Origin of the sequence: Massilia eburnea, assembly GCF_009720745.1 — a bacterium.
GTDB lineage: Bacteria > Pseudomonadota > Gammaproteobacteria > Burkholderiales > Burkholderiaceae_D > Rugamonas > Rugamonas eburnea.
Map to the genome: position 1 here is coordinate 1 of NZ_WNKX01000007.1, position 113362 is coordinate 113362.

Annotated in this window: 112 protein-coding genes and 5 tRNA genes (1 of these 117 cut by a window edge); 31 read left to right on the top strand and 86 right to left on the bottom strand. The window is 61.4% G+C overall.

Translation table 11 applies throughout. From position 1 onward, the window contains the following. Nucleotides 1-87 precede the first annotated feature (87 nt). The 19 genes from GM658_RS10785 to GM658_RS10875 all read right to left on the bottom strand — a co-directional run bounded on the left by GM658_RS10785 (nt 88) and on the right by GM658_RS10875 (nt 23517). Nucleotides 88-462 carry a hypothetical protein gene (locus tag GM658_RS10785; RefSeq protein ID WP_155454058.1) on the bottom strand — a complete coding sequence of 125 codons (375 nt, stop codon included), beginning with the start codon at nt 460-462 and terminating at the stop codon, nt 88-90. A 45-nt stretch (nt 463-507) separates the two neighbouring features. Continuing rightward, nucleotides 508-789 (bottom strand): hypothetical protein, encoded by a 282-nt coding sequence (locus GM658_RS10790; RefSeq protein ID WP_155454059.1) that lies wholly within the window; start codon nt 787-789, stop codon nt 508-510. 103 nt (nt 790-892) lie between these two features. After that, nucleotides 893-1297 (bottom strand): hypothetical protein, encoded by a 405-nt coding sequence (locus tag GM658_RS10795; RefSeq protein WP_155454060.1) that lies wholly within the window; start codon nt 1295-1297, stop codon nt 893-895. Nucleotides 1298-1333: 36 nt separating this feature from the next. Beyond that, nucleotides 1334-1759, bottom strand: coding sequence for a hypothetical protein (locus GM658_RS10800; RefSeq protein ID WP_155454061.1), 426 nt, complete (start codon nt 1757-1759; stop codon nt 1334-1336). Further along, entirely contained in the window at nt 1756-1956 is a 201-nt protein-coding gene (locus GM658_RS10805; protein WP_155454062.1) for a hypothetical protein, read from the bottom strand. Before GM658_RS10805 ends, GM658_RS10800 begins: the two co-directional genes overlap by 4 nt. Before the next feature lie 113 nt (nt 1957-2069). Then, entirely contained in the window at nt 2070-2420 is a 351-nt protein-coding gene (locus tag GM658_RS10810) for a hypothetical protein (protein ID WP_155454063.1), read from the bottom strand. A gap of 753 nt (nt 2421-3173) precedes the next feature. Then, complete coding sequence (locus GM658_RS10815; RefSeq protein ID WP_155454064.1) at nt 3174-3578, bottom strand: hypothetical protein; 405 nt, start codon at nt 3576-3578, stop codon at nt 3174-3176. 328 nt (nt 3579-3906) lie between these two features. Next, nucleotides 3907-5616, bottom strand: coding sequence for a M1 family metallopeptidase (locus GM658_RS10820; RefSeq protein ID WP_155454065.1), 1710 nt, complete (start codon nt 5614-5616; stop codon nt 3907-3909). Nucleotides 5617-5842: 226 nt separating this feature from the next. After that, a complete protein-coding gene (locus GM658_RS10825; protein ID WP_155454066.1) occupies nt 5843-7276 on the bottom strand; it encodes a glycoside hydrolase family 88/105 protein in 1434 nt (477 codons plus the stop codon). Nucleotides 7277-7353: 77 nt separating this feature from the next. Then, nucleotides 7354-9783, bottom strand: a complete 2430-nt coding sequence (locus GM658_RS10830; protein WP_155454067.1) for a TonB-dependent receptor — start codon at nt 9781-9783, stop codon at nt 7354-7356. 170 nt (nt 9784-9953) lie between these two features. After that, nucleotides 9954-11009, bottom strand: a complete 1056-nt coding sequence (locus GM658_RS10835; protein WP_155454068.1) for a LacI family DNA-binding transcriptional regulator — start codon at nt 11007-11009, stop codon at nt 9954-9956. 65 nt (nt 11010-11074) lie between these two features. Beyond that, nucleotides 11075-11752 carry a PEP-CTERM sorting domain-containing protein gene (locus GM658_RS10840; RefSeq protein ID WP_155454069.1) on the bottom strand — a complete coding sequence of 226 codons (678 nt, stop codon included), beginning with the start codon at nt 11750-11752 and terminating at the stop codon, nt 11075-11077. Beyond that, complete coding sequence (locus GM658_RS10845) at nt 11749-14157, bottom strand: polysaccharide lyase 8 family protein (RefSeq protein ID WP_155454070.1); 2409 nt, start codon at nt 14155-14157, stop codon at nt 11749-11751. Before GM658_RS10845 ends, GM658_RS10840 begins: the two co-directional genes overlap by 4 nt. Nucleotides 14158-14230: 73 nt before the next feature. Next, the gene (locus GM658_RS10850) at nt 14231-16645 is read right to left on the bottom strand and encodes a glycoside hydrolase family 31 protein (RefSeq protein WP_155454071.1); all 2415 of its coding nucleotides are present in this window, start codon (nt 16643-16645) and stop codon (nt 14231-14233) included. Next, nucleotides 16632-17897 carry a sugar MFS transporter gene (locus tag GM658_RS10855; protein WP_155454072.1) on the bottom strand — a complete coding sequence of 422 codons (1266 nt, stop codon included), beginning with the start codon at nt 17895-17897 and terminating at the stop codon, nt 16632-16634. The genes GM658_RS10850 and GM658_RS10855 overlap by 14 nt, the downstream gene beginning before the upstream one ends. 34 nt (nt 17898-17931) lie before the next feature. Beyond that, complete coding sequence (locus GM658_RS10860; RefSeq protein WP_155454073.1) at nt 17932-20370, bottom strand: GH92 family glycosyl hydrolase; 2439 nt, start codon at nt 20368-20370, stop codon at nt 17932-17934. Beyond that, entirely contained in the window at nt 20367-21293 is a 927-nt protein-coding gene (locus GM658_RS10865) for a carbohydrate kinase family protein (protein ID WP_155454074.1), read from the bottom strand. Before GM658_RS10865 ends, GM658_RS10860 begins: the two co-directional genes overlap by 4 nt. Beyond that, nucleotides 21286-22500, bottom strand: a complete 1215-nt coding sequence (locus GM658_RS10870) for an AGE family epimerase/isomerase (RefSeq protein WP_155454075.1) — start codon at nt 22498-22500, stop codon at nt 21286-21288. Before GM658_RS10870 ends, GM658_RS10865 begins: the two co-directional genes overlap by 8 nt. Nucleotides 22501-22527: 27 nt before the next feature. Continuing rightward, nucleotides 22528-23517 carry a LacI family DNA-binding transcriptional regulator gene (locus GM658_RS10875; RefSeq protein WP_155454076.1) on the bottom strand — a complete coding sequence of 330 codons (990 nt, stop codon included), beginning with the start codon at nt 23515-23517 and terminating at the stop codon, nt 22528-22530. Between the two features lie 214 nt (nt 23518-23731). Here GM658_RS10875 and GM658_RS10880 point away from each other — a divergent pair, with 214 nt between their 5' ends. The 9 genes from GM658_RS10880 to GM658_RS10920 all read left to right on the top strand — a co-directional run bounded on the left by GM658_RS10880 (nt 23732) and on the right by GM658_RS10920 (nt 33260). Continuing rightward, nucleotides 23732-24376: a cytochrome b/b6 domain-containing protein gene (locus GM658_RS10880; protein ID WP_155454077.1), complete on the top strand. Its 645-nt coding sequence runs from the start codon at nt 23732-23734 to the stop codon at nt 24374-24376. A gap of 18 nt (nt 24377-24394) precedes the next feature. Next, nucleotides 24395-25234 carry a universal stress protein gene (locus tag GM658_RS10885; protein WP_170298771.1) on the top strand — a complete coding sequence of 280 codons (840 nt, stop codon included), beginning with the start codon at nt 24395-24397 and terminating at the stop codon, nt 25232-25234. After that, nucleotides 25231-25593, top strand: a complete 363-nt coding sequence (locus GM658_RS10890; protein ID WP_155454079.1) for a hypothetical protein — start codon at nt 25231-25233, stop codon at nt 25591-25593. Before GM658_RS10885 ends, GM658_RS10890 begins: the two co-directional genes overlap by 4 nt. A 48-nt stretch (nt 25594-25641) precedes the next feature. After that, the gene (locus GM658_RS10895) at nt 25642-26475 is read left to right on the top strand and encodes a universal stress protein (protein WP_155454080.1); all 834 of its coding nucleotides are present in this window, start codon (nt 25642-25644) and stop codon (nt 26473-26475) included. Between the two features lie 182 nt (nt 26476-26657). Continuing rightward, complete coding sequence (locus tag GM658_RS10900) at nt 26658-27188, top strand: arsenate reductase ArsC (RefSeq protein WP_443093810.1); 531 nt, start codon at nt 26658-26660, stop codon at nt 27186-27188. A gap of 113 nt (nt 27189-27301) precedes the next feature. Beyond that, the gene (locus GM658_RS10905; RefSeq protein ID WP_155454081.1) at nt 27302-29719 is read left to right on the top strand and encodes a family 20 glycosylhydrolase; all 2418 of its coding nucleotides are present in this window, start codon (nt 27302-27304) and stop codon (nt 29717-29719) included. 58 nt (nt 29720-29777) lie between these two features. Continuing rightward, on the top strand, nt 29778-31019 hold the full coding sequence (locus GM658_RS10910; RefSeq protein ID WP_170298772.1) for a paraquat-inducible protein A: 1242 nt from the start codon (nt 29778-29780) through the stop codon (nt 31017-31019). Continuing rightward, nucleotides 31012-32649, top strand: a complete 1638-nt coding sequence (locus GM658_RS10915) for a PqiB family protein (RefSeq protein ID WP_229416862.1) — start codon at nt 31012-31014, stop codon at nt 32647-32649. Before GM658_RS10910 ends, GM658_RS10915 begins: the two co-directional genes overlap by 8 nt. Then, nucleotides 32646-33260 (top strand): PqiC family protein, encoded by a 615-nt coding sequence (locus tag GM658_RS10920; protein ID WP_155454083.1) that lies wholly within the window; start codon nt 32646-32648, stop codon nt 33258-33260. Before GM658_RS10915 ends, GM658_RS10920 begins: the two co-directional genes overlap by 4 nt. 53 nt (nt 33261-33313) lie before the next feature. Here the strand turns inward: GM658_RS10920 and GM658_RS10925 are convergent, their stop codons facing one another. After that, nucleotides 33314-34036, bottom strand: a complete 723-nt coding sequence (locus GM658_RS10925; RefSeq protein WP_155454084.1) for an MBL fold metallo-hydrolase — start codon at nt 34034-34036, stop codon at nt 33314-33316. A 93-nt stretch (nt 34037-34129) separates the two neighbouring features. Between GM658_RS10925 and GM658_RS10930 the strand changes: the two genes are divergently transcribed. Next, a complete protein-coding gene (locus GM658_RS10930; RefSeq protein ID WP_155454085.1) occupies nt 34130-35095 on the top strand; it encodes a GlxA family transcriptional regulator in 966 nt (321 codons plus the stop codon). On the opposite strand, the gene GM658_RS10935 is transcribed toward GM658_RS10930, so the two are convergent. From GM658_RS10935 to GM658_RS10955, 5 genes are all read right to left on the bottom strand, one after another. After that, nucleotides 35096-35701 (bottom strand): DNA-3-methyladenine glycosylase I, encoded by a 606-nt coding sequence (locus GM658_RS10935; RefSeq protein WP_170298773.1) that lies wholly within the window; start codon nt 35699-35701, stop codon nt 35096-35098. It lies immediately after the preceding gene. After that, nucleotides 35698-35994 (bottom strand): YciI family protein, encoded by a 297-nt coding sequence (locus tag GM658_RS10940; RefSeq protein ID WP_155454086.1) that lies wholly within the window; start codon nt 35992-35994, stop codon nt 35698-35700. The genes GM658_RS10935 and GM658_RS10940 overlap by 4 nt, the downstream gene beginning before the upstream one ends. Further along, on the bottom strand, nt 35982-36557 hold the full coding sequence (locus GM658_RS10945) for a TetR/AcrR family transcriptional regulator (RefSeq protein ID WP_155454087.1): 576 nt from the start codon (nt 36555-36557) through the stop codon (nt 35982-35984). Before GM658_RS10945 ends, GM658_RS10940 begins: the two co-directional genes overlap by 13 nt. 48 nt (nt 36558-36605) lie before the next feature. Next, nucleotides 36606-37604, bottom strand: coding sequence for an alpha/beta fold hydrolase (locus tag GM658_RS10950; protein ID WP_155454088.1), 999 nt, complete (start codon nt 37602-37604; stop codon nt 36606-36608). A 106-nt stretch (nt 37605-37710) separates the two neighbouring features. Next, nucleotides 37711-38646, bottom strand: a complete 936-nt coding sequence (locus GM658_RS10955) for an acyl-CoA desaturase (RefSeq protein WP_155454089.1) — start codon at nt 38644-38646, stop codon at nt 37711-37713. A gap of 90 nt (nt 38647-38736) precedes the next feature. On the opposite strand from GM658_RS10955, the gene GM658_RS10960 reads away from it, so the two are divergent. Beyond that, entirely contained in the window at nt 38737-40656 is a 1920-nt protein-coding gene (locus tag GM658_RS10960; protein ID WP_155454090.1) for a glycoside hydrolase family 27 protein, read from the top strand. A gap of 105 nt (nt 40657-40761) precedes the next feature. Next, complete coding sequence (locus GM658_RS10965) at nt 40762-41655, top strand: LysR family transcriptional regulator (protein ID WP_155454091.1); 894 nt, start codon at nt 40762-40764, stop codon at nt 41653-41655. Here the strand turns inward: GM658_RS10965 and GM658_RS10970 are convergent. Both GM658_RS10970 and GM658_RS10975 read right to left on the bottom strand, forming a co-directional pair. After that, complete coding sequence (locus GM658_RS10970; RefSeq protein ID WP_155454092.1) at nt 41645-42844, bottom strand: MFS transporter; 1200 nt, start codon at nt 42842-42844, stop codon at nt 41645-41647. The genes GM658_RS10965 and GM658_RS10970 overlap by 11 nt on opposite strands. Further along, nucleotides 42841-43890 (bottom strand): NAD(P)-dependent alcohol dehydrogenase, encoded by a 1050-nt coding sequence (locus GM658_RS10975; protein WP_155454093.1) that lies wholly within the window; start codon nt 43888-43890, stop codon nt 42841-42843. Before GM658_RS10975 ends, GM658_RS10970 begins: the two co-directional genes overlap by 4 nt. 161 nt (nt 43891-44051) lie before the next feature. Here GM658_RS10975 and GM658_RS10980 point away from each other — a divergent pair, with 161 nt between their 5' ends. From GM658_RS10980 to GM658_RS10995, 4 genes are all read left to right on the top strand, one after another. After that, nucleotides 44052-44936 (top strand): AraC family transcriptional regulator, encoded by an 885-nt coding sequence (locus GM658_RS10980; RefSeq protein ID WP_155454094.1) that lies wholly within the window; start codon nt 44052-44054, stop codon nt 44934-44936. Nucleotides 44937-45043: 107 nt separating this feature from the next. Next, a complete protein-coding gene (locus GM658_RS10985) occupies nt 45044-45502 on the top strand; it encodes a (2Fe-2S)-binding protein (RefSeq protein WP_155454095.1) in 459 nt (152 codons plus the stop codon). 2 nt (nt 45503-45504) lie between these two features. After that, nucleotides 45505-47688, top strand: coding sequence for a xanthine dehydrogenase family protein molybdopterin-binding subunit (locus tag GM658_RS10990; RefSeq protein WP_155454307.1), 2184 nt, complete (start codon nt 45505-45507; stop codon nt 47686-47688). Next, nucleotides 47688-48659 (top strand): XdhC family protein, encoded by a 972-nt coding sequence (locus tag GM658_RS10995; protein ID WP_155454096.1) that lies wholly within the window; start codon nt 47688-47690, stop codon nt 48657-48659. Before GM658_RS10990 ends, GM658_RS10995 begins: the two co-directional genes overlap by 1 nt. On the opposite strand, the gene GM658_RS11000 is transcribed toward GM658_RS10995, so the two are convergent. From GM658_RS11000 to GM658_RS28850, 14 genes are all read right to left on the bottom strand, one after another. Next, nucleotides 48651-49079 carry a (R)-mandelonitrile lyase gene (locus GM658_RS11000; protein ID WP_155454097.1) on the bottom strand — a complete coding sequence of 143 codons (429 nt, stop codon included), beginning with the start codon at nt 49077-49079 and terminating at the stop codon, nt 48651-48653. The genes GM658_RS10995 and GM658_RS11000 overlap by 9 nt on opposite strands. A 103-nt stretch (nt 49080-49182) precedes the next feature. Next, nucleotides 49183-50070 (bottom strand): LysR family transcriptional regulator, encoded by an 888-nt coding sequence (locus tag GM658_RS11005; RefSeq protein ID WP_155454098.1) that lies wholly within the window; start codon nt 50068-50070, stop codon nt 49183-49185. 91 nt (nt 50071-50161) lie between these two features. Then, the gene (locus tag GM658_RS11010) at nt 50162-50383 is read right to left on the bottom strand and encodes a tautomerase family protein (protein WP_155454099.1); all 222 of its coding nucleotides are present in this window, start codon (nt 50381-50383) and stop codon (nt 50162-50164) included. Between the two features lie 138 nt (nt 50384-50521). Beyond that, on the bottom strand, nt 50522-51025 hold the full coding sequence (locus GM658_RS11015; RefSeq protein ID WP_155454100.1) for a cupredoxin domain-containing protein: 504 nt from the start codon (nt 51023-51025) through the stop codon (nt 50522-50524). A gap of 64 nt (nt 51026-51089) precedes the next feature. Next, nucleotides 51090-51425 carry a hypothetical protein gene (locus tag GM658_RS11020; RefSeq protein WP_229416863.1) on the bottom strand — a complete coding sequence of 112 codons (336 nt, stop codon included), beginning with the start codon at nt 51423-51425 and terminating at the stop codon, nt 51090-51092. Nucleotides 51426-51456: 31 nt separating this feature from the next. Next, nucleotides 51457-52617 carry a zinc-dependent alcohol dehydrogenase gene (locus tag GM658_RS11025; RefSeq protein ID WP_155454102.1) on the bottom strand — a complete coding sequence of 387 codons (1161 nt, stop codon included), beginning with the start codon at nt 52615-52617 and terminating at the stop codon, nt 51457-51459. Between the two features lie 14 nt (nt 52618-52631). Then, the gene (locus GM658_RS11030) at nt 52632-53486 is read right to left on the bottom strand and encodes an SMP-30/gluconolactonase/LRE family protein (RefSeq protein ID WP_170298774.1); all 855 of its coding nucleotides are present in this window, start codon (nt 53484-53486) and stop codon (nt 52632-52634) included. Beyond that, a complete protein-coding gene (locus GM658_RS11035; RefSeq protein WP_155454103.1) occupies nt 53470-54507 on the bottom strand; it encodes an aldose epimerase family protein in 1038 nt (345 codons plus the stop codon). The genes GM658_RS11030 and GM658_RS11035 overlap by 17 nt, the downstream gene beginning before the upstream one ends. After that, nucleotides 54504-55124, bottom strand: coding sequence for a 2-dehydro-3-deoxy-6-phosphogalactonate aldolase (locus tag GM658_RS11040; RefSeq protein ID WP_155454104.1), 621 nt, complete (start codon nt 55122-55124; stop codon nt 54504-54506). The genes GM658_RS11035 and GM658_RS11040 overlap by 4 nt, the downstream gene beginning before the upstream one ends. Next, entirely contained in the window at nt 55121-56011 is an 891-nt protein-coding gene (locus tag GM658_RS11045; RefSeq protein ID WP_155454105.1) for a 2-dehydro-3-deoxygalactonokinase, read from the bottom strand. The genes GM658_RS11040 and GM658_RS11045 overlap by 4 nt, the downstream gene beginning before the upstream one ends. Next, the gene (gene dgoD / locus GM658_RS11050) at nt 56005-57153 is read right to left on the bottom strand and encodes a galactonate dehydratase (protein WP_155454106.1); all 1149 of its coding nucleotides are present in this window, start codon (nt 57151-57153) and stop codon (nt 56005-56007) included. The genes GM658_RS11045 and dgoD overlap by 7 nt, the downstream gene beginning before the upstream one ends. Nucleotides 57154-57189: 36 nt before the next feature. After that, a complete protein-coding gene (locus tag GM658_RS11055) occupies nt 57190-60969 on the bottom strand; it encodes an FAD-dependent oxidoreductase (protein WP_371865077.1) in 3780 nt (1259 codons plus the stop codon). Nucleotides 60970-60976: 7 nt separating this feature from the next. Then, entirely contained in the window at nt 60977-62731 is a 1755-nt protein-coding gene (locus GM658_RS11060) for a glycoside hydrolase family 2 protein (RefSeq protein ID WP_155454108.1), read from the bottom strand. Nucleotides 62732-62853: 122 nt separating this feature from the next. Continuing rightward, nucleotides 62854-63069: a hypothetical protein gene (locus GM658_RS28850; RefSeq protein ID WP_170298775.1), complete on the bottom strand. Its 216-nt coding sequence runs from the start codon at nt 63067-63069 to the stop codon at nt 62854-62856. A gap of 121 nt (nt 63070-63190) precedes the next feature. On the opposite strand from GM658_RS28850, the gene GM658_RS28855 reads away from it, so the two are divergent. The 3 genes from GM658_RS28855 (at nt 63191) to GM658_RS11075 (ending at nt 64355) form a co-directional block, all read left to right on the top strand. Continuing rightward, nucleotides 63191-63493 carry a YciI family protein gene (locus GM658_RS28855; RefSeq protein ID WP_170298776.1) on the top strand — a complete coding sequence of 101 codons (303 nt, stop codon included), beginning with the start codon at nt 63191-63193 and terminating at the stop codon, nt 63491-63493. Nucleotides 63494-63501: 8 nt separating this feature from the next. After that, complete coding sequence (locus GM658_RS11070) at nt 63502-63867, top strand: hypothetical protein (protein WP_155454110.1); 366 nt, start codon at nt 63502-63504, stop codon at nt 63865-63867. 140 nt (nt 63868-64007) lie between these two features. After that, a complete protein-coding gene (locus tag GM658_RS11075; RefSeq protein WP_155454111.1) occupies nt 64008-64355 on the top strand; it encodes an energy transducer TonB in 348 nt (115 codons plus the stop codon). Nucleotides 64356-64428: 73 nt separating this feature from the next. Here the strand turns inward: GM658_RS11075 and GM658_RS11080 are convergent, their stop codons facing one another. After that, nucleotides 64429-65034: a TetR/AcrR family transcriptional regulator gene (locus GM658_RS11080; RefSeq protein WP_155454112.1), complete on the bottom strand. Its 606-nt coding sequence runs from the start codon at nt 65032-65034 to the stop codon at nt 64429-64431. A gap of 95 nt (nt 65035-65129) precedes the next feature. Between GM658_RS11080 and GM658_RS11085 the strand changes: the two genes are divergently transcribed. The 8 genes from GM658_RS11085 to GM658_RS11120 are packed head-to-tail and all read left to right on the top strand — an operon-like array spanning nt 65130 to nt 71855. Continuing rightward, on the top strand, nt 65130-66410 hold the full coding sequence (locus GM658_RS11085) for an NAD(P)/FAD-dependent oxidoreductase (RefSeq protein ID WP_155454113.1): 1281 nt from the start codon (nt 65130-65132) through the stop codon (nt 66408-66410). Continuing rightward, nucleotides 66407-67159, top strand: a complete 753-nt coding sequence (locus tag GM658_RS11090) for a DUF1365 domain-containing protein (protein ID WP_155454114.1) — start codon at nt 66407-66409, stop codon at nt 67157-67159. The genes GM658_RS11085 and GM658_RS11090 overlap by 4 nt, the downstream gene beginning before the upstream one ends. Next, nucleotides 67159-68373: an SAM-dependent methyltransferase gene (locus GM658_RS11095; protein WP_155454115.1), complete on the top strand. Its 1215-nt coding sequence runs from the start codon at nt 67159-67161 to the stop codon at nt 68371-68373. The genes GM658_RS11090 and GM658_RS11095 overlap by 1 nt, the downstream gene beginning before the upstream one ends. After that, nucleotides 68333-68890: a chalcone isomerase family protein gene (locus tag GM658_RS11100; protein WP_229416864.1), complete on the top strand. Its 558-nt coding sequence runs from the start codon at nt 68333-68335 to the stop codon at nt 68888-68890. The genes GM658_RS11095 and GM658_RS11100 overlap by 41 nt, the downstream gene beginning before the upstream one ends. Beyond that, on the top strand, nt 68887-70134 hold the full coding sequence (locus GM658_RS11105; RefSeq protein WP_155454116.1) for an MFS transporter: 1248 nt from the start codon (nt 68887-68889) through the stop codon (nt 70132-70134). The genes GM658_RS11100 and GM658_RS11105 overlap by 4 nt, the downstream gene beginning before the upstream one ends. After that, nucleotides 70115-70648, top strand: a complete 534-nt coding sequence (locus tag GM658_RS11110; RefSeq protein ID WP_155454117.1) for a DUF3833 domain-containing protein — start codon at nt 70115-70117, stop codon at nt 70646-70648. Before GM658_RS11105 ends, GM658_RS11110 begins: the two co-directional genes overlap by 20 nt. Beyond that, complete coding sequence (locus tag GM658_RS11115) at nt 70636-71412, top strand: SDR family NAD(P)-dependent oxidoreductase (protein ID WP_155454118.1); 777 nt, start codon at nt 70636-70638, stop codon at nt 71410-71412. The genes GM658_RS11110 and GM658_RS11115 overlap by 13 nt, the downstream gene beginning before the upstream one ends. Beyond that, on the top strand, nt 71409-71855 hold the full coding sequence (locus GM658_RS11120) for a nuclear transport factor 2 family protein (protein ID WP_155454119.1): 447 nt from the start codon (nt 71409-71411) through the stop codon (nt 71853-71855). Before GM658_RS11115 ends, GM658_RS11120 begins: the two co-directional genes overlap by 4 nt. On the opposite strand, the gene GM658_RS11125 is transcribed toward GM658_RS11120, so the two are convergent. The 31 genes from GM658_RS11125 to GM658_RS11275 form a co-directional block, all read right to left on the bottom strand. Further along, nucleotides 71839-72333 (bottom strand): TspO/MBR family protein, encoded by a 495-nt coding sequence (locus GM658_RS11125; protein ID WP_155454120.1) that lies wholly within the window; start codon nt 72331-72333, stop codon nt 71839-71841. The two genes, GM658_RS11120 and GM658_RS11125, sit on opposite strands and share 17 nt — an antisense overlap. Before the next feature lie 171 nt (nt 72334-72504). Then, nucleotides 72505-72936, bottom strand: a complete 432-nt coding sequence (locus tag GM658_RS11130; RefSeq protein ID WP_155454121.1) for a hypothetical protein — start codon at nt 72934-72936, stop codon at nt 72505-72507. A 306-nt stretch (nt 72937-73242) separates the two neighbouring features. Next, a tRNA-Cys gene (locus GM658_RS11135) sits at nt 73243-73316 on the bottom strand. Between the two features lie 45 nt (nt 73317-73361). Beyond that, nucleotides 73362-73437, bottom strand: a tRNA-Gly gene (locus GM658_RS11140). Nucleotides 73438-73454: 17 nt separating this feature from the next. Then, nucleotides 73455-73530: transfer RNA gene (locus tag GM658_RS11145), tRNA-Gly, on the bottom strand. 45 nt (nt 73531-73575) lie between these two features. After that, nucleotides 73576-73651: transfer RNA gene (locus GM658_RS11150), tRNA-Gly, on the bottom strand. A gap of 77 nt (nt 73652-73728) precedes the next feature. Next, a tRNA-Gly gene (locus GM658_RS11155) sits at nt 73729-73804 on the bottom strand. Nucleotides 73805-73884: 80 nt separating this feature from the next. After that, on the bottom strand, nt 73885-74475 hold the full coding sequence (pgsA, locus tag GM658_RS11160) for a CDP-diacylglycerol--glycerol-3-phosphate 3-phosphatidyltransferase (RefSeq protein WP_155454122.1): 591 nt from the start codon (nt 74473-74475) through the stop codon (nt 73885-73887). A 139-nt stretch (nt 74476-74614) separates the two neighbouring features. Then, nucleotides 74615-76468: an excinuclease ABC subunit UvrC gene (gene uvrC, locus GM658_RS11165; RefSeq protein ID WP_155454123.1), complete on the bottom strand. Its 1854-nt coding sequence runs from the start codon at nt 76466-76468 to the stop codon at nt 74615-74617. After that, nucleotides 76461-76859 (bottom strand): holo-ACP synthase, encoded by a 399-nt coding sequence (gene acpS, locus GM658_RS11170; protein WP_155454124.1) that lies wholly within the window; start codon nt 76857-76859, stop codon nt 76461-76463. The genes uvrC and acpS overlap by 8 nt, the downstream gene beginning before the upstream one ends. After that, nucleotides 76856-77614 (bottom strand): pyridoxine 5'-phosphate synthase, encoded by a 759-nt coding sequence (gene pdxJ, locus GM658_RS11175; protein ID WP_155454125.1) that lies wholly within the window; start codon nt 77612-77614, stop codon nt 76856-76858. The genes acpS and pdxJ overlap by 4 nt, the downstream gene beginning before the upstream one ends. A gap of 9 nt (nt 77615-77623) precedes the next feature. Next, entirely contained in the window at nt 77624-78424 is an 801-nt protein-coding gene (gene recO / locus GM658_RS11180; RefSeq protein ID WP_229416865.1) for a DNA repair protein RecO, read from the bottom strand. A gap of 32 nt (nt 78425-78456) precedes the next feature. Continuing rightward, nucleotides 78457-79359 (bottom strand): GTPase Era, encoded by a 903-nt coding sequence (gene era, locus GM658_RS11185; protein WP_155454127.1) that lies wholly within the window; start codon nt 79357-79359, stop codon nt 78457-78459. Between the two features lie 17 nt (nt 79360-79376). After that, a complete protein-coding gene (rnc, locus tag GM658_RS11190) occupies nt 79377-80165 on the bottom strand; it encodes a ribonuclease III (RefSeq protein WP_155454128.1) in 789 nt (262 codons plus the stop codon). 3 nt (nt 80166-80168) lie between these two features. Continuing rightward, the gene (locus tag GM658_RS11195; RefSeq protein WP_155454129.1) at nt 80169-80549 is read right to left on the bottom strand and encodes a DUF4845 domain-containing protein; all 381 of its coding nucleotides are present in this window, start codon (nt 80547-80549) and stop codon (nt 80169-80171) included. 21 nt (nt 80550-80570) lie between these two features. Next, nucleotides 80571-81491, bottom strand: a complete 921-nt coding sequence (gene lepB, locus GM658_RS11200) for a signal peptidase I (protein WP_155454130.1) — start codon at nt 81489-81491, stop codon at nt 80571-80573. Further along, the gene (gene lepA, locus GM658_RS11205) at nt 81488-83281 is read right to left on the bottom strand and encodes a translation elongation factor 4 (RefSeq protein ID WP_155454131.1); all 1794 of its coding nucleotides are present in this window, start codon (nt 83279-83281) and stop codon (nt 81488-81490) included. The genes lepB and lepA overlap by 4 nt, the downstream gene beginning before the upstream one ends. 148 nt (nt 83282-83429) lie before the next feature. Beyond that, nucleotides 83430-83672 carry a glutaredoxin family protein gene (locus GM658_RS11210; protein ID WP_155454132.1) on the bottom strand — a complete coding sequence of 81 codons (243 nt, stop codon included), beginning with the start codon at nt 83670-83672 and terminating at the stop codon, nt 83430-83432. Continuing rightward, entirely contained in the window at nt 83673-83897 is a 225-nt protein-coding gene (locus GM658_RS11215) for a hypothetical protein (protein ID WP_155454133.1), read from the bottom strand. Nucleotides 83898-83999: 102 nt separating this feature from the next. Further along, a complete protein-coding gene (locus tag GM658_RS11220; RefSeq protein ID WP_155454134.1) occupies nt 84000-85481 on the bottom strand; it encodes a DegQ family serine endoprotease in 1482 nt (493 codons plus the stop codon). Between the two features lie 106 nt (nt 85482-85587). Then, nucleotides 85588-85863, bottom strand: coding sequence for a hypothetical protein (locus tag GM658_RS11225; RefSeq protein WP_155454135.1), 276 nt, complete (start codon nt 85861-85863; stop codon nt 85588-85590). Between the two features lie 9 nt (nt 85864-85872). Continuing rightward, the gene (locus GM658_RS11230) at nt 85873-86451 is read right to left on the bottom strand and encodes a sigma-70 family RNA polymerase sigma factor (protein WP_155454136.1); all 579 of its coding nucleotides are present in this window, start codon (nt 86449-86451) and stop codon (nt 85873-85875) included. A 24-nt stretch (nt 86452-86475) separates the two neighbouring features. Further along, on the bottom strand, nt 86476-86859 hold the full coding sequence (locus GM658_RS11235) for a protein YgfX (RefSeq protein WP_308612967.1): 384 nt from the start codon (nt 86857-86859) through the stop codon (nt 86476-86478). Between the two features lie 77 nt (nt 86860-86936). Then, nucleotides 86937-88181 (bottom strand): beta-ketoacyl-ACP synthase II, encoded by a 1245-nt coding sequence (gene fabF, locus GM658_RS11240; protein ID WP_155454138.1) that lies wholly within the window; start codon nt 88179-88181, stop codon nt 86937-86939. 39 nt (nt 88182-88220) lie between these two features. Next, complete coding sequence (acpP, locus tag GM658_RS11245) at nt 88221-88460, bottom strand: acyl carrier protein (RefSeq protein WP_055936274.1); 240 nt, start codon at nt 88458-88460, stop codon at nt 88221-88223. Nucleotides 88461-88603: 143 nt separating this feature from the next. After that, nucleotides 88604-89356, bottom strand: a complete 753-nt coding sequence (fabG, locus tag GM658_RS11250; protein WP_211841848.1) for a 3-oxoacyl-ACP reductase FabG — start codon at nt 89354-89356, stop codon at nt 88604-88606. Nucleotides 89357-89363: 7 nt separating this feature from the next. Next, nucleotides 89364-90305, bottom strand: a complete 942-nt coding sequence (fabD, locus tag GM658_RS11255) for an ACP S-malonyltransferase (RefSeq protein WP_155454140.1) — start codon at nt 90303-90305, stop codon at nt 89364-89366. Between the two features lie 44 nt (nt 90306-90349). Continuing rightward, a complete protein-coding gene (locus GM658_RS11260) occupies nt 90350-91336 on the bottom strand; it encodes a beta-ketoacyl-ACP synthase III (RefSeq protein ID WP_155454141.1) in 987 nt (328 codons plus the stop codon). Then, nucleotides 91290-92390, bottom strand: a complete 1101-nt coding sequence (gene plsX, locus GM658_RS11265; protein ID WP_155454142.1) for a phosphate acyltransferase PlsX — start codon at nt 92388-92390, stop codon at nt 91290-91292. The genes GM658_RS11260 and plsX overlap by 47 nt, the downstream gene beginning before the upstream one ends. Nucleotides 92391-92474: 84 nt before the next feature. Next, entirely contained in the window at nt 92475-92657 is a 183-nt protein-coding gene (gene rpmF, locus GM658_RS11270) for a 50S ribosomal protein L32 (protein ID WP_028104096.1), read from the bottom strand. 144 nt (nt 92658-92801) lie between these two features. Then, entirely contained in the window at nt 92802-93299 is a 498-nt protein-coding gene (locus GM658_RS11275; RefSeq protein WP_155454143.1) for a YceD family protein, read from the bottom strand. Between the two features lie 117 nt (nt 93300-93416). Between GM658_RS11275 and GM658_RS11280 the strand changes: the two genes are divergently transcribed. Together GM658_RS11280 and GM658_RS11285 are read left to right on the top strand one after the other, a co-directional pair. Beyond that, nucleotides 93417-94013: a Maf-like protein gene (locus GM658_RS11280; RefSeq protein WP_155454144.1), complete on the top strand. Its 597-nt coding sequence runs from the start codon at nt 93417-93419 to the stop codon at nt 94011-94013. Between the two features lie 86 nt (nt 94014-94099). Beyond that, nucleotides 94100-94825, top strand: a complete 726-nt coding sequence (locus tag GM658_RS11285) for an SAM-dependent methyltransferase (RefSeq protein ID WP_155454145.1) — start codon at nt 94100-94102, stop codon at nt 94823-94825. A 1-nt stretch (nt 94826) separates the two neighbouring features. Here GM658_RS11285 and GM658_RS11290 read toward each other — a convergent pair whose 3' ends face one another. From GM658_RS11290 to rraA, 4 genes are all read right to left on the bottom strand, one after another. Then, a complete protein-coding gene (locus GM658_RS11290; RefSeq protein ID WP_155454146.1) occupies nt 94827-96095 on the bottom strand; it encodes an EAL and HDOD domain-containing protein in 1269 nt (422 codons plus the stop codon). Nucleotides 96096-96162: 67 nt separating this feature from the next. Continuing rightward, complete coding sequence (locus GM658_RS11295) at nt 96163-97083, bottom strand: 23S rRNA (adenine(2030)-N(6))-methyltransferase RlmJ (RefSeq protein ID WP_155454147.1); 921 nt, start codon at nt 97081-97083, stop codon at nt 96163-96165. 147 nt (nt 97084-97230) lie between these two features. Further along, nucleotides 97231-98529, bottom strand: a complete 1299-nt coding sequence (gene aceA / locus GM658_RS11300; RefSeq protein WP_155454148.1) for an isocitrate lyase — start codon at nt 98527-98529, stop codon at nt 97231-97233. Nucleotides 98530-98747: 218 nt separating this feature from the next. Continuing rightward, nucleotides 98748-99248, bottom strand: coding sequence for a ribonuclease E activity regulator RraA (gene rraA / locus GM658_RS11305; protein WP_155454149.1), 501 nt, complete (start codon nt 99246-99248; stop codon nt 98748-98750). 95 nt (nt 99249-99343) lie between these two features. Between rraA and GM658_RS11310 the strand changes: the two genes are divergently transcribed. Beyond that, nucleotides 99344-99772 carry a DsrE family protein gene (locus tag GM658_RS11310; protein WP_155454150.1) on the top strand — a complete coding sequence of 143 codons (429 nt, stop codon included), beginning with the start codon at nt 99344-99346 and terminating at the stop codon, nt 99770-99772. Here the strand turns inward: GM658_RS11310 and GM658_RS11315 are convergent. Continuing rightward, complete coding sequence (locus tag GM658_RS11315) at nt 99762-100973, bottom strand: MFS transporter (protein WP_155454151.1); 1212 nt, start codon at nt 100971-100973, stop codon at nt 99762-99764. The two genes, GM658_RS11310 and GM658_RS11315, sit on opposite strands and share 11 nt — an antisense overlap. 74 nt (nt 100974-101047) lie before the next feature. Between GM658_RS11315 and GM658_RS11320 the strand changes: the two genes are divergently transcribed. Next, on the top strand, nt 101048-101842 hold the full coding sequence (locus tag GM658_RS11320) for a helix-turn-helix domain-containing protein (RefSeq protein WP_155454152.1): 795 nt from the start codon (nt 101048-101050) through the stop codon (nt 101840-101842). Here GM658_RS11320 and GM658_RS11325 read toward each other — a convergent pair. From GM658_RS11325 to GM658_RS11360, 8 genes are all read right to left on the bottom strand, one after another. Beyond that, on the bottom strand, nt 101826-102416 hold the full coding sequence (locus GM658_RS11325; protein WP_229416866.1) for an HD domain-containing protein: 591 nt from the start codon (nt 102414-102416) through the stop codon (nt 101826-101828). The genes GM658_RS11320 and GM658_RS11325 overlap by 17 nt on opposite strands. Continuing rightward, nucleotides 102397-104979 carry an ATP-dependent chaperone ClpB gene (clpB, locus tag GM658_RS11330; RefSeq protein WP_155454153.1) on the bottom strand — a complete coding sequence of 861 codons (2583 nt, stop codon included), beginning with the start codon at nt 104977-104979 and terminating at the stop codon, nt 102397-102399. The genes GM658_RS11325 and clpB overlap by 20 nt, the downstream gene beginning before the upstream one ends. Nucleotides 104980-105033: 54 nt before the next feature. Then, a complete protein-coding gene (moaE, locus tag GM658_RS11335; protein WP_155454154.1) occupies nt 105034-105486 on the bottom strand; it encodes a molybdopterin synthase catalytic subunit MoaE in 453 nt (150 codons plus the stop codon). Continuing rightward, nucleotides 105483-108116, bottom strand: coding sequence for a DUF349 domain-containing protein (locus GM658_RS11340; protein WP_155454155.1), 2634 nt, complete (start codon nt 108114-108116; stop codon nt 105483-105485). The genes moaE and GM658_RS11340 overlap by 4 nt, the downstream gene beginning before the upstream one ends. An 80-nt stretch (nt 108117-108196) precedes the next feature. Then, nucleotides 108197-108865, bottom strand: a complete 669-nt coding sequence (locus GM658_RS11345; RefSeq protein ID WP_155454156.1) for a hemerythrin domain-containing protein — start codon at nt 108863-108865, stop codon at nt 108197-108199. Between the two features lie 105 nt (nt 108866-108970). Next, entirely contained in the window at nt 108971-111334 is a 2364-nt protein-coding gene (locus GM658_RS11350) for a bifunctional acetate--CoA ligase family protein/GNAT family N-acetyltransferase (RefSeq protein ID WP_155454157.1), read from the bottom strand. A 12-nt stretch (nt 111335-111346) separates the two neighbouring features. After that, a complete protein-coding gene (locus GM658_RS11355) occupies nt 111347-112339 on the bottom strand; it encodes a DUF2804 domain-containing protein (RefSeq protein ID WP_155454158.1) in 993 nt (330 codons plus the stop codon). Beyond that, on the bottom strand, nt 112336-113362 hold the 3' portion of the coding sequence (locus GM658_RS11360) for a winged helix-turn-helix domain-containing protein (protein WP_155454159.1). Its footprint extends 206 nt past the window's final position; only the last 1027 of its 1233 coding nucleotides appear in the window; its start codon lies off the right edge, out of view — the gene reads right to left on this strand; its stop codon occupies nt 112336-112338. Before GM658_RS11360 ends, GM658_RS11355 begins: the two co-directional genes overlap by 4 nt.

Genomic DNA, 113362 nt, shown 5'->3' on the forward strand with positions numbered 1-113362 from the left:
AGCGCGCGAATAGCCCATTATGGTCCGTGCCTCAAGAGAGGCAACGCAGTTAGAGACCGGATATACGTGAGCAGTCGCACCTGGTGTTCAAGAACGGAATGTTTGCAAACGAGGAGGAGTCCATATATGTGTCATACAGTCGGAATCTGCCGACAACGCGTCGCGAAGACGTTCGCAGAAGATGGCAAGCGGGTGTCCAATTGTACCTTTGAGAAGAACGTCAGTGACAATGGGGCGTGGTTGGAGTCTAAAACGGTCAAACAACGTTGGCTTCCTGATCGGCGTCAGACTTACCAAATCCCAAACGGAGCCACTGGCATCAGCCACAATGAAGCCGATGCCGGAGTATTTTCGAATGGCGATAGAGTTCCACGAGTTTGCATCGTTTCCGTTCTCGATGAGTTCAGCCCAGCCATCGGGAGCCACGATCACGATAGGAAATGGAAGATCAGTTACCATCATAGGAGCCTCGCGCGGTTCAACGTCCGCAGAACGGATTGGCTGGGTTTAGTCACTTAAGTCCCCGAGGGATAAATCTTCTCCGAGCAAATCCAGGCTATCCAGGACACCATCAATCCTTGCGCCGTCGCGAAGCCTGTATGCCGATAACAGGGCTCCAATGAAGCCAAGCGCTCCTGCGGAATAACACCATACGGCTTCTTGACCGCGCGGTGTTCGCAGCATGTAGTCTAACAGTGCACCAGCCAGTACCAGTCCGAAACAAGTAAAGACTATTTTCCATCGAAATTCAAAGCGCTCGAGTGCTTCTAGACTTTCAAACTTTTCCAAGATGTCTTCCTTTCGCCAGCCATAGCACCTGCTCAGCGGGGCGCGAAGGCGGGCAATGTTCGGCTTAGCGGATCACTGGAGCAAGAGTGTAGAGCCAATTGCGTCAGTACCACTCACCCTCGTCTCCTTGAACTCGTGCCGCAAGCTTTTTGGCGACTGCTTTCATTTTCGCGATTGCGTTCTTACTAGGATTCTTGACCGTGATTTCGCCTCCAAAATAGTAGAAGTAGTGCTTTTCCTTCGACGAAGGGTCGATCCACGAAGCCATCAAAGTGTTAGAAGCCTGAATGACTTCTCGTGTTCGAGGACTTTCAGCGGTCGCGGTCGAATCCATTTCAAGCTGGCCGTCCGAAGCGACAGCGGCTTTCCATTCAAGCTCCGAAATCGGTTGTTTCGAACTCAGTGCCCATTCAGTAGCCCTGGTGATATGTAAGTCATAACCTGCCAAGGCGATGCCGGGCAGTCCAAACAGCGACAACAAGAAAAGTCGAGCAAGGATGTTGGTCATATTTGGAGCATTGTGCCGGCCGGAATGTCCGGCCGGTCAATGGATTGGCACATAGATTACAGTTCCGCGCGGCTCTTGAGAAAGCAGGCTAAAAACCCCTTGCCACCAAGCGGCTCCAACCGGAAGCAATCCTAACAGTCCCAAAACCGCAAAGAGCACAAAGTGAGCGATGCTCAATAGCGCGGCGACCTTAATTGCCCTTGGTGCCGGTTCAAGCACCTTTGCCGCTGGCACAGCGACTTGCAGAAGCCGGCCCAGAATCACTGCGAAGCTAGTGAAAATAAGCGCACAGGCAGTACCGACTACGATAGCAACAACCGCGACACCAGCTAGAGTACGACAGCTCCAGTCCTGTGCCCCGCAACTGGCATCAGCACTGAGGACAAAAAAACATAACAGGCTTGCGAGGACTGAGCTGGCGCTTAGGAAGATCCCGGTGATTCTTGAAAAAATCATGCTCATGCCTCGAAAATCCCGCTATCGAATGTGCCATTCAGACGACGGACTATCTTAAACTGGGTTTCCTCCGACTCGTGATCAATGCCATCAAGTCCGCGAATTTCGTGGCGGGCCGGCAGACGTGCAACTGGAATGAAGTCATCAAATCCGTTGTCGCGTATGACGTTGCGCGTGAGAGCAGCGAATGCTGTGATTTCCATGTAATCCTTGGGTCAAAAAAATATCTGGCTGACGAAACGTACGGCGTGAAGACAGATTTGTGGTCCAACGTGGCCGACAACCGACAACTGGCCAGTAATGTGAACGAAATTAACTAGCTGCGCCGCCAACGACGAGCGAGCGCTCCGCTTTTTACACGAAGTTTATGAGCACACCATAAGAAGATCGCAGGCGCAAGCGGGGTTATACCAAAAATGGCAAGCCCAATAACCAGACTTCCACTCGGGGAAGCTGTAGAGGAAAGAACTGCGAAAAAGCCAAGCAAGATGCCACCGATAACAAGTAAAGCAATGGTCAACGGAAGCCAATTCCTTGCGCCGGCAACAGCAAGGCCAGTAACAAAAGTGAGCAAGATCATGCCAGCACCAGCACCCAGTCGCCAAAACATGGCACTGAGGGGAAGCACAAGAATGAAAAGCAGGAGCTGTTTGATTGCGTGTCGCATCTTAGACTCACCGTTTGCGATAACCGGCGACCAAGGCGCGCAGCGCGCAAGCCGTTCGGTTGGTCAAGTTGTTTTCCCTTGTTACCACCAGCGCTCCTCAAGAGGCAAATCCAGATCAGCAGGCCCCGCAAGCCGCCAACGAATCGCCTCATCGACAGACAGTGAGCGGAGCCCACAGTGACGCACGTTGCACGAATGCGTCCCCCCATCTACGAGGGAGATTCCTTCCACTTGAATCCCGGATGAATCGACACTCGAAACGAGGCAAGGATGGAAGGAGCAGCTCTCAAAATAGTCCCCGACACTAAGAGAACCAGGCTGGTTGATACGGATTGGCATAAGCTGGGAATACTCCACCACAGAACTTCCATCTTCAAGAAAGAGCGGTACGGTTTGCATATTTAGGCCCAAAACCGACGAGAACCGACGACTGTAGCGCGCAGCGCGTAAGCCGTCCGGCTGATTAAAAGATTGGGCATGAAATAGTTAGTCAAAGTGGTGATCCACCACTTTCTCGGATCGACGCCAGAAGAATACTCCAATTGCAATTGACATCGGAAGGCCCACAAAAAGCAGCCGAGGATCACCCAGAATACCAAGTAACCACCCAACGGCGCACGCAAAAAGCGGGCCCCAAAAAGTGCTTGCCAATAAAGTCAAGCAACAACGTACGAACCAGCGCCTGTGGCGCAGCCCGATGAAGGGTAACACGATCACAGCAACCAACAGAGCCCAGTCATTCCACTGCATTGTTCAGCCCAACCGGCTTGGATTAACCGGCGCGCTTTGCGCGTCCGAGCTGGATGAAATGTTCGGCTTTTCTGCCGCTACGACCTTGATGGAGGATCGTCGCTCAGCTTCGTCTCCATAGCGCTCAATTACTATCGCTTCATCCGGTGAAATTTGCACGCTAAAGAGTTTGTTTGTGCCGATGCCGTAAGAAATTTCGTGCGCCCCAAACAGCATATAGTGCCCGCCACTCATAGACCACAATGTCAGTTCAACCTGAAAGATAAACCGCGAATGAACGGTTGAATGGTGTTCGAAGCCGGTTCCAGGGCGCCAAGAAATCGCTTGGGAGATCTGAACGGACTTTCCATTCAAAGACTCGACGAAATCCCCAAGTGCAATAGCGCTTTCTGTGTGAGTTGAGGCCATAAATGATTTAGGACGACGAACGTGTGCGACAACTGGCGGCTGGAGCGCGCAGCGCGGATGAACTCCCCTCAGCCATCGCTAGTGCTCGATCTTCAAGTTCACTCAAAGCAGCTACGGTCATAAAGCGCCAAACGTGATATCGACGTCAAATTGACGTTTTTGAAAATTTTAGCACGACGCGTAAACTCATTCGAAGGCATCAACAGCACGGGCGCCTCGTTGTACCTTGCCGTAAAAACGCCGATTAAATTGCAGAAGCGTGAAGCGGTTCGACGAACGTCTCAACGTTCATCGGGTTACGATCCGCCCGGTTCGTTCAGGGCAAGAATTACTGCCCCTTCCCCGCCTTCTTCTTGCGCTCTTTTTCGTCGGCCTGCCATTCATCAATATGGGCTTCCTGGCGCAGCACGCGGGAACGGGGATCGATGGTGTACAACTCACCGGCCGGTACCTTCAGTTCACCTTTGCCATCAGCCATGTCCAGGCGCTCGATGCGGTCACCCACCCTCACTTCGATCGGCATCGGGAAGGCGCCACCATCCTTCAGTTTCCAGTGCAATTTGAGCTTGTCGTCTTCGCGTTCTTCCACCAGCTCCGGTACTGCAGCGTGATACAGATAAGCGTCGAAGAACCAGCCCAGGTCTCGGCCACTTACGTCCTTGACGATGCCAACGAATTCCTTGGTACTGCTGTAGCGCGGCTGGAAGTTGCCCGGCTTTGGGTTATCGGTGCCATACACAAGGCGGCGCGTGGCGCGGAAGAAGGCTTCATCGCCGATCAGGCCACGCAGCGTGTGCAGGATCAGGGATCCCTTGGCATAAATATCGTTGCCTGGCCCGCCTCGCTCCTCTTCATATACATCTTCGATGCGCTTCGACTTTCCGCTCACGACCGGCACTTTGTTCAACAGATGCTGGCGTTGCTTGAACAACTCGGCGTAGTAGGCCTGGTCGCCGCGCAGGTATTCCAGGTAAAGCGGCTGCATATAGCTGCCGAAGCCTTCGTGCAGCCACATGTCGTCCCAGTCCGCGTTGGTCATCTGGTTACCGAACCATTCATGCGATAGTTCATGATGAAGCAGCCAGTCGTATCCCGTCGGGGCTTTCTTGTAACCGTTGCCGTAAGCATTGATGGTCTGGTGCTCCATGCCGAGGTGCGGCGTTTCGACCACGCCCATCTTCTCGTCGCCGAATGGGTATGGGCCGATGCGGCTCTCGAAGAACTTGAGCATTGGCTTGAATTCGGTGAACAGGCCTTTGGCTTGCTTGTCGTGGCCCTTCAGGTACCAGAAGCGCAGAGGGATCTTGTTGCCGTACTGGCTGTCGTATTCACCGGACAGCATTTCATACGGCCCGATATTTAGCGCGATCCCGTAAGTGCTGGGGTTCTTTGCGCGCCAGTGCCAGGTACGCCAGCCATCCTTTTCGTCCATGCCCATGGACATGCCATTACCCGCGGCCACCAGCGGGGCCGGAACGGTGATGTGCATGTCCATCATTTTCGGTTTGCCTTGCGGATGGTCGATACATGGCCAGAACAGGTCACAGCCCTCGCCTTCCACCGTGGTCGAAACCCACGGCTGCCCGTCTTCCGTCTTACTCCAGACAAAAGCGCCGTCCCACGGCGCGCGTTTCGCCACATGCGGCTTGCCGTGGTAGCGGATACGCACGACCGTGCGGGCACCCGCCGGCAGCGCCGTTGGCAGGGTCAGGAAAAGACGTCCTTCCGGATTGCTGATGGCCGATGGTGCCAGGGTCACGCCATCCACGCTGACCCCGTCCACCGGCAAATTGCGATCCAGTTCGACGGCGATGCGCGTCAGCGGTGCAGTCAACGCAAAGGTCAGCGCAGCATCCCCGGCGATACTTTGCGAAGTCGGGTCGACGCGCAGAGAAAGGTCAACATTTTCCAGGCTCACCGCTAGCTGTTCGCTGGCGCGCGGCGAACCGGAATTGGCGGTGAAATCAGTCATCGGGGTGGCACATCCGGCCAGCAACGCTGCACCGGCGGCAGCGACGGTGAGACTCCATCGGGTCATGAATTGTCCAGAAACAAAGTAATGGTGCAATATAGCATCGCTTGAAGGAGTGCGGAGCCGATGGGATCGTAAATACCCGCTACCGAGATTTCATTACATCGCATTCCAGACCGCCAAAATGGAAACAAGTGCGCCGAAAGGAGTTTTCGGCTTGGCCTTTCGACGTACCTTCCACATCAAATCCGGCATCACGATGCCTGTTGCGGGCTTTTCGTTGAAGCGGCCCTCAGCGGGACAGGCTGACCTTCAGCGGTAATGAAGCACGTGCCAGACCCGCACCTTTGCCGCCGGCAGGCAGGCGGCTGCGCGGAATCAGCAGATAGCGGCGCGTCTCGCCCGCCGCGATATCTGTGCGGAACTCCAGGTCTTTGCCGGCCAGCACGGTAGGCAGCAAGCGCGTGGTCAGTGCGTCCATCACGGCCATATCGCCGACATCGGCCACATCGACCGGCGTATCCAGGCGCGCAGCTGCGCCGTCGTTCTGCACCGTCAGAACACGAACCGCGCCCGCCTCTTCCAGACCCATGCGGTACATCTCGGCGCCGGCCAGCAGGAAGGCGCCAACTGCGAACACGTCGCTCGATTGCGGGTCGAAATGCTTTGGGTCGGCACCGATCGGTTGTACGTTAATCAGCTTGCTATTGGCCTGCACGCTGGCGTTCAGCGCCTGCCATGCGCGCTTGACTGCAGGCGCATATTTATCGCGCGGCAGGATGCCCTGGTTCACGCCCCAGGCCAGGGCGTAGGCGTACAGGCCGGTGCCGCTGGTCTCGGCGCTTTTATAGCTGTCCGGGTCCAGCAGGCTGGCGCGCCACAAGCCATCGGCCTGCTGCAAACCGGCCAGGCGTTCGGACATTTCGCGATACTGCTGCAGGAAGCGTTCGCGCTCAGGGCGATTGTCCGGGATGTACTGCAGCATGCGCGCCAAGCCGGCGAGCACCCAGCCATTGCCGCGGCCCCAGAAGACCTTCTTGCCGTTTTCTTCCTTTTTATCGAAATAGCGGCTATCGCGGAAGTACAGGTGTTCTTCCTTGTCATACAAGTAGTCGGAGGTCTGCCACCAGGTCTTGAGGGCGTAATCAAGGTAGCGCTGATCACCGGTGGCTGCTGTCAGGCGCGCCCACGCGCCGGGGCCCATGAACAAGGAATCGCACCACCCCCACCGGTGCAGCACATCCGGCACCAACCAGTTCAGCGAACCGGGGCGCGGCTCGGCCAGCATTTCGTCGAACTGCGCGCGCAGCTTGGCAATCATGCGCGGGTCGCGCAGCTGCAGGTATAGCTCGGAATACATCTGGCCAACTACATGGTCGTCCGCATGGAATTTGCTCGGGCCAAGGCGCCACTGCAGTTTCTCACCGGCTGCCCGCATCGCCTCGCGATATTTCGGATTGGCGGAAATGCCGGACAAGGCCATGAAGCCTGCATCGCCAACGCCTTCGGTCCAGTCGTCAAGCGGGTAGCCGGTCGGATTTTCCAACTGCCAGTCCGCTACCTTTTCCATCGTTTCGAGGACAACGCTAGGCGCCAGCACTTGCGCGCTGGAGACCGCAGGCGTTGCGGCATTGGCGGGCAGGGCCGCCACAATGGCGCTGCCGCTGAAACACAGGCTGGCGCACAGCAGCGCCAGCGGAACGCGTTTGATTCTTTGAATAGGCATTTTTATTATTTCCCGGTTTAGCAAAAAAGGCGCACAAGGATGGGGCCTTGTACGCCAAGAGAGAGACTACGCGTTAATCAGAATGCGAAGTCCGCACGCATCGAGTAATAGCGCTGATAGTCCCGCGCGGGAGTCCATTGCTGGATGTGTACCGGTGCCGCTGCAGTGCTGCCATACATCGTATTGAAGTAACCGACGTTACCCAAGCTGGCCGCGTAGGACTTGTTGAACAGGTTATTGATCATGAAGCTCAGCTTCCAGCCGCCCTTCTTGTCCTTGATACCACCGCCCAGGTTGAAGATGCCGTAGGACTTCTGGATGGAGGTTGGGTCCTGATCAATGCGGTAGTTCACCTTGCTCTGCCAGCGATAGGCTGCATTGACAAAACCGTCGAATGGCATATCGGTGCGGATCTCGTACTGGCCGCCCATATTCAACTTGTATTTCGGCGCGTTCGGCATAGGCATGCCAGCCAGGTCCGCGGTATTGGAATTGCCGAACAGCGGATTCTTGACGATGCAATTGCCGCCTGGCGTGGTGCCGGTGCCGGCCGCGTTGATCACGCTGTAGCAAGGGCCGTTCGGGAATTCGGTGACAATCGCCTTCGTGTAGGCAAACGAACCGTTCAACAGCAGGTCACGGGTAACGCGCCAGTTCATGTCAGCCTCCAGGCCGCTTGTGCGCACGTTGCCGATGCTGTGCAACTGGGTACGATAGATGCCGTCCGCGTCAGTCTGTCCCGCCGATTGCTGGAATCCCTTGAAGTCCGTCTTGAACGCTGCCAGGTCCAGGGACATGCGGTTGTCGAGCAAGGTCAACTTCAAGCCTGCTTCTACGCTGTGCGCGTCTTCGCCGGGTACAAAGCCGTTCTTGTAGTTGTTGTCGTTGAAGGTACTGGTCAGGTCAATGCCTTTGCCCTTGTGGCCAGTCGAATAGGTGACGTAACCCATGGCATCCGGGTTGAAGCGGTGTTCCAGGCCCAGCTTGCCGGTCTTTTTGTTCTCGGCGTCCGTGCCTTCATAATGGTGCTGGGTGCGCGAGGCGACGGTTGGCGCCACCAGCGGGCTGTCAAACGTGTACGCCACGTCTTCGCGGTTGAAGCGCAGGCCGGCGATAATGCTGGTTTGCGAAGTCAGGTCGAAGGTGCCATTACCGAAGATGGCATAGTTGGTATTTTCAGCGGAAGCGGTATAGTCGGTGATATAGGTGCCGGCCGGGAAGCGGCCCAGATGACGACCGAGTTCGTTTTTGCCGTAGAACAGGCCGGCAACGTAACGCAGGCGTCCCTTGTCCGGCGAAGTCAGACGCAATTCTTCGGTTTTCGACTTGACGTCAAAGTGGCCTTGCTGGAACAGTCCGCCGTGCAAATTGGTAGGTTTGCCGCCGATCAGGGTCTTGTTCAGGACGTCGCTGTCAGTGAAGTCGCCGTCCTGGTAGTCGTCCATCATGTAGTGCGACCAGGACGTAATCGACGTCAGCGTATGGTTGGCGAGGAAACCGCTGTCGCCGAAAGCGTAACCCACCTTCAGGCCAGCTCCCATATCTTTAGCGTTGCCACCAGCAGGGTAATCGTTGCGCACAGATACATTGTCCGGTCCCGGGACAATGCCGCCCAGTATTTTGCTGACCGGGATACGATCGTTGTTGGAAGCGTAGGTGAAGCCGTTATTGATGTTGTACAGGCCTCCGGTGTTGGTCATCATGCGGAACGGGCTGACGCAGCAATTCTTATTGAACTTGCTGTAGCGTGGCGCAAACATCACCGACCACTGGTCGTCCGGGTTCCATTCGAGCTTGCCGGCGAAGTTGGTGTCGTCCGAGCCGTTCAGGTTCTTACCGTCGGTCAGGTTTTTCACCACACCCGGGTTGGCGCTCTTGCCCGCGGCCAGGCGCATGCGCACAGTATCGCTCAGCGCGCCGGACGTGCTGCCACTGATGCGCCACTCATGGTCATTGGTCAGGTATGTCGAGACTTTGCTCTTCCACAGGCTGTCGATTGGCTTGGTGCTGATATTCACGGCCCCGGCAATCGAGCTTTTGCCCATCAGGGTGCTTTGCGGGCCTTTCAGCACTTCGATGCGGTTCACGTCGGCCAGATCCTTGAAGGCATTGGCCTGCATTGCGAATGGAATATCGTCGATAATCACCGACACGTCGGCTTCCACGCCCACTCCCAACGAGAAGGTGCCAATGCCGCGCATATTGATGCTGTAATTGCCTGGCTGCGTGCTGTAGGTGACGGACAATGCCGGCGAAAGCGCTGGCAGGTTATCAAAGTCCTTGACGTTATTTCGCTGCAGGACTTCATCGTTCAGAACGGTGATTGCGACCGGCACGTCCTGCAGGTTCTGCGCGCGCTTGTTGGCGGTAACAACAACCTTCTCAAGTTGCACCGACTCGTCCTTCTTTGCTTCCTGCGCATGCGCGAAGCTTGCTACCGCCAGGGCTACGGCAGCCACGACCGGCCGTACTACAAAACTGCCCTGAGATTGATTGGTGATATCCACAGCTACTCCTCCTCGTTTGAATTTGGCACGCCCTGCTCTGCTGGGAGCCGGTGAGTTAACGTTATCATTCCTGTGTCAGAAAAACGCAGCATTGGAAGCTGCGCACTGTGATAACGATACCACTCATTTCTGGCTGAACTCAAGGAGTTTCTTTCGATTTTGCGCAAAAACTACACGCGGCGCAGGCGGCTGCGCTTGGAGGAACTGCCGGCAGGCGCAGGACCGGTCGATTCGCGCACCACGAACTCGCTCGGGAATTCAATGCGATGGCGGCGGCCAGGCTCGCCCTTGATGCGGCGCACCAGCTCCTGCACGGTAGCGTGGGCCATGGCATCGAACGGGTGGCGCAAGGTAGTCAATGGCGGCCGGGTCATTGCGGCCGATGGAATATCATCGAAGCCGATGACGGAAATATCTTCCGGAATGCGCAGGCCTTTTTCCCGGATCGCCGTCATCGCGCCCTGCGCCATGGCGTCGCTGGCGGCAAAAATGGCGGTTGGCGGTTCGGCCAGCGACAGCAGGTGATGGCCGCCGTCCATGCCGGATTGTTCGCTGAAATTGCCTTGGTAGACCAGCGCCGGATCGAGCTCGATGCCGGCATCGGACAAGGCCTTCACATATCCTTGTTCGCGCAGGTCGCTCTGGCCGGTATAGGCATTGCCTCGAATGAAACCAATGCGCCTGTGTCCCAGTTCAACCAGGTGCGACACCGCGTCGTGGGCGCCGTTGACGTTATCGCCGCGTACCACGGGCAAACTGGTCTCGTGGCGGAAGTAGTTGATCAGGACGATCGGGCTGGAGCTCTTCTCCAGCGTCTCCAGGTAGTCGTCGGTCATGCGCGGCAAAACATAGACCAGGCCATCCCACAAGCCGTGCAGCATCTGGCTCACGCGCTTGCCCTTGCCGTCGCCCAGGTCGCCCAGCGAGTTATAGATGAACAGGTCCATGTCGACCTTGCGCACCTCTTCGCTCAACGCCGTCACGAAGCAGTTGATCACCGAGGAAGTCAAGTCATTGACCACCACGCCGATGACGTTGGTTTTACCGCCCTTCATCATGCGCGCCAGCGCATTGGGCGTATAGCCCAGCTGCTTGGCCGCAGCCTGCACCTTCGTTCGGGTTTCTTCCGAAGCATAGCCTTCGCCGCTCAGCGCGCGCGAGGCGGTCATCACCGATACGCCGGCCAGTTTGGCCACGTCGACAAGTGTTACGCCAGCTTTCTTCATGTTATTCCCTGCTACGATTTCCGTTAACGATATTTATATTGTAACGGGAAAGGCGGGATGGGGTGTCACTTTGTTGTGCCACTCCTGCGGCGGCAGCAGGCCACCGCCAGCAGGCCGAGGCCTGTCAGCATAATGGTGCCGGGCTCGGGAATTTCCTGGGGTGGCTGGGCGCCGAATACCAGTTCGCCCACGTTGATGTTGCTGCCAGAATTGGCCGTTTCGAATTTGATTCGCACATAGCGGCCGACTGCATCGTTCAGGTCAAACAGCTGGGCAGCCGTGCCCCTGGAATAGGAAAGGAAAGTATTGTTATACCCATATTGGGCCACAAAGCTGCCCAGCGACACTGCGTTGGCAAAGGCGGGGTTATCGGCGAGCGACAGGCTGAAATTTTTCACGCCCTGGGCATCGTTATCGTTCCACAGCGCCAAGCTGCGCAGGAGCAGCGTCTGGCCGAGGTCAATATCGACCGTGGCGCCAGCCGCCGCATAGTAGCCGGTGCCGTTCGTCGTGGACGAGCCAAGGTGGGTCACTCCGGAAGCCGCGTATTGCGTGAAATCGGTTGTGCCGCTGACATAGCTTTTCGAGAGGCCGGATTGATCGAACAGGCGTGGCGCCAACAGGCCAAAACTGCCGGCCGGTGCGCTCAGCACGGTGCCGCCATAGGCCATCACACCCGCAGTCGCGGGCGCGCCAAGCAACAGGGCGGCCGCTGCCAACAATCCAACGCAAGTCATTTTCATCGCAAAATCTCTGAGTTAAGTGAAAATTCGGCTTTAAAGCTGGCGCCGGCGGCGCCTGTGGTGTCGATGCGAAGGCGCAGTTGCGGCGATTTCTCGATAACGGTCATTCCCGAAGCCAGGCTGACGACATCTTTCACCGCATGGTTGAAGCGCAGTTCCAGCGAGGCGGCGCGCTGGGTCGGCTCGGCAATCGATATCTGCAGCTTGCCGCCGCAAGTTTGCGTCACCAGGGCCACGGGAGCTGAACTCCAGACGTAGGCCTTGCCTGCGCGCGGCGCGCTGCCAGCCTGCCACAGGTTGGCGGCGTACACGTCCTGCTTCGGCAGCGAAACGGCTGACGCCTGCTCGTTGTTGGCTTCGATGCTCACGCCGGAATCTCGAGCCGCCGCGCGCGTTTCATCGGCGCTGGCGTTCGGCAGCAGGAGGTAGGCGTACTGCGGGCTGCTTTGCGGGATGGCGAGCACCTGGTAGCTGTCGCGCACCTCGCCCGGCGCGCCTGTCAGTCCGTTGACCTCGCGCCAACTGCCGCTGCGCTCGGAACGCTCGGCATTGAGCGGGACTCCTTGCGGGAATACATAGCCGATGCGGCTGCCGGAACGATCGTCCTGCAAGTGTGCCCAATTGGCTTTGGCCTTGCTGCCGTTGGCGGCGGGTCTGCCGTCGATCAGCAGCCGCGCGCCCTTCGCATCCATCAGGCGGCGGTTGTCCACGATGGTTTCCACTGGACCTTCACCGCCGTCAATGCCGGAGCCTAGCGCCAGCACGCGATCGCCCAGCTGGAACCAGCTCTTGCGGCCATGCAGGCTGGAGCCGGTCACTTGGTGCAGCGAGAAGGCCATGCCGACTGCTGCGTATTTTCCCAGTGCGGCCCCGCCGACCCAGGTTTCGGTGTTGGGGAATTTCTTCCATTCGGCTTGCCCCGCCTTGCCGGAACGGTCGGTCGTGATACCCGGCAGGCGCTGCGGATCGATCGTAGCCCAGTAATCCCCATCGAACTGGCTTTGGTCCGCATCGTATAGCTGCAAAACGCCCACGCCCTGCCACCAGGGTTTCAGGTTTTCCCTGTTGCCGGTCTCGAACGACGAAATCCTGGGCGAGAACATGCTCACCACTGCGGTGAAGCCCTGGCCGCGCAGCATGGCGCGGTCCATGGAGGGGTAGATGCGGGCACCTTGCGCTTCCGGCGCAGCGGGAAGCGCCGGATCGGCGGCGATCTGTTCCAGCAAGCCACGCTCATAAAGAGCGATATTGGAAACGCCTTCGCCATTCGGCCTGGCGAAATAGCTGGCGCCAAAAGTGCGGTCGCGCTGCATCCAGCCCTTGATGGCCGAGCGCAGTTCGGCGCGCTCGCCTGGCGGGGCCTGTTCGGCGATGACCGCGAGCGAGGCAATCATGCCGCGTCCCACCGAATGGTCCGTCTGGCCATGCCGGGAAACGCCACGGCCGCGCAGTGCATCCGGCATCGCGCCATCAACCAGCACGGCGGCAAAGCCATCCCGCGCCCACTGGAAAATGCGCGGCGCGCGCGGGTCTTTCAGGGCCCAATCCGTGCCCGACAGGATGTACAGCAAGCGCGCATAATCGGACAGCGCCACAGCACCGTAGCCACCGTTATAGGCGATGTGGGTATGCTGGACATAGGAGCCATCGCGGTAAAAGCCGTTGCCTTCGGTCGCAAAATCCAGCGTCAATGCCAGCGCATCGCGGCCGCCGGCAATGCGCGCGCCATCCTTGCCCAGCATGCCGCTCAGGACCATCACCAGGCCTTTGTCCAGCAGGTTGGCGCCCTCTTCCAGCCAGTTCTTGTCCAGCGTCCCGTCTTTTCGGGTCTTGTAGCGGCCATCGGGCACGTGCCAGTTGACTGCATTCAGCGTGCGGAGGCGCAGTTCGGCGGGCACCGCGTCATCGGCCAGGCTCAATGCATTCAGCAAATGCAAGGGCGTGCCGATCTGCCAGTCCCACCAGTTGCCAAATTCGTGGCGGCCAGCGGTGTAATAGTGGCGTTCCAGCCAATCAAGGCCGGCTGCGACGCCGGCGCCCAATTGCGGGTCGTGGTAGGACGGCGTGCCTGGAGCGGCATAGGCTTGCGCCATCTGGACCAGGCGCGATGCGCTTGCAGTCACGGCGGCAGAGGCTTTGGTCGGGTATGGGTCATTGAAACCGGCGACATCGGGCCATAGCACCTTGGCGTCCGGTTCGCGCGCCATGCCGGCCAGCGCGCGCTGCGCCGTTTCGGATTGCGCTTTCAATTGGGCTGCCACGTCCGGCGCGCTGCGCTCCTGGTCCGCTGCGCCGACCAGTTTCACCTGCCAACGCGCGCGCATGGCATCGAATTGGTCGCCGGCCGTCGCCGTAGCAGGAAGCAGGTTTGCCGCTACGGCCAGCGCCATCAGAGCATGTCTCATCTGGGTCCTCACAAAATGTGAGTTAACGATATCACAGTTCGTGTGGCGTGTTCAACAGGGTTCATGTTTGGCGTTAGCGTTTGATTTCGATCGCTCCGTTTGCCATGTCGGGCGCCAGTACGACGGCAGCTCCCTGCGCGCTGTCGAGCGATACGGGGAGCGCGGCGCCGGCGGCACGTGCTTGCGGCACGGCGCCCGCATTCCAGCCGTGCACATAGAGCGCCAGCCCGTTCCACCAGGGCTTCCAGCTGCCTTGGCGCTGGTCGAACGTCACCCGCCAGCCGTCTCTCGTTTCCTCGCAGCGCAGGCGCTGGCGCAGGAAGCCGCCACGCTTGTAGGCCAGACTGGCGCCATCATCTGCATAAATTTCGCCTCGGCAGTCCTGCCCCGGGTAGACGTGCAGCTCCAGCCGCCCTTCGGCAGTGAAGGCGGTACTCTGCACGAGCGGCTGTTTCGGAATGATCGCTCCGGGACGCACAAATGCCGGGAGCTGGGCGATGTCGGGCGTAACGGTCAGCGTTTTGCCTTCCAGGCGCCTGCCGGTCCAATATTCGTACCAGCCCTGCCCTGGCAATTCCACTTGGTAGTCGCCGGGCGACTCCAGCGTTGGCGACGGCGCCACCAGCAAATCGCCGCCGACCATGAACTGGTCTTCCGAGCCGCCCAGCCTGTCGCCCTTCGCCAGCACCTCAGGGAAGTTCAGGAACACGGGCCTTAGCATGGGAATGCCGCTGCGGCTGTTTTCTTCCGCTGCGGCGTACAGGTAAGGCAGCAAGCGGTAGCGCTCGGAAATGAAGCGCCGGCGGATCTCCACCTGCGCCGCATCTCCTACCCACGGCTCCTGGTCAGGACGATTGGTCTCCGCATGGGCGCGGAACATCGGCATGAAGGCGCCGATCTGGAACCAGCGCGTCAGCAGTTCCGGCGATGGGCGCTCGCCCGCGTAGCCGCCGACGTCGTTGCCGGCATAAGAAAAGCCGCTCAGGCCCAGGTTGACCAGTTGCTGCACGCCCATCTTGAGATGCTGCCAGCTGGAGGCGTTGTCTCCGGTCCAGGTGACGGCATAGCGCTGCCCTCCTGAATAGGTGGCGCGGGTCAGCACGAAGGGACGCACATCCGGCTGCAGCCGCAGCAGGCCTTCGAACGTGGCGCGCGAATTCAACTGGCCGTAGACGTTGTGCATCTCAGCGTGGGTCGCGCTGCGCGGGGCAAAATCGTCGCTGTCGATGCGGTGCACCACATCCAACGGCATGGTCTTGCTCCGTACATTGAAGATCGACGGCTCGTTCATGTCGTTCCAGAAGCCCGAAACACCGGCGTTGACGAAATCGGCATACAAGCCGCCCCACCATGCGCGCGCCTTCACGCGGCTGAAGTCTGGGAACACCGCGGCGCCAGGCCACACATCGCCCGAGTAGAGCTGTCCGCCCGGCAGTTTCAGGAACAGGTCTTGCGCGGCGCCGCTGTCGTAAGCAGCATAGCCCTGGCCGGGCGCATTGGCGATATGGGGATCTGTGATCAGCACCAGGCGAATGCCCTGCCCGCGCAAGTCGTTCGCCAGTTGCGGCAGGTCGGGGAATGCCGCACGGTTGACGGTGAAGGGTCGCGAACGGTCCTGGTAGTCGATGTCCATGTAGACCACGTCGGCCGGCAGGCGCTCGCTGCGCAGGCGCCGGACGATGCCGCGTACTTCCGCATCGCTCTTGTAGCTCCATTTGGACTGCTGGAAGCCCAGCGCCCATTGCGGCATCAGCGGCGCCGTGCCGGTCAGGCGCGCGTATTGCTGCAGCACGTCTTTCGGCGCCGGTCCGGCCATCACGTAATAGTCGACGGGTCCGCCTTCGCCGCTGATCGACAGCACATCGCGCTCGGTCTTGCCGAAATCGAAGGTGCTGCGCCAGGTATTGTCGAGGAACAGGCCGAAGGCTTTCCCGCGGTCGCTCACCGACATAAAGAATGGAATGGTCTTGTACAGCGGATCCGTGCCCTGCGTGAACTTGTAAGTGTCCGAGTTCCACATGGTGTAGGCGCCACCCTTGCGGTCGAAGGCGCCGGTCTTGTCGCCGAGGCCGAAGATATGGTCGTCGCCGCTCAAACGCTCCCGCAGGCGGAAGCCGCCCGCCGCCGGCAGCGCAGCGCCGCCGGCAAGGTCGGACAGCAGCAGCTTGCCGCCGCCATCCAGCACCTCTGCGCGCAGCGTGCGGCGATCGATGCGCACGCTAATGCCGCCTGCACCCAGTTGCACCATGCTCGCGCTGCGCGTAACCTGCAGCGGCTGCCGGGCGGAGCGCACGTCTCCTGGCACCGCCCAGGAGGCGTCTTCCGGCAAATGCCCGCGCCCCATGCGCAGGCGCAAAACGCCGCTGGCAGGCGACGATACTTCCAGCACGGTACCGCCGCGCGACAGCTCCAGGCGGTCCAGCGTTTCCGCATCTGCGCCCGCCGCGCACAGCGCGAGAAGCGCGGCGACAGCCTTACTGTTCCACATACATCTTCGAGTACTTGGCGCCGAAGTAGAGGATGAAGGCGTAGCATGCAGCCGGCAGCAGGAACGAAGCCTGCAGCCCAACGACGTCCGCCAGTTTGCCCTGCACCGCAGGAACGACGGCGCCGCCGACAATCGCCATGCACAGGATGCCGGACCCCTGGCCGGCGTACTTGCCCAGGCCATTCAAGGCCATGCTGAAGATGGTTGGGAACATGACCGAGTTGCACAGGCCCACCGCCAGGATCGCCCACATCGTCACGCTGCCCTTGCCGAATACGGCGGCCAGCACCAGCCCGATCGCCAGCAGCGAATTGAAGGCCAGCACCTTGCCAGGGCTGGCAAAACGCAACACGGCGGAACCGATGAAGCGGCCGACCATGGCGCCGCCCCAGTAGATGCTGACATAGTGATATGCCTCGGAGTGCGGCAGGCCGGCGATGTAGGACTCGCCGATGAAATTGATCAGGAAGCTGCCGATGCTTACTTCCGCGCCCACGTACAGGAAGATGCCGATCGCCCCCAGCACCAGGTGGCGATGCGCCCAGGCGGAGCCATGGCCCTCGCCTGCCAGCGCCACGTCTTCGCTGTCCGCGATCTTCGGCAGCTTGGCCACATAGAACATGACGGCCAGCAGCGCCAGAGCGCCGGCCAGCGCCAGGTAAGGACCGCGCACGGTTGCCGCATCAGCAACCGCGCCGGCCGCGACGCCCGCCGTCGACAGGATCAGCAGGCCGCCGATGGCCGGGCCAATGGTGGTGCCGAGCGAGTTGAAGGCCTGCGTCAGGTTCAGGCGGCTGGACGCGGTGCGCGCCGGGCCGAGTACCGTCACATAGGGATTGGCCGCGACCTGCAGCACCGTGATGCCGGATGCGAGCACAAAGAACGCAAACAGGAACAGCTCATAGCCGCCGAACGACGCCGGATAGAACAGCACGCAGCCGGCTGCAGCAATCAGCAGGCCAGCCACGGCGCCCTTCTGGTAGCCGATGCGGCGAATCAAAGCGCCGGCCGGCAGCGAGATGATGAAATAGGCGCCGAAGAAGCAGAACTGCACCAGCATCGCCTGGAAGTATGACAGTGTATAAATCGCCTTCAGGTGCGGAATCAGGACGTCGTTCAGGGAGGTAATCAGCCCCCACATGAAGAACAGCGTCGTAACGATCGCCATCGCGCTGGTATTGGTGCCGTTCTGCGCGCCGCCCGCCGCTTGCGGCGACGAGGGTGGCGCTGTGTTGTGTGCCATGTTTGCCATGATGTCTCCTCCGTATTATTGAATTCGTGTGCCGTCACTGGGCGGCGTCGGCCGGCGCATGCGGCAGGTCGCGGCCATGTGTTCCCCAGCCAGCCGTATCGGGCTGCAGCGACAGTTTGTACGACAGCGTACCTGCAGCCTGCAACTGCTCCCAATCGAGCCATACCCGCGACAGCGGGCGGCCGCCCCATTGTACCGATTGCACAAACTTGCGTTCACCCGGTTTCGCTTCCGGCGCTTCGATGCGCAGGGTGCGGCCGCCCGCCAGGTCGATTTCGGCGCGTGGAAAACGTGGTGCATGCAGCAGGAAGCGGCCGCTGCCCGGCGCGTCCGGGTACAGTCCCAGGGCGCTGAACAGGTACCAGGCCGACATGGTGCCCAGGTCGTCGTTGCCGGTGACGCCGCTCGGTCCGTTGCCGAACAGGGTCTCTGCGGCGCGCAGCACGGTGGTGGTTTTCCACGGCTGGCCCATCAGGGTGTACATCCACGGCGTGTGCAGGTCAGGCTCGTTGTTCGGGTTGTAGCGGAACTGGCTGTAGTAGCTGTATGCGCCAACCACCCACGATTTGCGTACCGCCGCCGGATCGGCCAGCAGGGCGTCGTAATCGAAGAACAGGTCCAGGCGATGCAGGGCCTTGGCTTGTCCGCCCATTGCCGCGGCCAGGCCCGGAATGTCCTGCGGTACCAGCCACTGGTATTGCCATGCCGTGCCTTCATGGAAGCCGCGCTCGGCGCGCGGGTCGTAGCTGCCGTTCACGTCGGCGAACCAGCTGCCATCCAGCACGCGCGGCCGTGGGAAGCCGCGCTGGCCGGTTGGCGCGTCCACCACGTCCGCATCCCATACTTTGCGCCAGTTCAGGGCGCGCTGCGACAAGTCCTGTGCATCCTTGGCCTGTCCCAGCGCCTTGGCCATCACCGCCAGCGAGCTGTCGGCCAGCGCGTATTCCAGCGTCGCCGAGGCGCCGTGGTGCGGGTCGATATCCATGCCCTTGGCCACAAAGCCGCGGTCATACTGCACGAAACCCTGGCGCAGGTAGCTCGGGTTGCCGGCGCGGCCTTCGGCGCGGATCTGCGCCGGCGGCACGCCATAGGCATTCTCGCGCAGGGCGGCATAGGCTTCACGCTCGCGGCCTTTCAGCGCGCCAAAACGCCACAGGTCCACCAGGAACGGGGTGACCGGGTCGCCGGTCATCACATTGCTGTCGAAGTTGGCATAGCCCCAGCGTGGCAGCCATTTGCCCTGCTCGCGTATTTTAAGAACCGAGTTGGCGATGTCGCGCGAGCGCTCAGGACGCAACAGCGCCAGCAGCTGGTTTTGCGCACGGTAGGTGTCCCACAGCGAGAAGAACTCGTAATAGGTCCAGTCCTTGGCGGTGTGCAGCGCGTCGTCGTAGCCGCGATAGCGGCCGTCGGCATCGCTGCCGGTCAGCGGCTGCAGCAGCGCGTGGTAAAGCGCGGTGTAGAACACGGTGCGGTCATCGTTGCTGCCGCCCTCAATGCGCACGCTGCCCAATTCCTTCTGCCAGTTGGCCTGCGCCTTTTCGCGCATCGCATCGAAGGTCAGCGGCATGCCGCCGGACTGGCCTTCGGCGCGCAGGTTGACGCGCGCACCTTCGGCATCGACGTGGGAAATGGCGCTGACGGCAGTCACCGCCTTACCGCGTTTCAGGTCGAAGGTGAGCCAGACGCCGTGCGGACGGCTGTCGCCCTGCTGGCTGGGGCCATTCACGCCAGGCCAGCCGCCGCGGTCGTCCCAGATGCCGTGCGCGGTGAAAGGCTGGTCGAACACCATGCGGAACCACGTGGTGTACTGCGCGCCGCCGCAAAAGCTGCGGGTGACGATCTTGCCTTCGACGCTGCGGTCGTCCAGCACCTGCACTTCGCTGCCGACAACGGAATGGCGCTCATTGGCCTGGCCCAGGTTCAGCAGCAGGTGGCCGGCTGTTGTGCCGTCGGCGAAGCTGTAGCGCTCGGCGGCGGCGCGGGTCAGTGCGGTCGCTTCCGCAGTGATGCCGCCATAGCTGGACAACTGTACTTTGTAATAGCCGGCTTGTCCTACTTCGCCCTCGTGGCGGTATTCGGCAGCGTAGCGCTTGGCGTTGAAACTTTCCGGCTTGGCGGTATCGAAGTCGCCGCCAGGGCCGATGCTGCCGGTCACCGGCAGCACGGACAGCTGGCCGCCCTGCTCCCAGCAGCCGGCGCCGGACAGGTATGAGTGGCCGAAGCCGCGGATACGCGCGTCGCTGTAGCGCCAGCCGGCGTAATGCTCGCCGGTCGGGCTGACCTGGATCATGCCGAAAGGCGCCGAGGCGCCGGGGAAAGTATTGCCTTCATCCTGGGTGCCGATGAAGGTGTTGACGGGCGTATCGGCCTTGGCCGCAGGCGCCGCGATGGCGCCTGTCAGCGCGAGCCCAGCCAGCAGGGTGCCCACACCAGCCAGGCCGGCCAGGCGCAAGGTACGAATTCCACTCATTGCCTTACCTCTCCTTGGAGTTTTTCGAATAACCGCTGCATGGCGGCCGGCTGCGGCGGAGTCGCCCCTGATTGCAGGCAGGCGGCGGAACCGGCTGCCAGCGCCGAGTGCAGGTGCGCTTGCAGGGCGCGCTCCGGATGGCGCGAAAGGCTGGCCAGCAAGCCCGCCACACTGGCGTCGCCGGCGCCGACCGTGTCCACCACGTCAACGGCAGGTGCACGGGCATCGGCCCGCTGCGCGCCATGCAGCAGGCTGGCGCCCTGCCCGCCGCGCGTGAACAGGAAATAGGCATCCGGGCTGGCGTCGCGCAGCTGCTGCAGCGCCGCATCCAGCGCGACTCCGGGGAATAGGCCGCGCAAATCGTCGTCCGACACCTTGATCAGGTCGGCCAGCGCCGCCATGCGCTGCAGGACGGGCGCGTAGGCCGGGCCCATGACGTTGCGGTAGTTCGGGTCGTAACTGATCGCCACGCCCTGCGCTTTCAGTTTTTCCGCCAGCGCCACCAGGCGCGAAGCAAGCGGTTCGCGCGCCAGGCTGATGCCGCCGAAGTGGGCCCAGCGCAAGGAGCGCGACCAGCCTTCCGGTAGTGCGGACGGGTCGAAATGCAGGTCGGCGCTGTCGTCGCCGACGAAGAAGTAGCGCGGCGGCTCGCCCTGCTCCACGATTGCCAGCAGCGGTGAACGCTCAACGCGCTGCAGCAGGCGCAGGTCCAGCCCGACGGCTTCGCTGGCGGCCCACAGGCTGGCGCCAAACCGGTCGCGGCTGATGGCGCCGGCGAAAGCCGTGCGCTCGCCCAGCGTGGCCAAGGCACGCGCCACGTTCCACACCGAGCCGCCATCGCGGCTCACCCATTGCTCATTGCCTTGATGGATCATGTCGGTCAGCGCCTCGCCGGCGCACAGCATCAGCGGCGCATCATGCATGGTCGGCCGCTCCCAGCACCGATACGATGTCGTAGCAGGCGCCCATGGTGTGGTAATCGACCTTGCCGGCCGGGCTCTTTTCGTCGCTCAGCTTGCGGTTCTCGCGGTCCAGGATGCGGTACCAGGCGCCGTGCTGATGGTCCACCATGTGGGTCCAGCTGTATTCCCAGATGCGCTGGTACCAGTCCCAATAGGATTGCTCGCCGGTGCGCTGCGCCAGCATGGCGGCGGCGGCCGCACTCTCCGCCTGCACCCAGAAGTATTTGTGGAAGTCGCAGATGGAAAGGTCCGGCGCCAGCGAGTAGCACAGCCCACCATGTTCGGCATCCCAGCCTTTGTTCACCGCCACCTGGAACAGGCGCTCCGCCGTCGGGAGCAGCCAGCCCAGGTCTTTTTGCAGCACGGCGCCGCGCGCTTCCAGTTGCAACAGCAGCTTGGCCCACTCGGTAAAGTGGCCGGGCTGGTAGCCCCATGGACGGAACAGGTTTTCCGGATCGTCGATATTGAATTTCCAGTCCGGCTGCCAATCGGTGTCGTAATGCTCCCAAATCAGCCCGCCGCAGCGCTGCGCCTGGCGCTGGGTAATGTTGTAGGCGATGGTGAAAGCGCGCTCCAGGTAGCGCTTTTCACCGGTGGCCTGGTAGGCCGCCTGCAGCGCTTCGCAGGCATGCATGTTCGCGTTCTGGCCGCGGTAAGTGGACAACACGCTCCAGTCGCGGCTCGCCTCGTCGGCGTACAGGCCCGCTTCCGCATCCCAAAACCGCTGCTCCATCAGTTCGAAAGTCTCGCCGATCCATGCGCGCGCCTGCTCTTGTCCGGCCATGGTGGCGTGCGCATAGGCCAGCAGCACGAAAGCCAGGCCGTAGGCATGCTGGGTGCCGTCTTCCACCTTGTCGCCGTCCAGCATCCAGGCGTAGCCGCCGCTCACCGGGTCGCGGTGGGCGACGCGGAGGAAGCGCAGCGCATGCTTCAGCCCTTCCAGGTAGCCCGCATCGTGAAACTGGCGGTACGCCATGGCATAAGTGAACACGAAACGCGTGCTGCTGACCAGGTGCCGGTGACGGCTGTCGTACACCGTGCCGTCGTCCTTGAAATAGTGATAAAGGCCGCCGTTCGGATCGATAGCGCGCGGGTGGTAGAAACGCATGCTGTGCTGCGCATGTTCGAGCAATACCAGCTTGCTGCGGAAGTTCGGGAAAATTGGCATGGACGGGGGTTCCAGGTTGGTGGCGCACTAGTCGTCGTAACTGCTTTCGCGCACGATAAGGTTGACCGGCAGGGTGGTTTCGTTAGGGTTGTTTTCTTCAGTCTTGTGGAGCAATCGTTCGATGCCGGCACGTCCCAGCGCTTCCTTGTCCACCTCGATGGTGGTGAGCGGCGGAATGGCGGCGGCGGCGCTGCTGATGCCGTCGAAACCGACAATGGCAATATCGTGCGGGATCTTCAGGCCTTGGCTAAGGCAGTGCCGCATGGCGATCAGCGCCGTGCTGTCGTTGTAGCAGAACAGCGCGTCCGGGCGCTTGGGCAGGTCCAGCAGGCTTTGCACCGCCTCCGCCACGGCGTCGTCCCCTTCGCCCATGGCGGGAATGCTGACTTCCAGTTCCGGATCGGCGTGCACCCTGGCGTCAAACAGCGCCTGGCGGAAGCCGCGGTTGCGCTGCGCGATGCTGTAGTGGGCCAGGGAGCCGTGCAGCATGGCGATGCGTTTCCTGCCGCAGCGCAGCAGATGCTGTGTGGCCAGGTAGCCGCCGCGCACATTGTCCGGGTTCACCGAGGTAAAGCCGCGCCTATGCATGTCGACCAGCACCAGCGGCTTGCCGGCCTGCTGCAGTGCGGCGAGTGCTTCCGGCTCAAAGAAGCCGGCGCACAGGATGGCGTCCGGCTGGTGCAGGCGGATCTGCGCCATGACCGGCTCCGCCGGCCCCACCGCAATAAAGGACAGGGCGATGCCTTCGCGCCGGCAAGCTGCCTCGGCGCCATGCAGCACCGGCGAGAAGAACTGGCTGCAGGCCAGTGTGTTGTGCTGGCTGTGGAGGAGGAAGGCGATGCGGCGGATGCGGCCTTTTTTCAATTGCGACAAGTCGTAGCCAAGGCGGCGCGCCGCCTCGCGCACCTTGTCGCGCGTGAGCTCCGTCATCCCCGCCTGGTTCTTCAGGGCGCGCGATACGGTACCAATCGAGAGACTGGTCGCCTCGGCGATGTCGCGGATCGTGACCTGGCTCATAAGGAACTCCACGGAAAGTTTAATAAACAGTAGAAGTACCGGTCCAGTATATATTTGCCATTTGGGACAACGGTTAAAAACGGCGCGAAAAAGGCGCTTTTTAGCGCGTTTTAGTAAACACGCATGATGGTGGCGCCGTTTGACCTGGATCATGGAATCGGCGCGCTCCGGGTCGTAGCATGGGCTCATACCATACTGCCAACAGGAGTCCCCCATGGAACCTACCCACGTCCCCCTGGCCGCCAACAGCATCAAGATCCTGGTGTGGGATGTGCCCGTGCGCGTCTTCCACTGGCTGATGGTGCTGTGCTTTGCGGGCGCCTATCTCACCTCCGAAAGCGAAAGCTTGAAAACGGTGCACACCACCCTCGGCTACACCATGGCCGGGCTGATCGTCTTCCGCCTTGTGTGGGGCTTCATCGGCTCGCGTCACGCGCGCTTCAGCGACTTTGTACGCGGACCTGCGGCGGTGGCCAGCTACCTGCGTTCCCTGCTGCAGGGGAAGCCGCAACATTTCCTTGGACATAACCCGGCCGGCGCGCTGGCCATCGTCGCCCTGCTGGTACTGGGCGCCCTGACCACGGCCAGCGGCTGGTTCGCGCTGCAGGAGACCAGCGGCGAACAATGGGAAGAGATCCACGAAACCATTGCCAACCTGATGCTCGCCGTGGTGCTGCTGCACGTTGCCGGGGTGATCGTCAGCAGCCGCCTGCACCACGAGAACCTGGTGGCATCGATGTTCAGCGGGAAAAAGGCCGGTGACGCGGGACAGGGCCTGCGGCGCGGCTGGCACAGCATCGGCTGGCTGCTGCTGCTGGGCGTAGCTGCCTTCTGGTGGCTGCAATGGAAAATTTCATAACCCGACATGGAGCGCATCATGTACAAAACGATTGTTGTTCACGTAAGCCCGGTGTCCGGCATGCCTGCCACATTCGCCGTGGCAGCGGGCCTGGCGCGCGGCCATGGCGCCCACCTGGTCGGCACCGCCGTCAGCGGCTGGCTCGAGCTGAACACCCTGCTGGCGGCCGGGGCGCCGATGGCCATCATGCCCGCACCCGACCCGGAGCTGCTGCGCCAGGAGGCGCGCAGCCGGCTCGAGGCCTTCGAACGCCAATGCTTCGAGGCCGATGTCGACTCCTTCGAATCGCGCCTGCTGGACACTTCCGCAGTGGAGGCCCTGATCCTGGAATCGCGCTACTGCGACCTGCTGGTAGCCGGCACCCAGGACGTGGCCGACTACGGCGTCCTCGCCCCTTCCCGCCTGCCCGGCCGCCTGGTGACGCAGTGCGTACGTCCGGTACTGCTCGTGCCGCCTGGGTTGCGCCAGCCTCCAGCCAAGTTCGACAAGATCATGATCGCCTGGAACGGCAGCCCCGGCGCCAGCCGGGCCCTGGCCTTCGCCCTGCCCCTGATACAGCGCGCTTCGCAGGTGTACATTGCGGTGGCCAACCCGGAAGCGGAACGCATCGACATGGGCGCCGAACCGGGCGCCGACCTGGCCACCTACCTGGCGCGCCACCACCGCAGCGTGCAGGTGCTGGGCCTGGACACCGTGCAGGAAACCGGCAGCGCCCTGTGCGACCTGGCGCGCAAGCACAGCATCGACTTGCTGGTGGCCGGCGCCTATGGCCATAGCCGCATGCACGACTGGGTCCTGGGCAGCACCACCGCCAGCCTGATCGAGCAGAGCCCGGTGGCGCTCCTGATGACGCAATGAAGCAGCCTGCAACCGGCGGCTTCCTGCTGCTGTCCAATGAAATCCAGCTGCTGCTGGCAGAGGAGCGGACGGCCCTGTCCCTGCTGCGCACCGGCATCGGCGTATTCGCCCTGCCCCTGTCGGTGCTGGGACTCCTGATCGCCACCTCCGGCAGCTACCGCTTCCGCGAAGAGGTACTGCTGCTCCTGCCCCTGCTGGTCTTGAGCGCGGTACTGGTGATGCTGGGCACCTACCTGGCCATCAGGGGCTTGCGTGAAATGCAGCGCTGCAGCCGTCGCTTGCACGAACTGAAGGCGCATAACCAGACGGCGGCGCAGTTGCTCGATGGAGCTGGCGCTGCGCACAGCCTGCTATCATGACTTCGCACGTTACGCTCCAAGAGGTTCAACCTATCCAAGGAGACATTCATGCCATACCGTACCATCCTGGTCCACGTGGACCGCGCGTCCAATTCGGCCGCCCGCATCAACCTGGCCGCACAGCTGGCGCTGCGCGAAAGCGCCCACCTTGTCGGTGCAGCCATGACCGGAGTACCGCGCTACATGCTCGCCGGCAGCCCCTACGATGGCAGCGGCATGCTGATCGCCGAGCACCTGCGCCAGGCCAATGAGCGCGCCGACCAGGCGCTGGCCCAGTTCGAGGAATTGGCCAACCGCGCTGCCTGCTCTTATGAGAAGCGGCGCGACAACGTCGATGAATATGCCGGTCTTTGCCTGCAGGCGCGCTACGCCGACCTGGTGGTGCTGGGCCAGGCCGATCCGACTGACCGGGAACAGGGCGGCTTGCTGCATGACTTGCCGGAACAGGTGCTGCTGCAAGGCGGCCGCCCCGTGCTGCTGGTGCCGCGCAGCGGCAGTTTCGGCGTCCCTTCCCGCCGCGCGCTCGTCGCCTGGAACGGCAGCCAGCAGGCAGCCCGCGCCATCAGCGCCGCCCTGCCCCTGCTGCGCGGCGTAGGCCAGGTCACGCTGGCGGTATTCGGCGCGGAACGGGACGACCATGGCGCGGAACCCGGCGCCGATATGGCTCTGTATCTTGCGCGGCATGACCTGAAGGTCGAGGTCCTGCGCCGCCCGCACCCGGCCGATGCCGGCCAGGCCATCTTGTCGATGGCCGCCGATTTCGACGCCGACCTGCTGGTGATGGGCGCTTATGGCCACAGCCGCTTCCGCGAGATGGTCATGGGCGGCGCCACCCGTACCGTACTGTCCCAGGCCACGCTACCCGTGCTGATGATGCATTGAGTCCACTGGCCCAAGGCGGTCGCCCAGCAGCCATTGCACGACCGCGGCGATGCTATGGCCTGGTCGCCCAGGCCTCGCGCGGCCTGCAGCGGACATGACCAAGGCTGGGCGAGCCATGTCATCATGCTGTCATGAAGCTTCGATAGGATGAGGAGTTTCGCACCACCCTGCTATCGAATTTCGTGGAAAACAAAGATGTCCTGGCCGCCCCGGCCAATCAGAAAACTTACAGCGTAATGTTCCTCTGCACCGAAAATTCGGCGCGCAGCCTGATTGCGGAGGCGTTGCTGAATACTGCCGGCGCTGGCCGTTTTCGCGCATTCAGCGCCGGAAGCGCGCCTGCCGGCGAAGTCAATCCTTTCACACTTGAGCAAATCCGGCTGATCGGCTACGCACCGGAATACTTGCGCAGCAAGTCCTGGAGTGAGTATTCGACACCGGGAGCACCGGAAATGGACTTCGTGATCACAGTCTGCAATACCGCAGGCGGCGAAGTCCCCCCTCGTTGGCCTGGGCAGCCCGTCACGGCGAACTGGGATTTCCGGGATCCAGCCGCCACGCGCGGATCGGACCGCGAAATCCGCAGCGAGTATTCAGCAACCTGCCGCGAAATCAGGGCACGCGTCGAGATCTTCCGCAACCTTCCCACCGACGCACTCGATGAAATGGCGCTGCAGCGCAAAATCGCAAGAATCGCCGGTGTCATGAATTAATCGCAGGGGCGCCTGCCACCGCCCCCGCATTAAAGAAATCGAAAGGTCCCGGTTTTTCGGACAAAACATGTGCTACGGTTAGCACATTTTTGTCCACCCTATTCGGTTCGCCCATGATTTTCAAGAGTACGATCGGCCTGGCGCTGCTGTGCATGACCGCCTCGCAAGCCGCGCAGTTGCAAGTGCGCTGGGACCAGCAATCAAACAAAGTGACCATGACCAACCTGGAGCCCGCACCGCTGCCGGCAACAGGATGGTCGATCTACTTCAATTGCATGGAATGTGCGACGGGAGCGTCGCAGGACAAGGTAGCGGTCGAGCACGTGGCCGGCAGCCTGTATCGCCTGCGTCCGCAAACTGGCTTTGCTGGCCTGGCAAAGGGACAGGCGCTGGAATTCGGCTCCCACAAATCCGCTGCCATGACGAAAATCTACAAGGCGCCGCAGGGCTTTTACCTGGTCTACGACAACATGCCTGAACAAGCCCAGGCCATCGGGGATTTGAAGATCCTGCCGCAGCCGGATTTGATATCTCCTCAGGAGCTTTACCAGCGCAACGAGCAGGCCGACGTCTTGCCCGCAACCGCCTTGCCCCCAATCTTCCCTACTCCGCTCAAGCTGCAACAAGGCCAAGGCACCCTGCACCTTGCCATCGCCCCCGCGATTATCGCCGCCCCGGCGCTGAAAGCGGAACGCACCCTCGCCGAAAGCCTGTTGCGCCCTTACTGGCCCAAAGGCGCCGCGCGCCTCGCGCGATCCTCGCTGCGCCTCGCAATCGGCCAGGTTGAAGGCCAGGCCTCGCCCGAAGCGTACACCCTGGAGGTGGACGCCAAGGGCATCGCCATCACCGGCAACAGCGCCGCCGGCGTCGCCAACGGCCTGCAATCGCTGCGCGACCTGCTGCCAGTGCGCCCTGATGGCCGCGCCAGCGGCCCAGTCGACCTGCCGATACTGTCGGTCACCGACGCGCCACGCTTCGCCTATCGAGGCTTCATGCTGGACGTCAGCCGTAATTTCCAGGACAAGGAGTCCGTGCTGCGCCTGCTGGACCTGATGGCGCGCTTCAAGCTGAACGCATTCCATTTCCACCTGACCGATGACGAAGGCTGGCGGCTTGAAATCGCCGGCCTGCCCGAACTGACCGGCATCGGCGCGGTGCGCGGCCACAGCAACATATCGGGCGTGCGCCTGCAGCCGGCCTATGGTTCCGGCCCCAGCCCCAATGACAAGCATGGCAGCGGTTTTTACACCCGCGCCGATTACCTCGAAATCCTGCGCTATGCAGCGGCCCGCCACATCGAAGTCATCCCCGAAATCGAAATGCCGGGCCATGCCCGCGCCGCAGTGCAGGCAATGGAAGCACGCTATCGCCGCCTGAAAGCTGCCGGCAAACCTGGCGCCGGCCAGTTCCTGCTGAACGACCTGGAAGACCGCTCGGAATACCGCTCAGCGCAGGAATATAACGACAATGTGATCAACCCGGGCCTCGAATCAAGCTATACCTTTATCGAGCATGTGGTGAAGCAGGTCGCCGCGCTGCACCGCGAAGCCGGCGCTCCATTGCGCACGCTGCACGTCGGCGGCGACGAACTGCCGCTCGGCGCTTGGGAAAAGTCGCCGCGCAGCCAAAGCTTGATCGCCAGCCGGAACCTGCAAGGCACCGCCGGGCTGTGGAACTATTTCTACGACCGCGTCGAAGCCATCCTGCGCCGGCAAGGCCTGGCGGCGTCCGGCTGGGAAGAGCTGGGCACGCGCGCCGAAATGGCCGAGGGCAAGCGCAGGCAAGCCCCCAATCCTCATTTCATGCAGCGCGGATTCAAAGTCTATGTTTGGAACAATACCGGGAATGCGGCCGATCTTGGTTATCGCCTCGCCAACGCCGGGTATGACACTGTGCTGGCTCCCGCTACCAGGTTCTACCTGGACATGACCTATAACAAGAACCCCGGCGAGCCTGGCGCCACCTGGGCCGGCGCAACGGACATCGACGCCATCTACGACTACGTCCCCTTCGACCATACGAAACGCAGCGGCATCCCGGCTGCTGTCCAGGAACGCCTGACGGAGGACGGCAAGCGCCATATCCTCGGCCTGGAAGGTGCACTCTGGACCGAAACGGTACGCACGCGGCCGGAGATGGAGTACTTGCTCTTGCCACGCTTGCTGGCCCTGGCCGAACGCGCCTGGGCGCCGGAGCCTGCCTGGGCCATCGAAGCAGACCCAGTCAAGGCCGAAGCCTTGCACCGCAGTGCATGGTCGGGCTTCGTCAACGTACTGGGACAACGCGTCCTGCCAGGGCTCGGCCAGGTGAACTACCGCCTCGCACCGCCCGGCTTGAAACAGGAAGGCGGCAAGGTCTACGCCAATCATGATCTGCCCGGCGTGCCGCTGCATTACACCAGCGATGGCAGCGACCCGAGTGCCGCCAGCCCGCTGGTGCAGGGCCCAATTGCCGAAAGAGGCCTGATCAAGGTCGCCGCCATCGGCCATAACGGCCGGCAGGGCTGGGTTTCACGCATCGAAAACAACTGAGGCGGGGCGCCGCTCAAATGTCGTATCATGCTGCCATTGTCAGGATCAGGCTAAACGAGTGCATCGATACGACTTAATCAGTTGCCACGACTGCGGCGTGCTGCATCGCCGGCGTCCTGTGCTGCCGCGCGAAAAAGCGCGCTGCGTGCGCTGCCGGTCAGTGCTGTACCGGGGTATCCATTCGGATGCCAGCCGCATGGCAGCCATCATCCTGGCCACGCTGATCATGTACCTGATTGCACAATGCAGCCCTATCGTCGAACTGGACGTGAACGGCAACGTCTCGCGCGCCACGCTGCTCGGCGCCATCACGGTGCTTTGGCGCGAGCACATGCAGCTGGTCGCCAGCGCGGTATTTTTATTTACCTTCCTCTTGCCGGCGGTTGAACTGCTGTCGCTGCTGCACGTCACCCTGGCATTGGCGCTTGGCCACAAGCCCATGCTGTTCAACGTTTTGCTTCGCACAGTCCACCTGGCGCGGCGCTGGGGCATGACGGAGGTGCTGATGATCGGCATCCTCATCACCATCGTCAAGATGACCAGCCTGGCCACCGTGGTCCTGCAACCCGGCCTGTTCGCTTTTGGCGGGCTCACGCTGATGCTTGCGATTGTCGTTTCGTTCAATCCGAAAACGCTATGGAACCTGGGCGATGCGCTGTCGCCGCCAACGCCGGCGCCAGCCGTGCCGGCCGAAGCCTTGTCCTGCCACGTCTGCGGACTGGTGTCCGCCGACACACACGCCGCGCACCAGCACTGCCCGCGCTGCCACGCCCGCCTGCACCACCGTCAACCCAATAGCCTGGGGCGCACCTGGGCCTACCTGATCGCCGCGGCCATCCTGTACATTCCCGCCAACCTGCTGCCGGTGATGTACACGCACTCGCTGTTCGGACTGGAGGATGACACCATCATCAGCGGCGTACTGTATTTCTGGGACAGCGGCTCGCCCGGCCTGGCGGCGATCATCTTCATCGCCAGCATCGTCGTGCCCTTGATGAAGCTGGCCGTGCTGGCCTTGCTGACATGGACCGCGCAGCGCCACTCGCGCTGGCGCCCGCAGCAGCGCACCGTCCTGTACCGCCTGGTGGAATTCGTCGGCCGCTGGTCGATGCTCGATATTTTCGTCATTACGCTGACTGTGGCGCTGGTGCGCTTCCAGTCGCTTGCCACCATTACCGCCGGGCCGGGAGCCCTGGCATTTTGCGCCGTCGTGGTGCTGACCATGATCGCTTCGATGCAATTCGATCCGCGCCTGATCTGGGACCCTGTCCCGCCGAATGGAGAACAACAACATGCCTGAACACGACGGCACCCAAGCCAACACCGCCGGCGCTCCCCTGCCGCAGCCCCAGGTCGACAAAGCCAGCCACTGGCTGCCTTCCCTGGTCTGGCTGGTTCCGCTGCTGGCGGCGCTGATCGGCATCGGCCTGGTCGCCAAATCCTATTTCGATGAAGGGCCGACCGTGGTGGTCAGCTTCCGCAGCGGCGAAGGCCTGGAAGCGGGCAAGACCAAGGTGAAATACAAGGACGTGGACGTGGGCCAGGTGCGCGCGATTTCCCTGTCGCCGGATTTGAGCAAGGTGCAGGTGACCATCGACATGAACAAGGATGCGCGCCGCTTCACCGCAGCCGATACGCGCTTCTGGGTGGTCAAGCCGCGCATCGGCGTCAGCGGCGTTTCCGGCCTTGGCACGCTGCTGTCCGGCGCCTACATTGGTGTCGACGCGGGCAAATCGCAGGAGAGCAGCCACGATTTCACAGGCCTCGAAAAAGTGCCGCAAGTGGCAGGCGACCAGAAAGGCAAGCAATTCACCCTGCACGGCGATTCGCTTGGGTCGATCGACGCCGGCTCGCCCGTCTTCTACCGCCGCATCCCGGCCGGCCAGGTGATCGGCTACGAGCTGGAAAACAATGGCCAGGGCGTGGCAATCAAGGTGTTTGTCAATGCCCCGTACGACCAGTACGTAGGCAAGAATACGCGCTGGTGGCACGCCAGCGGGGTGGACCTGCAGCTCGACTCCGGCGGCTTCAAGCTGAATACGCAGTCCGTGGCGGCGCTGCTGGTGGGCGGCATCGGTTTCGAATCGGTCAGCGGACGCAAGCCCGATACGCTTGCCGCCGCAGGCACCGAATTCCCGCTCGCCGCCGACCAGGCGCGCGCCATGCGCGAGCAGGACGGTGCGCCGGTGACCACGGTGTTCTACTTTAACCAGTCCCTGCGCGGCCTGTCGCCCGGCGCGCCGGTGGACTTCCGCGGCATTGTGCTCGGCGAGGTGCGTTCCGTAGGCGTTGAATTCGACCCGGTCAAGAAAGACTTCCGCATGCCGGTCACGGTGGACATGTACCCAAGCCGCCTTGGCCGCCGCTTCCAGGAGACGGTGACGGATGAAAAGGACCGCAACGCCGGCCCGCTGGTGCTGGAGCGCATGGTCAGCCACGGCCTGCGCGGGCAGCTGCGCACCGGCAACCTGCTGACCGGCCAGCTGTACATCGCGCTGGACTTCTTCCCCAACGCGGCGCAAGCCAAACTGGATATGAACGCCTACCCGATCGAAGTGCCGACGGTACCGAACGCCCTTGACGAACTGCAGGCGCAGATCGCCAGCATCGCGCGCAAACTGGACAAGGTCCCGTTCGACCAGATCGGCATCAACCTGCGCGACTTGCTGAAGAGCGCCGACAACCTGTTCAAGAAAGTCGATGGCCAGCTGGTGCCGGACCTGCAGGCGACGCTGGGCGAAGCGCGCAAGACCTTCGGCGAAGCGCAGCAGGTGCTGCAGCAGGATTCGCCGGTGCAGTCCGATTTGCGCACCGCCTTGCAGCAGCTGACGCAGACGCTGCAATCGCTGAGCGAACTGTCCGATTACCTGGAGCGCCATCCGGAAGCGCTGATCCGCGCCAAACCCCTGCCCATGAAGGAGAACAAATGATGCGCTGGCATGCCTTCCCCTTTGCCGCCGCGGCCGCGCTGACCCTGGCCGGCTGCGCCAGCGCGCCGCCGGAACGCTTCTACAGCCTTAGCAACGGCATGGCGTCCGCCGCCAGCGTGCCGGATCCCGGCTACTACATCGAGGTGCAAAACGTGAGCGTGCCGCAGCAGGTGGCGCGCAGCCAGCTGGTAGTGACGTCGGGCGAAGGCCGCATCGACGTACTGGAGCAGGAACGCTGGTCGTCGCCGCCGGCGTCGGAAATTGGCCAGGCGCTGTCGCTGGCCATTTCCGGCGAACTGGGCGCCATCGACGTGTTCCGCACGCAGCCGCCGGAAAAAGCCGTGGTCTACCGCATCAGCACCGGCGTGCTGCGCTTTGAATCGGCGCCCGGCAAGTATGCGCTGCTGGACGCCGTGTGGAGCGTGCGCCAGGCAGGCAGCACGCAAGTCCTGACTTGCCGCAGCACTGCGCGCGAAGAGGTGGCCGCCGGGTTCGACGCACTCGTGATCGGCCATCGCCGTGCCCTGGCCCGCGTCGCGGCGGACATCTCGCGAGCCGTGCGCGGCCTGGCCGCCGGCAAAGCCAGTTGCCCGCAAACGGCAGCGAGCTAGCCGCTTTCTGCTTCGGCAGCAGCCTGCGCAAAGCGTAACGGACGTTGCCGCATTCAGCTTGCAAGTTCACGCAGTGATTCAACATGGCGCCGCACCTCGCCCGCCCTGAGCGGGCCGCCATGTCCCATGAAAAAGCGCTGCGATCCCGCCTCCAGCATGCTTTCCAGCTGCGCTGCAACCGCTTGGGGATTGTCTTCGAATGGCGGGCGCTTCGCCTTGCCGGTCCTGGCAATCCCCCCCAGCAGGATGCCTGAGGAGATCAAGTCGCCTACCATCGCATCGCCGCCTGCAAGCTGCACCGAAATCGAGCCGCAAGTATGCCCAGGGGTCGGCAAAACCATGCCGTCGAGACCGAACGGCTTCAGTGCAAGGACCTCGTCTTCCTGCAAAAGGATATCGGGAGTGAACGGTACGTACGGCTTCCTGATCAAGCCGGTTCGGAGAAACGCGCGCCCGAACCAGCCAGTGGCGCAAAATGTCATCGGCCGCTTCTGCAGGTAGTAGTCAAGATCGCCCGCGTGCGCAACGATGGGGGCACCGGTTTGCGCGCGCAGTTGCGCAGCGCTTCCCGCATGGTCGATATGCGCATGCGTCACCACGATCAGCTTGATGTCGGAAAGCTGCAGCCCATGGAGATAAAGGGCCCGTTCCACTTTGCGACCGCTGCCCGGCAAACCGGTATCGACCAGGACACAGCCTTTGGGGCCAATGATGATATGGCAGTTCACCATGCCAAGCGGCGCGATGCCAACTCGAACAATCTCGGGCGTACTCATTCCTGGAACTCCTGGCAAAAGAAATCGGCCAGGCTATTGTGCACGGGCGCCGCGTTCCATTAGCATGGCGATATTCGCATTTTTTTAGCCGATATGGTCAAACCTTTGAAACCTGCGCGCGTCGCCCTTCTGGCCTACCCTGGCTGCATGGGCCTGCAGCTATTCAGCGTGGCGGACATTCTTGCCATCGGGGCGGACATCGCAAAGGCTGCGCCCCCGGAAGTGGACTGGGTTTCGGTCCACGGGCGCCGCGTCCTGTTGTCGGGCGGAGTTCCCCTGGAAGCGGTCAAGCCCAGCGGAAAATATGATGTACTGATCGTCCCCGGCTTTGGCCTCAACCGCCCCGTCGACTGGCAATTCAGGCTGGCCGCCTGGAGCAAGGAAGTTGAATTCATCCGCCGCAGTTTTGCCAAAGGCAGCCGGGTGGCGTCGGCATGTGTGGGCGCCTTCCTGTTGGCCGAAGCCGGCTTGCTCAATGGCCGCAAGGCCGCCACTTCCTGGCTGTTCGCAGGCGACCTCGCGCGGCTCTACCCTGCAGTCTCCGTCCGGCCGGAAGCGCTGCTGGTGGACGACAGCGCCGTCATTACCACCGGCGCCGTCAGCGCGGCCACCGACCTCGCCATCTACCTGATCAAGCACCTGTTGGGAGCGGAGGCAGCAGTCGCCACCGCCCGCGTTTCGCTACTGCCGGACCAGCGCAGCAGCCAGGCCCCTTATGTGGACACCAATATCGCAGCCCAGGAGCTGCCAGACTTTTCCCAACGCTTGATCGAATGGTTCAACGGCCGCTTGGCAACGCCCTACTCGCTGCAGGAGGTCGCAGGCGCCTTCCACACAAGCCCCAGCACCTTGATGCGCCGGGTCCGCAGCGAGACCGGCCAGACGCCCTTGTCCCTGCTGCATGCCGCACGAGTGGAAAAGGCAAAGGAACTATTACGCAGCAGCGCGTGGAGTATGCCGCGCATCGCCGAAGCGGTCGGCTACGCGGATGCCAGCAGCTTTTCGCGCCTGTTCACACGTCACACCGGCCAGACGCCGATGCGCTATCGCCGCCAATGATCAAGGCCGCTTGAGCTTGCTGCGCGCACGTTCCGCACGTTCCCGGACGACGCATCCCTGGGCGTGATCATTGACCAGGCCCATCGCCTGCATGAATGCATAGACGGTCGTCGGGCCGACAAATTTCCAGCCCAGCTTTTTCAGCGCCTTCGATAATGCGATGGCTTCATCAGACGTGGAAACAGTCTGCGGAGGCGCCGCTCCATCCGGCGCTGGCTCGAATTTCCAGACAAAGCGCGCCAGCGATCCTTCGCTCGCAATCAGCTCCCTGGCGCGCCTGGCGTTGTTGATCACCGCCTCGATCTTGCCGCGATGGCGGACAATTCCTTCGTCCTGCAACAGGCGCTCCACGTCCTTCTCCGTGAAGCGAGCGACACGGTCGATATCGAAATGATGGAACGCGCGCCGGAAATTCTCGCGCTTTGCCAGGATGGTTCGCCAGCTCAAGCCTGACTGGAATCCTTCAAGGCAGATCTTTTCAAACAGGCGCGTGTCATCGACTACCGGAAATCCCCACTCGGAATCATGATAGTGCGGGAATTCCGGCGCGGCACCGCACCAGCGGCAGCGCGCGCCGCCATCAGGCCCGGCGAATAATTCGCTCACGCCGCCACCTCGTGCTTCAGGAATGCCAAGCGCTCATCGGTCATCGATGGCGCGATCTCCAGGATGTCCGCCGTAACAACGCCTTCCGCAACAAACGGGTCTTGCGCCAGGCGTTCCTGCAGCGCCGGTAAGGACGTGTTATGGGCGATGATGGCGCCGCCGGCATTCGGCTGGATGCTCCCCGCCAGCAAGAACACTCCCTCCTGCAGGCCCAAACGCATCCATGCCTTATGCGCATCCGTATGCAGGGCCGCCCGGCTCTTGTCGGCAAAACGCAGTGTTATGACAAACATGTTCTCACTCCTTTGATCCAGTCGCGCATGGCGTCGACTTCTTTTTGGATAAACCCTTCATCATGGAATGCATTGGCAAGCGTGGCCACGCCCTGGCTACGCGCGAGCAAATGCATGGCCAGGTCATCGGCATCGTCCGGCCTGCCGAGTAGCTCGAACTGGCGGCGCAGCCAAGTGCGAAACAGCAGGAAGATCTTGTTGGCATCTTCGCGCGAGCGATGCTCAAGCTTCGACAATTCGGTGCTCAGCGTACCGACCGGACAGCCGTGGGCCATGATCTTCGCGCGGTTCGCGACCAGGATGCCGACGAAACAAAGCAGCCGCCCTTCCGGATGCCCGCCCGCCACCTCCCAACGCGCAAGCATTCCTGCGGTGGCGTCCAGGCGTAGCTGGATGACAGCATCGAGAATCTCGTCCTTTGCCTTGAAGTGATGATAGAAATTGCCGCGAGTGATGCCGACGGCCGCCGCCACGTCGGCGAACGACGTCTGCTCGTAACCCTGCTGATAGAACAGCCGGTCAGCCGCTTCGATGATTCGTTCGCGCGTCGCTTTTCCAGTCATGGGAATATATTAGGACGCGCGCCCTAGAATTGTCAAGAAAATAACGCGCTAATCCAGCGCACTCAGGCCATGCATGAACTGGTTGAACTTGGCCGGCTCTTCGAACGGAATGAAGTGGCCCGAACGCTCAAACATCACCAGTGCCTTGTGCGGCGCTTCGATCTGGTCAAAGTAATTGCGTGCTATTTGCCACGGTGCGTTGAAGTCGGCTCGGCCAAGCAGGAAGTAGACCGGAACCTGGAAAGTGCGGGCCGTACGCGTGAGATCCAGTTGGAGTAATTCCGGCCAAAGGGTCGCCAGCGACAGTGCTTCACCTTTGTCGCTTTGCGCATCGCGGTACAGTGCTTCTTCTTCCGTGTGCACGCCCTCGAACATTTTCCGGTAATTCATGCCGCCGTAAAACACGCCGCCATAGCGCAGCAGCCAGTTCCGCTGTGTCTTCAGGTCTTCCACGCCTTGCTTGCCACCAGACGGATAGCGGCCTTGCAAACCCTCAAGCTCGCGAATAGCCTGGGCATTCTTGTCCTGGCGCGCCTTGTCGAGGACATAAGCCAGCGAGACTTTTTCGTTTTCAATCAGGTTGGCTACCTGACCGACGCCGACGTAGGCGTAAAAATCTTCCGGATAATCGCGCGCCAGCATCGTGCCAAGGACCGTTCCCCATGAGTGGCCAAGCAGGAAAATCTTCTTGCGCCCAAAGCGCTGCTTCAACAGCGTTACCAGTTCATGCGCATCCGCCTCGATCTGGCCGATACGCAGGGAAGACGCGGGGGCTTGGGGATCGAAGGAAAGGCCGGCTCCGCGCTGGTCCCAGTTCACGACGACAAAGTCGCGCTCCAGGCCACGGTTATAGCTTCGGAACAGCAGCAGTTCGGAGAAACCCGGCCCGCCATGAAGTATCAGTAAGAGCGGCTTGCTGGTGTCCTCTCCATGGATACCGATTGCCTGCTCCACGCCGCCAAGCCGTACCCTCTCCATGGACGAGATGCCGCTTGCCCACGCCAGCTTGGCCAGGAACAGTCCAATGAACAGACAAATCGCACGCATGGTCTTCTCTCCTCAAAGAAATCGAACCTGCTTACGCTATCTGAATCCTGCTGCGCACAACAAGCGGCAGTCGGACGAACGGTCGAAAATAAGGGGCGAACGGCGGCTACCGGAGCTGCCATACCAGGCCAAGTCTTTCGCATCCCCGAATGATCCAGCCGCCCGGATCGAGGTGCCTTGGCTCGTTCATCGCCGAGGTTGGACGCGCGTGGTGATGGCTATGCAGGCCCTCGCCTAGCAGCAGCAAGGCAAAGAAGACATTGTCCCGTGCTTCGCTATCGCTTCCCGCCACCTTGTTCCCGAATATATGGCCGAACGAATTGACCGACCACGTGAACTGGTGCAGCAGGGCCACCCGCGTGGCGCCAGCCCAGAAAAGGCAGCGCACCATCTCGCCCTCTCCGCCCAGCAGAAAGCCAACCGCGCCAGGCAGAACCAGTCCGGTGGCGGCGATCGGCCAATAGAACTTTGAAAGGAAAGCGATACTGCCGTCTGCAAGGCAATCCGGCGCATAGCGTTCAGGCTGCGAGACGCGGCCATAAATCATCCACCCCATGTGCGAGTGGAACCAGCCCAGGAAGCGGTTCGAAATCGGGCCGCTGTCGGAAAACCACGGCGAATGCGGATCGAACTGCTTGTCGGCAAAGCGATGGTGGCGCCGGTGGTCCGCCACCCAGCGCGTTATATCCCCCTGCATCGCCCAGGTGCCAAGCACACCTAAAATGACCTTGATGACGGCACTGGTCTTGAACGCATGATGCGTGAAGTAGCGATGCATGCCGATGGCCACGCCCAGCACGGTCGAACCGAAGAAAACAGCAAACACGATCCATGTCGCAGCAGTCGGTGTCAGCTGCCACTTCCCGCGCAGCGCCAGGGCTGCCATCAATATCCACGGCAGGATTATGGAAGCCACGTTGAGCAACCTGTTGCCCCAGTTTTCCCTTGGGTGCTGCGAGATATAAAGATCCTTCATCCTGCACTCGAAATATTTTAGCAACAGTATGCTATTACCAATCTTCCCCTCTCGCAAGAATTCCATGCTATGCTAACCTTATCAGCCTGATAACGTTACCACAGAGAGTGCCATTCAAGGCGCCAAATCAGACGGGAAATCCAATGGAGGAGAACCATGCATAAAAAGAAGTCAAGCAGCACCGCTTCGGCCGTCAAAGCCGCCTTGTCCACTTTCGCCACGCTGGCAGCTGCAGTGCCGGTGCACGCAGTCTCATTGCCCGGCAATGTAGCCGACCACACCCTGCAGGGCGTGCCGAGCATGGTCGTGCGCCCCGGCTCCTGGCGCGAGACCACCGACGTCCTGGTCCGCTCGACCGCGGATGGCCTGGTCAGCACTGGGCTCGCGGCCAAAGGCTGGAACATCGTCGCAGTCGACGATGACTGGATGGTCAGGACTGACTGCACGGACTGGGATGCCGCACGCACACCGGTACCAAACTGCTCCGGCGGCCGGGATGCCAACGGCCACCCGATCGCCTCGCCGAGCAAATACCCGCAAGGCATTCAGTCCACCATCAACTACGTCCACTCCAAGGGACTGAAGTTCGGCATCTACACTGACGGCGGCTCCAAGACCTGCGACGGCGGCGCGGCGATGAATGCCGCCAGCGGCCCAACCTACTTCATCAGCGATTCCAACTACTTCGCCAGCATGGGTGTCGACTACATCAAGAGCGACTACTGCTACAACATCAACAACACCTCCAACGGCTGGCCGCTCACCACCGACAGCGATGCTACCGTCGCCGTCGACGCCTACCGCCAGACCGCGCTGGCGGTCGATGCCGCCAACGCCGCCTACGGCACCCACATGGTCTTGACTCCGTCGCCGGCAGCCTACTTCAACTGGCATAACGACGCCACCGGCACCGCCGCCTTCCAGAAAGTGGTCGGCGGCCTGGCCCTGTACGCGCAACAGTGGCGCATTGGCGGCGACAACGGCGGCAGCACCTGGTCTTCCATGCTGACCACGCTGGACCAGGGGGTCGGCACCGCCGCATTCGCCCGCGCCGGCCACTTCAACGACCTGGACCAACTCGCCATGGGCAAAGGTTCAATGACGACGGCCCAAGGCCAGTCCGAATTCAGCCTCTGGGCCATCATGGCAGCGCCGCTTAACATCAAGGTCGGCGTCACCACCGGATTGACAGCGCAGCTGGTCAGCGACGCCGGCAACACCGACGTGATCGCCATCAGCCAGGACCAGATCGGGGCGCAAGGCAAGCGCATTTATAACGACGCCAACACCTCGGTCTTCACCAAACCGCTGGCGAACGGTGACTACGCAGTGCTGTTACTGAATAAGTCCACCACGGCCCAGACCATTTCCACCAGCGGCACGGCTGTCGGCACGTCCGCAACGCAGTTCAGCCTGACCGACGTTTGGTCGAAAGCCGTCTCCACCAGCACCGGCAGCATTTCGGCAAGCGTGCCGGCGACCAGCGCCATTCTCTACCGCCTGCATCCGACTTCCAACGCCTTCAGCGCCTGGCGCCAGGCACGCAATGCGAGTTCGATCAGCGACGATGACGCCTCTACTGCCGGCTGCTTCGACAGCGCCTGCCGCAGCTTCTCCTCCGATGCGTTGGCTTCGGCCGGTGTGGCCGCCGGCGGCAGCATCACGGTCGGCGGGCAAACCTTTACCAATTGGGTAGGCGGCGGCGCAGGACAACTGGACAGCATCATTGCCCAGGGCCAGACCATTTCGTATTCCGCGGTCAGCCGCAGCTATATCGGCTTCCTCGGCGCCTCGAACGGCGGCGACGTGTCCGGCACGCTGACCCTGAACTACAGCGACGGAACCAGCAGCACGGTGACGCTCGGCTTCCCGGATTGGCAAAGCGTAAACCCCAGTGCCTTCGGCGACACCACCGCCGTGGTAACGACGCATGCCAACACGCAGACCAAGGCGCAGGTGAGCGGTAACCACCTGATTTCCCAGGCCAAGTTCGCTCTCCCTGCCGGCAAGAGCGTGATCTCCATCACACTGCCTAACCAGCCGGCGCTGCGCATCTTCTCCATCACGACTTCCTGATAAGTCCTGATGTCAAGGGAGCCCGTCCCCCTCGGGGCGAGCTCCCGCAGAAACAATCTGATTGCGGCGGTGTATCATCGGTTCAATTCAACTCTGGACTACTGAATGGCCCGCGACAACATCAACGATATCCTAGTGTTCCTGGCTGTTGCGAGGGAACGCAGTTTCACGCGCGCCGCCGCCAAGTTGGGGATGACGCAGTCTGCCCTTAGCCATATCATCCGTTCATTGGAAAGCCGGCTCGGCGTACGCCTGCTGACGCGGACAACGCGCAGCGTTTCGCCAACCGAAGCCGGAGAGCGCCTGTTGCAAAACGTAGCACCCCGTCTGGAGGAAATCGAAGCGGAAATCGCCGCCGTCAGCGACCTTGGCGAGAAACCGACAGGAACCGTCCGCATCACCGCTATCGACCATACGGTCAATACCGTGCTCTGGCCCCGCATCGCCCCCTTACTGCGCCAGTATCCGGACCTGCAGGTTGAAATCAGCTCCGATTACCGCTTGATCGATATTGCCGCCGAACGCTATGACATCGGCGTGCGCCATGGCGACCAGGTAGAAAAGGACATGGTCGCCGTGCGCCTGACCGCCGACGTGCAAATGGTGATTGTGGGCTCACCGGCCTATTTCGAGCATCGCCCCATCCCGGTCTCGCTGCAGGAACTGATGCGCCATAACTGCATCTGTCTGCGTTTATCCAGCAGCGGCGGAGTCTATGCCTGGGAATTACTGGACCAGGGGCGCCCCATTGAGGCTCGGGTGCGCGGCCAGGCCTTGTTCACGAGCGTCTATCCGATGCTTGATGCTGCGCTTGACGGCTGCGGCCTGGCATTCCTGCCGGGAGACATGGTGTCGGAACACGTGCAGGCCGGCCGCCTGGTCAGCGTGATGCCGGACTGGTGCCCAGCGTTTCCAGGTCTGCATGCGTTCTTCCCCAACCGACGCAACTCTTCGCGTGCATTAGCCCTGGTGATTGAGGCGATAAGGTTCAATGGATAGGCGCAGCGCGGCTCGCGCGCGCCGCCAGCCAGGCCGTAGCAGCTGCAGCAAGCAGCAAGGCAGCACTCATGAAGAACGTGGCCTGATAGCCGCTCACATCGAACAGAAGGCCACCCGCTGTCGCGCCCAGCATGATCGCCAACTGAACTACAGCGACGATCAAGCCGCCTCCCGCTTCAGCATCGTCGGGTAAGGTCCGCGCCAGCCAGGTCCACCAGCCAACGGGCGCCGAGGTGCCGAACAAGCCCCATGCCGCCAGCAACAGCATGACCGGTATCCGCTCGCCGCCGAATGCCACAAGCAGTACCGCAATCGCCGCCATCAACAGCGGAATTACGGTCAACGTGCGGTAAAGGCCCTTGCCCACAAAGGCACCAATCAGCGTCGTACCGGCAAACCCCGACACGCCCATCATCAGCAGCATCAGCGACAGGCCGGAAACATTGAGCTGGGTTGCGCTCTCGAGGAATGGGCGCAGGTAGGTGAACAGGGCGAACTGCCCCATGAAAAACAGGCTGACCGCCAGGATGCCCCAGCCCACCACGGGCCGCGCAAGCAGGCGAAACTGTTTACCGCTTCCCTGCCCTGCCTCAGTGCGCATGGCGGGCAAGCTGGTGAACTTCCAGCCAAAAGCCAAGGCCGCCACAGGCACCACGCAGAAAAATGCGCCGCGCCAGCCGATGCTCGCGCCCAGAAAACTGCCCAACGGCGCGGCGATGACCGTCGCCAGCGCGTTGCCGCCGTTGACAATGGCCAACGCGCGCGGCACAAGATCCTCAGGCACCAGCCGCATCGCGGTAGCCGCCGAAATCGACCAGAAGCCGCCAATGGCGATTCCGATCAGGGCCCGGCCCGACATGAAGACCAGGTAGTTTGGTGCAAACGCCACTACAGCTCCCGAAACCATCATCAGCAGCGACATGGAAAGAAGCAGGAGCTTACGGTCCATCCGACTGGCCAGCGAACTGATGACCAGGCTGGCCAGCAAGGCGAAGGCGCCCGAGATCGAAATCGCCTGGCCAGCCTGCCCTTCGGTGATATGAAGGTCGGCGGCGATCGGAGTCAGCAAGCTGACCGGCATGAATTCAGATGCCACCAGCGCAAAGGCGCCGAGCGACATCGCCAGCACCGCGCCCCATGCCGCCCGGGCCGGCGGCGGCGCGGCCGTCGTGATTGCAGTTGGATTCATTTAGAGAGCGTAGCGTTGTCGATCACAAAGCGATATTTGACATCGCCCTTGAGCATGCGCTCATAGGCAACGTTGATTTCTTCGGCCCGGATCAATTCGATGTCGGCCACAATGCCATATTCGGCGCAGAAATCGAGCATTTCCTGGGTTTCCGGAATACCGCCGATCATCGAACCGGCAATGGCGCGGCGCTTCATGATCTGGTTGAAAACGTTGGGCGAAGGATGCGGCGTCGCGGGCGCCCCTACCAGCGTCATCGTCCCGTCGCGTTTCAGCAGCACCAGGAACGCGTCGAGGTCGTGCGGGGCGGCTACCGTGTCAAGGATGAAGTCCAGGCTCTGGACATGGGCCGCCATTTCATCCGCATTGCGCGAAACGACAACTTCGTTGGCGCCGAGCGCCCTGGCATCGGCGCGCTTCGATTCCGAGGTGGTGAACGCTACCACATGCGCCCCCATGGCACGAGCCAGCTTGATCCCCATATGGCCCAAACCGCCGATCCCCACCACGCCAACCTTCTTGCCCGGCCCAACGTTCCAGTGCCGTAGCGGCGAATACGTGGTGATGCCGGCGCACAGCAGCGGCGCCACTGCGGCCAGGTCCTGTTCCGGGTGACGGACACGCAGCACATAGCGCTCATGCACCACGATCTGCTGCGAGTAACCGCCCAGGGTCCAACCCGGCTTCTCTTCGGTGGCTCCGTTGTAGGTTCCGACCATACCGTCGCAATAGTTTTCGAGGCCGTCGCCGCAGTCGGCGCAATGCTTGCAGCTGTTGACGATGCAGCCAACGCCGACCAGGTCGCCGACTTTGTGGCTGCTCACATGGGCGCCGACGGCGGAAATGCGGCCAACAATTTCATGGCCAGGCACGCATGGGAACTGGGTACCGGCCCATTCCGCGCGAACCGTATGCAAGTCGGAATGGCACACGCCGCAGAATGCGATATCGATCAGCACATCATGCGCGCCAGGCTCTCGACGAGTGATGTCCATGGAAACAAGGGCTTGGTCGCCAGCGTGGGCGCCATATGCTTTGACCGTCATAAGAAGCTTCCTTTCATTGATACTGAAAACCGAAAGAGAGCATCTTAACGACAAAGACAAGGGAAAAACGGGCTAGAAATTGCATGGGCTTATCAATCTGGCTCATGAATGAAATGGGCGATAGTGTTATCCTCGGCGGTGATTAACTTGTTGAGACCTGCATGCAAACCCTGGCTGAATCAATCGCGCAATGGACACGGGATGAAGAAGACTTCCAGTCCCCCATTGCCAATCTGTTCCTTTACCGGCGCAGCGCACCGACCACACCGCACGTCTGCCTGGTCGAGCCCAGCATCGTGCTGGTCGCGCAGGGCGCCAAGCAATTGGTCATCGGCGAACAAAGCTACCGCTACGATTCGACCCGTTTCATGGTGACGGCGCTCAACCTTCCCGGCAGCTCGCAGGTGCTGGAGGCGCAACCGGACCGGCCCTGCCTTGGCCTGGTCTACAAGCTGGATCTGCGCACCATTGCCGAACTGGCGACGCAGGGCGCGCTGCCGGTGCCAGTGGACGTCGCCAGCCAGGGCGCAGCGGCCATCGGCAGCCTGACGCCCGCGCTCGCGGATCCTTTCAAGCGCCTGATCGCCCTGCTGGGCGAGCCGGATGCCAGCCCGGTTCTGGCGCCGTTGATCGAGCGTGAAATCCATTACCGCCTTCTCCTCAGCGACCAGTCGGCGCGCCTGCGCCAGATCGCGGCTGCTGGCAGCCAGGGCTTCCGCATTGCGCGTGCGCTCGACTGGCTGCGCGTTCACTTTGCCGAGCCGCTGCGGATTGACGAACTGGCGGCGCGCGTCCAGATGAGCACATCCAACCTGCACTTGCACTTCCGCCAGCTGACGGCGATGAGCCCTTTGCAGTACCAGAAATGGCTACGCCTGAATGAAGCGCGGCGCCTGATGCTGAACGAGCACCTGGATGCCGCCAGTGCGGCGTTCAAGGTCGGCTATGAAAGTCCTTCGCAATTCAGCCGGGAATACAGCCGCCTGTTCGGCGCGCCGCCCAAGCGCGATATCGACACCATGCGGCGCGAGGCTGCACCAGTCTGAAACGCCAAAGAGGATCAGGCAAGAAATCAGTGGAATCGTGCTATCGGCTGTAAAAACGCGCTCAATAGAATGCAAGCTTGCATTTCCATATGAGCGGAGAGTACGGAATGATCACACTGAATATCAACGGCACGACGACACGCGTTGACGTCGCCGCCGACACACCTTTGCTGTGGGTGCTGCGCGATAAGCTGCACTTGACCGGCACCAAATATGGCTGCGGCATGGGTTTGTGCGGCGCCTGTACTGCGCACCTGGACGGCACCCCGATTCGTTCGTGCAGCACCCCGGTGTCGGCAGCGGTCGGCAAGAAGATCGTCACTATCGAAGGCGTCGACCGTGCACGCATTGGCCAGGTGGTGCAGGAAACCTGGAAGAAACTGGACGTGGTCCAGTGCGGCTACTGCCAGTCCGGCCAGATCATGAGCGCCGTCGCCCTGTTGGAGGGCAATCGCAAGCCATCGGATGCCGACATCGATGCCGCCATGGCCGGCAATATCTGCCGCTGCGCCACCTATGTCCGCATTCGCGCTGCCATCCACGAAGCCGCACAGGAGCTGGCATGAATATGACTAACTCACGCATTGAAAACGGCAGCCGCCGCGACTTCCTGCGCGGTGCACTGCAAGCCGCTGCCGGCCTGACGCTGGCCATTTACCTGCCCGGCACCCAAGCCGCCGCACCCGCCGCAGCTGAATTCGAGCCGAACGCTTTCATCCGCATCGGAACGGACGGCATGGTCACCGTCATCGCCAAGCACGTGGAAATGGGCCAAGGCGCCTACACCGGGCTGGCCACACTGGTGGTGGAAGAACTTGACGCGGCCTGGCCACAGGTCCGCGTGGAAGGCGCGCCAGCCGACGCCCGCCGCTACAACAACCTGGCTTTCGGGCCGTTCCAGGGCACCGGCGGCAGTACCGCCATTGCCAACTCCTGGGAGCAAATGCGCAAAGCTGGCGCCAGTGCGCGCGCCATGCTGGTATCGGCCGCCGCCGCGCAATGGAAGGTACCGGCCAGCGAGATCAGCGTCAGCGAAGGTGTCATCTCGCACGGGGCATGCAAGGCGACATTCGGAGAACTGGCGCCGGCAGCAGCATTGCTGCCAGTGCCGACGGACGTGACGTTGAAGCCGGCCCAGGACTTCAAGCTGATCGGCAAGCGTGCGCCTCGCAAGGACAGCGCGGACAAAGTGAACGGCCGCGCACAATTCACCCAGGACGTGCAACTGCCCGGCATGCTGACTGCCGTCGTCGCCCACCCGCCGCGCTTTGGCGCCACCGTCAAATCCTTCGACGCCAGCAGGGCCAAAGCGATCAAAGGCGTCGTGGACGTGGTGCAGATCCCTACTGGCGTCGCCGTACTGGCACACGATACCTGGAGCGCAAAAAAAGGCCGCGACGCCCTCAAGATCGTCTGGGACGAATCCAGAGCGTTCAAGCTGGGAAGCAATGATCTCCTTGCGCAATATCGTGAGCTGGCGCAGCAACCGGGCCGAGTCGCCCACAGCCAGGGCGATGCCGACACCGCCCTCGCCCAGTCGGGCCGCGTGCTGCGTGCCGTCTACGACTTCCCCTACCTCGCCCACGCAGCGATGGAGCCGCTGAACTGCGTCGTGCGCATCGGTGAGAAAGAATGCGAGTTGTGGTACGGCGCCCAGTTCCAGTCCATCGACCAGCCATCGATCGCCGCACTGCTTGGCCTGCCGCCGGAAAAGGTGAAGATCAACATGCTCTATGCCGGCGGCAGCTTTGGCCGGCGCGCCAGCAAGGACGCGGACTATGTGCTGGAAGCGGTGCAGATCGCCCGGGCCAGCAAGTCCCGTGCGCCGATCAAGATGGTCTGGCTGCGCGAGGACGACATGAAAGGCGGCTACTACCGCCCTGCTTTCCACCATGCGCTGGAAGCATCGCTGGGCGCCGATGGCATGCCGGCTGCCTGGCGCCATCGCCTGGTAGGGCAATCGATCCTTGCAGGCACGGTATTTGAAGGCATGATGGTCAAGGACGGCATCGATGCGGTGTCCGTCGAGGGCGCAGCCAATCTTCCCTATGGCATCCCAGCATTGCGCGTCGAACTGCACACGCCGACCGGCAATCCCGTTCCAGTGCACTGGTGGCGCTCGGTGGGTTCGACACATACGGCCTATTCCACCGAGACGTTTATCGACGAACTGGCGGGCAGCGCCGGGAAAGACCCTGTGGCCTACCGACTCGCACTGCTCGGCAAGCATCCGCGCCACGCGGGCGTTCTCAAACTCGCGGCTGAAAAGGCCGGATGGGGCCAGCCCTTGCCTGCAGGCCAGGCCGGAACGCGCCGTGGCCGCGGCATCGCCGTGCATGAAGCTTTCGGCACCTATGTGGCCGAAGTGGCCGAGGTCACTGTCAGCGCAGACGGCAGCTTCAGCGTCGACCGCGTTGTATGTGCCGTCGACTGCGGCATCGTCGTCAATCCCGACATCGTACGCGCGCAGCTGGAAGGCGGCGTGGGCTTCGCCTTGTCTGCCGCTTTGCACGGAGCGATTACGCTGAAGGACGGCGCAGTGGAACAATCCAACTTCCACGACTACGCGCCGATCCGCATCAACGAAATGCCCAAAGTGGAGGTGCACATCGTCCCTTCAGCTGAAAAGCCTAGCGGCATCGGCGAACCAGGCGTGCCGCCACTGGCGCCAGCCCTGGCCAATGCACTTGCCGCCGCGACCGGGAAGCGGGTACGCAGCCTTCCGATCGGCACGGAGGAGCTGAAGGCCTGATGAAGAGCGTTGATTTGCAGGTCCTGGATGCCGCCCGCCGATGGGCGGCCGAAGGGCGGCGCTATGCCCTGGTAACAGTGGCACATACCTGGGGTTCGGCGCCGCGTCCCGCCGGCTCATGGCTGGTGGTACGAGATGATGGCATGACCGTCGGCTCCGTGTCGGGCGGCTGCGTGGAAGACGACATCATCGACCGCATGCGGGAAAGCCGGCTTGGCGAGCGCTGGCCGTTCAGCCTGGACTACGGCGTCACGCAGGACGAAGCCGCGCGCTTTGGCCTGCCCTGTGGCGGCGCCTTGCAGCTCGTGGTCGAGCCGCAGCCGGATGCCGCGCAACTGGACGAACTAGCCCAGAGCTTGGCGCGCGGAGAACTGACCTTGCGGGAAGTGGACCTGGCAAGCGGCGTTACCGCCTTGCGCGCCGCCCAGCGCGGCGATGCATTGGGCTGGGACGGCCAGCAGCTGCGCATTATCCACGGCCCGCAATGGCGCCTATTCATCGTCGGCGCAGGGCAGATTTCCTACTACCTGGCGCAAATCGCGCAGGCACTGGACTACGACATCACCATCTGCGAGCCGCGCAATGAGTACGGCGCCGAATGGCGCGTTCCGGGCACGAAGCTGGTCAGCACGATGCCCGACGACGCCTTCCTGGCAATGAATGCAGACTCGCGCTGCGCCGTGGTCGCCCTGACGCATGATCCCAAACTGGACGATATGCTGTTATTGGAAGCGCTGCGTTCGCCCGCCTTTTATGTCGGAGCGGTCGGCTCGCGTCTGAACGACAGCAAACGGCGCGAGCGCCTGGCGCAGCACTTCGACTTCTCGGCCGAAGACCTGGCGCGCCTGCACGGTCCGATCGGACTGCCCATCGGCAGCCACACGCCGCCAGAAATCGCCGTGGCAATCGTGGCGGAAATGACCGCTGTCCGCCACGGCGCGCCGATCGCCCTGCGCCAAGCTTTACTTTGACTGGTGCGCGTGCGCTTCGCCGAGCGCACTCAGATAATCTTCGTCACTCACTTTTTCCATCCACACCACGACAACGCCATCCAGGGCTTCCTGTACCGCGATATGCGTCATAAAAGTCGTGGCGGTGGCGCCATGCCAATGCTTATGACCCGGCGGGCACCAAACCACATCGCCCGCGCGAATCTCGACCTTGGCCTCCCCTTCGCACTGGGTCCAGCCGCACCCCGCGGTAACGATCAGCGTCTGCCCAAGTGGGTGGGTATGCCATGCCGAGCGCGCGCCCGGTTCAAAAGTCACGCTGGCCGCCGTCACCCGCGATGGCGGTGGCGCCGAGTTGACGGGATCGATGCGTACATCGCCGGTAAAGAACTGTTCTGGGCCTTTGACAGAAGGCTGCGATCCTGCGCGTTTCAATTCCATGATGGATTCCTTTCGTTTCGATGGAATCCAGTGTAGTGCTGCAGGCGCCATGAATGTAGCCGTGTACGGCGCAATACCGTCATGAGCTCGATTCATCAACGGCTCAGGCGCGCAACGCGTCCAGCACGAGGGAAAACGCGGGCGAAGCTTGGCGGCGGCTCGGGTAATACAGGTGGTAGCCAGGAAAAGCCGGGCACCAGTCTTCCAGAACATGCACCAGCCGGCCGGCAGCAACATGGCCACTCACCAGGTCATTCGGCACGAAAGCCAGCCCGGCGCCATCCAGTGCCGCCTGCACCTTCTGCGGCGTGGTGTTGAAGATCGCCTGGCCGCTCACCTGCACGTCAAGCGCCTGCCCATCCTTGGCGAACTCCCAGGCGTAGATCCCGCCATGGGTCGGCAAGCGCATATTGATGCAGTTATGCCCGGTCAAATCCCTGGGCGTGGTCGGCGCCTTGTACTTGCCGAGGTATGACGGCGCACACACCACAGCCATTTTCACGTCCGGCGAGATACGCACGGCGATCATGTCCTTCGCCACCTGGTCACCCAAGCGCACGCCGGCGTCGAAGCGTTCAGCGACGATATCGATCATGCCGTAATTGATGTTGATCTCAATATTGATGTCCGGGTAATCCGCCAGCAGCTTCGAAAGCTTTGGCCACAGGATGGTGCTGGCGGAATGGTCGTGCGCCGAAATGCGTATGGTGCCGCTGGGCTTTTCTCGCATTTCACTCAAGTCAAGCAGCCCCGCATCTATGCCGTCAAAGTGCGGCTCCAGCGAAGCGTACAAGCGATCGCCCGCTTCGGTCGGCGACACGCCGCGTGTGGTGCGGCTGAGCAGGCGCACGCCAAGCTTCGTTTCCAGCCCGCGTATCGTATGGCTCAGCGCCGATTGCGATACACCCAGCTGCGCAGCGGCGCGCGTGAAGCTGCGCTCGCGCGCAACCAAGATAAATGCTTGCAGGTGGTTGAAATCGATTCTTGGCATGGCGAAGAGTTCTTGCCGCCCGGGGGGCCGAGGATAGCAAGCTGGACGAGATCCAGTCTGCATTCAGGTAACGCCTGCTTGCCTGACTGTATCAGTAGCCGGGCTTTTTATACAGCTGCGCCCAATTTGCCTTGATTTCGGGCCGATATACCTTTTCGGTCCAATCTTTGGCCGGGACTTCCTCGAAACCCACCGACACCGACTCCTCGCCGCAGTGCATGATGGACATCACATCACTGGCGATGGCATCGGCCAGCTGCTGTTTCTGTTGCGAGGTCTTCCCCGGCCATAATTTCACGACGACGTGCGGCATAGTGCTCTCCTTTGACGGCGCCAAACGATCAAGATGCACTCACTATAGCCAGGCAAGCGCGTTGAATGTAGTCATTGACCGCTGCATAAGCCTATGAGCAGGATTCATTAATGCGCGTGCGTCGTTCGGCCCAGGCGGTCAGTGCGAAACCACAACCTGCCCCTTCATGCCAGCTTCGAAATGCCCTGGCTGAAGGCAAGCAAAATCGACCTTACCCGCTTTATCGAACTGCCAAACGATAGAGCCGGTCTTGCCCGGCTCCAGCGTCACCTGGTTCGGTTCGTCATGCTCCATATTGGGAAACTTCGCCATGGCTTGCGCGTGTTCCTTCAATTCAGCGGCAGTGCCAATCACCATTTCATGTTTCACCTTGCCGGAATTCTTGACGACAAAGCGGATCACTTCTCCGGCCTTGACCGCAATGGAGCCCGGTGCGAAGCGCATCGAATCGTTCATGTCGACATTGACGCTGCGCGAGATCTTTCTTGGATCGCCAGGTTTGCCGACCAGCTGACTCGAGTCATGGTGGCCTTCATGCTGATGTACAGCGTGCGAATGCTCCGGCTGATCCTGAGCGAGCGAATTCGAAACAGGTATCAGCCCTGCCATCAAGGCCAAGATCGCGCCATTCAGCTTTTTCATTTTCTCTCCAATAGTTTGCGGGTGAGCCAACTATCGGGGTTACCATTGTAGGAAGGTCAAGCTCTCAGAGGAAGGGCCAGCTGAGAATACCTTTAGCATGCAATACGGGGCGTGCCACCAGGTAGCCAACCGCAAAGCCGATTGCCAGCAGACAGCGCGCATCCCCCATGGCCGCGAGGAAAACGCCGCCTACAATGGCGGCGGCCACCACAACCATCAACCACACTTCAATACTGGCGAAAAACGGCTTCGCTCGACGCCATGTGGCGGTGATCAGTTTGAGCGCTTCCCGGGGGGTCTTGACAGGCTTTTCCATGACTATTTCAACAAAGGTGTGAATTTCGCAAAAATCGGAGCCGCAAATGAAAAATCCCCGCCGAGGCGAGGATATTTGGTCCATTAGGGCAACAATTTTACACCACTTGATGCCTTCATGTCCGGAGAACGACCTTGCGGCAGGCGTCGACCTTTTGATCAAAAATCTTGTAGCCCTCGGCCGCCTGTTCGAGCGGTAAGCGGTGGGAGATGATCACATCCGGGTTCAGCCGCCCGTCTTCGATCAATGACAGCAGCTCAGGCATGAACCTTTGCACATGGGTTTGGCCAGTCTTGAAACCAATCCCCTTTTCAAAGACATCGCCGAACAAAAAGCCATGGATGAATCCCGCGTAGACACCTGGAACGCTGACGATACCGCCACGCCTCACCGCTGCGATACATTGACGCAAAGCCTTGCCGCTGCTGCCCTCCAGCTTCAGTGTCGCCAAGGTGGTTTCCACCGCACTGCCCTTCGCTTCAAAGCCGACAGCATCAATGGCGGCGTCGACGCCTCGCCGGCGCGTGTGCTCGATGATGACTTCCGCAGCATCCACTTCATCGAAGTTGATGGGAACCACGTTCCAGGTTGCGCGCGCGAATTCCAGCCGGTAGGGATGATGGTCCACCATGAAGATGGTGTCGACACCCAGCATCCGCGCGCAAGCCGCTGCCATTTGGCCGACAGGACCGGCGCCGAAGATCGCAATCGAAGAACCCTGGCCCACGCCGGCGTTCAGCACAGCCTGGTATCCCGTCGGCAGGATATCGCTAAGGAACAACACCTTTTCATCTTCCAGAATGTCCGGAATCCTGATCGGTCCGACATTAGCCTTGGGCACGCGAACATATTCGGCCTGTCCGCCTGGTACGCCGCCATACAGATGGCTGAATCCAAACAAGGCCGCACCTGAGCGCAGCGACTTCTTGTTCATGATCGAGCCGCGGTCGGGGTTCGTCGTCTCACAGGCAGAGTACAGCTGCATATCGCAGAAGAAGCAATTGCCGCAGGCGATGACGAACGGCACGACGACACGGTCGCCCTTCTTCAGCTTGCTCACCGCCGGCCCGGCGTCCACCACCACGCCCATGAATTCATGGCCCAGGATATCGCCTTCCTTCATGCCGGGAACCTTGCCCCGGTACAGGTGCAGGTCGGACCCGCAGATAGCTGTAGCCGTGACCTGGAGAATGATGTCGTCAGGTTCCTGGATGATGGGATCCGGTACCGTTTCGACTTTCACATCATGTGCTGAATGGTAGACAAGCGCGCGCATAGGACCTCCTGAAATCAGCTGCCAAACCGCGATTCGGGCAAGCCAACTGCATCCGTCACGCGCATTGAAAAAACGCCACCCGCATAGGGCTCCCTGGCCATCAGGTCGACAAGTGCGCTGGTGACAAACAATTCGTCCAGCATGGGACCGCCAAACACAGGACAGGTAGGCTGGCTGACCGGTACCGCGATAGCACGCTCTATGCTGCCATCGGGACGGTAGCGCACGACGCGTCCTGCGCCCCACTCCGCGTTCCAAAGAAATCCGTCGGCATCGACCAGGGAGCCATCGGGCTCACCGCAGCCAGGCGGCAAAATCGCAAATTCCCGTTCCCCGGAAATCTCCTCACCATAGTCGCAACAGCGAATGGCCCCGGATAAGGAATCGCAGAAGTACATGATCCCGCCGTCAGGACTGAAGCAGATGCTGTTGGCAATGGCAACCGGCTTCAAGGGAAGCTGCTCCAGCTTCAGGTCGTGACCGAGCCGGAAGAATTTGCCGATCGGGGCACGGCCTATCGCTTCGTTCATCGTGCCGAAGACAAATCGCCCTTGCCGGTCGCAGCGGCCGTCATTCAGCCTCACCTCCGGCACGTCAGCCTCCACTTCCGCGATTGTCAGGACTTCCTTGTCCACAAGGTTGAACCAGGCCAGGCGGCTCTCCAGGCCGAGCAAAAGGCGGTCATCGTTGTGGGTCAGTGCGAAAGACGCCAACCGTTCCGGCATGTCCCACGCCTTGGTTTCGCCGGTAGATGGCGTGAACCGCCACAACGCCCTTCCCAGGATGTCCGTCCACCAAAGACACTGTTTCCTGTCGCACCAGAGCGCGCATTCGCCCAGCACGTTTTGAGCATCAATAATCAGCTCCACGGCCTCCTCCCTGATTCACAACATACAGTGTCGACATGGAGCACGGCTCGCCCGGCCTGCAAATCAGCGAGGGAAACGACGCGTGGTTGGGCGCGTCGGGAAACTGCTGTGGCTCAAGGCACAGGCCGGCGTGCGGCACATCCATGTACTGTCCGCTGTAGAACTGCAAGCCCGGACAGTCGGTATAGATGTCCAGCCTGCGTCCTGATCCGGGGTCGGCGAGGATGGCTTGCGGCCCGGGAATTCCGGTCAGCACAAAATTATGGTCGTATCCGCCGGCCAGCTTCAGCTGCGAGTCATCGGCAAGCAAAGCGTCTCCAATTTTTCGCGGCTGGCGGAAGTCAAACGGCCCGCCGGTCACCGCCGCCGCACCGCCGACCGGTATCAGGTCATCGCGAACCGGGAGGTAATACTCGGCATCGATATACAGTTCATGGGACAGCACATCGCCCTTGCCAGCAAGGTTGAAGTAGCTGTGCTGGCTGATGCTGACCGGTGTCGCCCCATCCGAGACCGCCTGATAGAAACAGCGTAAGGCGCCCGAGGCCAGCAGCTCATAAGTCACCATTACCAGCAGGTTTCCAGGGTAACCCTCTTCGCCCGCAAGGCTCAGGCGGTAAAGGTTGACGCGCGCCCGGTCTTCTTCGACGCTCGGACTGGCCTGCCATAAGCGCTTGTGAAATCCGCACCGCCCACCATGCAGGTGATGCGGTCCCTCGTTCTGGCTAAGCTGGAAGACCGCTCCATCCAGTTCGAAGCGGCCACCTGCGATCCGGTTCGCGAAACGGCCCACCAGTGCTCCCCTATAAGTTCGGTCGCGCTCGTATTCCTCGGCAGTGTCGAATCCCAGCACCAGGCCGACCGCGCGTCCGTCGGCAGGCGTCACCGTCCAGCGCCGGATGATGCAGCCGTAATTGAGCACGCCCAGCACCATGCCGGCGCCGTTATCCAGGGAAAACTCCGTGATGGGGCTTCCGTCCGCGAGTTTGCCAAATGGCGCTTCTGAAACGGATGGCTTCATCCCGTCCTCCAGGCAGCGATCAGCTCGCGCGCTCTTCCTTCCAGCTCCGACAGCGTCACACCCGGCTCATAAAGCCGTCCGCCGATCCCAAAGCCGTCGGCGCCGGCCAGCCGCCAATCGCGAAGATTGCCGGCGCTGACGCCGCCGACCGGCCAGACACGGGCGCCCCCCGGCAGGATCGTTTTCACGCTGCGCAGGCCGGCAAGGCCCAAGGCTTCGGCCGGAAACCATTTGATTGCATCGGCCCCGGCAGCGAGCGCCGCGAGCGCCTCAGTCGGCGTAGCGACGCCTGGCACGGCGAGCATGTCCAAGTCCTTGGCGTGGCGTATGACGTCAGCGTTGAAATTGGGCGCGACCATGATGCGTCCGCCATGCTGGCGTACCAGTTCCACGTCTCCCACCGTCAGCATGGTGCCGCCGCCGACCAAGGCATCGGGCGGCTTCAGGCTGTTGATGATTGAAATGCATTCGAGGGCGCCAGGCCGGTTCAATGGGACTTCCAGCAAGCGGAAGCCGCAAGCGAAAAGCACCTCGGCGACCGCCGGCGCTTCGACTGCGCTCAAGCCGCGCAGGATCGCCACCATCGGTGGCTGGAATTCATCGATATTCAAGCTCATAACACCTCCACGAAACGAGCCAGGGCGGCGCAATATGCCTGGTCCGGATTGATCAGATGTGTGGAGTAGCCGAGCATTTGCGCCACTTGCAGGTAAGGCGTCTCCAGCCCCTCGGCCGCAAGCAGGTGCAAGGCTGGCATTTCACCTTCGCTGCCTTCTCGCCGCGCTGCAAACTCGGTGCCTATCAGCAGGCCGCTGACATAGGAGCGCGTTGCAGACGCCGGCGCATCGCCCGCCACCACCCGCGCCCTCGCCTCGAACAAGGTGTGGGACAGCGCTTCCCCGTCCAGCGCCCGCCCTGCCCCTTCCCGTAGCGCCGCGTCATCTTCGCCGCCATCCATCAGCGGCGCCAGCGTGCCGCCGCGGCGCAAAGCGGCGAACAGCTCACCGGTGATATAGGTCGACAGGCATTGGATTACCCCGCTGTTCAGCTCGACCCACTTGCTGTGGGTGCCCGGCAATACGTACCAGCCATCGCCGTGCTGCAGCGCGACCGCGCCAAGCAGTTGCGTCTCCTCGCCGCGCATCACGTCGACTCCCCCGTGGCTGCGGTGGCAATATCCCGGCACGATATAGCAGCCAGGGGCGCCCGAGACCGGGACCAGCGTTTCCGGCAGCCGTCCCAGCGCCACGCTGCTGTCGAGGTAAGCGACTTCCTGCCAGCCCATGGCGCTGCCCACCATGCCCGACATGACCACAGGCACCAGTGCATCAACGCCGAGCAGTTCGCGCAAGGCCCTCAGCGACTCGGGAAAGTGGCCGTCGACCGCCAGCGCGCCTTGGGCATCTTCGTGCTTGTGCAGGCACTGCCCGCCGGCACTGATGACGTAAGCGCGCCGGTTACTGGTCCCCCAGTCGATTCCGAGCAGGCATGCAGTATCTACCATTCGGCCACGCTGCCATCGGCATGACGCCAGAGCGGATTGCGCCAGTCCTGCACCGCTCGGCTCGCTTCGATGACCCGTTCTTCGTTGACGTTCACACCCAGGCCCGGCAAGGGCAAGGGCTCGATATAGCCGCCATCCATGGAGAAATCGCCGCCATTGTGCACATAATCCAGCAGCTCCGCGCCCTGGTTATAGTGGATGCCCATGCTCTGCTCCTGCAGTACCGCGTTGTAGGAGGCAAAGTCCACTTGCAGGCAGGCTGCGAGGGCAACCGGACCCAGCGGGCAATGCGGGGCCAGCGCCACGTCGTACGCCTCGGCCATGGAAGCAATGCGCATGCATTCGCTGATGCCGCCCGCATGCGACAGGTCCGGCTGCAGGATGGCCAGGCCACCATGCTCGAGGACGCGCTTGAATTCAAAGCGGGAATACATGCGCTCGCCGGCGGCAAGGGGAATGCTCGTCATGTCGCTCAGCCTGCGGTAATACTCCGACTGTTCGGCCAGCACCGGCTCTTCCACAAACAAGGGCCGGTAGGGCTCCAGCTCGCGCAGCAGCGGCTTGGCCATGGGCCAGGCCACCCGGCCGTGGAAGTCGATGCCGAATTCGATGTCGTGTCCGAACGCGGAGCGTATGCCGGCGATCCGCTCGACGGCGGCATCGAGCGCTTTTGCGCTGTCCAGCATCCCCAGTTCTTCGGTGCCGTTCATCTTGAAGGTGTTCAGGCCGAGCGCTTGCAATTTCTGTATGCCGGCCACGATATCGGCCGGGCGGTCGCCGCCTACCCAGCTGTAAATCTTCATCCGCTCACGCACCAGCCCGCCCAGCAGCTGGTAGACCGGCACGCCGAGCGCCTTGCCCTTGATGTCCCACAAGGCCTGGTCGATACCGGCGATCGCGCTCATGAACACGGCGCCGCCCCGGTAGAAGCCGCCACGGTACATGGCTTGCCACAGGTCGTTGATACGGGCCGGATCGCGCCCGACCAGCAATTCCGCCAGCTCATGCACGGCAGCTTCAACCGTCCGCGCGCGGCCTTCGATGACCGGTTCGCCCCAGCCGCAGATGCCCTCGTCCGTGTCGATCTTGAGGAACATCCAGCGCGGCGGCACGCGGTAAGTGCTTAGCTTGGATATTTTCATGGCCACTCCGCCAGCTTGTGCCTTCCATTGACCGCCTTACGAAGCGCGCGGCGCAGCCCGTCCGCGCTCGCGCATGACCTGCTCGGCGGCCCGCTTGCCGGCCAGGAAAGCATGATCCGAGTTGTAGTATTCCCATTCGCTGTATCGGCCCGCGAGATGGATGTCATGCTGCGCGAGCCACTCCCGCACGACGGCCACGTTATGCGCCCGCTGGTGGTCATAGACCACATACGCCACCGGCATGTCGACCTGGTTGGCGACCAGGATCCGGTCGTCGGCGCGGATGAAACCAACCTTGATGGCGTCGTCAATGCAGCGCTGGATGAGCGCTTCGCCATCCAGCGGCAAGGGCTTCAGCGGCGAGTATGAAATCTCGCAAGTGAAACCGAAACCACCCGGTGCATTGCATTCCGGGCTGGCGTTGCCCTGCACGAAGATGCGGTGGAAGATGGTATCTTCCGGATAGTAGATCCAGTGCTTATCCGAGACATCACTGCGGGCGACACCAATGTTCACGCAGCGGATCGAGATGTGCCGCAAGCCGCGCGCCGCCTCGCGTACCGATTGCGGCGCAGCGTTGCCGATAAGCCTCACCAGTTCCGGCAGCGGCATGGTGCTGACCAGCTTCTCATACTCGAAACGGCGGCCGTCGGCCAGCGTAACGCGGTGTTCCTCCGGCAGCACCTGGGCGACTTCGGCATTCAGTTCAATCTTCCCGCGTATCAGCGGCAAAAAGCCGTTCATCAATGATTGGAAACCGCCGCGTTTCGGATAGCCGAAGCGGGCATTGGGCCCCATCGGGCGCGGCACCGGCCGCAGCGCCCCCTCAATGATTTCTGCCAGGTTAGGCAGGGGCACCCGCCCGCCCAGCCAGGAGGTCTCCATCTCGCTCAACGGTACGGTCCACAGCTTGCGGTTGTAGGGAATGGCGAAGTGCTTGGCGATCCCGGCTCCCCACACCTTGTAGATGAAGTCCTCGAAGCTTTGTGTTTCCTCCTTGCGCGCCAGCGCGCTGGCGCGCACCGCTTCGGCGCCGCCGTCGGCACAGCAATCCTCCGCATCCGGGCTTGGGCACGACGGCGCGCCGGAAGCATCGCCATAGCGGGCTTCGATCGCACCGAGGATGCACTCCTTGATGACTTCGGGCGGCAGTCCGTTCAGGGATGCCTGGAAGGGATAGCGCGTGTACACCTCTTTGCTGTACACCCAGGCCTCGCGCATCTGCCAGTGCTGGTTATCGCCAAGCAGCTTGTCGTACAGGTCCAGCACATAAGGATCGTTGGAAAACATGATGTGTCCGGCATGGTCGAAGGTAAAGCCGCCATCCTGGATCGAACGGCACCAGCCGCCCACGCTTGCGTTGCGCTCCAGCAGCAGGTTGTCGGTGCCGATATGGTAGGCCGCGGACAGACCGGTCGGACCGCCGCCGATCACGATGCTGCCATATAGCTGGCTGCCTGGCGAAGTACGCAAGGAATTGACCTTGCCTGGCGCATCGGCCGGCGCCGCAGCGTCGCCGTCAGCGCCTTTCCCGGCAAGCCGCGCGGCCTTGCCGCCCGGCGGCGTATGCGCCATCAGTTCCTGCATCCGGTCGGCAGTGCTGTCCCACGAGGTGTTTTCCACCACCTCCCGCATGGCGCTGGCCATGGCGGCCGTCTGTTCCGGTGTTTGCGCCAGAGCGGCTTCGCAGTGGGCGATGAATTCATTGTGGTCATGGCCGATCGCGACGATGTTTCCGTAGGGTTGTTCCACATCGCGGATCGCCGTGCTGACAATGGGCAGCTCGGCCGCCATATATTCCAGGACTTTGGTCGGGCTGATGAAACGCGTCGCCTCATTCAGGGAAAACGGCAGCAGGCACACATCCCAGCCTGCCAGGAAGTGCGGCAGCGCCTTGTAGGACTGCTGGCCGAGGTAGTGCACATTCTGCCGCTGCGGCAGCGAAGCCGGATCAATCTTCACGATGGGCCCGACCAGCACGACCTGCCATTCAGGGTGCGCGTCGGCGATGTCGGCGATCAGCGCAGCATCGAAGCGCTCATCGATGACGCCAAAAAATCCGAGCCGGGGGCGTCCAATTCCGGTATGCAGCGGGTGGCCATTGCTGCGGTCAAGTGCCTGTGCAAAATGCACCGCATCGACGCTGCTTGGGAAGCAATGCGCATTGGCATGGCGGGTGCGCTTTGCCTCGTAGAGGCTCGGGCCGCCAGTGAATACCAGGTCGGCAATATTGAGCAAGGCGGTTTCGCGCTGCAGCAGCTGCTTGGGTGGATTCTTGAATGCGCTCAGCTCATCCATGCAGTCATACATCACCAGCGAGGGATGCAGCGCTTGCAGCAGGGGCAGCGCCATCGGCGTATAGAACCACACCAGTACCTCTTCGCCGTCGGGCGCCAGGTCCGCAACAAGCGGCTGCAACAACGGGATCTGGTCGTCATGGAAACCATGCGCCTGCGATGGCGTATGGGGCTGGCAGACTGTCAGGTTGGGCGCCGGGTGGGACAACACCATGTGTGCAGGCCCCTCCTCGTACACCGGCTCCTCGACAAACATCACCTTGTAATGCTTCGCCAGGCGCGTGAGCAGGTGCTGCGGGCGCTGGAATACGAAATCCCAGCGCAGGTGGCAGAAAACGATCAGGGTTTGCATAGTATTCTCCTCGGATAGGCAAAGGCTGTCGGTCAGCCGAATCGATTGGCGCAGCGCGCTGGCATAAGGAGCGACAAGCACCCGGGCCAGTGGGTCAGGACCGTCACGGTCCATATCCCACAGGCCGCTGCGGTGCCAGTGGTCTGCGTTATCCCAGTCGGGGCGGTCGATTGCCGGATACAGGCAGATCCCACACATCTGTGCCCCTTGTTCGTGCGCCATGGCGACTTGCTCCGCCATTTCACGTATCCAGGCCCCGCGGCCGCTGCCGACGTGACTGGTTTCAGCCAACAGCACTGGGCGGCCGTATCGCTGATGAAGTTCCAACAGGATGTCATGCAGTGGGCGCCGGCGCGGGTCGTCCAGGTGCCACCACAGGCGCATATTGGTGCCGCTCTCCCATTGGTTGCTGTGGTAATAATTGCCGCCGACCAGGTCAACGTAGCGCGGGTGTCCGCCCAGTTCGGGCTCGATCCGGCCGCACAGCATGTCAAGTGCTTCAAATTGGGACGCGCTCCAGCCTGCCGCTTGCGGCGCCCAGTCCGGCCGGTCATTGGGCGCAATCACGTGGATCAATGGATCGCATTGGAAGAAGCGCGCGCCCGGCGTGATCTCGCGAATGGCATCGATGGCGGCGACCGAAGCGCGGACCAGCTGCCGCTTGCCCAGCTCGCCCGCCTGCTCGTGATACATGTTCAGGCAACGGAACATATGCACCGACAAGCCCCATGCGGTGAACGACAACTCGTTCATCGGCGAATAGACTGGTTCTTCACCGAGCCATGGCGCAAGGAAGCTTGCGCTCGCCTGGCAGAAACGGACGAACCTGGGAACGAAATCGTCGCTGTAGATGTCGACGTCTTCCGGCCAGCCGTAGTGGCAAAAAGTCCAGCAAGTCTGCAAGCCAAGCTCGCGCGCCGCTTCCAGCCGCGGCAGCAAAGGCGAAAAGTCGAACTGTCCATCACGCTCCACCAGACGCCAGCCGATCGACTCGCGTACGGTCCGGATACCGAACTGCGACAGCAGCGCATAATCCTGCCGCGCGCGCTGCAAATGGCCAGTCACCCGGTTCATATCCTGCGGCTGGCCCGCGTGGTTGACATGGTCCGCACCTTCGTAGCCGACCTGCCAGAAGGTTTGGAATGGATGGCACGGTGGTTTCAGCACGGCGCACCTAGCTGACGTTGCGCGTGGCGGCGCTGATTTGATCGAGTGGAATCTTGGGCGTGCGGTCCGCATTCAGCAGGCCGTTGGTCTCCTGGAATGTATCGGCGAACTGCGTATAGCAAAAACCGCTGAACATGACCGTCTCGTTCACCACTTTCAGCAAGGCGCGGTAATGTTCCAGGAAAGATTCGGCCGTGTTCTGCCGGGAATAGCCCCAGGTATGGTGCGCTGGCGCATTGGGATCGAAGGCAATGCCGCCGAACTCCGTCAGCACGATGGGTTGGCCCCGATGCGGGAAACCATCCAGCGTCAGGATGCGGCCGCCGGGGCGGCGCTGGTCGAACAGGGTACGCACCGGGTCGGTGACCTCATAGCGCTGGCGGACCTTGTCGGGATCCGGATCATAATCATGGATGCCGAGGATATCGGTGGCCGACGCTTCCCAGCCATCATTGCCGATGACGGGCCTGGTCGGATCGAGCATGCGCGTCAGGTGGTACAAGGCTTCCACCGCGTTGCGGTGCGCCTGCACCGCCGTCAGGTTGGGTACGCCCCATGATTCGTTGAACGGCACCCAGACAATCAGGCTGGGATGGCTGTAGTCGCGCTCGATCGCCTCCGTCCATTCATGCACCAGCCGCGTCATGGCGCGCGCCGTAAATGCATAGGCGGACGGCATTTCTTCCCATACCAGCAGGCCCAGGCGGTCGGCCCAGTACAGGTAGCGCGGATCTTCGATCTTCTGGTGCTTGCGCACGCCGTTGAAGCCCATCGCCTTTGCCAGCTCGACATCACGCCGCAAGTCATTGTCCGACGGCGCTGTCATCAGGCTGTCCACCCAATAACCCTGGTCGAGCACCAGGCGCAAATGATAGGGCCGGCCGTTGAGCATGAAACGGTCGCGGTTGATCGACACCGAGCGCATCGCAGTATAGGAACGCACCCGATCGAGAACCCGGTCGCCGCTATACAGGGTCAGTTCTGCATCAAGCAGGGTCGGCCGCTCGGGGCTCCAAAGGATTTCGTTGCGGGAATCGTCGATGCCGGGATCGGACAAGGCGATCTTGCGGTTGGCCTCCTGGCCCACCAGCAGATAGCTGTCGGCGGCCAGCAGTTTTTCGCCATGCCATACCCTGACTTCGACCGCCAGGCCGGAACAGGCATCGCCGCCGGCCAGCACCTCGCAGCCCAATTCATAACCGTCGAAAATCGGCGTCCAGCGCAGGCGGCGAATATAGGTTGCCGCGACATTTTCCAGCCAGACGGATTGCCAGATGCCGGTCGTACGGGGGTACCAGATCGAATGCGGCTCGCGCTGCCAATCCTGTTTTCCGCGCGGCTTGGCGAGGTCGGCCGGGTCGTCTTCGACATACACAACCAGGGTCTGCTCACCGTCGATGAGTTCGTCGGTGATGTCGGCAGTAAAGGAAGTATGGCCGCCTTCGTGCTCGGCAACCATATGGTTGTTGATCCACACGCGCGCCTGATAATCCACTGCGCCGAAGTGCAGCAAAGTGCGCGGGCCTCGCTCTTCTACCGTGAAGCGGCAGCGATACCAGCAGGCCGAATGGAAGCCGGTATCGCCAATGCCGCTCGCAGCGGCTTCAGGCGCAAATGGAACCTGGATTCGGCGCGACCATGGAATCGGATCGGAAGGCAAGCTGAACTGATGCTCGTCATCGAACTCAAAGTCCCACTCGCCGTTCAGCGACTGCCATTGCTCGCGCACAAGCTGCGGCCGTGGATATTCGAACTGGCCCATTTTCTCCCCTGCCCGATTCTATTTTTTCGATGGGCCATCGTAACAGCGCACCTACTTCAGTGCGCTCACGATACGAACGGGCAAATAAAACGGGCATTGAAGCGCGCCTTACAACATATGGGCTAACGCGACGCTGGCGCAATTCCCACGACGCCCGCCTGGCGGCGTTCCCGTGGGCATGCCATCACGCGACAGATGATGGCAATCGGAACGCGCTGCTGCAAAAGGAAGTTGTAAGCGGCCACAGGTCCAGCGATACCTTGCATTGCCAGGCCGTGATCGATGACGGCAGCAGTCAATACATCATTGCGCAGATTGGCCCTGAACCACGTTGACATCGCGCCTCCCTTTCCAGCGCGATGCTACATCCACGCCCGAATCAACGCCAACGCGGCAACGGTGCGTCTGAACGTCAAGCGAGTAGCTAACATCGGAAATGGAACAAACGAAGGAGGCGATATGGAGAAGTTTCTTTTAGTTTATCGCGGCAGCCCAAGCGGCTCCCCTGATGCTGGCAAACATGACGCACAGCGCTGGACGAACTGGTTCGAATCACTTGGAGCAAATGTGCTCGACCGCGGAAGCCTGACACATGCCAGCGTCGACATCGATACGCGTCTTGCAGGCCCCAAATCATCGAGCAGCTCGCTTGCTGGCTACTCTGTTCTCGCAGCGGAAGATTTCAACGACGCTGTCGCATTGGCGGAACGTTGTCCCATCTTCGACGAGCACGGCTCGCTCGAGATAGCTCACCTTGCCTAGGAGGAGAGATGGGCGGCGCGCTCAAATGGTCGAAGAAACCGAAAGCGAAGGACTACGCTGCCGCCAATGCCTACCTGCACTTCCAATTCGGGCGCAAGGGAGCCGCGGCGCTGACCACGCGCCTGAAACGGACCAAGGTCCAACAGTGCGCCGCACGCGACATTTTGCGCGCTTCCCACACACCGATGGCTGAAGTCAAAGCATTCGATTGGGAAAAGCAGAACAAGGATATCAAACGAGGGCGCCGGTTTTCACCGATCCTGCTCGTCTGTGGAGAGCACGGTAAACCCCTGGTGATCGCCGATGGATTCCATCGCCTGTGCGCCGCCTTCGCCTTTGATCAGGACATCAAGGTTCGCTTCAAGCTGGCTTGAGCTTACCGGAACCTTTGCCAAGCTATTCACAACATGAATGATGAGGATTCTATAAATAAATTTTCATCATATGCTGCAGCGCAGTATATTGAGCTCACCCAAGCGAAGTTTTCAAACTCAACCTGCTACTGGAGCTCATCATGATTGGTCAATTGCACGCCGTTGTAATCGCTTTCACCCTGTCGATGACCGGGTTCGCCGCCAACGCCGCCGAAACGACCGCGGTCCCGAAATCCGACAGCTGCGGCACTCCCGACTACCCGGCGGCATGGATCGATGACGGTGTCGAAGGCACCGTCCGCCTGGCCTTGCTGGTGGGCGCTGACGGTTCAGTGAAGGAGAAAAAAGTAGTCGGTTCCAGCGGCTACCGTGAGCTGGACAAGGCCTCGCTTCGCGCCAGTGCCAACTGCAAGTTCGGGACCACAGCCAAAGACAGCAGCCGCGCGCCGGGCTGGACCACTGTGCAATACGAATGGGTTGTGAATTGAACCACCTCCTCAACGAAAAATCTCCGCCGAGGCGAGGATCTTTCGTGTTGGCCGGGTTCGATATCAAAGCTGATTACTTGAATCCGTCGAATGCAACTTGCAGCATGTTCTTAACGATCGCGTCATCACTCATCTTGCTGAATTTCTGCAGATACTCTACCGAAGGATCGCAGGTTCGCGCGTAGTAGCTGAACAGGATAACGTCGGCCGGCAAATCAGCGTTGAGAAGTTCTTCCTTTTGAGCTTGCTTTACCAAGCCTTCGAGCTGGCGGTTCAGCTTCAGCACACGGGTCATGTACTTGAAATTGCGCATCAACATCTCGCGCACATGTGGACTGGTGGAAGGCAGGAATGGCAGCCCTCCTGCCAGCCGCACCCGTAGCGCCCATTCAAGAAGCGCCATCAATTTCTCACGCGGGTTGAGCGCCGGATCAAGCCCGGCGATCTGTTCGATCGCACCTTCCAGCAATCGAACCATCGCCTCGCCGACAAGCTCTTCTTTGGATTTGAAGTGCTTGTACAGGCTCGGCTTGGAAATCCCCACCGCCCCGGCGACATCATCCATCGTCATCAAGTCGTAGCCTTTGCTGCCGAGGACGCTCGTCGCAGCGTCCAGGATGGCATTCTCGCGAAGCTTAAACGCTTGATCTTTAAAGCTAAATTTCGACAGGATACTCATGAGTAAATTTTCGCTACTAATCAGTAGCTTTTGTTATTTGTTAGTAGTAATATTAGCACACCAGTAGAGACGAGCACGACAACCTCCGCGCAAACATGAACCCAATACGCCAACGCATTGCCGTAATCGGCGCCGGAATTTCCGGACTCGCCTCCGCCTATTTCCTGAGCCGGCGCCATGAAGTAGTCCTCTACGAGGCAGGAAACTATCTGGGTGGCCATACGAATACAGTGGACGTAACGCTCGAGGGAACGACATGCAGCGTCGACACCGGATTCCTGGTCTATAACGAGCGCACCTACCCCAACTTCATTCACCTGCTGCACGAGCTTGGCGTAAGCAATATCGCAAGCGATATGTCCTTTGCCGTGTCCATGGACGAAGGGGCGCTGGAATGGGCTGGCACCAGTCTTGACACCTTGTTCGCCCAACGTCTGCGGATGCTATCGCCTTCCTTCATTCGCATGGTGCTCAATATCCTCCATTTCAATCGCAACTCCCAGCGATTCCTTGGCGAGGTGCACGGCAATGCGCTCACCTTGGGCCAGTTACTGCAGGAAAATAGCTACGGCCCGCTGTTCCGCGATGCGTATCTGCTGCCGATGGCCGCTGCGATCTGGTCCAGTACCCCTGCTGACATACTAAAGTTCCCTGCCGCGACCTTCCTTCGCTTTTGCCTGAATCACGCGCTATTGCAAATAAACGATCGTCCTCAATGGAGAACGGTACAAGGCGGCGCACGAGAATACGTCAAACGCATTGCAAGCTCACTTTCGGACTATCGGCTTAACACGCCAGTCCATGCGATCACCCGCAGCGCCAACCATGCGACCGTGACCGCCGCCGGCGGCGAGGAAAGGTTCGACGCGGTCGTTCTCGCGACCCATGCGCCCGCTTCTCTGGCGCTGCTGGAAGACGCGGGGCCGCTTGAACGCGAGATCCTGGGCGCTGTTCGATATCAGCCCAACACAGCCTGGCTGCACACCGATGAAACGTTGATGCCGCGTCAGCGCAAGCTGTGGTCTTCCTGGAATTACCTGTCGGGAGCAAAAGTAGACGGCCAACGTCCCGTTTGCGTGAGTTATTGGCTGAACCGATTACAAAGCTTGCCGTTCGAGACGCCAGTCGTGGTGACGCTCAATCCGCACCATCCGCCGGAAGCGAGCAAAGTCCTGGCCAGGTTCGAATATGAACACCCCATCATGGACCAGGCAACAATCAATGCCCAGGACCGACTGCAGGAAATCCAGGGGCATGGCCGTGTATGGTACGCAGGCGCCTGGACCGGCTATGGGTTCCACGAAGACGGCCTCAAGTCGGCATTGAGGGTAGCCGGTGCTTTTGATGCAGCGCCTTCCTGGGCTGTGCTGCCATGATCGCCCAACTCATTCGTGGCCATGTGATGCATGAACGCCTTCGTCCCAGGCGGCACAAGTTCACGTATCCGGTGTTTTTCGTTCGCCTGAATCTTGCCCGGCTTGAGGAAGCGAATACGAGGTGGTTTGGCGTCAACCGCAAGCGCCTGGTATCCGTACGGACGGGCGACTATGGACCGCGTGACGAATCCAATCTGGAAGAATGGATGCGCGCCCTGCTCCGCAGCCACGCTATAGCGGCCGATGGCGATATCTGGCTGCAAACTTTTCCGCGTATCCTGGGCTACGTTTTCAATCCGGTCAGCTTCTTCCATTGCCACGACGCCCAGGGCAATTTGCGAGCGGTGCTGGCAGAAGTGAACAACACCTTCGGCGGCCACCAGTCGTACCTGCTCCGGATCGATGCCAATACGGGACAAGCCGCATGCGCAAAAGAGCTGCACGTTTCGCCATTTTGCAGAATCGAGGGCGAATACCGTTTTCGCTTCCACATCGATTCGACGGCCCAGCAGACACGCATTGACTACTGCGACACAGATGGACTGGTGTTGAAGACGGCGGTAGCAGGAAAAACGGCCGCGTTGGGCGACGCCGAATTGCTCAAAGCACTGGCCAGCCAGCCGCTGCAGTGCATCGGAATTATCGCCCGCATCCATTGGCAGGCATTGCGGCTCTGGCTCAAGGGCGTCCCTTTCCACGGCAAAAATCCTCCAGCAAGCAAACGGACCTTAACTGAGGACCTCCTGTGATGAACCACGCTCTGACAATCCGCCAGCTGGCAGCACCGACCGGTGCCAAGCTATTCCTGTCTCTTCTCAGCCGAATCCGCACCGGCCACCTGACGCTGGTCACGCCAGACGAGACGCACATGGTGTTTGGCGACGCGCACATGCCCTTCGGCGCCACGCTGAAGATCCATGACTGGCGGGCCTGCAGCCGCATCCTGCGCGCGGGGGACATCGGCTTCGCGGAAGCATATGCGGCGCGCTGGATAGAGTCGCCCGACCTGACAGCCTTGCTTCGCGTGGCGATACGCAACGAGGAGGCACTCGAGCCGGCGCTGTTCGGCGGTGCGATTGCGCAGTGCTGGTACCGGCTGCGCCACCTCCTGCGCGCCAACACGCGCGAAGGAAGCAAACGCAATATTCACGCACATTACGATCTGGGGAACGCTTTTTACGCACTGTGGCTCGATCCAAGCTGGACCTATTCCAGCGCATTATTCGACGGCGACTACAGTCTCTCGCTGCAAGAAGGCCAGCGCAGGAAATACCAGCGCATCATCGATACCCTTGGCCTGCGTTCAGGCGACCGGGTGCTGGAAATCGGCTGCGGCTGGGGTGGTTTCGCTGAACACGCTGCAAAACAAGGGATCCGGGTACACGGCCTGACCATTTCCAACGCCCAGCTGACGCATGCGACGGAACGCATCGAACAGCACGGCCTCGCCGAACTGGTTGAACTGGAACTGCGCGATTACCGTGACATCACCGGGGAGTACGACGCGGTCGTATCCATCGAAATGTTTGAAGCCGTCGGCGAAAAATACTGGCCCGACTATTTCAAGGCGGTAGCGCGCCGGTTGCGCCCTGGCGGCAAAGCACTGGTGCAATCGATCACGATTGGCGAACGCTACTTCCCGCGATATCGCAGCAGCACAGACTTCATCCAACAATATATCTTCCCTGGAGGGATGCTCCCCAGCGTTGAGCGTTTCATCCAGCATGCTGCGCAAGCGAACCTGGCGACCCAGGATGTCTTCCCGTTCGGACCGGACTACGCCGAGACTTTGCGCCGCTGGGATAAGCAATGTACGGCGATGCGCCAGCACATCACCGCGCAGGGATTTGATGACCATTTCCAGCGCATCTGGCACATGTATTTCGCCTATTGCGAAGCCGCGTTTGATGAGGGACGGACCAATGTCGTTCAATTCATTCTCGCCAAGCCGCCCGTGGTTTAACAGGACAATCGCGTTCGCCCTGGGCATCGTCTTGCTTGGCAACGCGATGGCTTCGCCCACATGGCGCGACGAGGTCCCCGACGCTCTCGTTGTCGGCAGAGGAGAAATGCGTTGGCTAGGCTTTCGGATATACCGGGCAGTCCTATGGGGTGACCGGCAGCCATTCGATCCTGGATCAAAATTTGCGCTGCAGCTTACCTATTATCGGAGCATTAGCCGCGACAGGCTGGTCAACACCAGCATGGATGAAATGCGTCGGATCGGAAGCGCCCCACGCGACGAAGTCGGGCAGACGCGCTGGAGATCTCTCCTGCAAGGTGCTTTTGTCGACGTTCAGCCTGGAGACCAGCTGACAGGCGTGAGCATTCCCGGATACGGCATGCGCTTTTACCATGGCGAAAAACAACTTGCCGACATTAGCGACCCAGTGTTGGCCAAGGCATTCTTCGATATCTGGCTGAATGAAAAAAGCCGTGACCCGGAATTGCGCAGCCAATTGTTGGGGAAGTCGCCATGACTGCCTCACCAGAGCGCTTCAGGTATGTGGCATATGGCCTGCTCGGTATGCCGTTAGCCATGGCGACGCTTCCAGTCTATGTCCATATTCCGGCCTATTACGCAATGAACCTCGACATGGGACTTGCCCCCCTGGGATGGGTATTGTTCACAGCGCGGCTATTTGATACGGCACAAGACCCGTTCTGGGGCATGTGGATTGACCGCCTGGACACAAAGGTAGCGCCGCTGCTCATCGCCGCGGCGACGATATTCGTCCTGGCTTTTGCAGGATTATGGTTGCCGCCAACCGGGCGGGGCTCAACAGTCGCCTGGCTGGCGGCAATGCTCGCACTTACCTATAGCGCCCATAGTTTCATTACTATTTGCTACCTTGCGTGGGGGGCGAGCCTGAACGGATGCACGCAGGCCCTATTGAGCGCCACTGCCTGGCGCGAAGGAGCCGGCCTCGCCGGGATCATGTTGGCAAGCGTCATTCCCGCAGCAATCATGGCGAACGGCATCGATGCGATCAGCACCGGGATGGGTTTCTACAACCTGAGCTTTGCGTTGCTGTTCGCCGTGTCGCTATATGCGCTTCTTCAATTCGCTCCTGCATGGCGCAAAACCGAGCATGTCACGCCTCCGTTTTTCGAGTCCGCTAAAGCGCTGGCGAAGAACCGCCGCTTCATGGGCCTGCTGCTGCCGTATTTCCTCAACGCGGTTGCGATGTCGCTGCCGGCGACGCTTGCGCTGTTCTACATACGCGATCAGCTCAAATCGCCGGCCTGGGCCCCGGCATTCCTGTTGAGCTATTTCGCTTCTGCAGTCTGTGGCCTGCCATTCTGGACAAAGCTCGCGTCCAGAACCGGCCCAGCCCGCTGCTGGTGCCTGGGTATGTTAATGGCTGTGCTGGCCTTCTGCGGAGCGGCGCTGCTCGGTGATGGCGACAGGTGGTCCTATTTCGCAGTCTGCATTTCAGCAGGATTCGCATTGGGCGCCGATTTGGCGATGCCGCCTGTCCTATTCGCACGAACCGTGCGGGACGGGGAAGGATCGGGTGCGTATTTCGGCATCTACACCCTGCTTTCAAAGCTTGCCCTCGCATGCACCGGTCTGAGCTTACCTTTGCTGACCTATGCGGGCTACCAGCCGGGCGCCGGCCCGAGCATGCCGCTGGTCGCGCTTTATGCGGGACTGCCGTGCGTCATCAAACTGCTCGTAATCAGCCTGATGTGGAGGTCCGATGAAAAAGTTTCTGAATAGCCTGATCCTGCTTTCCCTGGCTGGATGCGCAGGTCAGGACGTACAGATGTACGCGAAGGAGCAGCCCAAACTGGACGTCGCCGAGTTCTTCAACGGAACGACAGACGCATGGGGCATGTTCCAGCGCCGAAACGGCGAAGTCCTCAAACGCTTCAAGGTCGAAATTGAAGGCAAAGTCGGGGCCGGGACTTTGCAGTTGGATGAAAAGTTTCGCAATAGCGATGGAAGCAACGACCGCAGGGTCTGGACATTAAGCCGGCTGCCTGACGGCCGATGGCAAGGCACGGCGGGCGACGTCAAAGGACAGGCTCATGGCGAATTTGCCGGCAACGCATTCCGCTGGCAATACACCCTGCTCCTGCCCGTCGACGGGCGCACAGTTGAAATGCAGTTTGACGACTGGATGTATTTGATCGATGCGTGCACGATGCTTAATCGCGCAAGCATGCGAAAGTTCGGTATCGAGTTCGGCCAGGTGACCTTCATGTTCAGGAAGCGCTCATGTTCCCCTTGAATCGCCCGATCAATGATTGGCACAACAAGCGGGTCTGGATTGTCGGGGCCTCCAGCGGAATCGGCGCGGCGTTAGCGCAAGAAGCGCTGCGTGCTGGAGCCATGGTTGCCCTTTCCGCGCGACGCATAGAGGCTCTGGAAGACATCGCCAACGCGGATGCCAATGCGTTGGCAATCCAGCTTGATGTGCTCAATGATTCTGCCTGGACGCTCGCGTATCAAGGAATCCGGGAGCGTTTTGGAGGCGTTGACCTGGTCATTTTCTGCGCGGCCGACTATAGGCCCGAGCGCAGCTGGGAAGTCACGCCAAGCGGAGCAAATCGGACCCTGAGCGTCAACGTAGGGAGCGTTTACTCCGGTCTCGCAAACGTGCTCCCCGAAATGATCCTGCGCGGGAGCGGAGGCATCGCCCTGGTTGCGAGCGTCGCCGGCTACATCGGCCTGCCCAAGGCTAGCGTCTACGGCCCGACTAAGGCAGCGCTGATCAACCTGGCTGAAATTCTGTACAGCGATCTTCATCCGAAAGGTGTGGATGTCTACCTGATCAACCCAGGCTTCGTCAGGACCCAACTGACCGCTCGCAACGACTTCCACATGCCGGCCTTGCAGACGGCTGAAGGCGCCGCCAGGTCCATTTTCAAAGGAATTTCGTCAGGGCGGTTCGAGATACACTTCCCGTGGCGATTTACCATGCTGCTAAAGCTGATGCGCATGCTCCCCTATAGATTACGCTTCGCCCTGATCGGCCAACTCGTTAAGACATGACCACGAATCTCGACAAACTCCTGGGCTGGTACGCAAACCTCACACCTGAAAGCGTTCAGCGAGTCCGCGAATTTTATGCACCCGACGCGCGCTTTCGCGACCCATTCAACGACGTGTGCGGCGCGGAGGCAATTGAGCAAATCTTCGATCACATGTTCGAGGTGACGGAAAATCCTAGGTTTATCATCAAGGATCGGATGTCCCAGGATGATCAAGGATTCGCCACGTGGCTCTTTGATTTTGATCTACGCGGCAAACACTACACGGTCGAAGGATCGTCACACATCTGGTTCGGCCCGGACGGCCTGGTGACGGTACACCGGGACTATTGGGATGCGGCCGAAGAGCTGTTCGAAAAACTGCCGTTGATTGGGAAACTGGTCCACTTCTTGCGCGGGAAATTTTCGGCATCGTCCCAAGGCAAACCTAGGCCGATGGATTAAGCCTCCATATCTGGAAATTCAAAGCGCTTGCAAAGAGAATCCACGCCAGGTATGGGGCAGTAAGGTATGCTGCGCCTCGGCTGAAATGCCAGTACATGGACAGCATGATGGCCACCAGGCAGTCCAAAAGAGCGACATCGAGCAGCGCAATACCTGTGACCTGCCAATAAAAGAAGAGCCAACTCCAGAGAGAATTTGTCAGGAGCTGCAATCCAAATACCATAGTCAGCGCAGGACTTCTTTGGAACCCTGATGCACGCCACACCAGGAATGCAGCAACCGCCATCAAGGAATAAAGCAACGTCCAGACTGGACCAAATACCCATGCCGGTGGCGCCCAGCCTGGTAGCGTAAGAGCCCGGTAGTATGCCGGCGCATTTGCGGTCGCCAGCGCCCCTATCCCCGCTGCGGCAAAACAAATCACAAAAGACACCACCAATGCCGTCAGTGGCGAATTCTTAGGCGCATTGTTGAGCATCGCTTACTCCCCGAATGTTTAGGTGGCCTTGAAGATGCACGTTGAGGGTTTTGAACGAAAAAAACCGCGAATTTCCCGGCTTTTCGCAAGCTAAGCGCTTGATTTTTTGGAGGCGAGGGCCGGAATCGAACCGGCGTAGATGGCTTTGCAGGCCGACGCACATCTTTAGAATCAGTTATTTACGGATTCGAAGCGGAACGTTGAACATGTTATCGTCAGAACGACCGAAGACGAAAACTGCAATTCATGTTCAACCAGGCCCCCATCACTTAAACGAACTTCGTGCATCAAGACATCGCCACATCCATTTAGGAGCGCCGGCGCGCCGTCCTTTGACTGCATTGAAAAACCGGTGACTCCAGAGTAATCGAACTGCAAGAGTTTATCGTGAAACGGCCCGAGAAACTCGAGCTCAAGCGCCAGCGACCTGAACTGTTTACGATCGCCAGTACCATTCTCTCGAAGAACGAGATGATTAAGCCAGGCGTCGTGCAGGCTCGACGGGTCAGACAAATCGTAATGGCAGAAATTGTAAGCAAACTCAAAAACGCCTTCGGGAAACTTCGTACGGTTTGACTCCAAGAAGCTGAAGTAATCCTCCATCAGCCAACCACGGTCTGGCGAGTAGGTTATATATCTCATATCTTTTTTTTTTGAAAAGACCTATGGGTCGTTTGCCAGCGGTGCCAGTGCCATAGGTCGGTAGGTCGGTGCCAGGTCTGTCATTCGGACAGCGACCTCAGCCCCTTAAGATAAATCATTCTGGCCCAGAGATGCTCTGCTTTCAAACCAATCTAAACCGTTTTGAGGAAAATCAAAGATGTGCGTTTTGTGTCCAAATGACAGACCTGGCACCGACTTTGGCCCCCAAATGAAAAATCCCCGCCGAGGCGAGGATTTTTCATCTTTTGGAGGCGAGGGCCGGAATCGAACCGGCGTAGACGGCTTTGCAGGCCGCTGCATAACCATTTTGCTACCCCGCCGAAGGGGTTTTCAGAGGCGCGGCAGATCGCGTTCTCTTGGAATTCTGGAGCGGGAAAAGAGTCTCGAACTCTCGACCTCAACCTTGGCAAGGTTGCGCTCTACCAACTGAGCTATTCCCGCGTTGGGTTTGAAATACTTGGAGCGGGAGAAGAGTCTCGAACTCTCGACCTCAACCTTGGCAAGGTTGCGCTCTACCAACTGAGCTACTCCCGCATGGAGTGAATTTCAAATTTTACTACTGTTGCTGCTCCAGTGAACTGGAGCGGGAGAAGAGTCTCGAACTCTCGACCTCAACCTTGGCAAGGTTGCGCTCTACCAACTGAGCTACTCCCGCATTTCAGAGGAACCGCATTATCGCAGAAACATTCTCATATTTCCAGTGCGACGTTACTGCTTCGTTGCCGATGACTTTGGAGCGGGAGAAGAGTCTCGAACTCTCGACCTCAACCTTGGCAAGGTTGCGCTCTACCAACTGAGCTACTCCCGCTTCGCATTCCTGCGCTGTCATCAACAGCAGGCCAGCATTATAGATGATCTGTTGACGCTGTCAAGGGGCAACATTGTTATTTAACTCAAGGTGCCCGCACGTTCCTTGATCATCGGCCATGCTTTCTTGAGGTAGTAGAACATGGACCACACCGTCAGGACACTGGCGATCCACAGCAGCATATGCCCTACCACCCGGGTATCGATCGCGCCGAACAGCACGTCCTGGTACAGGAGCAGCGGGATGGCCGTCATTTGCGCTGCCGTCTTGATCTTGCCGATCTGGTGCACCGCCACCGACTTGGAGGCGCCAATTTGCGCCATCCACTCGCGCAGGGCGGAGATAGTGATTTCGCGGCCGATGATGATCAGGGCCAGGATTGGGTGCCAGGGGTCGAGCCGCAGGTTCACGATCACCAGCAAGGCTGCGGCCACCATCAGCTTGTCCGCCACCGGGTCGAGGAAGGCGCCGAAGGCCGAGGTCTGGTTCCAGCGGCGGGCCAGGAAGCCGTCAAACCAGTCCGTTACAGCTGCCACGATGAAGATCAGGGTGGCGGCGAGATTGTGTTCGTGGACGGTGAGCCAGGTTTCGGGAAGGTAGAACACGCCCACGACCAGGGGAATCAGCGCTACGCGCAACCAGGTCAGCAGGATCGGGATGTTGAAAGGCATATGCGGTGTATAAGAATTGTAATGACGCGCCGCTAGTGTATAACGGCGGCGCTTGCAAAGCCAATTTGACTGCGAAAACCGGCAAACCTGGGTACCCCCCAAGGGTCGGACCCGCAACCCGCGGCCATCACGTACCGGTTCAGTGGAGCTGCCGGTAGATTTCTTCAGCCAAGGTGTCTGAGATGCCTTCGACGGACTTCAAGTCTTCGATACTGGCGTTCATCACGCCTTTCAGCCCCCCAAAGCGCGATAGCAGCTTTTGGCGGCGCTTGGCGCCAATCCCCTCGATTTCCTCCAGGCGCGAAGTCTGGCGGGCTTTGGCCCGCTTGGCGCGCATGCCTGTGATGGCGAAACGGTGCGCTTCGTCGCGAATCATGGCCACCAGCATCAGCGCCGCCGACTCCTTGCCCAGTTCCTGCGGCTCACGGCCATCGACGAAAACCAGCGTCTCCAGGCCGACACGCCTGCCCTCTCCTTTTGCCACGCCGACGATCAGGCTGATGTCCAGCCCCAGTTCGACGAACACCTGGCGCGCCATTTCGACCTGGCCTTTGCCGCCGTCGATCAGCACCACGTCCGGCATCACGCCATCGCCGCCAGCTACCTTCTCATAGCGGCGCGTCAGCACCTGGCGCATGGCGGCGTAATCGTCGCCCGGCGTAATGTCGTTGATGTTGTAGCGGCGGTACTCGCCGTTCTGCATCTGGTGATGATGGAACACCACGCAAGAAGCCTGTGTCGCCTCGCCCGCCGTGTGCGAAATGTCGAAGCACTCAACGCGCAAGGTGTCGAGGTCTTCGTTTTCCAGGCCCAGCACCTCCGCCAGCGCACGCGTCCGCGCTTGCTGAGAGCCCTGCTCGGACAGCAGCCGCGCCAGCGAAATCTCCGCGCCTTTCTGCGCCAGATCCTGCCATTGGCGGCGCTGCCCCTGCGGCTGGAAGACCAGGTGGATGCGGTGGCCGCACTGCTCCTGCAGCGCCAGGATCAGCTCCGGCTGGTCGAATTCGATATTCAGGATCAGGGTGCCCGGAATCGATTTTTCCGTGTAATGCTGGACCAGGAACGCCGCCAGCACTTCCTGCTCGATCGGACGCTCAGCCACCACTTCGGCATCCATCACGTGCGTCGGGAAGTAGGCCCGGTCGCCCAAGTGGCGGCCGCCGCGCACCATGGCCAGGTTGACGCAAGCGCGTCCGCCCTGCACTACCACGGCCAGGATATCGACATCCTGGTCGCCTGTGGTTTCCATCGACTGCTGGTGCAGCACTTTCGACAAGGACTGGATACGGTTGCGCACCACCGCTGCCTGCTCGAATTTGAGTTCGGTGGCGTAGGCGAGCATCTTCTGCTCCAGCTCCTCCATCACCTCCGTCTGGCGGCCGCGCAGGAACCGCGCAGCGTTGTTCACGTCATTGCGGTAGTCTTCAGGCACGATCAGGCCGACGCAAGGGCCGCTGCAACGGCCGATCTGGTGCAGCAGGCAGGGGCGCGTGCGGTTCATGTACACGCTGTCCTCGCATGTACGCAGCATGAAGACCTTTTGCAGGATCTGCATCGATTCCTTCACCGCCCACGAGGACGGGAATGGTCCGAAATACTGGTGCTTGCGGTCCACCGCCCCACGGTAGTACACCATGCGCGGGATCTCGTCGCCTGTGATCTTCAGGTAGGGATAGCTCTTGTCGTCGCGGAACAAGATGTTGTAGCGCGGTTGCAGGGCCTTGATCAGGTTGTTTTCCAGGATCAGTGCCTCGGCCTCGCTGCGCGTGACCGTGGTCTCCAGGCGCGCGATACGCTCGACCATCAGCGCGATGCGCGGGCTCGATAGATTCTTCTGGAAGTAGCTGGAAACGCGCTTTTTCAGGTCGCGCGCCTTGCCCACGTAAAGCACCTTGTCTTCGGCATCGAAGTAGCGGTACACGCCCGGCAGGTTTGGCAGCTTGGCAACGGTGGCCAGCACCTGTTCGCGTGGGTCTTGGGTCTCTTCAGTCATTCGATCGCTCGACGATCGCATAGGCGACCGCGTAATCCTCTTCATCGCTCACGGAGATATGGGCGACCAGCCCATTCTGCAACATGAATTCGCCCAGCGCACCGCTGCAGGCCATGTACGGCTTGCCCAAATCATCATTCAGCAGCTGCGCAGTGTGCCAGGTCATTGGCGGGCGCAAGCCCAGGCCGAGGGCCTTGGAAAAAGCTTCCTTGGCGGCGAAGCGGGTCGCGGCATAGCGCACGCCACGTAGCGGGCTGCGGGCGCAGCGCTCCTGGTAGACCAGGAATTCGTCGGGGCCGAGGATCTTGCGCGCAAAGCGCTCACCGCTGCGCTCAAGCGCGGCGGCGATGCGGGGCACCTTGCTGACGTCCGTCCCGATCCCGTAGATCATTTCGCGCCCAGGCGGGTCGACACCATGATCGCCTTCATCTCACGCACGGCGTTTTCCCAGCCGGCGAAAATCGAATGCGCGACGATGGCATGGCCGATATTCAGTTCCGCGATCTCCGGAATGGCGGCAATCGCCTGCACATTGGTGTAATGCAGGCCATGGCCGGCGTTGACCTTCAGGCCATTCTGCACGCCCCAGCGCACGCCATCCTTCACGCGGGCCAGTTCGCGCGCCTGCGCCTCGCCTTCGGCATCGGCATAAGCGCCGGTGTGCAGTTCAATGACCGGCGCGCCAACGGCAGCGGCGGCCTTGATCTGCTCCTCATCGGCATCGATGAACAGGGAAACACGGATGCCCTCGCCTTGCAGCTGCTTTACCGCCGCTTCCACTTCCTTGTAGAAGCGGACCACATCCAGGCCGCCCTCGGTGGTGACTTCGGTGCGCTTTTCCGGCACCAGGCAAACGTCGGCCGGCTTGATGCGGCAGGCGAAATCGATCATCTCCTGGGTCACGGCTGCTTCCAGGTTCATACGGGTGACCAGCTGCGGCGCCAGCGCAATCACGTCGGCATCCTTGATGTGGCGGCGGTCTTCGCGCAGGTGCAGGGTAATGCAGTCGGCGCCTGCCTGTTCGGCCAGCAGCGCAGCGCGGATCGGGTCCGGGTACACGGTGCCGCGCGCATTGCGCAGCGTGGCGACGTGGTCGATGTTCACGCCAAGGTCGATGATGGTGCCGGAGGGAGACAGGAAGCTCATATTCTTTTCTTAAAGTTGCAGCAAATCGATCAATATCTGGCGCGTGTTCAATGGCGCGCCGCCAAGATGCCAGGACAGCAGGTAGCGCATCAGCTGCTTGCTTTGCGCCTGCGTCGCCGGGTCCGTGTAATCCTCGCGCTCCATGTCCAGCAAGGTCTTGCCGGCGACACGCGGAGCGCTATCGTCAGGGCGCTCGGGACGCGGGCCGCGCTCAGGGTCCACCACATAATGTACATCGGGCTGGACTTTTGTGCGCGTGACCGTGCAGCGCGTCAGGTCCGCCGCCACGCCGGTCTGCTTCAACAGCGCCATCTCGAACTTGCGCAGCACGATGGGCGCAGGTTCGTTGTGGGCCAGCTGGTTCAGGGTGGAGACGTAATGGTCGAACAGCTTGGCGTGCGCATCGTCGCGCGCAGTCAGCTTGACCAGCAGTTCGTTCAGATAGAAGCCGCACAACAGCGCGGTCTTTTCGAGGGGCAGCATGCCGCCGACCCAATCGGCATCGGTCAGCGTACGCAGCTCATTTTTGCCGGTCCAGCCGGTCGTCAGCGGCTGGAAGGTTTGCAGCACGCCGCGCAGCTGCGAATGCGGACGCTTGGCGCCCTTCGCAATCAAGGCCACCCGCCCAAAGTCGCGCGTGAACAGCTCGACGATGAGCGAGGTTTCCTTGTAAGGATAGGAATGCAGCACAAAGGCCGGCTGCCCGGTCACACGCGTCCCTACGGTACGCTGCTGCCCCGGCGCCCTGCGCTTCTGCCCCGGCGGCGCTGGTACGGCCGTGCTCGTGTCCCCCTTGGGGTCAGACCCCATTTGAGACACGTGCTCAGCTGTCAAGACAGGCATTATTCGTAGCCGTATGCGCGCAGGCCAGCTTCGTTGTCGGCCCAGCCGGATTTCACTTTCACCCAGATCTCGAGATAGACCGGGCCACCGAACAGTTTTTCCATGTCCAGGCGGGCCTGGGTGCTGACCTCTTTCAGACGAGCGCCCTTGTTACCGATGATCATGGACTTGTGGCTGTCGCGCTCCACCAGGATCGCGGCGAAGATGCGGCGCAGGTTGCCTTCCTGTTCAAATTTCTCGATCAGCACCGTGCTGGTGTACGGCAGTTCGTCGCCGACAAAACGGAACAGCTTTTCGCGCACGATTTCCGACGCCAGGAATTTCTCGCTGCGGTCGGTGATGTCGTCCTCGCCGAAAATCGGTTCGTTCTCAGGCAGGTACTTCTTGATCTCGTTCTGCAGTCCGTCCAGCTGGAAGCGCAGCTTGGCGCTCACCGGCACAATCGCGGTGAACTGGAATTTCTCGGCGATCTGCTGCGCGAACGGCATCAGCACGGCCTTGTCCTTCACGCGGTCGGACTTGTTGATCACCAGGATGACCGGCACATTCTTCGGCAGCAGGTCCATCACCTGCTGGTCGGCCTGGCCGAAAGTGCCCGCTTCCACGATGTACAGGATCAGGTCCGACGACTCCAGCGTGTTGGTGACGGTCTTGTTCAGCGTCTTGTTCAGCGCATTCGAGTGGCGCGTCTGGAAGCCCGGTGTATCGACGTAGATGAACTGCGCATCGCTTACGGTCTGGATGCCGGTGATGCGGTGGCGTGTCGTCTGCGCCTTGCGCGAGGTGATGCTCACCTTGGCGCCGATCAGGGTATTCATCAGGGTCGACTTGCCCACGTTGGGGCGGCCGACAATGGCAATGTAACCGCAGCGGAAGCCGGCGGGAGTAGGTGCGGTAGTCATGGTCAAACTCAATTCGGTTATTGTTTGGCGAGCTTTTTGTCGCCAGCTTCGTCGCCCTGCACCGTCGCGATGCCGGCCAGCTTGAGCTGGGGCGAACGCTGGCGCGGCTTGCGCCCGGCCGATGGCGCCTTCTTCAGCGCTTCTTCGGCCACTTCCAGCGCCAGCTTGGCGGCGGCCTGCTCGCCGGCGCGGCGGCTGCCGCCACGCCCGAACACCTGGATGCCCAGCTTTGGCACCAGGCACTCGATCTCGAATTCCTGGCTGTGCGCAGCGCCATGGGTGGCCACCACGTTATACAGCGGCAGCGAGATCTTCTTCGATTGCAGGAATTCCTGCAGCAGGGTCTTGGCGTCCTTGCCAAGCGTCTGCGGATCGACCGTATCGAGGATCGGGATGTAGAAGGCCCGGATCACGCCCGCCGCCTGGTCGAAACCGCCGTCCAGGTAAATCGCACCCAGCAGCGCTTCCAGCGTGTCGGCCAGGATCGACGGGCGGCGGAAACCGCCCGACTTCAATTCACCCTCGCCCAGGCGCAGGAACTGCGACAGTTCCAGCTTCTGCGCGATCTCGAACAGCGATTGCTGCTTGACCAGGTTGGCGCGCACGCGCGACAGGTCGCCCTCGTCAAGGGAGTTGAAACGTTCGTACAGGATGGAGGCGACCACGCAGTTAAGGATCGAATCGCCAAGGAATTCCAGCCGCTCGTTATGCAAACTGCTGTGGCTACGGTGCGTCAAGGCCTGCTGGAGCAATCCAGCATCCTGGAACGTGTAGCCCAACCTGGTTTGCAATAACTGTAATTTCATCACTTATTCTGCAACCTTTTTCTTTGCGCCTTCTTTGGCCGTCGTGCCCTTGTATTCCATCAGCAGGCTGGCTGGACCGGCCAGGGGAATCTTCTTCTCGTACTCGAAGCTGATTTCGAACTGGCCGTTTTCGCGCACGATGAGCAGGTCGCGGCCCTGGATCGCCGTGATGTAGCCCACTTCAGCGCTCTTGTTGAACGAATCCTGGATCTCCTTGATGTTCTCGCCGCCGTCCTTCTTGGCACGCTCAATCGCGCCCAGGATGGCGCGGTATTCAATGTAAGTAGGAACCACCTGCATGGCCAGCAGGCCAATCCCGCCCAGAATGGCAAGGACAAAAATCAGGCCAATCAGGCTGATACCGCGTTCACGCTGCATGCGCATAAGATCTGTTCTCCTGTGTGCTTAGCGGATGCCGCCAAGACGATCAAAATTGAAATTACCGAGGTTCATCCAGACAAAGAAAGCCTTGCCAACGATATTCTTGTCCGGAACAAAACCCCAGATACGGCTGTCGGCACTATTGTCCCGATTGTCACCCATCATAAAGTAATTTCCTTCAGGAACTACACACGAAAAACCTTCATAGTTGTAAGTGCATGCCTCGCGGCCCGGGAAATCGTCCGCCTGCAAGGACATCGGCATCTTTTCATTGTTCAGGATGCGGTGCTGCACGGGGCCCAGCTGCTCGGTGAACTGTTTCTGGTAAGAAAGAGTACCCTCTTCCAGGTAGTCTTCCATCGGAGCGTAAGCCAGCGGCTGTCCGTTGATCGTTAAGCGCTTGTTTTGATAAACAATTTTATCACCCGGCACGCCAATGACCCGCTTGATGTAATCCTGGGTCATGTCCTTCGGATACTTGAACACCATCACGTCGCCGCGCTGCGGGTCGTTGATCTGCACCACCTTCTTGTTGAGGATGGGCAGGCGAATGCCGTAGGTGTATTTGTTCACCAGGATCAGGTCGCCCACCAGCAGGGTCGGCACCATCGACGACGACGGGATCTTGAACGGCTCCCACAGGAAGGAGCGCAGGAAGAACACCAGCGCAATCACCGGGAAGAAGCTGCCCGAATATTCGATCCAGGTCGGCTGGCGCAGGATGTCCGCTTCCAGCTTGGAGCGGGCGTTGCCCTGCTCGTCCATGCGGATGCCGTTGGCGGCCGAACGCGCCATGCGCTCGTCGTATTCGACCAGGGCCTTGTCGGCGGCAGCGCGGCGCTGCTTGGAGAACACCACCAGGTCGAGAACCCAGATCACCCCCGTCACTACCATCAGGACGAACAGGATTAATGCGAAATTGCCCAGGATGGATTGCAGTGTCATTTCTCTTCCACTTGAAGGATTGCCAGGAATGCCTCTTGCGGGATCTCGACGGAGCCCACTTGTTTCATGCGCTTCTTACCTGCTTTCTGCTTTTCGAGCAGTTTCTTCTTACGGGTGATGTCGCCGCCGTAGCACTTGGCCAGCACGTTCTTGCGCATCGCCTTCACGTTTTCACGCGAAATGATGTTGGAGCCGATCGCTGCCTGGATTGCCACGTCGAACATCTGGCGCGGGATCAGTTCGCGCATCTTGGCCGCCACGGCGCGGCCGCGGTATGGCGCATTGGCGCGGTGCACGATGATGGCCAGCGCATCGACCTTTTCGCTGTTGATCAGCATGTCGACCTTGACCACGTCGGCCGCACGGTATTCCTTGAACTCGTAGTCCATCGACGCGTAGCCGCGCGAGGTGGATTTGAGCTTATCGAAGAAGTCGAGCACGATTTCGGCCATCGGCATCTCGTACACCAGCTTGACCTGGCGGCCGTGGTAGCTCATGTCCATCTGGATGCCGCGCTTGGCGATACACAGGGTGATCACGGAACCGACATACTCCTGCGGCATGTACAGGTTCACCGTCACGATCGGCTCGCGCACCTCGTTGATGTGGCTCGGATCCGGCATGCGCGACGGGTTGTCGACGTTGATCACGGTACCGTCGCGGCGCTCCACCTCATACACCACGGTCGGCGCGGTGGTGATCAGGTCCTGGTCGAATTCGCGCTCCAGGCGCTCCTGCACGATTTCCATGTGCAGCAGGCCAAGGAAGCCGCAGCGGAAGCCGAAGCCCAGCGCTTGCGATACTTCAGGTTCGAATTGCAGTGCGGCGTCGTTCAGCTTCAGCTTTTCCAGCGAGTCGCGCAGCGCATCGTACTGGTTGGCTTCCACCGGGAACAGGCCGGCAAACACCTGCGGCTGCACTTCCTTGAAGCCTGGCAGCGGGGCCGGGGCCGGCTTGGCCACGGTGGTGATGGTGTCGCCGACGCGGGCAGCTTTCAGTTCCTTGATGCCGGCGATGACGAAGCCTACCTGGCCTGCGGTCAGCTGCGGCAGCGAGACCGAGCGCGGCGAGAAGATACCGATGTCTTCCACCAGTTGCACCGAGTCGGTCGCCATCAGGCGGATCTTTTCTTTTGGACGCAGCGTACCGTTGACCACGCGCACCAGCATCACCACGCCCACATAGGCGTCGTACCAGGAGTCGATAATCAGGGCCTGCAGCGGCGCTTCGGCATCGCCCTTTGGCGGCGGAACCTTGGCGATGATGGATTCCAGCACATCTTCCACGCCCAGGCCGGTCTTGGCCGAGCACTGCACGGCGTCGCCCGCCTCGATGCCGATCACGTCTTCGATTTCGGCGATGGCGGTTGGCGGGTCGGCGTTCGGCAAGTCGATCTTGTTCAGCACCGGCACCACTTCCACGCCCAGGTCGAGCGCGGTGTAGCAGTTGGCCACAGTCTGCGCTTCCACCCCCTGCGAAGCGTCGACCACCAGCAGCGCGCCTTCGCAGGCGGACAGCGAACGGCTCACTTCATAGGAGAAGTCGACGTGGCCTGGGGTGTCGATCAGGTTCAGGTTGTAGATCTCGCCGTTGCGCGCCTTGTACTTCAGGGCTGCGGTCTGGGCTTTGATGGTGATGCCGCGTTCACGTTCCAGGTCCATGGAGTCCAGGACCTGCGCTTCCATCTCGCGGTCGGACAGGCCGCCGCACAGCTGGATGATGCGATCCGCCAGCGTGGACTTGCCGTGGTCAATGTGGGCGATGATGGAAAAATTGCGAATGTTGTTCATTAAAAATCGAAGCGAGCTATAACAAAAAGGCGCTCATGCGCCTTTTTATGGAATTCGTTGCAAGGGTAACCCCCGGCATTTTACCGGATTTCAGAGGGGAAAGCCGGATTTCTAGAGGAGAGACTGTGAAATACTGCTATTTAGGCAATCATTTCGACAACACGGCACGCACTTTGGCTTCGTCCAGGAAGTAATGGCACAGCTCGGGCTCGCCCAGGTCGGCAAACAGCACCGGCACCAGCTCATCGAAACGCGCCACCAGGGCCTCGTCAGCATCGACATCAATTACTTCAACTGTAAAAGGCTTTTCCGCAGTTTGCAGGGCGTTCAGGGCTGCCAGCATGTCTTCGCACAGGTGGCAGTAGGAGCGGGAGTACAGAGTGAAGTGCATTCAGGGCTTGCGTTGCTGCGCCCCCTCGGGCGCGGGCTGCCATTGTAGCGCGCCAGGCGGGATGTTGATAATGATGGCTGGCGGCTGGGCCGGCGCTACCGGCCAGCGCTTGGCTCCTGCTTCGCCAATCGCCCCTGCGGCGGCGGCGCGTAGTTCCACTTTTGTCACCCTTGTGCGGATAGATTCATCTTCGGCGCGCACGTCATAGTTGTCAAACTCATGCATGGTTATGTTGGCTCCCGAGTGACCGATAGCCAAATGTAACGCCGCCGCGCACTTGCCGCCTCGAGGTGCGGCAAACACGCGGCGGCGCGCCGAGTGGCGAACTTACTTGGCGGGCGCGACCGGACGCAGCGAGAAGTGCTGCGCCTGGTTGCCGCGGCGGACCAGCACGGCCGCCGCCTTCTTCGGATCCAGCTTGGCCACGGCAGCATTGAACTGCTTGGCGTCCACGATATCCTGGTTATTCAGCATCAGCAGGATGTCGCCCTGGCGCAGGCCGGCAGCTTCGGCCGGTCCGTCGGTGTCTTCCACGATCACGCCGCCGGTCACGCCCAGCTCACGCTTTTGCGCCGGCGTCAGGTCGCTGACCACAAAGCCCAAGGCATTGGCGGCGGAAGCGGGCTCCTCACTCTTCTTCTCGCCCTTCTTGCCGCCGGACTTGCCGGCAACCTTGTTGTCCGGATCTGCCTCGCCGACGGTCACGTGCAGCTCCGTCGGCGCACCCTTGCGCCAGACGGTCAGGGTCGACTTGGTACCCGGCGCCGTGCCAAGCACCATACGGGTCAAGTCGGCAAAGCGGTCGATATCCTTGCCGTTGTACTTGATGACGACGTCGCCAACGCGCACCCCAGCCTTGTCCGCCGGGCTGCCCGATTCAACCTGGGTCACTTCCGCACCCTTGTTGTTCTTCAGGCCCAGCGACTCGGCGACATCCTTGTTCAGTTCGCCGATCTGCACGCCCAGGCGGCCACGGGTCACCCTGCCGGATTTCTTCAGCTGGTCGGCCACGCGCATCGCTTCGTCGATCGGAATCGCGAACGAGATGCCGTTATAGCCGCCCGACAGCGTGGCGATCTGCGAATTGATGCCGATCACTTCACCCTTCATATTGATCAAGGGGCCGCCCGAATTGCCAGGGTTGACCGCCACATCGCTCTGGATCAGGGGCAGCAAATCGCCGGTATCGCGCGCCTTGGCCGAGATAATGCCGGAGGTCACGGTATTTTCGAGGTTGAATGGCGAACCGATGGCAATTACCCATTCGCCCACGCGCGCCTTGTTCGGGTCGCCCATGGTCAGGTAAGGCAGTTTGCCGCCGCTATCGATCTTCAGCACGGCCACGTCGGCGCGCGCGTCGGCGCCCAGCACCTTGGCCTTGAATTCGCGCTTGTCGGTCAGGGTCACGTAGACCTCGTCGGCGCCGTCGACAACGTGGGCATTGGTCAGCACATAGCCATCGGCCGACACCACAAAGCCAGAGCCGATGCCGCGCTGGATCTCCTGTCCCGGCACCGGCAGGTTGCGCCGGCGCGGCGACTGGCCGCGCGGCATTTGGCCACCAAAGAAGCGGCGCAGGAATTCCTGCATTTCATCGGCCTGGCCGGCCGCATCGACATCGCGCTGGGTAATGCGTTCGGTCGTCCGGATATTCACGACGGCCGGGCCGACCCGTTCTACCAGGTCGGCAAAGTCTGGCAAGCCGGCGACTGCCGGTGCTGCTGCAAAGGCGGGAGCGAATCCGGCGACAGCCGGCAGCCCGAGGGTAGCTGCACTGAGCACCAGCGCAGAGATCATGGTTTTTTTCATGGTTGCGTTTGATGAAAGTCAATGAAGTACGAGCAATATAAATCAGCTTCGTGTTAAACGGGAGCCGGATATTGTGACGATATGTTGCGGGCACCCCCGCCACGTTTCAAGAGGCAGCTTCCGCCGCCTCGGCGCCCAGCCCCGGCGCGCCCGGCCCCGCCGCCGCGCCGCCTTCGGCCGCCTGCGCTCCCGCCGTCGCGGCCGCCGGCCCTTGACTGGCGGGCAGGCCATCGCGTTCCAAGGCGTCGAGCGCTGCCGACAGCCGCGACTGGAAGCCGGGGCTGAGCTCGGCCCCGGCCACGCTCTGGCGTAAGCTTTCCGCGATCACGGCATTGACCTGGGCACGCACCGGCTCCTCATCCTCATCTGGCAGCAGAATCATTGCTTCTCCTCACCAACGCTTATCGACAGGCAAATCCAGCAAAGGCCGCAAGCGCCGCGCAATGGCTTCCCGCGCACGAAAAATCCGGCTGCGCACGGTTCCCAGCGGACACTCCATGATTTGCGCAATTTCCTCATAACTCAAGCCCTCAATTTCGCGCAGCGCGATGACGGTGCGCAATTCCAGCGGCAACGCCTCCAACGCAGCGTCGATGGTCTGCATCACCTGCTTACTCAGCAACATCGACTCCGGCGTACCGATCTCCGGCACCGGCGCCGGCAACTGCGAGGGCACCAAGCCATGCGGTGCGGCACGCTGCCGCCGCCTCAGGATCGTACTGCGCGCGCCATTCAGGGCAATCCGGTACAGCCAGGTATAAAACGCCGCATCGCCCCGAAAGCGCGGCAAGGCGCGGTAAGCCCTGAGGAAAGTCTCCTGCACCACATCTTCCGCCTCGGCCTGGTCACGCAGCAGCCGCAGCACCAGGCGCAGCAGGCGCCGCTGGTAACGCGCGACCAGCAGGTCGAACGCCGCCCTCTCCCCCGCCCGGGCCCGCTCCACCAGCTCACGATCTGGGTCTACCTTCATCAGATCCGCCCCGCGAAGATTGGTTCATATTTTTTGCAGCTGCGCCCGCACCGCGGCCTGCAGGCGCCGCCAGTCGCCGGCCGCCACGCAATCGGGCAGCAGGGCCAGCCACACACGCCGGCCATCCTCCAGTTCCGCGTGCAGCAGCATGGCGCCAGGCCAGACCGTGCAGCCGTCCAGCCAGCGGGCCCGGCACTGATTCCGGTATACCGTCAGCCGGATTTCTCCGACACCGGAAATATCAATATGGCTGCAATTGGCGTCGCGGCGCAGGGCTGCCAGCGCCGCGGCCGCCAGCAAGGGCTGGCCGCTCCAGGCGCCCACGGCCAAAATGGACGCAACAATCCCTGCCCGCAAAGCGCGCAGGCACGGCGACGGACGAACAGCGACAGATGCCGCGATCGACATAGGGAAAGTGAGTTGGGGGGGTACAGCAGAAGCGCTCGCCCCGGCACTAAGACCAGGGCGAGGCTTGGAAGTTCCGTTTAGACTTTACCGAACAGCAGGCTGCCGTTGGTACCGCCGAAGCCGAAGGAGTTCTTCAGCGCATAGTTGATCGTGGCATTACGCGCGGTGTTGGCGCAGAAGTCCAGATCGCAAGCCGGATCCTGGTTGAACAGGTTGATGGTCGGTGGGATCACCTGGTTGTGGATCGCCAGTACGGTGAACACAGACTCCAGGCCGCCAGCGCCGCCCAACAGGTGGCCGGTGGCCGACTTGGTGGAGCTGACAACCAGCTTCTTGGCGTGCTCGCCGAAGGTGCGCTTCACACCCTGCACTTCGGCCACGTCGCCCAGTGGGGTCGAGGTGCCGTGTGCATTCACGTAGTTCACCTGGTCAGGGTTGATGCCAGCGTTCTTCAGGGCGTTTTGCGATGCCTTGCTGCCGCCAGCGCCATCTTCCAGAGGCGAGGTCATGTGATATGCATCGGCGCTCATGCCAAAGCCCAGCAATTCTGCATAGATCTTGGCGCCGCGCGCTTTCGCGTGTTCGTACTCTTCCAGAACCATGACGCCTGCCCCTTCGCCCAGCACGAAACCGTCGCGGTCCGTATCCCATGGACGGGAGGCGGTAGCTGGGTCATCGTTGCGCGAGGACAGTGCGCGAGCCGAAGCGAAACCGCCCAGGCCCAGAGGCGACACGGTCGATTCCGCGCCGCCGGCGATCATGACATCCGCATCGCCGTATTCAATCAGGCGAGCAGCCGCGCCAATCGAGTGCAGGCCGGTGGTGCAAGCCGTCACGATGGACAGGTTTGGACCGCGCATGCCGTACTTGATCGACAGGTTGCCGGAAATCATATTGATGATCGAGGCCGGTACGAAGAACGGGGAGATACGGCGCGGACCGCGCTTGTCGTAGTCTTCCTTCTGTGCTTCGATCATCGGCAAGCCGCCGATACCCGAACCAATGATCACGCCGATGCGATCGGCATTTTCTTCGGTCACGGTAATGCCGGAATCCTGGATTGCCTGGATGCCAGCTGCCATGCCGAAATGGATGAATTTATCCATGTGACGCGCTTCTTTGGCGTCGAGGTAATCCTCGACGTTGAAGCCCTTCACTTCACCCGCGAAACGGGTGGAGAAGGCCGACGCGTCAAAACTAGTAATGTTTGCGATCCCGGACTTGCTCTCGGTGATTGCTTTCCACGCGTCGGCAACGCTGTTGCCGACTGGGGAAATTACACCGAGGCCGGTGACCACTACACGACGGTTTTTAGAACTCAAGCGAGTCTCCCGGAGTGGATCGGAGAGTCAGCGGGCTGATTAGGCCTTGACGTGTGCAGTTGCGTAGTCGATCGCTTGCTGCACGGTGGTGATCTTTTCAGCTTGTTCGTCTGGGATTTCCATTTCGAACTCGTCTTCCAGTGCCATTACCAGCTCAACGGTGTCGAGGGAATCGGCGCCCAGGTCGTCAACGAAGGACGATTCGGTCTTGATGTCTGCTTCAGCGACGCCCAGTTGTTCAGCGACGATTTTCTTAACGCGTTGTTCGATATCCGACATGTTATGGCTCCAATATGTTGTTACGGAAAGCGCGCATTTTAGCAGGTTTGCGCGCCTATAAACTAATTTCGACGGTTGATTTGATCTACGTCGAAATCACTATTAAATGATGCGATCGTGCAGCATTATGCCGCAGAACCGTATCAATTCATATACATACCACCATTAACGTGCAGGGTGGTACCGGTAATATAAGCAGCTGCTGGCGAAGCCAGGAAAGCGACGGCTGCGGCAATATCTTCCGGCTTGCCCAGGCGGCCCAAAGGAATCTGGGTCAGCAGGGCAGTATGCTGGTCTTCGCCCAGCGCCTTGGTCATATCGGTATCGATAAAGCCAGGTGCGACGCTGTTGACGGTAATGTTGCGGCTGCCGATTTCACGGGCCAGGGCGCGGGTCATACCCTCGACGCCAGCCTTGGCGGCAGCGTAATTCATCTGGCCTGGGTTGCCGGCCGATGCCACCACGGAGGTGATATTAATGATACGCCCAGTCTTCGCTTTCATCATGCCGCGCAGGACAGCACGGGACAGGCGGCCGACCGAAGTCAGGTTGATGGAGATCACATTGTCCCACTCCTCATCCTTCATGCGCATGGCCAGCTGGTCCTGGGTGATGCCCGCATTGTTGACCAGGACGCCGACGGCGCCGTAGGTCTTCGAGATGTCGTCGATGATGGCCGCGCACTGTTCGGCGTTGGTGACGTTCAGCACCATGCCCTTGCCTGCTTCCGCGCCGATTTCGGCCAGGTAGGCCGAGATGGCTTGCGCGCCGGCTTCGGTGGTGGCGGTGCCGATCACCTTGGCGCCCTGGCGGGCCAGTTCCTGTGCGATTGCCTTGCCGATGCCGCGCGAGGCGCCGGTCACCAGGGCTACTTGATTAGCGAGAGTCATTGTCATCCTTTTCTTATTTCAGGGTTTCCAGCATGCGCTCCAGGGTGGCCTGGTCGTAGATCGCCTCGCCCACCAGGCGCGCGTCAATACGTTTGGCCAGGCCCATCAGCACTTTGCCCGGACCGCATTCCACTACATGAGTGATGCCTTCTTCGGCAACCTTCTGCATGGTTTCCACCCAGCGCACTGGGGAAGCCGCCTGGCGCACCAGCGCATCCTTGATCGAAGCCGGATCGTTCAGCACGGCCACGTCCACATTGTTGATCAGCGGGATCTGCGGTGCGTTGAAATGGATCGATGCCATATAGTCGCGCAGGCGGTCCGACGCCGGCTTCAGCAGCGAGCTGTGGAACGGCGCGGAAACCGGCAGGCGCATGGCGCGCTTGGCGCCCTTGGCCTTGGCGATTTCGCAGGCCTTGTCGACAGCGGCGGTGTGGCCGGCGACCACGACTTGCGCTGGCGCGTTGTAGTTAACAGCCTCCACCACTTCGCCCGGCACGGCGGCAGCCGCTTCGGCGCAGGCAGCACGCACGTCTTCATCGGACAGGCCCAGCATCACAGCCATGGTACCCTGTCCTACCGGCACGGCTTCCTGCATGGCTTGCGCGCGGAAGCGCACCAGCGGCACAGCATCCTTGAACGAGATCACGCCCGCGGCAACCAGTGCCGAGTATTCGCCCAGCGAGTGGCCGGCAACGACGGAAGGCACTGGGCCGCCAGCGGCGATCCAGGCGCGGTAAGCCGCCACGGCAGCGGTCAGCATGACCGGCTGGGTGTTGGTGGTCAGGTCGAGTTCTTCTTTTGGACCTTCAGCAATCAGCTTGGCCAGGTCGAACTGCAATGCGTCGGAAGCTTCGGCAAGGGTCTGCGCGACCACTGGGTTGCCGGCAAAGCCTTCCATCATGCCCACGGCCTGGGAACCCTGGCCAGGGAATACGAATGCGAATTTATTCATCTTTCAACCTTTAGACTTCTTATTCTAAAAAGGACTGCATTTTATTACATCCGAGCGAGGACGGCACCCCAGGTAAAGCCGCCGCCAACACCTTCCATCATCACGACATCGCCCTTCTTCACACGGCCATCGCGGACAGCGACGTCCAGCGCCAGCGGAATCGACGCGGCGGAAGTATTGCCATGCTGGTCAACGGTCACAACCATCTTCTCGGCGTCCATGCCCAGCTTCTTGGCGGTGCCGTTCATGATGCGGATATTGGCCTGGTGTGGGATCAGCCAGTCAATCTGGTCGGAAGTCATGCCTGCCGCATCCAGCGCCTCGTAAGCCACCTTCTCCAGCACGGACACCGCCAGCTTGAATACCGCCTGGCCGTCCATGTACAGGAAAGCGCTGCCGGCAATTGCGCCGTTCGACAGGCTGCCCGGTACGCGCAGCACGTCGGAGTGACGGCCATCCGCATGCAGCTTGCACGCCAGGATGCCCGGCTCTTGCGAAGCGCTCATGACGATAGCGCCAGCGCCATCGCCGAACAGCACGCAGGTGGTGCGGTCTTCGAAATTCAGGATGCGCGAGAACACTTCCGAACCAATCACCAGCACATTCTTGTGCATGCCGGACTTGATGAAGCTGTCCGCCGTCGACACTGCGTAGACGAAGCCGGAGCAAACGGCTTGCACGTCCACGGCCGCGCAGTTATTGGTCATGCCCAGCTTCTTCTGCACGATGCAGGCGGTGCTTGGGAAGCTGCCGTAAAAGTCAGGCGTCGAGCTGGCGACGATGATCAGGTCGATATCGTCCGGCTGCATGCCGGCCATTTCCAGAGCGCGCTTGGCAGCGATCACGCCCAGGTCGGACGAAGATTGCTCCGGTTCCGCGTAGTGACGAGCGGAGATGCCGCTGCGCGACACAATCCACTCGTCGGAAGTTTCGATACCCTTGGCTGCCAGCTGGGCAGCGAGTTCTTCGTTAGTGACGCGTTTTTCAGGCAGGTAGCTGCCCGTGCCTACGATCTTGCTGTACAGGGTCATGCGTGTCTCTCGGTTCAGTTGTCGGCTCTTCTTGCGGCATCAGTTCGGCGATCAGCGCCGACAGATGCTCTTGTACGTCATTTTTCGCCGCATCATATGCACGGCGGATTGCCCATTCATAGGCCTCCGCCTCCGCCCCGCCATGGCTCTTGAACACCAGGCCGCGCAGGCCCAGCAAGCCAGCGCCGTTATAGCGGGCTGGATTCAGGCGCTGTCCGATGTGCTTCAGTGCCGTGCGCGCAATCAGGGCGCCCAGCATGGTGATCGGGTTACGCTTGAATTCGGTCGTCAGCACCGTCTTCATGAAACGCGCCAGGCCTTCAATTGCCTTCAGCGTCACATTGCCAACGAAGCCGTCGCACACTACCACGTCGGCAGTGCCTTTGAAAATATCGTTGCCTTCCACATTGCCGTGGAAATTCAGCTTGCCGCGTGCGTGGTCGGCCTTCAGCAATTCGGCGGTGGCCTTCACCACTTCATTGCCCTTGATGTCTTCGGTACCCACGTTCAGCAAGCCGATCGACGGGCGCTCGATGCCCTCGGAAGCCTGGCACAGCACGGAGCCCATGATGGCGAACTGGTGCAGGTGGTGCGGTTCGCAGTCCACGTTGGCGCCCAGGTCCAGCACGTAGGTCGGGCCGTCCTTCTGGTTTGGCAGGATGCTGCAGATGGCCGGGCGGTCGACGCCGGGCATGGTCTTCAGCACATAGCGGGAGACAGCCATCAACGCCGCGGTATTACCGGCGGACACGCAGGCGGAAGCCTTGCCCTCTTTGACTTGCTCGATGGCCACGCGCATCGACGAATCTTTCTTGCGGCGCAAAGCGACCTCGAGCGGGTCATCCATAGTGACTTGCTCGGAAGCGTGAAGGATGGTCAGGCGCGGCTCGGCCTCGGCGTGGTGCTTCTTCAGTTCAGCACGTAAAACGTCTTCCAGGCCGACAAGAATCAGCTCGGCGTTCGGTTCGTGCTTGAGGAATGAGAGTGCAGCGGGAATCGTGACTGAGGGGCCGTGATCGCCACCCATGCAGTCGATAGAGATTTTGATTGTCATTGTATAACTCAAAGAAAAAGCGGCGCGACGTCAGAGAACCTGCGTAGCACCGCTTTGTCTTGTGGCCAAAGGCAAAAACGTCGATTACTCGTCGTTCTTGGTCTTCAGCACTTTGCGACCACGATAGAAGCCGTTAGGCGAAATGTGGTGACGCAGGTGGGTTTCACCGGTGGTTGGCTCAACGGCCAGGTTCGGTGCTACCAGAAAATCGTGCGAACGGTGCATGCCGCGCTTCGACGGGGATTTCTTGTTCTGTTGAACAGCCATGATGACTCCTAATACTAAAGTTCTAAGATTTTAACACATCCGATGCGCAAAAACATGCGAATCGAGCTTTCTACTTCCATGCCAAACTCGATTACTGCACGCGTTTTGACACGTCCTTTGCTACTACAAACTGATTAATTTGCCTTAGTTTGCCTTGAGCCCTTTGAGGCTCGCAAACGGCGATGGCTTCTCATTCTTCGCAGAGTCGACCAGCGAGGTATCAGGACACACCTCGTGCTTCGGCGACTGCGGCAAGGCCAGCAGGGCCTCGTCTTCAACCAGGTCCATGAGATTCATGGAGCGCGCACCGACGATCACGTCGATGCTTTCATCATCAATGATTTCTTCGATTTCGTCCGCATCCGCGTCGTCTTTGCCGAGCATCAGGAGCGTCGATGAATCGATTTCATAATCAAACGGGGTCAGGCAGCGCTGGCACACCAGTTGCACTTTGCCGGCAACGGTCAGGCGCATCTGCGGGAAACCCTGTTTGCTGGAACCACCCTCCACCTTCCAGGAAATCTCACCGGAATTGTTAGCGCATTCCTTGCTCAGTCGGGTCATTTCAGCGACGGGCGTTACCCCTTCCCTGCTGCTGTTGGTCCGACAGAACTCAAAGGCGTCGATCTCAAAAGCATTCATTGGCTAAAATTTCCCTCGAAAACCTGCGATAATAACAGGATTTTCCACGCCGCGTCAAAGACTTGCGAGACTTTTCGCTCTTTTTCGACGGCGCAGAGAGCATATAACATTTCCCTGATGAAAACAACCAAGATCATTCTCGCCTCCAGCTCGGCCTATCGCCGGGAACTGTTGTCGCGGCTTCAATTGCCGTTTTCGGTCGATGTGCCGGATATTGATGAAAGCCCGCTGGCGGGCGCAACGCCGTCCGCCACCGCCTTGCGTCTGGCACGTGAGAAGGCGGCCGCCGTGGCTGCCCGCCATCCGGGCGCGCTAGTGATCGGCTCCGACCAGGTTGCCACGTTGGACGATGCGCAAATCGGCAAGCCTGGCAATCATGCCAATGCGCTGGCCCAACTGCAGAAAATGCGCGGACGGGAAGTCGTTTTCCACACCGCGCTTTGCCTGTGGGATGGACGCAACAATACTTATCAACTTGAGGATATCCGGACCACGGTCAAGTTCCGCGATTTGCCGGATGCCGAGCTGGATGCCTACCTGCGCATCGAGCAGCCTTATGATTGTGCCGGAAGCGCGAAGAATGAGGCGCTGGGGATCGCGATCCTGGAGCGGATCGATTCCAGCGACCCGACGGCGCTCACCGGCTTGCCGCTGATCGCCCTGACCGGCATGTTGCGCGCCGCTGGCGTGACATTCTTCCAACCCTGCCAGTAAACCGGCCAACTATTTAGCACCTGCCAACTCTGAATATACGGGTCTGACCCTCGGGTCAGACCCAGATTTACCGGGTTTAAAACACTATGAACGGCACCTTATACTTAATCCCCAACACCCTCGGCCCAACCGACTCCCTGGACCAGGTCATCCCCCAGCACGTGCAGCACCTGACCAGCCAGCTCACCCACTTCGTCGCCGAAAACGCCAAAACCGCCCGCGCCTTCCTGAAGCAAGTCGGCACCGCCAAGCCCATCCAGGAAATCGCTATCAGCGAGTTGAACATCAACACCCCCGCGCAAGCGCTGCAAGCCCTGCTCGAGCCACTGAAAGCCGGCAACGACGTCGGCCTCCTCTCCGAAGCCGGCGTCCCCGCCGTTGCCGACCCCGGCGCCGACCTGGTCCGACTGGCCCACGCGAACAACATTCCAGTCCGCCCCTTGGTCGGCCCATCGTCAATTCTGATGTCGGTGATGGCCAGCGGCCTGAATGGCCAAAGCTTTGCCTTCAACGGCTACCTGCCCACCGACGCCGCCCTGCGCGCCAAGCGCCTGAAAGAACTGGAAACCCGCTCCCGCCAGGAAAAACAAACGCAGCTGTTTATCGAAACGCCGTATCGCAATGCCGCCATGCTGGAAGCCCTGGTCAGCGCATGCAACGGCGCCACGCTGATCTGCGTGGCCACCGACATCAGCTTGGCAACGGAAACGATCCACACCCGGACGGGCGCGCAATGGAAAAGCCTGCTGGACTCCGGCAAGGCGCCTGACTTCCACAAGAAGCCAACCGTCTTCCTGCTTCTGGCGCAATAAGTTACTGCACCCCGTGGGCGTATTCGTTCACCCACTCAAACGCCTCAAGCTGAAGCGCATACAATGCCGACGGCGCCAGATCCAGCTTATGCAGCAGCCCGGTCAGCTCCTGCCCCTCCTGCGCCCGCTCGATCAGCTCGATCAGGCGCAAGACGTCGCCGTAATCACCCTCGCGATGCAGCAGCGCATCGCGCACCTCGTCCAGCACGTTGACGCTGTCGAGGATTTCACCCATGCGTACCGAGAACAGCGCATCCATCAACGACATGATGCCGACGGTGAAGCCAATATCCGCAGCCACCTTTTCGGAAGGCCGCACCTGGCCCATCACCAGTTCCATGGTCTTGCCGCGCGTGGTCGCCATCTGCAGCAGCGGCGAATCGAACTCCGCGCCCTTCACATACAGCAGGATCTGCAACCAGCGCTGCAACTGCCTCCGCCCCAGCACAATCAGGGCATGGCCCACCGAATTGATGCGGAAACGCGCCCCCACCGCCGGCGTATTCACCAGCCGCAGCAGGTTCAGCGAGATCAGGGGATCGTGCTTGACGCTGCGCTCTACTTCGCGCTGGTCGGCATCGCGGTTCAGCAAATCGAGCAGTTGCATGATGGCCATCTGTGACGGCGCAATCTTCTTGCCGCTCAAAATCACCGGCCGCGCGAAGTAATAGCCCTGGAAGTATTCGAAGCCCAGGTCCATGCACTCACGGAATTCCTCGACCGTTTCGACCTTTTCAGCCAGCAGCTTCTGGTTCGGGTTGCGCAGGTTGCGCGCCAGTGCAGGCAGCTGCGCGCGCTCGATCTGCTTGATGTCAACCTTGATCACGTCCATCAAGGGGCGCAGGGCGGTCACCGCCTCGCTCTCGCCAGCCACATCATCCAGCGCAAATTTATAGCCGGCCTGCTTCAATTCCTGCACCCGGCGCAGGACGTCGGGCGTCGCCTCGACTGACTCCAGCACCTCGAGGATCACTTTGTCGTTCGGCAGGAAATGAATGAAATCGCTCATCAGCCCCGTCGTATCGACGTTGACGAAGGCCAGCTGGTCACCCACCACCTGCTCCATGCCCAGCTCGGAAGCGTGGGCAATCACGGAAGCAGTGGCATGGGTACCGTCGGTCACGCGGGCTTCGTGGACTTCGGCGTTTCGGTAAAGCAGCTCGTAAGCGACGAGCCGCTGGCTGCGATTGAGGATAGGTTGCCTTGCCAAGAAGAACTGATTGGCATACGGCATTGGGAGCTGGACTTCACTTTCAACCACGGCTGTCATGGGTTTCCCCATTGCTAAGACTCATGGTTACAAGACTATACCTTTCAGTGCTGTCTTGGCAACATTTTTATGCGGTACGCGGACCACCTTTTTTCGCCGTGGTCGCTTCGCCACTCTCCAGCGTGAACTGGGCGCCGGCATCGCGGCCCAGGACCTGGACCAGGTAAGGCATGACCTGGCGCAGCATCGGCTCCAGCGTGTACGGCGGGTTGAGCAGGAACATGCCGCTGGTATGCAGTGCGATGCCGTCCGGCGTCGGGGTGCTGATGCACAACGTCACGTTCAGCCAGCTCTTGGCCGGCAGGTGCTTCAGGCGCTCGGCGAAATTGCGCGCTTCAATACGCTGCAGTACCGGATACCAGACCGCGTAAGTGCCGGTCGGGAAGCGCTTCAGCGCATCGTTCAGCATGTCCGTGACCTTCTTGTAGTCCTGCTTGTCTTCGTACGGCGGGTCGCACAGCACGACGCCGCGGCGGGATGGCGGCGGCAACAGCGCTTTCACGCCAAGGAAGCCATCGGCCTTGTTGACGATCACGCGCTTGCCCCGCGCAGCAGGGCGGCGGCCATTGGCGGCCTGATGCTGCTCCAGCTTGTGGAAATTGTCGGCGAGGATCTTGGCGTCGGCCGGGTGCAGCTCGAACAAACGCAGGCGATCTTCTTCACGCGCCACGATTTCGGCGCAGTATGGCGAACCAGGGTAGAAGCGCAGCTTGCCGCTCGGGTTCATGTCCTTGATCAGCTTGACGTATTCAGCCAGGGGCCCGGGCAGGTCGTCGCGGTCCCACAGCGGACCGATACCGGTTTCGAATTCGGCGGTCTTGGTGGCTTGGGCACTGTCCAGGGAGTACACGCCGGCGCCGGCGTGCGTGTCGATATAGGTGTAGGCGACGTCTTTCTGGTTCAGGTATTCGAGGACCTGGACCAGGACAAAGTGCTTGAGGACGTCGGCATGATTGCCGGCATGGAATGCGTGGCGGTAACTGAACATGGAATGCGGGATGTGGGAATCAATCTCGCATTATCTCATGGGGATGCACCAACCCGGTAAGGCCGGGTCAGACCCAAGGTGTGCCGAAGCCGCCGGCCGTCGACCAGAAAGGGTCTGACCCTTGGGTCTGACCCAGGTTTACCGGGTTTAAGCGACCTTCTTCGAATCAAAGAACTGTTCATCCTCCGTCGACCCATGCAGCGCAGTAGTCGACGACTGCCCCTGCTGGATCGTCTGCGTCACCGCATCAAAATACCCGGTCCCCACCTCGCGCTGATGCTTCACAGCCGTAAATCCCCGCTCCGCCGCCGCAAACTCCGCCTCCTGCAACTCCACGAAGGCCGACATCTGCCGCCGCGCATACCCATGCGCCAGGTTGAACATCCCGTAATTCAGCGAATGGAAGCCAGCCAGCGTAATGAACTGGAACTTATACCCCATCGCCCCCAGCTCCTTCTGGAACTTGGCAATGGTCGCATCATCCAGGTTCTTCTTCCAGTTGAACGACGGCGAACAGTTATACGCCAGCATCTTGCCCGGGAACTTGGCATGCACAGCTTCCGCAAAAGCCTTGGCAAACGCCAGGTCCGGCTTACCCGTTTCGCACCACACCAGGTCCGCATAAGGCGCATAAGCCAGGGCCCGGGAGATCGACTGCTCCAGGCCATTACGCACCCTGTAGAAGCCCTCCACGGTGCGCTCGCCGGTGCAGAACGGCTTGTCGTTGTCATCGACATCGGAAGTCAGCAGATCCGCCGCCTCCGCATCGGTACGCGCGATCACCAGGGTTGAAGTGCCCATGACATCAGCCGCCAGGCGCGCCGCAGTCAGCTTCTCAACCGCTTCACGGGTGGGCACCAGCACCTTGCCACCCATGTGGCCGCACTTCTTCACAGAAGCCAGCTGGTCCTCGAAGTGCACGCCCGAAGCGCCTGCTTCAATCATGGCCTTCATCAGCTCAAACGCATTCAGCACGCCGCCAAAGCCCGCTTCCGCATCCGCCACGATAGGCGCAAAGAAGTCGATGTCGTCCTTCCCTTCCGACCACTGGATCTGGTCGGCGCGCTGGAAGGTATTGTTAATGCGGCGCACAACCATCGGCACCGAATTGGCCGGGTACAGCGATTGGTCAGGGTACATCTCGCCAGCCAGGTTGGCATCGCCCGCCACCTGCCAGCCGGACAGGTAAATCGCTTTCAGGCCGGCCTTCACCTGCTGCATGGCCTGGTTGCCGGTCAGTGCGCCGAGGGCATTGACGAAGGGTTCATTGTTCACCAGGTCCCACAACTTTTCGGCACCGCGCTTGGCGATGGTGTGCTCGATCGCCAGCGAGCCGCGCAAGCGCACCACGTCTTCCGCGCTGTAAGAGCGCGTCACGCCCTTCCAGCGCGGGTTGCTGTCCCAGTCGTGTTGCAGTGCTGCGATCTGTTGTGCGCGAGTAGCCATGATTATTCTCCTAAGCTGAAAAACGAAAACTGTTAGGGATATCTTAGGCTCAATTGTTCAGCGCAACAATTGTCTTATATAAGACATATAAGCATTTTTTATCCTATAAAAATCAAACGCTTAAAATAAAAATTCCATGATACGGAACATCATTTCTCATTTCAAAAGAAGCTGCACCAACCGGAATGGTGCGCTTTTCATCGCATGCAATGATGATTTCACATCGCGGAAAGCGCTTGCCTGGCCACCAGCACGCCATCGGCATCGGCATAGATCCAGTCGCCGGGACGAACCGCAACGCCGGCGACTTGCACAATCACCTCGCGCTTGCCGACGCCTTCGCGCGCGCTGCGCTGAGGGTGCGTGGCCAGCGCCATGATGCCGACATCGCACTGCGCCAGCTCCGCGTTGTCACGCACGCAGCCGTCGACCAGCACGCCCGCCCAGCCGTTGTTTTGCGCCAGCAAGCCGAGCTGCCCGCCGACCAGCGCCCGGCGCAAGCTGCCGCCGCCATCAACCACCAGCACCCTGCCCTCGCCCGGCGTTTCCAGCGTCGCCCGCACCAGCGCATTATCTTCATGCACCTTCAGCGTTGCGGCTGGCCCGGCGAACTTCGTCTTCCTGCCGAAGTGGCGGAACACGGGCGGCAGCACCTGCAGGCTGCCGTCCTCCAGCAGCCCTGGATTGTCATCACAAATATCGGTCGTCGCAAAATTCATGGCATGGCTTTCAGTGGTAAGAGATCCATCGATTCTATCGTGGTAGCGGACCTGCTACCATTCAGCTCTACGAAATCTGGCATGGAGGCCACCATATGAAGTTCATCCGTATCCTGCTGCTCCCCCTGATCCTGCTGCTCGGCGCGGGCGCGGCGCAAGCCGAAGCGCCGCGCGTCGAAAAGGTGGTCTATCACTTCAGCGACAGCAATACCATCATGCTTGGCTTGCGCAATATCCGTAACCACCTGAACGCCAGCCCCAATGCGCAGATCGTGGTGGTGGCATTGGGTGGCGGCATCGACTTCCTGCTGCAAGGTGAGAAAGACAAGGACGGCAATCCCTACGAGGCCATCGTGCGGGAACTGGTAGCGCGCAAGGTGCAATTCCGGATCTGCAATAACACGCTAATGGGCCGCGGCATCAGCAAAGACCGGGTGCTGCCCGAGGCCACCGTTGTGCCATCCGGCATCGCCGAAGTCAGCCGCCTGCAATGGCAGGAAGGCTACGCCTACATCAAGCCCTGACCTCGTTGCCTGCGGCGCGCGTGCGGCTGCCGACACCGGTGGCCGTTGCGATCGCGAGCATCAGGAAGAAGGCGATGGCGGCAAACACCATCTGCGGTTTGCCGGCATCCATCATCAGGCCGAACAACAGCGGGCCCACCGCAAGACCGCTATCCAGGCCAGAGTACACCACGCCATAGACCCGCCCAGTAGCGTTCTTCGGCGCGGCAGCACGGATCATCAAGTCGCGCGAAGGTCCGGCAATGCCGGAAAAAAAGCCCACCATCGCCATCAATACCAGCGCGCCCCAGGCCGGAACAGCCACCAGCCCTATCGCCAGCGCCAGCACGGCGGCGATGGCGAAGGCGGCGCCAATCGTGCGGTCATGATTCTTGCGCCCGGCGCCGAGGAAGCCGCCCAGCATCATGCCCACCGCGCCCGCCAGCATATAGGCGGTGAAGGCGCTGGTCGCCATCGCCAGCGACATGCCGTACAGCTTCACCAAGCCAGTCGAGGCAAAGCTCTGGATGCCGCCCAGCGCCAGCGCTGTCAGGAAGAAGAAGGCGAAGCACATCCATACCGACGGCAAACGCAGGAAGCTGAACGAGCCTTCCGGCTGCGCGCTGGCGGCAATCGGCACGATCGGATCCGGGCGCAAGGCTTCACGGTTCCACCACAGGATCGCCAGCACGGTCGCCGGCAGTGCAGCCGCCGACAGCAAGGCCGTGCGCCAGTCGGTGGCGCTGGCCACGCCGGTCAGGAACAGCGGTGCGGCGGCCCAGCCCAGGCTTCCGCTAATGCCATGCACCGAGAAGCCATGCGCCAGGCGCTCGCGCGAAACGCGCTGGTTGAGGATAGTGTAGTCCGCCGGGTGGAAGATGCTGTTGCCCATGCCGGCCAGCAGCGCCCCTACTATCAGGCCCGCGTAATTCTGTGCATTCGACAGCACCAGGGCCGACACGCCCAGCATCGCCATGCCGGAGAACAGCACGCGGCGCGCACCGACACGGTCCACCACAAATCCCGCCAGGGCCTGTCCGATGCCGGATATCACGAAGAACACCGTCATCAGGAAGGCAAGCTGCGAGTAGCTCAGGCTAAAGGCCGTCTTCAGCCATGGGAACAGCGCCGCCAGGATCAGGTGGTAGAAATGGGAGACGCCGTGAGCGAGACCGACCAGGCCGATCACGCGTGCGTCATTGCGTAAAGTTTGATTGTCCATGTCGTCATTTTAGGAACACTGTATCCGGCAGTTTTGAGCTAGGATGACATCGTTTATCGCAAAACCGCCATCCTATGCCGATCCAGGTCGTCACCCATACCGGCCCGCACGAAAGCCGCCGCGAACCAACCGAAATCCAGCCAGTCACCATGATCGCGCGTGACCTGGTCTGCCAGCGTGCGCTGCAAACGCATTCGCATGATTGCGCCCAGCTTACCCTGGCGCTGGAAGGCGTGATCCGTGTGAACGCCATGGACAGCAGCTGGATCGTCCCGCCGCAGCGTGCCGTCTGGACCGCCGCCAACGTCAAACACTCGCTCAGCGTGATCGAAACTGCGCGCCTGCGCCCTGTTTATTTCGTGACCTCCTACGATCCCTTCCCGGGCGAGCCGTGCAAGGTGCTCGAGGTATCGCCGCTGCTGCGCGAACTGGTGATGGCGCTGGAGCAGGAAGATCCCGAAGCGCCAAGCCATCGTTCGCAATTGATCTGCAGCCTGATCCTGGATGAACTGCCGAAGCTGGCCACGCGGCCGATTCGCGTTCCCATGCCGCGCGACAAGCGGCTGCGAACTTTATGCGACGCCTTGCTGTCCGATCCAAGCGCAACCGAAACGCTGGAAGAATGGGCCAGCAAAGCAGGAGCTTCCGAGCGCACGCTGGCGCGCCTATTCGAAAAAGAACTGGGAATGAGTTTCGGCCAATGGCGCCAACAGGCGCGCCTCGCGCATGCGGCGCCGATGATCACCAGCGGCATGCCCTTATCGCAAGTGGCCGATGCGCTGGGCTATTCCAGCCAATCAGCCTTTACCGCCATGTTCCGCAAGACCTTCGGCTGCCCGCCCACTGAATTCTTCAACACCCGGAACTGACATCGCGCTGCCTGGTCTCCGCGTCCAGTATGTCGCGCAGGGCCACGAATAGCGGAGCAGTGGCGGTGTGCTTGCGGCCATATCCCAGGTTGAAGGCGTAATCGAAATCGGGCGGATTGTCGCCCTGGTTGTGCTGGAGGATGGTTTCCAGCTTGTCGAACGCCTTCACGGCCTGTGCTTCCGGCGTGGCGGCGGCTTCGTACTCATCCCACAGACCGATGATTTCGGCGCGCAGCGGAGGGTCCAGGTCGCGCGTCAAGGTGAGCAAATCCTCGCTCTCCTGCGCCGATTTGTCCGGATGGGCATGCTGGTGGATGGCGGGGATATCGCCATGGATTGCTTCGCCAAGGTCGTGCACAACGCACAGCTTCAGCACGCGCGCCAGATCCAGGCCAGGCAACTCGTCGGCAAACACCAGCGCCATCAGACACAGCCGCCAGCTATGCTCGGCGGTGCTTTCGGGACGGCCGGACGAGGTGAAGCCGCTGCGCAAAACGCTCTTGAGCCGCTCCGCCTCGCGCAGGAACGCGAGGCGGCCGGCCAGCCGGGCTGGATCAGGCTTTGCGGAAGACAAGCTCGCTGCCCTGTGCGTCGACGAGGATCGTGTCTTTCGGGCCGAAGCGGCCTTCCAGGATCAGCTTCGACAGCGGATTTTCGATCTGCTGCTGCACCGCGCGCTTCAGCGGACGGGCGCCATACACCGGGTCGTAGCCCGCCTCGGCGATCTTCTGCAGCGCCGCTTCGGTCACTTCCATGCCCATGTCCATGCGCTTCAGGCGCTGCTCCAGGATCTGCAGCTGGATGCGTGCGATCGAGCCGATATGCTTGTCGTCCAGGCCGTGGAACACCACGATCTCATCGATCCGGTTAATGAACTCGGGACGGAAGTGGCCCCGCACCTCGGCCATCACCGCCAGCTTCACCACCGCAGGATCGGATTCGTCCAGCGACTGGATCTTCTGCGAACCCAGGTTCGACGTCATGATCACTACCGTGTTCTTGAAGTCCACGGTGCGGCCCTGCCCGTCCGTCATGCGGCCATCGTCCAGCACTTGCAGCAGCACGTTGAACACGTCCGGGTGCGCCTTCTCGATCTCGTCGAGCAGGATCACGCTGTACGGCTTGCGGCGCACGGCTTCGGTCAGGTAGCCGCCCTCGTCGTAGCCCACGTAGCCTGGAGGCGCGCCAATCAGGCGCGCCACCGAATGCTTCTCCATGAACTCACTCATGTCGATGCGGATCAGCGATTCCTCCGAGTCGAACAGGAAGTTCGCCAGCGCCTTGGTCAGCTCCGTCTTACCGACACCGGTCGGGCCGAGGAACATGAAGGAACCGTACGGACGATTCGGGTCCGACAGGCCGGCACGCGAGCGTCGGATGGCGTCGGCTACGGCGCTGATCGCCTCGTCCTGCCCCACTACGCGTTCGTGCAGCTTCTCTTCGATGTGCAGCAGCTTGTCGCGTTCACCCTGCATCATGCGCGAGACGGGGATGCCGGTCGCGCGCGACACCACTTCGGCGATTTCTTCCGCGCCGACCTGGGTGCGCAGCAGCTTGGGCTTGTCGCCTGCCTGTTCGGCGGCGCCGGTGGCTTCCGCATGCTTCAGCTGCGCTTCCAGCTCCGGCAGTTTGCCGTACTGGAGCTCGGACACGCGCTGCCAGTTGGAAGCGCGCGTCGCCTCTTCCATCTGCTGCTTGATGCGCTCGATTTCTTCCTTGATATGGGTGGTGCCTTGCACATTGGCTTTTTCGGCCTTCAGCACTTCCTCGTAATCGTTGTACTCGCGCTGCAGCTTGGCGATCTCGTCGTCCAGCAATTGCAGGCGCGCTTTCGACGCCTCGTCCTTTTCGCGCTTGACGGCTTCCTTCTCGATCTTGAGCTGGATCAGGCGCCGTTCAAGCTTGTCCATCACCTCCGGCTTGGAATCGATCTCGATCTTGATCTTGGAAGCGGCTTCGTCGATCAGGTCGATCGCCTTGTCCGGCAGGAAGCGGTCGGTGATGTAGCGGTGCGACAGTTCCGCCGCCGCGATGATCGCAGGGTCGGTAATTTCGACCTTGTGGTGCAGCTCATACTTGTCCTGCAGGCCGCGCAGGATGGCGATGGTCGCCTCCACGCTCGGCTCGTCGACCAGGATCTTCTGGAAGCGGCGCTCCAGCGCAGCATCCTTTTCAATATATTTGCGGTATTCGTCGAGCGTGGTCGCGCCCAGGCAATGCAGCTCGCCGCGCGCCAGCGCAGGTTTCAGCATATTGCCGGCGTCCATGGCGCCTTCGGCCTTGCCGGCGCCCACCATGGTGTGCAACTCGTCGATGAAGACGATGGTCTGGCCTTCGTCCTGCGCCAGTTCCTTCAGCACGGCTTTCAGGCGTTCCTCGAACTCGCCGCGGTATTTGGCGCCGGCCAGCAGCGCAGCCATGTCGAGCGAGAGCACGCGCTTGCCGCGCAGGGAATCAGGTACTTCGTTATTGACGATGCGCTGCGCCAGGCCTTCCACGATGGCGGTCTTGCCGACGCCAGGCTCGCCGATCAGCACCGGGTTGTTCTTGGTACGGCGCTGCAGCACCTGGATGGCGCGGCGGATCTCGTCGTCGCGGCCGATCACCGGGTCCAGCTTGCCCATGCGGGCGCGCTCGGTCAGGTCTAGGGTGTACTTCTTCAGTGCCTCGCGCTGGCCTTCCGCTTCCTGAGAGTCGACCTTGGCGCCGCCGCGCACGGCGTCGATAGCGGTTTCCAGCGCTTTACGCTGCAAGCCGTTCTCGCGCGCCAGCTTACCGGCGTCGCCCTTGTCTTCGGCGATCGCCAACAGCACCATTTCACTGGAGACGAACTGGTCGCCGCGCTTTTGCGTCTCGCGGTCGGCCTGGTTCAGCATGTTGACGAACTCGCGGCTGACCGTGACGTCGCCGCCGGACACCTTCGGCATGCGTTCCATCGCATGCTTGAGCGCCTGTGCCAGTCCACCGACATTCACGCCGGCGCGCTGCAGCAGCGAACGCGCGCCGCCGTCTTCCTGGTTCAGCAGGGCGAGCAGCAGGTGCGCAGGTTCAATGTACTGGTTGTCGTTGCCGACGGCCAGGCTCTGGGCGTCGGCGAGGGCTTCTTGCAGTTTTGTTGTAAGTTTGTCTTGGCGCATTTCAAACGCTCCTGATGAATTGTCAAGGACAACATGAGGATGCGTTAACAGTTTTCAAGACCACTTTTTCAACGCATCGTCGTCGCTTGTACGGGCATCAACCCAGCGAGCTCCCTCCGGCGTCTGCTCCTTTTTCCAGAACGGCGCCTCCGTCTTCAGGTAATCGATAATAAATTCGCAAGCTGAGAATGCCTCGCCCCGGTGCGGCGAAGTCACCGCCACCAGCACGATCTGGTCCATGGGCTCGAGCGGTCCGACCCGGTGGATAACCAGTGCGCCATAAATCGGCCAACGTTGCTTCGCCTGGTCGATGATGGCCTGGATCGATTGCTCGGTCATGCCCGGATAATGCTCAAGCTCCATTTCGGCAACGGAGGCGCCTTCATTCAGGTCGCGCACGGTGCCGACGAAATTGACTATAGCGCCGACCTTGGCGTTCCCGGCGCGCAGTTGCGCCATTTCCCGGGACAGGTCAAAGTCCTGCGTTTGAATGCGTACTTCGTTCATTTGCCCTCCGCACCAATCTTGCGGAACAGCTGCTCAATGCGGCTGGACGTGCGGGCATCCGCCAGGGCGGGCATGGCGCACAGGGCAAGGAACTGGGCGGCGTGGCTGGCCGGCTTCTGGCCGGATTTCAAGGAGGACTGCAACACTTCTACCTGCATTTTCAATCGGTCTTTCGCAAATTCAGCCCCGCTGTCGATGCCGGCCACGATCTCCAGGCGCAGCACTTCGGACAGCAGGCGTTGACGGTTGTTTTCCAGTTGGGCGGCATAGGCGGAGCGCGCGGCGCCGCCCTCCACGGCCGCTTTCAGCGCGGCCTCGAAACGGGTGCGCAAAGTGCGCTCCTGCTCCGCTGGCAGCGCGGACAAGGCTTGCCAGCGGCTGCTCCATTCCGCCTGATCGATGTCGCCCGCATCGGCCACCGCACATTCCAGCGCCTGCACCAGGCGCAGTTTCTCACGCATGGCATTGGCCTGTGCCGCGCCGGCTCTCTTGCGGATGGTATCGGCCTGCGATTGCAGCGCGCCCACCGCGGCCCGGTAGCGCTGGTCGATTTTCTGTTCGCTCGAACGCGGTACCACGCCCGACGCGTGCCAGGCGGCCGCCGCATCTTTCAATGTCTTGCCGATGGCAGCCAAAACTGCCTTATCGTCGCCTTCGAATGTCGCCGATTCCAGGCTCGCGCAAATTGCTTCGCGCGCGTGCAGGTGGGCCTTGCGTTCATGGTCGGCGGCGTGGGCGTGTTCCTTGCGCTTGGCGAAGATCTGGTCGCAGGCGCTGCGGAATTTCTGCCACAGGGCTTGCTCGGTCTTGCGCTCCAGGGGCAAGGCCCGCGCGTGGCCTTGCCAGGACTCCTGCAGGCGGCGCAAGGTGTCGATGGTATGGCGGTCGAGCGGATTCAGCTTGCCCACTTCCTCGATCAACTGCTCGCGGCGCGCCACTTCGATCCGGCGCTGGGAATCCAGTGGAGCCATCAAGGCATCCATGGCCTTGCTGAAGGCGGCGTCCAGGCGTTTCTTGTCCTTGCGGTCGATGGTGCCGAGGCGGCTCCAGGCCTGGCGCAGGCGCTGCGTGGTCGACGCCAGCGCACGCCAGTCGTGCGTGTGCGGCAGGTTGCCCGAAGCGGATTCTTCGCGGTCGGCCTGGGCGCCGCCGGCGGCTTCCAGCTGGGCTGCATCCTTGGCGATCAGGGCGTTGGCTTCATCGACCAGCTGTTGCGCCTTTGCCGCATTGGAATGGCGTTCGTCGGCCAGGTGCTTGAAATGGGCGGCCGCAGGAGCATAGGCGGCCGTGCAGGCGGCGTCGAATTTTTCCCACAGCGACTTGGGGGCGGCGCCGGAAACGCCATCGAGCGCCTTCCAGCGCTCGCGCATGCTGCCGACTTTTTTCGCCAGCTCGCTCATGCCCAGGCCTGCGGCCGGCAGGCTTTCCACGGCGTGCACCAGTTCTTCGCGCGACACATTGCCGCCCCAGCGCGCCCAGTCTCCCAGGCGTTTCAGGTCGGCCCGAACGTGGGCCAGGCGCTCGGCCTGGGCCGGGGTCAGGCGGCCGGTCTTGCTGTCCTTGAGCGTCTTGTCGTGTTCGGCGGCGATGTGAAGCTGGCCCTGCGCCAGGGCGGCCTCCATGGCTTCCACCATGTCCATGAACTGGCGGTTGGCTTCCAGCTCGGCAGGCGTCGGCTTGTGCTTATCCTTCGGCGTCCGCGCGGGCCGCAGCGCGGCCCCGTCATGGCCATTGGCCGCTTCGGCGGTTCCGCCCGGCGCCGAATCCGCGTTGCCGGCAGGCGCGGCCTGCGGGGCATTCTCGGCAACGCCGGCGGATGCGCCGCCATTGACTGCGCTGGGCTGGCCGTCTGCGGCGCCAGGCGTGCGCGCCGGGGTATTCGTGCTGGCCGCGCCCGGTGCGGCCGCAACGCTGCTCGCCGCGGGTGCGGCAGCGGCTGCTTGCTGGACGCTCCGCTCCGCCGCCAGCGCGGCATCGAAATCATTCAGGAGATGGCGCGGCAATGAAGCGCGCTCGGGCGATGCCATATGCGCGGCGTGCTCGCTGGCCAGCCGTTCCACTGCGCCGGCATCCGGGTGCTTGCGCAGCGCTGCCAGCGCATCGATCACGGCACGCTGCAGCGACACCTGCGCTTCCAGCCGTTCGGCCAGCGCCTCGCGCACATGGCTGAACTCAGCAGCAGCCTCAGGCGCGGCATCGACCACTTTCCACTGCCGGTCCAGGTCGGCCACGAGATTCGGGGTCAGCTTTTCATCAGCCAACAAACGCTGCGCCAGGGCAATGCACGCCTGCGCCTGTTTCTGTTCGGCCTGCACATGGCGGATCGCATCCAGCCGCCCCTGCATCAGCTTGGCAACGCGCCGGTCGGAGTTGCGCACGGCGTGCTGCACCCTCTCAAGCGCAGCCTGCGACGTCACGTGCTCGGCCGCAGCCAGGCGTACGTCGGCGAATTCACTGTTCAGGATGAGCTCAACCGCAGCAGCCTCGTCCCCACCCAGGTTGCGGGCAAGCTCGGCTTGCGCCGCGCGGCGTTCTGCGGGAGACCCCAGCGGCGCCTGCGGTCCGCCGGCGCTGGGCTGGCCGGCAACGCTGGCCTGGCTGGCCTGCTGCTTGAAAAGGAACTCAAACATAGTTGTGCTATGAATGGATCAAAACCACCATCATAGCGCAGCGCCGCCCGGCAAGGGCGGCGAATGCAGGCACGGCGTGTTCAGGCCGTATCCGCAGCGCGATGGGCCGAACGGCTGCGCCGGTGGTAGCGCAGCTTCGGCACAGGAATCTCGGCCTCGCCTTCTTGCCGCAGGGATGCACGCACCTGCTTGGCTTCGGACAAAGCCTTCCTGTCTTTTTCGGCGGAAGCGGGCACGCGGCGCGCTTCCACCACTTGGGCGTCATGGGCCAGGAATTTGTTCGCGATGTCGAACCACGCTTCGCCACCGATCGCCGAGCGCGCAATGGCGAACAATTCCTTTTCCTCTTTCTCCAGGCGCTGCAGCAGCAGCGTGCAGAAAGTCTCGATCGATTCGCAGATCTGCGTGACCTGGCGTTCCGTGTATTCAGTCGCCTCATCGAGCTCCGACTGCAGGCGCCGGATCACCGACAAGGCAGCGTTGTTCAGGCGGCTCAATTCATCCAGCAACTGGTTGGCCTGCTCCGTTGCGTTTTGCAGCGCCGGAATCAGATACAGCTCGATCTTGCGCCAGTGACAGGCCTGGTACAGGCGTTCCAGGGTTTCGCAAGCATATTCAAGCTGGGACAGGGTCAGGCGCTGTTGCTGCAACAGCGTCGATTGCACGTATTTTTGAAACGACAGCAGGCTAAGGCGCACGTTAGCCTGTTCAACGGATAGCGCAACTAATGTATATGTGGCCGTTAACATTCTTGCTCCCAAATATCGCTACGCGGAAACGGAAGTACAAGTGTAAGTTAGCCCGACAGGTTCGCTTTGACATTCTTCAATGTAACGTCACAGCGCCCTCCTAATTTAGGAGGTTTTCGAATGCAGCGCAAGGCGAAGATCAACCATACCAGCTTCTCGCGACGGCGTCACGGTTCCGCCGAATCTTCGCATCAGTTGTTGCATTCCGATATTCTCCGACAATGCTTCGCCTGTGATTTCACGCGTCCCTCGGCTGCGGAAATAGTCAAGTAATTTCTGGAACAGGATATTTCCCAAGCCTTTGCCTTTCAAATCGGAACGAACGATGATCGCGAATTCCGCTTTCTGGTTATCCGGGTCCGCCACCGCCCGTACCACGCCCAGCGTTTCCGGCAAGCCATCCGCGCCAGTGCGGGTGGCAATGAAGGCCATCGCCCGGTCATAGTCGATCTGGGTCAGGCGCGCGAGCTGGGTCGGCGGCAATTCCTTCATCGCCGAGAAAAAGCGCAGGCGCACGTCGTCGGGGGCCAGCTGGCTGAAAAAACGCACGTGGGCCGGCGCATCCTCCGGGCGGATCGGGCGCAGCAGCAAAGGAGCGCCCTGCCAGTCGATTTCCTGCTCCAGTTCCTGCGGATAGGGGCGGATCGCCATGCTGCTCTCGGGGCGGCGCGGGCCAAGGGTGGCGCGCGCGCCATGCACTTGCAGCACGCCGTTGACCACGCTGACGGGATCGATGTCCAGTGCAGCGATCTCGCCGATGTCGGCCACCAGTTCGGCCACATGCACCAGGGCGCGGCACAGGACTTCACGCTCGGCGACCAGGGTGCGGCCAACGCTGGTACGGCGCAGCATGTCGCGCGCCAGCACGGTGTTCAGCGGCGGCAGGCCGACAGCGCGGTCGTCGACAACCCGGCCGGCGCTGCCGCCAAGGCCGACGCTGATGGCGGGGCCGAACACCGGATCGGCCTGCATGCCGATGCGCAGCTGTTGTGCGTCGCCAGCGGCGGCGCCATGGGCGAACGGCAAGCCATAGGCGGCGAGCACCGCGGCCAGGTCGGCCGGCGGCAATTCGGCGTGGCCGGCCGCGCGGGCGGCTTCCACCAGGTGGCGCGCAGCCTGGCGCTCCGGGACCGAATGCGCCGGCACCTGGGCCGGCACTTCGATCAGCAAGGCCTGGTTGCGCGAGTACTGCACTACCTGGCTGAAGGCGCGCACGGCTTTTTCCGGCGTGTCGTAGCTTGGCAGGCCGGCGTCCGCGAAGACTTGCCGCGCACCCGCCACGGCCTCGCCGCCCAGCCAGCAGGACAACACGCAGCGGCTGCTTTGCTGCACCAGGGGCGCCAGGGCTTGCGCCACGCCGGTACTGGCGGTGGCGGACGACGGCGCGTGCACCACCAGCAACGCATCGGCGTTCTGGTCTGCCAGCAGCGCACTGGCGACCGCCGCATGGCGCTCGGCGCTGGCCTCGCCGCCGATGTCGATCGGATTGGCCAGCGACAGCCCGGCGGGCAATTCCTTGTGCAGCCGCTTGCCGGTCTCCGGCGAGAATTGGGCCAGCTTGCCGTGTACGTATTGCAGCGCATCGGCCGCCAGCTGGCCGGTGCCGCTGCCGTTGCTCATGATGGCCAGGCGCGTGCCGCGCCCTGGCCGCGCGCGCGCCACCGTTTCCACGGCGTCGAACAGGTCGGCCGAGGAGTAGACGCGCAGCATGCCGGCGCGCCGGATCACGGCGTCATAGACCTTGTCGTCGCCGCTGCGGCCGGCCTTCAGCACCACCACCGGCTTGCCGCGAGCCGCCAGGCGCGCCGCCGAAATGAATTTGCGGGCGCATGTGACGGTTTCGATGTGCATGATGATGGCGGCGGTGTCCTCGTCCGCGGCCAGGAAGTCCAGCATGTCGCCCAGGTCGATGTCGCCGCCTTCCACCAGCGACACCACGCGCGAGAAGCCGATGCCGTGCTGGCGCGCCCAGTCCAGCACCGCCGTCATGACGGTCGCCGATTGGGAAATGAAGCCGATCTTGCCCGGCTTGGCACCCGCATGGGCGGCGCTGGCGTTCAGGCCCGCCAGGGGAGCCACCAGGCCGATGCCGCCGGGGCCCAGGATGCGCAGCAGGTAGGGACGCGCAGCTTTCAGGGTCTGCTGGCGGACGCTATCGCTGACCGGGGTCAGGATGATGGCGCCGCGTGTGCCGCGCGCGCCCAGGTCGGCGATCAGCGCGGCTACCGTGTCCGGCGGCGTGCAGATGATGGCCAGGTCCGGCGCGCGCGGCAGCGCCGACAGGCGCGCATAGCATGGAATGCCGCGCAATTGCTCGTACTTCGGGTTGACCGGCCAGATAGCGCCGGCAAAGCCGCGTTCCGCCATATTGTTCATCACCTGCGTGCCCATGCGGTCCGGCCGCAGCGAGGCGCCGAAAATGGCCACCGAGCCGGGTTCGAACAAGCTGTCCATATTCCTGATGCTCATGGCCGATCTTCCTTACCAGCGTGAATAATGGTCCTCCGTCACGCCAGCGAGCTGGCTGACGATGCGTTTGGCGCCTTCCGGTTCGCTGCGCACCCAGCCGCTGAAATGGCCCACCGGCTGGATATAGCGGCTGGCCGCCACCAGCAGGTTGCGGTCCTGGCGGCGCGCGCCGTCCGGCGTGAAGAACAATTCCAGCTGGTCGTCTTCGGTGAAGATATGCCAGCGCTGCATGGGGTCGTGCGGGTCGAAGATGAAATGGGCGGGAGCCAGCGGCACCACCTCACCGTCGATCCACAGCGCGTTCTCGTTGCCGCCGAAATAGCCGGACTGCAGATTGAAACCCATTTCCAGGCTATGCCCGGAGGCCCAGCGCCACGCCGTTTCACGCGCCAGCAAACCGTTCGAGTAATCGAAACTGGCGACGCCGCCATCGAGCTTGTACTCGTCGCGGAAGGTGCGCACTTCGCCCGTCAGCGGCATGCCGGGCGACTTCTGGGTGCCGTGCAGCGCCCCGCCCTTGACCGGGCCGGTGGCCAGCAGCAAGGGCGCAATCGGCGGGCCGAATTCGGCGTCGATTTCCATATACGGACAGCGCAGCGTGAGCTGGAACCTGCCGCCCGGCAGCGGCTCGATGCTGATCTGCGTACTGCGCGTGCGGAACCAGCTGGCGGCGCCCGCATGCTCGCCGACGCCCACCGACAAGCGGCCCGGCAGGCCGTCCTGCGAGTAGTTGGCCATCATGTCGCTGTCGTTGCGGTCGAAGGCGTAGCAGAAGCAGGTGCTGGTCCAGCCCAGGTCGACGATGGCGACTGCCGCCATCACCTGCTCGGACACCAGCGAGACGTAGTGCCATTTTTTGTGGTGGAAGCGGCGCCACAGGCTGCTGCGCGCGTGCTCTCCGGCCAGCAGGTGCCAGCCGAAGGACTCCGCCGCACCGGAAAAGCGGCCCAATTTCGGCTTGCCCTCCGGGCCGACCACGTGTTGCGGTGCAGGGGCCAGCTTCATTGCCCTACTCCTTGCCCATCCAGTTCCGCCTGCAGCGTTGCCGCGAAGCCGGGCGGCTCGCTCGCCTGCACCTGCACGTGCGGGCAGCCGTGCCAGGTGGCCAGGCGCTGCACCGCTCCCGCCACATCGCGCACGAAGCGGTCGGTCACGCGCACGCCCGGCTCCAGCGCCAGGTTTTTCAGTTCGAAGATCCCGCCGCGGCGGTGCGCCTTGGCGTCGATGCGGCCCACCAGCGCGCCGCGGCGCAGGATCGGCAGTGTGAAGTAGCCGTAGCGGCGCTTGTCTGCCGGGGTATAGCATTCCAGGCGGTAGTCGAAGCCGAACAGGTCGACCGCGCGGCGGCGATCCCATACCACCGGGTCGAACGGCGACAGGATGGTGGTCAGTGTCGGCGACAGTGCGCCGTCGGCGGCAGCTTGCGCCAGCTCGGCCAGGTCGGGATGGATGTAGACGGTGTCTTTCCAGCCCTCGACACGGGCGCGCAGCAGCAAGCCCTCCCCTGCCAGCGCTTCCAGGTCGGGGCGCGGCGGCTTGGTGCGATAGTAGTCCGCCACCCAGGCGCCGCGCGCCAGCCCAAGGGCTTTCACCGTCTTTAACGCCAGCTGGCGCCGCGCTTCGTCCATATCCGGCATCTGGCTGTCGTGCCAACCGGGCAGCACGCGCTCGGCGAGGTCGTACACGCGCTGGAAGTTGTGGCGGCGAGCGATCATCAATTCGCCGGCGGTGAACAGCACTTCCAGCGAGCGTTTTTCCGGTTTCCACTCCCACCAGCCGCCGCCCTTGCCGTCGGTACGTTCGAAGTCGGCGGAACGGGCCGGCCCGTTGCTGCGGATATGCTGCAGCACGCGCTCGACGTCGGCACGCCGCTCGCGCATCCAGTTCACTGAATATTTCCAGCCCATGGAGGCCGGATCCAGCATGCGATGGCGCAGCAGGCGGTAATCCTCGATCGGCACGAAACAGGCCTCGTGCGCCCAGTACTCGAACAACGCGCCTTCGGCCAGGTGCTCCTCGAGCCAGGGC

Excerpts from the sequence above, each read along its gene's own strand:
- GM658_RS10785 (WP_155454058.1), bottom strand. The coding sequence starts at position 462 with ATGATGGTAACTGATCTTCCATTTCCTATCGTGATCGTGGCTCCCGAT.
- GM658_RS10795 (WP_155454060.1), bottom strand. The coding sequence starts at position 1,297 with ATGACCAACATCCTTGCTCGACTTTTCTTGTTGTCGCTGTTTGGACTG.
- GM658_RS10800 (WP_155454061.1), bottom strand. The coding sequence starts at position 1,759 with ATGAGCATGATTTTTTCAAGAATCACCGGGATCTTCCTAAGCGCCAGC.
- GM658_RS10805 (WP_155454062.1), bottom strand. The coding sequence starts at position 1,956 with ATGGAAATCACAGCATTCGCTGCTCTCACGCGCAACGTCATACGCGAC.
- GM658_RS10810 (WP_155454063.1), bottom strand. The coding sequence starts at position 2,420 with ATGCGACACGCAATCAAACAGCTCCTGCTTTTCATTCTTGTGCTTCCC.
- GM658_RS10815 (WP_155454064.1), bottom strand. The coding sequence starts at position 3,578 with ATGGCCTCAACTCACACAGAAAGCGCTATTGCACTTGGGGATTTCGTC.
- GM658_RS10820 (WP_155454065.1), bottom strand. The coding sequence starts at position 5,616 with ATGACCCGATGGAGTCTCACCGTCGCTGCCGCCGGTGCAGCGTTGCTG.
- GM658_RS10825 (WP_155454066.1), bottom strand. The coding sequence starts at position 7,276 with ATGCCTATTCAAAGAATCAAACGCGTTCCGCTGGCGCTGCTGTGCGCC.
- GM658_RS10835 (WP_155454068.1), bottom strand. The coding sequence starts at position 11,009 with ATGAAGAAAGCTGGCGTAACACTTGTCGACGTGGCCAAACTGGCCGGC.
- GM658_RS10840 (WP_155454069.1), bottom strand. The coding sequence starts at position 11,752 with ATGAAAATGACTTGCGTTGGATTGTTGGCAGCGGCCGCCCTGTTGCTT.
- GM658_RS10845 (WP_155454070.1), bottom strand. The coding sequence starts at position 14,157 with ATGAGACATGCTCTGATGGCGCTGGCCGTAGCGGCAAACCTGCTTCCT.
- GM658_RS10850 (WP_155454071.1), bottom strand. The coding sequence starts at position 16,645 with ATGTGGAACAGTAAGGCTGTCGCCGCGCTTCTCGCGCTGTGCGCGGCG.
- GM658_RS10855 (WP_155454072.1), bottom strand. The coding sequence starts at position 17,897 with ATGGCAAACATGGCACACAACACAGCGCCACCCTCGTCGCCGCAAGCG.
- GM658_RS10860 (WP_155454073.1), bottom strand. The coding sequence starts at position 20,370 with ATGAGTGGAATTCGTACCTTGCGCCTGGCCGGCCTGGCTGGTGTGGGC.
- GM658_RS10865 (WP_155454074.1), bottom strand. The coding sequence starts at position 21,293 with ATGCATGATGCGCCGCTGATGCTGTGCGCCGGCGAGGCGCTGACCGAC.
- GM658_RS10870 (WP_155454075.1), bottom strand. The coding sequence starts at position 22,500 with ATGCCAATTTTCCCGAACTTCCGCAGCAAGCTGGTATTGCTCGAACAT.
- GM658_RS10875 (WP_155454076.1), bottom strand. The coding sequence starts at position 23,517 with ATGAGCCAGGTCACGATCCGCGACATCGCCGAGGCGACCAGTCTCTCG.
- GM658_RS10880 (WP_155454077.1), top strand. The coding sequence starts at position 23,732 with ATGGAACCTACCCACGTCCCCCTGGCCGCCAACAGCATCAAGATCCTG.
- GM658_RS10885 (WP_170298771.1), top strand. The coding sequence starts at position 24,395 with ATGTACAAAACGATTGTTGTTCACGTAAGCCCGGTGTCCGGCATGCCT.
- GM658_RS10890 (WP_155454079.1), top strand. The coding sequence starts at position 25,231 with ATGAAGCAGCCTGCAACCGGCGGCTTCCTGCTGCTGTCCAATGAAATC.
- GM658_RS10895 (WP_155454080.1), top strand. The coding sequence starts at position 25,642 with ATGCCATACCGTACCATCCTGGTCCACGTGGACCGCGCGTCCAATTCG.
- GM658_RS10905 (WP_155454081.1), top strand. The coding sequence starts at position 27,302 with ATGATTTTCAAGAGTACGATCGGCCTGGCGCTGCTGTGCATGACCGCC.
- GM658_RS10915 (WP_229416862.1), top strand. The coding sequence starts at position 31,012 with ATGCCTGAACACGACGGCACCCAAGCCAACACCGCCGGCGCTCCCCTG.
- GM658_RS10920 (WP_155454083.1), top strand. The coding sequence starts at position 32,646 with ATGATGCGCTGGCATGCCTTCCCCTTTGCCGCCGCGGCCGCGCTGACC.
- GM658_RS10925 (WP_155454084.1), bottom strand. The coding sequence starts at position 34,036 with ATGAGTACGCCCGAGATTGTTCGAGTTGGCATCGCGCCGCTTGGCATG.
- GM658_RS10930 (WP_155454085.1), top strand. The coding sequence starts at position 34,130 with ATGGTCAAACCTTTGAAACCTGCGCGCGTCGCCCTTCTGGCCTACCCT.
- GM658_RS10940 (WP_155454086.1), bottom strand. The coding sequence starts at position 35,994 with ATGTTTGTCATAACACTGCGTTTTGCCGACAAGAGCCGGGCGGCCCTG.
- GM658_RS10945 (WP_155454087.1), bottom strand. The coding sequence starts at position 36,557 with ATGACTGGAAAAGCGACGCGCGAACGAATCATCGAAGCGGCTGACCGG.
- GM658_RS10950 (WP_155454088.1), bottom strand. The coding sequence starts at position 37,604 with ATGCGTGCGATTTGTCTGTTCATTGGACTGTTCCTGGCCAAGCTGGCG.
- GM658_RS10955 (WP_155454089.1), bottom strand. The coding sequence starts at position 38,646 with ATGGAATTCTTGCGAGAGGGGAAGATTGGTAATAGCATACTGTTGCTA.
- GM658_RS10960 (WP_155454090.1), top strand. The coding sequence starts at position 38,737 with ATGCATAAAAAGAAGTCAAGCAGCACCGCTTCGGCCGTCAAAGCCGCC.
- GM658_RS10965 (WP_155454091.1), top strand. The coding sequence starts at position 40,762 with ATGGCCCGCGACAACATCAACGATATCCTAGTGTTCCTGGCTGTTGCG.
- GM658_RS10970 (WP_155454092.1), bottom strand. The coding sequence starts at position 42,844 with ATGAATCCAACTGCAATCACGACGGCCGCGCCGCCGCCGGCCCGGGCG.
- GM658_RS10975 (WP_155454093.1), bottom strand. The coding sequence starts at position 43,890 with ATGACGGTCAAAGCATATGGCGCCCACGCTGGCGACCAAGCCCTTGTT.
- GM658_RS10980 (WP_155454094.1), top strand. The coding sequence starts at position 44,052 with ATGCAAACCCTGGCTGAATCAATCGCGCAATGGACACGGGATGAAGAA.
- GM658_RS10985 (WP_155454095.1), top strand. The coding sequence starts at position 45,044 with ATGATCACACTGAATATCAACGGCACGACGACACGCGTTGACGTCGCC.
- GM658_RS10990 (WP_155454307.1), top strand. The coding sequence starts at position 45,505 with ATGACTAACTCACGCATTGAAAACGGCAGCCGCCGCGACTTCCTGCGC.
- GM658_RS10995 (WP_155454096.1), top strand. The coding sequence starts at position 47,688 with ATGAAGAGCGTTGATTTGCAGGTCCTGGATGCCGCCCGCCGATGGGCG.
- GM658_RS11000 (WP_155454097.1), bottom strand. The coding sequence starts at position 49,079 with ATGGAATTGAAACGCGCAGGATCGCAGCCTTCTGTCAAAGGCCCAGAA.
- GM658_RS11005 (WP_155454098.1), bottom strand. The coding sequence starts at position 50,070 with ATGCCAAGAATCGATTTCAACCACCTGCAAGCATTTATCTTGGTTGCG.
- GM658_RS11010 (WP_155454099.1), bottom strand. The coding sequence starts at position 50,383 with ATGCCGCACGTCGTCGTGAAATTATGGCCGGGGAAGACCTCGCAACAG.
- GM658_RS11015 (WP_155454100.1), bottom strand. The coding sequence starts at position 51,025 with ATGAAAAAGCTGAATGGCGCGATCTTGGCCTTGATGGCAGGGCTGATA.
- GM658_RS11020 (WP_229416863.1), bottom strand. The coding sequence starts at position 51,425 with ATGGACCAAATATCCTCGCCTCGGCGGGGATTTTTCATTTGCGGCTCC.
- GM658_RS11025 (WP_155454102.1), bottom strand. The coding sequence starts at position 52,617 with ATGCGCGCGCTTGTCTACCATTCAGCACATGATGTGAAAGTCGAAACG.
- GM658_RS11035 (WP_155454103.1), bottom strand. The coding sequence starts at position 54,507 with ATGAAGCCATCCGTTTCAGAAGCGCCATTTGGCAAACTCGCGGACGGA.
- GM658_RS11040 (WP_155454104.1), bottom strand. The coding sequence starts at position 55,124 with ATGAGCTTGAATATCGATGAATTCCAGCCACCGATGGTGGCGATCCTG.
- GM658_RS11045 (WP_155454105.1), bottom strand. The coding sequence starts at position 56,011 with ATGGTAGATACTGCATGCCTGCTCGGAATCGACTGGGGGACCAGTAAC.
- dgoD (WP_155454106.1), bottom strand. The coding sequence starts at position 57,153 with ATGAAAATATCCAAGCTAAGCACTTACCGCGTGCCGCCGCGCTGGATG.
- GM658_RS11060 (WP_155454108.1), bottom strand. The coding sequence starts at position 62,731 with ATGGGCCAGTTCGAATATCCACGGCCGCAGCTTGTGCGCGAGCAATGG.
- GM658_RS28850 (WP_170298775.1), bottom strand. The coding sequence starts at position 63,069 with ATGTCAACGTGGTTCAGGGCCAATCTGCGCAATGATGTATTGACTGCT.
- GM658_RS28855 (WP_170298776.1), top strand. The coding sequence starts at position 63,191 with ATGGAGAAGTTTCTTTTAGTTTATCGCGGCAGCCCAAGCGGCTCCCCT.
- GM658_RS11070 (WP_155454110.1), top strand. The coding sequence starts at position 63,502 with ATGGGCGGCGCGCTCAAATGGTCGAAGAAACCGAAAGCGAAGGACTAC.
- GM658_RS11075 (WP_155454111.1), top strand. The coding sequence starts at position 64,008 with ATGATTGGTCAATTGCACGCCGTTGTAATCGCTTTCACCCTGTCGATG.
- GM658_RS11080 (WP_155454112.1), bottom strand. The coding sequence starts at position 65,034 with ATGAGTATCCTGTCGAAATTTAGCTTTAAAGATCAAGCGTTTAAGCTT.
- GM658_RS11085 (WP_155454113.1), top strand. The coding sequence starts at position 65,130 with ATGAACCCAATACGCCAACGCATTGCCGTAATCGGCGCCGGAATTTCC.
- GM658_RS11090 (WP_155454114.1), top strand. The coding sequence starts at position 66,407 with ATGATCGCCCAACTCATTCGTGGCCATGTGATGCATGAACGCCTTCGT.
- GM658_RS11095 (WP_155454115.1), top strand. The coding sequence starts at position 67,159 with ATGAACCACGCTCTGACAATCCGCCAGCTGGCAGCACCGACCGGTGCC.
- GM658_RS11100 (WP_229416864.1), top strand. The coding sequence starts at position 68,333 with ATGTCGTTCAATTCATTCTCGCCAAGCCGCCCGTGGTTTAACAGGACA.
- GM658_RS11105 (WP_155454116.1), top strand. The coding sequence starts at position 68,887 with ATGACTGCCTCACCAGAGCGCTTCAGGTATGTGGCATATGGCCTGCTC.
- GM658_RS11110 (WP_155454117.1), top strand. The coding sequence starts at position 70,115 with ATGAAAAAGTTTCTGAATAGCCTGATCCTGCTTTCCCTGGCTGGATGC.
- GM658_RS11115 (WP_155454118.1), top strand. The coding sequence starts at position 70,636 with ATGTTCCCCTTGAATCGCCCGATCAATGATTGGCACAACAAGCGGGTC.
- GM658_RS11120 (WP_155454119.1), top strand. The coding sequence starts at position 71,409 with ATGACCACGAATCTCGACAAACTCCTGGGCTGGTACGCAAACCTCACA.
- GM658_RS11125 (WP_155454120.1), bottom strand. The coding sequence starts at position 72,333 with ATGCTCAACAATGCGCCTAAGAATTCGCCACTGACGGCATTGGTGGTG.
- GM658_RS11130 (WP_155454121.1), bottom strand. The coding sequence starts at position 72,936 with ATGGAGGATTACTTCAGCTTCTTGGAGTCAAACCGTACGAAGTTTCCC.
- pgsA (WP_155454122.1), bottom strand. The coding sequence starts at position 74,475 with ATGCCTTTCAACATCCCGATCCTGCTGACCTGGTTGCGCGTAGCGCTG.
- uvrC (WP_155454123.1), bottom strand. The coding sequence starts at position 76,468 with ATGACTGAAGAGACCCAAGACCCACGCGAACAGGTGCTGGCCACCGTT.
- acpS (WP_155454124.1), bottom strand. The coding sequence starts at position 76,859 with ATGATCTACGGGATCGGGACGGACGTCAGCAAGGTGCCCCGCATCGCC.
- pdxJ (WP_155454125.1), bottom strand. The coding sequence starts at position 77,614 with ATGAGCTTCCTGTCTCCCTCCGGCACCATCATCGACCTTGGCGTGAAC.
- recO (WP_229416865.1), bottom strand. The coding sequence starts at position 78,424 with ATGGGGTCTGACCCCAAGGGGGACACGAGCACGGCCGTACCAGCGCCG.
- era (WP_155454127.1), bottom strand. The coding sequence starts at position 79,359 with ATGACTACCGCACCTACTCCCGCCGGCTTCCGCTGCGGTTACATTGCC.
- rnc (WP_155454128.1), bottom strand. The coding sequence starts at position 80,165 with ATGAAATTACAGTTATTGCAAACCAGGTTGGGCTACACGTTCCAGGAT.
- GM658_RS11195 (WP_155454129.1), bottom strand. The coding sequence starts at position 80,549 with ATGCGCATGCAGCGTGAACGCGGTATCAGCCTGATTGGCCTGATTTTT.
- lepB (WP_155454130.1), bottom strand. The coding sequence starts at position 81,491 with ATGACACTGCAATCCATCCTGGGCAATTTCGCATTAATCCTGTTCGTC.
- lepA (WP_155454131.1), bottom strand. The coding sequence starts at position 83,281 with ATGAACAACATTCGCAATTTTTCCATCATCGCCCACATTGACCACGGC.
- GM658_RS11210 (WP_155454132.1), bottom strand. The coding sequence starts at position 83,672 with ATGCACTTCACTCTGTACTCCCGCTCCTACTGCCACCTGTGCGAAGAC.
- GM658_RS11215 (WP_155454133.1), bottom strand. The coding sequence starts at position 83,897 with ATGCATGAGTTTGACAACTATGACGTGCGCGCCGAAGATGAATCTATC.
- GM658_RS11220 (WP_155454134.1), bottom strand. The coding sequence starts at position 85,481 with ATGAAAAAAACCATGATCTCTGCGCTGGTGCTCAGTGCAGCTACCCTC.
- GM658_RS11225 (WP_155454135.1), bottom strand. The coding sequence starts at position 85,863 with ATGATTCTGCTGCCAGATGAGGATGAGGAGCCGGTGCGTGCCCAGGTC.
- GM658_RS11230 (WP_155454136.1), bottom strand. The coding sequence starts at position 86,451 with ATGAAGGTAGACCCAGATCGTGAGCTGGTGGAGCGGGCCCGGGCGGGG.
- GM658_RS11235 (WP_308612967.1), bottom strand. The coding sequence starts at position 86,859 with ATGTCGATCGCGGCATCTGTCGCTGTTCGTCCGTCGCCGTGCCTGCGC.
- acpP (WP_055936274.1), bottom strand. The coding sequence starts at position 88,460 with ATGTCGGATATCGAACAACGCGTTAAGAAAATCGTCGCTGAACAACTG.
- fabG (WP_211841848.1), bottom strand. The coding sequence starts at position 89,356 with ATGACAATGACTCTCGCTAATCAAGTAGCCCTGGTGACCGGCGCCTCG.
- fabD (WP_155454140.1), bottom strand. The coding sequence starts at position 90,305 with ATGAATAAATTCGCATTCGTATTCCCTGGCCAGGGTTCCCAGGCCGTG.
- GM658_RS11260 (WP_155454141.1), bottom strand. The coding sequence starts at position 91,336 with ATGACCCTGTACAGCAAGATCGTAGGCACGGGCAGCTACCTGCCTGAA.
- plsX (WP_155454142.1), bottom strand. The coding sequence starts at position 92,390 with ATGACAATCAAAATCTCTATCGACTGCATGGGTGGCGATCACGGCCCC.
- rpmF (WP_028104096.1), bottom strand. The coding sequence starts at position 92,657 with ATGGCTGTTCAACAGAACAAGAAATCCCCGTCGAAGCGCGGCATGCAC.
- GM658_RS11275 (WP_155454143.1), bottom strand. The coding sequence starts at position 93,299 with ATGAATGCTTTTGAGATCGACGCCTTTGAGTTCTGTCGGACCAACAGC.
- GM658_RS11280 (WP_155454144.1), top strand. The coding sequence starts at position 93,417 with ATGAAAACAACCAAGATCATTCTCGCCTCCAGCTCGGCCTATCGCCGG.
- GM658_RS11285 (WP_155454145.1), top strand. The coding sequence starts at position 94,100 with ATGAACGGCACCTTATACTTAATCCCCAACACCCTCGGCCCAACCGAC.
- GM658_RS11290 (WP_155454146.1), bottom strand. The coding sequence starts at position 96,095 with ATGACAGCCGTGGTTGAAAGTGAAGTCCAGCTCCCAATGCCGTATGCC.
- GM658_RS11295 (WP_155454147.1), bottom strand. The coding sequence starts at position 97,083 with ATGTTCAGTTACCGCCACGCATTCCATGCCGGCAATCATGCCGACGTC.
- aceA (WP_155454148.1), bottom strand. The coding sequence starts at position 98,529 with ATGGCTACTCGCGCACAACAGATCGCAGCACTGCAACACGACTGGGAC.
- rraA (WP_155454149.1), bottom strand. The coding sequence starts at position 99,248 with ATGAATTTTGCGACGACCGATATTTGTGATGACAATCCAGGGCTGCTG.
- GM658_RS11310 (WP_155454150.1), top strand. The coding sequence starts at position 99,344 with ATGAAGTTCATCCGTATCCTGCTGCTCCCCCTGATCCTGCTGCTCGGC.
- GM658_RS11315 (WP_155454151.1), bottom strand. The coding sequence starts at position 100,973 with ATGGACAATCAAACTTTACGCAATGACGCACGCGTGATCGGCCTGGTC.
- GM658_RS11320 (WP_155454152.1), top strand. The coding sequence starts at position 101,048 with ATGCCGATCCAGGTCGTCACCCATACCGGCCCGCACGAAAGCCGCCGC.
- clpB (WP_155454153.1), bottom strand. The coding sequence starts at position 104,979 with ATGCGCCAAGACAAACTTACAACAAAACTGCAAGAAGCCCTCGCCGAC.
- moaE (WP_155454154.1), bottom strand. The coding sequence starts at position 105,486 with ATGAACGAAGTACGCATTCAAACGCAGGACTTTGACCTGTCCCGGGAA.
- GM658_RS11340 (WP_155454155.1), bottom strand. The coding sequence starts at position 108,116 with ATGTTTGAGTTCCTTTTCAAGCAGCAGGCCAGCCAGGCCAGCGTTGCC.
- GM658_RS11345 (WP_155454156.1), bottom strand. The coding sequence starts at position 108,865 with ATGTTAACGGCCACATATACATTAGTTGCGCTATCCGTTGAACAGGCT.
- GM658_RS11350 (WP_155454157.1), bottom strand. The coding sequence starts at position 111,334 with ATGAGCATCAGGAATATGGACAGCTTGTTCGAACCCGGCTCGGTGGCC.
- GM658_RS11355 (WP_155454158.1), bottom strand. The coding sequence starts at position 112,339 with ATGAAGCTGGCCCCTGCACCGCAACACGTGGTCGGCCCGGAGGGCAAG.